The organism is Brevibacterium sp. Mu109 (assembly GCF_900169375.1).
Taxonomy (GTDB): Bacteria; Actinomycetota; Actinomycetes; order Actinomycetales; family Brevibacteriaceae; genus Brevibacterium; species Brevibacterium yomogidense_A.
This window is the reverse complement of the sequence record NZ_FXZF01000003.1, coordinates 1-115,343: the sequence shown is the minus strand read 5'-3', so window position 1 is coordinate 115,343 and position 115,343 is coordinate 1. Positions and strand designations below refer to the sequence as shown.

The 115,343-nt window shown below is 69.9% G+C and carries 93 protein-coding genes, 1 tRNA gene, 1 rRNA gene and 1 pseudogene (1 of these 96 running past the window's edge); 20 read left to right on the top strand and 76 right to left on the bottom strand.

Annotated features, from left to right (window positions below; genetic code table 11):
• The 3 genes in view from cydC to BSP109_RS02815 are tightly spaced (at most 30 nt apart) and all read right to left on the bottom strand, a layout consistent with a single transcriptional unit that may run on beyond the window.
• Positions 1-2,786, bottom strand: partial view of a thiol reductant ABC exporter subunit CydC gene (gene cydC / locus BSP109_RS02825; RefSeq protein WP_101599307.1) — the 5' portion only. 718 nt of this gene lie to the left of the window's left edge; 2,786 of the gene's 3,504 nt are visible here — the first part of the coding sequence; the start codon lies at positions 2,784-2,786; the stop codon falls past the left edge of the window.
• Between the two features lie 18 nt (positions 2,787-2,804).
• On the bottom strand, positions 2,805-3,860 hold the full coding sequence (gene cydB / locus BSP109_RS02820; protein WP_101599306.1) for a cytochrome d ubiquinol oxidase subunit II: 1,056 nt from the start codon (positions 3,858-3,860) through the stop codon (positions 2,805-2,807).
• A gap of 30 nt (positions 3,861-3,890) precedes the next feature.
• Positions 3,891-5,477, bottom strand: a complete 1,587-nt coding sequence (locus tag BSP109_RS02815) for a cytochrome ubiquinol oxidase subunit I (RefSeq protein ID WP_257944523.1) — start codon at positions 5,475-5,477, stop codon at positions 3,891-3,893.
• A 251-nt stretch (positions 5,478-5,728) separates the two neighbouring features.
• Here BSP109_RS02815 and BSP109_RS02810 point away from each other — a divergent pair, with 251 nt between their 5' ends.
• Both BSP109_RS02810 and BSP109_RS02805 read left to right on the top strand, forming a co-directional pair.
• The gene (locus tag BSP109_RS02810; protein ID WP_087006881.1) at positions 5,729-6,115 is read left to right on the top strand and encodes a BlaI/MecI/CopY family transcriptional regulator; all 387 of its coding nucleotides are present in this window, start codon (positions 5,729-5,731) and stop codon (positions 6,113-6,115) included.
• 77 nt (positions 6,116-6,192) lie between these two features.
• The gene (locus tag BSP109_RS02805; RefSeq protein ID WP_087006882.1) at positions 6,193-7,083 is read left to right on the top strand and encodes a M56 family metallopeptidase; all 891 of its coding nucleotides are present in this window, start codon (positions 6,193-6,195) and stop codon (positions 7,081-7,083) included.
• 7 nt (positions 7,084-7,090) lie between these two features.
• Here the strand turns inward: BSP109_RS02805 and BSP109_RS02800 are convergent, their stop codons facing one another.
• Entirely contained in the window at positions 7,091-9,223 is a 2,133-nt protein-coding gene (locus BSP109_RS02800; RefSeq protein WP_087006884.1) for a type IIA DNA topoisomerase subunit B, read from the bottom strand.
• A gap of 117 nt (positions 9,224-9,340) precedes the next feature.
• On the opposite strand from BSP109_RS02800, the gene BSP109_RS02795 reads away from it, so the two are divergent.
• Both BSP109_RS02795 and BSP109_RS02790 read left to right on the top strand, forming a co-directional pair.
• Positions 9,341-10,207, top strand: a complete 867-nt coding sequence (locus BSP109_RS02795) for an N-acetylmuramoyl-L-alanine amidase (RefSeq protein ID WP_101599304.1) — start codon at positions 9,341-9,343, stop codon at positions 10,205-10,207.
• 111 nt (positions 10,208-10,318) lie between these two features.
• Entirely contained in the window at positions 10,319-11,110 is a 792-nt protein-coding gene (locus BSP109_RS02790; RefSeq protein WP_087006887.1) for a VOC family protein, read from the top strand.
• Between the two features lie 281 nt (positions 11,111-11,391).
• On the opposite strand, the gene BSP109_RS02785 is transcribed toward BSP109_RS02790, so the two are convergent.
• Together BSP109_RS02785 and BSP109_RS02780 are read right to left on the bottom strand one after the other, a co-directional pair.
• A complete protein-coding gene (locus BSP109_RS02785; protein ID WP_101599303.1) occupies positions 11,392-12,939 on the bottom strand; it encodes an RNA polymerase sigma factor in 1,548 nt (515 codons plus the stop codon).
• Positions 12,940-13,165: 226 nt separating this feature from the next.
• Positions 13,166-14,326 carry a DUF4192 family protein gene (locus BSP109_RS02780; RefSeq protein WP_101599302.1) on the bottom strand — a complete coding sequence of 387 codons (1,161 nt, stop codon included), beginning with the start codon at positions 14,324-14,326 and terminating at the stop codon, positions 13,166-13,168.
• A gap of 214 nt (positions 14,327-14,540) precedes the next feature.
• Here BSP109_RS02780 and BSP109_RS02775 point away from each other — a divergent pair, with 214 nt between their 5' ends.
• Both BSP109_RS02775 and BSP109_RS02770 read left to right on the top strand, forming a co-directional pair.
• A complete protein-coding gene (locus BSP109_RS02775; protein WP_101599301.1) occupies positions 14,541-15,362 on the top strand; it encodes a spermidine synthase in 822 nt (273 codons plus the stop codon).
• Between the two features lie 149 nt (positions 15,363-15,511).
• Positions 15,512-17,821, top strand: a complete 2,310-nt coding sequence (locus tag BSP109_RS02770) for a DNA helicase (RefSeq protein WP_101599300.1) — start codon at positions 15,512-15,514, stop codon at positions 17,819-17,821.
• 203 nt (positions 17,822-18,024) lie between these two features.
• On the opposite strand, the gene nrdR is transcribed toward BSP109_RS02770, so the two are convergent.
• The 22 genes from nrdR to mraZ form a co-directional block, all read right to left on the bottom strand.
• Complete coding sequence (gene nrdR, locus BSP109_RS02765) at positions 18,025-18,498, bottom strand: transcriptional regulator NrdR (RefSeq protein WP_087006896.1); 474 nt, start codon at positions 18,496-18,498, stop codon at positions 18,025-18,027.
• Positions 18,499-18,501: 3 nt separating this feature from the next.
• Complete coding sequence (gene hisD, locus BSP109_RS02760) at positions 18,502-19,869, bottom strand: histidinol dehydrogenase (protein WP_101599299.1); 1,368 nt, start codon at positions 19,867-19,869, stop codon at positions 18,502-18,504.
• 42 nt (positions 19,870-19,911) lie between these two features.
• Positions 19,912-23,466 (bottom strand): DNA polymerase III subunit alpha, encoded by a 3,555-nt coding sequence (gene dnaE, locus BSP109_RS02755; RefSeq protein ID WP_087006900.1) that lies wholly within the window; start codon positions 23,464-23,466, stop codon positions 19,912-19,914.
• A 72-nt stretch (positions 23,467-23,538) separates the two neighbouring features.
• Positions 23,539-24,468, bottom strand: coding sequence for an RluA family pseudouridine synthase (locus BSP109_RS02750; protein WP_101599298.1), 930 nt, complete (start codon positions 24,466-24,468; stop codon positions 23,539-23,541).
• On the bottom strand, positions 24,465-25,103 hold the full coding sequence (locus BSP109_RS02745; protein WP_101599297.1) for a signal peptidase II: 639 nt from the start codon (positions 25,101-25,103) through the stop codon (positions 24,465-24,467). The genes BSP109_RS02750 and BSP109_RS02745 overlap by 4 nt, the downstream gene beginning before the upstream one ends.
• A 184-nt stretch (positions 25,104-25,287) precedes the next feature.
• Entirely contained in the window at positions 25,288-26,079 is a 792-nt protein-coding gene (locus BSP109_RS02740; RefSeq protein ID WP_101599296.1) for a DivIVA domain-containing protein, read from the bottom strand.
• A 134-nt stretch (positions 26,080-26,213) separates the two neighbouring features.
• Positions 26,214-26,546 (bottom strand): YggT family protein, encoded by a 333-nt coding sequence (locus tag BSP109_RS02735; protein ID WP_374700128.1) that lies wholly within the window; start codon positions 26,544-26,546, stop codon positions 26,214-26,216.
• 102 nt (positions 26,547-26,648) lie between these two features.
• Complete coding sequence (locus BSP109_RS02730; protein WP_087006911.1) at positions 26,649-27,170, bottom strand: cell division protein SepF; 522 nt, start codon at positions 27,168-27,170, stop codon at positions 26,649-26,651.
• 79 nt (positions 27,171-27,249) lie between these two features.
• On the bottom strand, positions 27,250-28,035 hold the full coding sequence (gene pgeF, locus BSP109_RS02725) for a peptidoglycan editing factor PgeF (RefSeq protein ID WP_257944521.1): 786 nt from the start codon (positions 28,033-28,035) through the stop codon (positions 27,250-27,252).
• Positions 28,036-28,052: 17 nt separating this feature from the next.
• Positions 28,053-29,237 carry a cell division protein FtsZ gene (ftsZ, locus tag BSP109_RS02720; protein WP_087006913.1) on the bottom strand — a complete coding sequence of 395 codons (1,185 nt, stop codon included), beginning with the start codon at positions 29,235-29,237 and terminating at the stop codon, positions 28,053-28,055.
• 115 nt (positions 29,238-29,352) lie between these two features.
• Positions 29,353-30,078, bottom strand: coding sequence for a cell division protein FtsQ/DivIB (locus tag BSP109_RS02715; protein ID WP_101599295.1), 726 nt, complete (start codon positions 30,076-30,078; stop codon positions 29,353-29,355).
• Complete coding sequence (murC, locus tag BSP109_RS02710) at positions 30,075-31,502, bottom strand: UDP-N-acetylmuramate--L-alanine ligase (RefSeq protein ID WP_101599294.1); 1,428 nt, start codon at positions 31,500-31,502, stop codon at positions 30,075-30,077. Before murC ends, BSP109_RS02715 begins: the two co-directional genes overlap by 4 nt.
• Positions 31,499-32,677 carry a glycosyltransferase gene (locus BSP109_RS02705; protein WP_101599293.1) on the bottom strand — a complete coding sequence of 393 codons (1,179 nt, stop codon included), beginning with the start codon at positions 32,675-32,677 and terminating at the stop codon, positions 31,499-31,501. Before BSP109_RS02705 ends, murC begins: the two co-directional genes overlap by 4 nt.
• The gene (locus BSP109_RS02700; RefSeq protein WP_257944520.1) at positions 32,674-33,954 is read right to left on the bottom strand and encodes a putative peptidoglycan glycosyltransferase FtsW; all 1,281 of its coding nucleotides are present in this window, start codon (positions 33,952-33,954) and stop codon (positions 32,674-32,676) included. The genes BSP109_RS02705 and BSP109_RS02700 overlap by 4 nt, the downstream gene beginning before the upstream one ends.
• Before the next feature lie 14 nt (positions 33,955-33,968).
• Positions 33,969-35,525: a UDP-N-acetylmuramoyl-L-alanine--D-glutamate ligase gene (gene murD / locus BSP109_RS02695; RefSeq protein WP_087007052.1), complete on the bottom strand. Its 1,557-nt coding sequence runs from the start codon at positions 35,523-35,525 to the stop codon at positions 33,969-33,971.
• A gap of 37 nt (positions 35,526-35,562) precedes the next feature.
• Complete coding sequence (gene mraY / locus BSP109_RS02690) at positions 35,563-36,651, bottom strand: phospho-N-acetylmuramoyl-pentapeptide-transferase (protein ID WP_101599291.1); 1,089 nt, start codon at positions 36,649-36,651, stop codon at positions 35,563-35,565.
• On the bottom strand, positions 36,648-38,111 hold the full coding sequence (gene murF, locus BSP109_RS02685; RefSeq protein WP_087006924.1) for a UDP-N-acetylmuramoyl-tripeptide--D-alanyl-D-alanine ligase: 1,464 nt from the start codon (positions 38,109-38,111) through the stop codon (positions 36,648-36,650). The genes mraY and murF overlap by 4 nt, the downstream gene beginning before the upstream one ends.
• Position 38,112: 1 nt before the next feature.
• Complete coding sequence (locus BSP109_RS02680) at positions 38,113-39,645, bottom strand: UDP-N-acetylmuramoyl-L-alanyl-D-glutamate--2,6-diaminopimelate ligase (protein ID WP_101599290.1); 1,533 nt, start codon at positions 39,643-39,645, stop codon at positions 38,113-38,115.
• Entirely contained in the window at positions 39,642-41,414 is a 1,773-nt protein-coding gene (locus BSP109_RS02675) for a penicillin-binding protein 2 (protein ID WP_101599289.1), read from the bottom strand. The genes BSP109_RS02680 and BSP109_RS02675 overlap by 4 nt, the downstream gene beginning before the upstream one ends.
• Positions 41,415-41,452: 38 nt before the next feature.
• On the bottom strand, positions 41,453-42,037 hold the full coding sequence (locus BSP109_RS02670; protein WP_101599288.1) for a hypothetical protein: 585 nt from the start codon (positions 42,035-42,037) through the stop codon (positions 41,453-41,455).
• The gene (rsmH, locus tag BSP109_RS02665) at positions 42,034-43,005 is read right to left on the bottom strand and encodes a 16S rRNA (cytosine(1402)-N(4))-methyltransferase RsmH (protein WP_101599287.1); all 972 of its coding nucleotides are present in this window, start codon (positions 43,003-43,005) and stop codon (positions 42,034-42,036) included. Before rsmH ends, BSP109_RS02670 begins: the two co-directional genes overlap by 4 nt.
• 206 nt (positions 43,006-43,211) lie before the next feature.
• Positions 43,212-43,643, bottom strand: coding sequence for a division/cell wall cluster transcriptional repressor MraZ (mraZ, locus tag BSP109_RS02660; RefSeq protein ID WP_087006934.1), 432 nt, complete (start codon positions 43,641-43,643; stop codon positions 43,212-43,214).
• Positions 43,644-44,103: 460 nt separating this feature from the next.
• On the opposite strand from mraZ, the gene BSP109_RS02655 reads away from it, so the two are divergent.
• The 3 genes from BSP109_RS02655 to BSP109_RS02645 are packed head-to-tail and all read left to right on the top strand — an operon-like array spanning position 44,104 to position 48,532.
• Positions 44,104-45,054, top strand: coding sequence for a MoxR family ATPase (locus BSP109_RS02655; protein ID WP_087006936.1), 951 nt, complete (start codon positions 44,104-44,106; stop codon positions 45,052-45,054).
• On the top strand, positions 45,054-46,199 hold the full coding sequence (locus tag BSP109_RS02650) for a DUF58 domain-containing protein (RefSeq protein ID WP_101599286.1): 1,146 nt from the start codon (positions 45,054-45,056) through the stop codon (positions 46,197-46,199). The genes BSP109_RS02655 and BSP109_RS02650 overlap by 1 nt, the downstream gene beginning before the upstream one ends.
• Complete coding sequence (locus BSP109_RS02645) at positions 46,196-48,532, top strand: DUF3488 and transglutaminase-like domain-containing protein (RefSeq protein WP_101599285.1); 2,337 nt, start codon at positions 46,196-46,198, stop codon at positions 48,530-48,532. Before BSP109_RS02650 ends, BSP109_RS02645 begins: the two co-directional genes overlap by 4 nt.
• A gap of 243 nt (positions 48,533-48,775) precedes the next feature.
• Here the strand turns inward: BSP109_RS02645 and BSP109_RS02640 are convergent, their stop codons facing one another.
• Together BSP109_RS02640 and dinB are read right to left on the bottom strand one after the other, a co-directional pair.
• Complete coding sequence (locus BSP109_RS02640) at positions 48,776-49,189, bottom strand: DUF3040 domain-containing protein (protein WP_101599284.1); 414 nt, start codon at positions 49,187-49,189, stop codon at positions 48,776-48,778.
• Between the two features lie 117 nt (positions 49,190-49,306).
• Positions 49,307-50,581, bottom strand: a complete 1,275-nt coding sequence (dinB, locus tag BSP109_RS02635; protein ID WP_179207117.1) for a DNA polymerase IV — start codon at positions 50,579-50,581, stop codon at positions 49,307-49,309.
• Positions 50,582-50,610: 29 nt separating this feature from the next.
• Between dinB and BSP109_RS02630 the strand changes: the two genes are divergently transcribed.
• Positions 50,611-51,150, top strand: coding sequence for a hypothetical protein (locus BSP109_RS02630; protein ID WP_101599283.1), 540 nt, complete (start codon positions 50,611-50,613; stop codon positions 51,148-51,150).
• A complete protein-coding gene (locus tag BSP109_RS02625; RefSeq protein WP_087006946.1) occupies positions 51,147-52,253 on the top strand; it encodes a polyprenyl synthetase family protein in 1,107 nt (368 codons plus the stop codon). The genes BSP109_RS02630 and BSP109_RS02625 overlap by 4 nt, the downstream gene beginning before the upstream one ends.
• A gap of 45 nt (positions 52,254-52,298) precedes the next feature.
• Here BSP109_RS02625 and BSP109_RS02620 read toward each other — a convergent pair whose 3' ends face one another.
• Entirely contained in the window at positions 52,299-52,655 is a 357-nt protein-coding gene (locus tag BSP109_RS02620) for an Rv2175c family DNA-binding protein (protein ID WP_101599282.1), read from the bottom strand.
• Positions 52,656-52,809: 154 nt separating this feature from the next.
• Between BSP109_RS02620 and BSP109_RS02615 the strand changes: the two genes are divergently transcribed.
• A complete protein-coding gene (locus BSP109_RS02615; RefSeq protein ID WP_179207118.1) occupies positions 52,810-53,883 on the top strand; it encodes a transglycosylase SLT domain-containing protein in 1,074 nt (357 codons plus the stop codon).
• A complete protein-coding gene (locus BSP109_RS02610; protein WP_087006952.1) occupies positions 53,880-55,901 on the top strand; it encodes a PASTA domain-containing protein in 2,022 nt (673 codons plus the stop codon). Before BSP109_RS02615 ends, BSP109_RS02610 begins: the two co-directional genes overlap by 4 nt.
• A 40-nt stretch (positions 55,902-55,941) precedes the next feature.
• Here BSP109_RS02610 and BSP109_RS02605 read toward each other — a convergent pair whose 3' ends face one another.
• The 5 genes and pseudogenes from BSP109_RS02605 to gcvH all read right to left on the bottom strand — a co-directional run bounded on the left by BSP109_RS02605 (position 55,942) and on the right by gcvH (position 60,453).
• Positions 55,942-57,009, bottom strand: coding sequence for a low specificity L-threonine aldolase (locus tag BSP109_RS02605; RefSeq protein ID WP_256970293.1), 1,068 nt, complete (start codon positions 57,007-57,009; stop codon positions 55,942-55,944).
• Positions 57,006-58,406 (bottom strand): class II 3-deoxy-7-phosphoheptulonate synthase, encoded by a 1,401-nt coding sequence (locus tag BSP109_RS02600; protein ID WP_087006953.1) that lies wholly within the window; start codon positions 58,404-58,406, stop codon positions 57,006-57,008. Before BSP109_RS02600 ends, BSP109_RS02605 begins: the two co-directional genes overlap by 4 nt.
• A 198-nt stretch (positions 58,407-58,604) precedes the next feature.
• Positions 58,605-59,066 (bottom strand): annotated as a pseudogene (locus BSP109_RS02595) (bifunctional nuclease family protein); the annotation flags it as partial.
• A gap of 11 nt (positions 59,067-59,077) precedes the next feature.
• Entirely contained in the window at positions 59,078-60,049 is a 972-nt protein-coding gene (locus BSP109_RS17940; protein ID WP_101599280.1) for an FHA domain-containing protein, read from the bottom strand.
• Positions 60,049-60,453 carry a glycine cleavage system protein GcvH gene (gene gcvH / locus BSP109_RS02585; RefSeq protein WP_087006959.1) on the bottom strand — a complete coding sequence of 135 codons (405 nt, stop codon included), beginning with the start codon at positions 60,451-60,453 and terminating at the stop codon, positions 60,049-60,051. Before gcvH ends, BSP109_RS17940 begins: the two co-directional genes overlap by 1 nt.
• A 184-nt stretch (positions 60,454-60,637) precedes the next feature.
• On the opposite strand from gcvH, the gene BSP109_RS02580 reads away from it, so the two are divergent.
• Positions 60,638-60,714, top strand: a tRNA-Pro gene (locus BSP109_RS02580).
• 89 nt (positions 60,715-60,803) lie between these two features.
• Here BSP109_RS02580 and BSP109_RS02575 read toward each other — a convergent pair.
• Genes BSP109_RS02575 through BSP109_RS02565 form a run of 3 tightly spaced genes read right to left on the bottom strand, consistent with a single transcriptional unit; the run spans position 60,804 to position 62,973 of the window.
• Positions 60,804-61,406, bottom strand: a complete 603-nt coding sequence (locus tag BSP109_RS02575; RefSeq protein WP_218777926.1) for a DNA-3-methyladenine glycosylase I — start codon at positions 61,404-61,406, stop codon at positions 60,804-60,806.
• A gap of 2 nt (positions 61,407-61,408) precedes the next feature.
• A complete protein-coding gene (locus tag BSP109_RS02570) occupies positions 61,409-62,134 on the bottom strand; it encodes an alpha-ketoglutarate-dependent dioxygenase AlkB (protein WP_101599279.1) in 726 nt (241 codons plus the stop codon).
• Between the two features lie 8 nt (positions 62,135-62,142).
• Positions 62,143-62,973: a thioesterase family protein gene (locus BSP109_RS02565; RefSeq protein WP_087006965.1), complete on the bottom strand. Its 831-nt coding sequence runs from the start codon at positions 62,971-62,973 to the stop codon at positions 62,143-62,145.
• A 149-nt stretch (positions 62,974-63,122) separates the two neighbouring features.
• On the opposite strand from BSP109_RS02565, the gene BSP109_RS02560 reads away from it, so the two are divergent.
• Complete coding sequence (locus BSP109_RS02560) at positions 63,123-67,022, top strand: Pls/PosA family non-ribosomal peptide synthetase (protein WP_101599363.1); 3,900 nt, start codon at positions 63,123-63,125, stop codon at positions 67,020-67,022.
• 5 nt (positions 67,023-67,027) lie between these two features.
• Positions 67,028-68,347, top strand: a complete 1,320-nt coding sequence (locus BSP109_RS02555) for a M1 family metallopeptidase (RefSeq protein WP_101599278.1) — start codon at positions 67,028-67,030, stop codon at positions 68,345-68,347.
• Between the two features lie 55 nt (positions 68,348-68,402).
• Here the strand turns inward: BSP109_RS02555 and BSP109_RS02550 are convergent, their stop codons facing one another.
• From BSP109_RS02550 to BSP109_RS02505, 10 genes are all read right to left on the bottom strand, one after another.
• A complete protein-coding gene (locus BSP109_RS02550; protein WP_143275847.1) occupies positions 68,403-68,891 on the bottom strand; it encodes a GNAT family N-acetyltransferase in 489 nt (162 codons plus the stop codon).
• A gap of 51 nt (positions 68,892-68,942) precedes the next feature.
• Positions 68,943-70,259, bottom strand: a complete 1,317-nt coding sequence (locus BSP109_RS02545) for an MATE family efflux transporter (RefSeq protein WP_101599277.1) — start codon at positions 70,257-70,259, stop codon at positions 68,943-68,945.
• 45 nt (positions 70,260-70,304) lie between these two features.
• A complete protein-coding gene (locus tag BSP109_RS02540) occupies positions 70,305-73,574 on the bottom strand; it encodes a carboxyl transferase domain-containing protein (protein WP_101599276.1) in 3,270 nt (1,089 codons plus the stop codon).
• 69 nt (positions 73,575-73,643) lie between these two features.
• The gene (locus tag BSP109_RS02535; protein WP_101599275.1) at positions 73,644-75,323 is read right to left on the bottom strand and encodes a class I adenylate-forming enzyme family protein; all 1,680 of its coding nucleotides are present in this window, start codon (positions 75,321-75,323) and stop codon (positions 73,644-73,646) included.
• A 174-nt stretch (positions 75,324-75,497) separates the two neighbouring features.
• Entirely contained in the window at positions 75,498-76,697 is a 1,200-nt protein-coding gene (locus BSP109_RS02530; protein ID WP_087006977.1) for an acetyl-CoA C-acyltransferase, read from the bottom strand.
• 70 nt (positions 76,698-76,767) lie between these two features.
• Entirely contained in the window at positions 76,768-77,958 is a 1,191-nt protein-coding gene (locus tag BSP109_RS02525; protein WP_087006979.1) for an acyl-CoA dehydrogenase family protein, read from the bottom strand.
• On the bottom strand, positions 77,955-79,166 hold the full coding sequence (locus BSP109_RS02520; RefSeq protein ID WP_101599274.1) for an acyl-CoA dehydrogenase family protein: 1,212 nt from the start codon (positions 79,164-79,166) through the stop codon (positions 77,955-77,957). Before BSP109_RS02520 ends, BSP109_RS02525 begins: the two co-directional genes overlap by 4 nt.
• 9 nt (positions 79,167-79,175) lie before the next feature.
• Positions 79,176-79,937: an SDR family oxidoreductase gene (locus BSP109_RS02515; protein ID WP_101599273.1), complete on the bottom strand. Its 762-nt coding sequence runs from the start codon at positions 79,935-79,937 to the stop codon at positions 79,176-79,178.
• Positions 79,937-81,151: an acyl-CoA dehydrogenase family protein gene (locus BSP109_RS02510; RefSeq protein WP_101599272.1), complete on the bottom strand. Its 1,215-nt coding sequence runs from the start codon at positions 81,149-81,151 to the stop codon at positions 79,937-79,939. The genes BSP109_RS02515 and BSP109_RS02510 overlap by 1 nt, the downstream gene beginning before the upstream one ends.
• Before the next feature lie 122 nt (positions 81,152-81,273).
• Positions 81,274-82,080, bottom strand: a complete 807-nt coding sequence (locus BSP109_RS02505) for an SDR family oxidoreductase (RefSeq protein WP_101599271.1) — start codon at positions 82,078-82,080, stop codon at positions 81,274-81,276.
• A gap of 176 nt (positions 82,081-82,256) precedes the next feature.
• On the opposite strand from BSP109_RS02505, the gene BSP109_RS02500 reads away from it, so the two are divergent.
• Both BSP109_RS02500 and BSP109_RS02495 read left to right on the top strand, forming a co-directional pair.
• Entirely contained in the window at positions 82,257-83,798 is a 1,542-nt protein-coding gene (locus BSP109_RS02500; protein ID WP_101599270.1) for an AMP-binding protein, read from the top strand.
• 56 nt (positions 83,799-83,854) lie between these two features.
• Positions 83,855-84,619 (top strand): TetR/AcrR family transcriptional regulator, encoded by a 765-nt coding sequence (locus tag BSP109_RS02495; protein WP_101599269.1) that lies wholly within the window; start codon positions 83,855-83,857, stop codon positions 84,617-84,619.
• A gap of 3 nt (positions 84,620-84,622) precedes the next feature.
• On the opposite strand, the gene BSP109_RS02490 is transcribed toward BSP109_RS02495, so the two are convergent.
• The 24 genes from BSP109_RS02490 to BSP109_RS02380 form a co-directional block, all read right to left on the bottom strand.
• On the bottom strand, positions 84,623-85,246 hold the full coding sequence (locus tag BSP109_RS02490; protein ID WP_087007060.1) for an L-threonylcarbamoyladenylate synthase: 624 nt from the start codon (positions 85,244-85,246) through the stop codon (positions 84,623-84,625).
• Positions 85,247-85,268: 22 nt separating this feature from the next.
• A complete protein-coding gene (locus BSP109_RS02485; protein ID WP_256970294.1) occupies positions 85,269-86,429 on the bottom strand; it encodes an AI-2E family transporter in 1,161 nt (386 codons plus the stop codon).
• Entirely contained in the window at positions 86,426-87,967 is a 1,542-nt protein-coding gene (gene der, locus BSP109_RS02480) for a ribosome biogenesis GTPase Der (RefSeq protein ID WP_087007001.1), read from the bottom strand. Before der ends, BSP109_RS02485 begins: the two co-directional genes overlap by 4 nt.
• Positions 87,964-88,626: a (d)CMP kinase gene (cmk, locus tag BSP109_RS02475; RefSeq protein ID WP_087007003.1), complete on the bottom strand. Its 663-nt coding sequence runs from the start codon at positions 88,624-88,626 to the stop codon at positions 87,964-87,966. The genes der and cmk overlap by 4 nt, the downstream gene beginning before the upstream one ends.
• 42 nt (positions 88,627-88,668) lie before the next feature.
• Complete coding sequence (locus tag BSP109_RS02470) at positions 88,669-89,814, bottom strand: prephenate dehydrogenase (RefSeq protein ID WP_101599268.1); 1,146 nt, start codon at positions 89,812-89,814, stop codon at positions 88,669-88,671.
• Positions 89,811-90,653 carry a pseudouridine synthase gene (locus BSP109_RS02465; RefSeq protein ID WP_087007006.1) on the bottom strand — a complete coding sequence of 281 codons (843 nt, stop codon included), beginning with the start codon at positions 90,651-90,653 and terminating at the stop codon, positions 89,811-89,813. The genes BSP109_RS02470 and BSP109_RS02465 overlap by 4 nt, the downstream gene beginning before the upstream one ends.
• A complete protein-coding gene (locus tag BSP109_RS02460) occupies positions 90,650-91,264 on the bottom strand; it encodes an SMC-Scp complex subunit ScpB (RefSeq protein WP_087007008.1) in 615 nt (204 codons plus the stop codon). The genes BSP109_RS02465 and BSP109_RS02460 overlap by 4 nt, the downstream gene beginning before the upstream one ends.
• Positions 91,257-92,117 carry a ScpA family protein gene (locus tag BSP109_RS02455; RefSeq protein WP_256970295.1) on the bottom strand — a complete coding sequence of 287 codons (861 nt, stop codon included), beginning with the start codon at positions 92,115-92,117 and terminating at the stop codon, positions 91,257-91,259. Before BSP109_RS02455 ends, BSP109_RS02460 begins: the two co-directional genes overlap by 8 nt.
• A gap of 2 nt (positions 92,118-92,119) precedes the next feature.
• Positions 92,120-93,013 carry a ParA family protein gene (locus tag BSP109_RS02450; protein ID WP_087007010.1) on the bottom strand — a complete coding sequence of 298 codons (894 nt, stop codon included), beginning with the start codon at positions 93,011-93,013 and terminating at the stop codon, positions 92,120-92,122.
• Positions 93,014-93,043: 30 nt separating this feature from the next.
• Positions 93,044-93,991, bottom strand: a complete 948-nt coding sequence (locus tag BSP109_RS02445; RefSeq protein WP_101599267.1) for a site-specific tyrosine recombinase XerD — start codon at positions 93,989-93,991, stop codon at positions 93,044-93,046.
• Between the two features lies 1 nt (position 93,992).
• Positions 93,993-94,643, bottom strand: a complete 651-nt coding sequence (locus BSP109_RS02440; RefSeq protein ID WP_087007014.1) for an NUDIX hydrolase — start codon at positions 94,641-94,643, stop codon at positions 93,993-93,995.
• A gap of 10 nt (positions 94,644-94,653) precedes the next feature.
• Entirely contained in the window at positions 94,654-96,321 is a 1,668-nt protein-coding gene (locus BSP109_RS02435) for a CTP synthase (protein WP_256970296.1), read from the bottom strand.
• 28 nt (positions 96,322-96,349) lie between these two features.
• On the bottom strand, positions 96,350-97,489 hold the full coding sequence (locus tag BSP109_RS02430; protein WP_101599266.1) for a glycosyltransferase: 1,140 nt from the start codon (positions 97,487-97,489) through the stop codon (positions 96,350-96,352).
• A 94-nt stretch (positions 97,490-97,583) separates the two neighbouring features.
• Positions 97,584-98,714 (bottom strand): glycosyltransferase family 4 protein, encoded by a 1,131-nt coding sequence (locus BSP109_RS02425; RefSeq protein WP_101599265.1) that lies wholly within the window; start codon positions 98,712-98,714, stop codon positions 97,584-97,586.
• Between the two features lie 118 nt (positions 98,715-98,832).
• Positions 98,833-100,467, bottom strand: coding sequence for a murein biosynthesis integral membrane protein MurJ (gene murJ / locus BSP109_RS02420; protein WP_101599264.1), 1,635 nt, complete (start codon positions 100,465-100,467; stop codon positions 98,833-98,835).
• On the bottom strand, positions 100,467-101,351 hold the full coding sequence (locus BSP109_RS02415; protein WP_087007021.1) for a hypothetical protein: 885 nt from the start codon (positions 101,349-101,351) through the stop codon (positions 100,467-100,469). Before BSP109_RS02415 ends, murJ begins: the two co-directional genes overlap by 1 nt.
• Positions 101,348-102,349: a copper transporter gene (locus BSP109_RS02410; protein ID WP_087007023.1), complete on the bottom strand. Its 1,002-nt coding sequence runs from the start codon at positions 102,347-102,349 to the stop codon at positions 101,348-101,350. The genes BSP109_RS02415 and BSP109_RS02410 overlap by 4 nt, the downstream gene beginning before the upstream one ends.
• Positions 102,346-103,620: a putative cytokinetic ring protein SteA gene (gene steA, locus BSP109_RS02405; protein ID WP_087007025.1), complete on the bottom strand. Its 1,275-nt coding sequence runs from the start codon at positions 103,618-103,620 to the stop codon at positions 102,346-102,348. The genes BSP109_RS02410 and steA overlap by 4 nt, the downstream gene beginning before the upstream one ends.
• A 10-nt stretch (positions 103,621-103,630) precedes the next feature.
• Positions 103,631-105,346, bottom strand: a complete 1,716-nt coding sequence (gene recN / locus BSP109_RS02400) for a DNA repair protein RecN (protein ID WP_087007027.1) — start codon at positions 105,344-105,346, stop codon at positions 103,631-103,633.
• On the bottom strand, positions 105,343-106,269 hold the full coding sequence (locus BSP109_RS02395; RefSeq protein WP_256970297.1) for an NAD kinase: 927 nt from the start codon (positions 106,267-106,269) through the stop codon (positions 105,343-105,345). Before BSP109_RS02395 ends, recN begins: the two co-directional genes overlap by 4 nt.
• Entirely contained in the window at positions 106,266-107,177 is a 912-nt protein-coding gene (locus BSP109_RS02390; RefSeq protein ID WP_087007031.1) for a TlyA family RNA methyltransferase, read from the bottom strand. Before BSP109_RS02390 ends, BSP109_RS02395 begins: the two co-directional genes overlap by 4 nt.
• 1 nt (position 107,178) lies before the next feature.
• On the bottom strand, positions 107,179-107,334 hold the full coding sequence (locus BSP109_RS17220) for a hypothetical protein (RefSeq protein WP_179207119.1): 156 nt from the start codon (positions 107,332-107,334) through the stop codon (positions 107,179-107,181).
• Positions 107,331-108,137: an HAD-IIA family hydrolase gene (locus BSP109_RS02385; RefSeq protein ID WP_087007033.1), complete on the bottom strand. Its 807-nt coding sequence runs from the start codon at positions 108,135-108,137 to the stop codon at positions 107,331-107,333. Before BSP109_RS02385 ends, BSP109_RS17220 begins: the two co-directional genes overlap by 4 nt.
• A 13-nt stretch (positions 108,138-108,150) precedes the next feature.
• Complete coding sequence (locus tag BSP109_RS02380; protein ID WP_101599263.1) at positions 108,151-109,989, bottom strand: hypothetical protein; 1,839 nt, start codon at positions 109,987-109,989, stop codon at positions 108,151-108,153.
• Between the two features lie 257 nt (positions 109,990-110,246).
• Here BSP109_RS02380 and BSP109_RS02375 point away from each other — a divergent pair, with 257 nt between their 5' ends.
• Together BSP109_RS02375 and BSP109_RS02370 are read left to right on the top strand one after the other, a co-directional pair.
• On the top strand, positions 110,247-112,316 hold the full coding sequence (locus tag BSP109_RS02375; protein ID WP_101599262.1) for a choice-of-anchor I family protein: 2,070 nt from the start codon (positions 110,247-110,249) through the stop codon (positions 112,314-112,316).
• Between the two features lie 84 nt (positions 112,317-112,400).
• Entirely contained in the window at positions 112,401-113,267 is an 867-nt protein-coding gene (locus tag BSP109_RS02370) for an aldo/keto reductase (protein ID WP_087007039.1), read from the top strand.
• Positions 113,268-113,273: 6 nt separating this feature from the next.
• Here BSP109_RS02370 and BSP109_RS02365 read toward each other — a convergent pair whose 3' ends face one another.
• The 3 genes from BSP109_RS02365 to rrf all read right to left on the bottom strand — a co-directional run.
• Positions 113,274-113,996 carry a Sir2 family NAD-dependent protein deacetylase gene (locus BSP109_RS02365; protein ID WP_101599261.1) on the bottom strand — a complete coding sequence of 241 codons (723 nt, stop codon included), beginning with the start codon at positions 113,994-113,996 and terminating at the stop codon, positions 113,274-113,276.
• Positions 113,993-115,105, bottom strand: a complete 1,113-nt coding sequence (locus tag BSP109_RS02360) for a nitronate monooxygenase family protein (RefSeq protein WP_101599260.1) — start codon at positions 115,103-115,105, stop codon at positions 113,993-113,995. The genes BSP109_RS02365 and BSP109_RS02360 overlap by 4 nt, the downstream gene beginning before the upstream one ends.
• A 136-nt stretch (positions 115,106-115,241) precedes the next feature.
• Positions 115,242-115,343 (bottom strand): 5S ribosomal RNA (rrf, locus tag BSP109_RS02355); the annotation flags it as partial.

The following is a 115,343-nucleotide window of genomic DNA, read 5'->3' as shown; positions in this document are numbered from 1 at the left end:
GGAGGGTCATCGAGGTCGTCGATCCCCGACAGCACGGTCCGCAGCGCGGGCCACTGCTGGATCGCTGCGAGCGAGTCGAGGAGAGCATCGGTGAGACCGAGAGGCAGCAGCACGGCCACCGCGAGCATCTCCGCGCTGAGTGCTCCGCCGGCCACCGCGGGACCCAGCAGCATGAGGATGGCCACGGCTGCGGATGTGCAGGCGGCGATGACGACCGCCTCACCCGCCCCTGTCGCACGCAGCGCCCGTTGCTCGCTCGCGGCCGCCCGCTCGTCCTGCTCCTCGAAGGCCGCGGTGGGAGCGCGCCACGCGCCGTCGGGAATGAGGTCGGCGCGCGCAGAGAGCAGCCCCACGACGCCGGACAGCACCGCTGCTCGAGCATCCACGCGCACCGCGCTGGCACGCCGATCGGCTGCGAGTGCGGCCCATGCGGCCGGGCCCAGGGCGATGCCCAGGCTGACCAGCCCGACAACTCCCGCCACGGAGTCGATGGCGAAGAGCACACAGGTCGCCGCAGCGCTGACCAGCACTGCGACGAGGGGCGGCAGCACGACGCGCGGGACCAGGTCGCGGATGTCATCGACGTCGGCGATGAGCGTGCGCAGCGCACCTCCCCCGCGCGCGATCCGCCGGTCCGCCGTGCCCCGGTGCGCGAAGCGGTCCCACAGTCGCACGCGCAGCCGCGTGAGCGAGTCGAGGACCGCGTCGTGGAGCCACAGCCTCTGCGCGTAGGCGAAGACCGCGCGGGACAGTCCGAAGAAGCGCACCCCCACGATCGCGACGAGCAGGTACATGATGGGCGGCTGCGCCGACGCACGCACGATGAGCCATGCGGACACACCGGTCAGCGCGGCACCCGCCGCGGTGGACAGGACACCGAAGAGGACGGCGAGCAGGAACTTGCCGCTGAACGGATTCACCGCACGCACCAGGCGGGTGAGCAGTCGACGCGTCGAGGGGCGCGGTACGGCGGCCGGTGCGGTGAGGGGCGCGTGCTCATGCGCCTGAGGACCGGCATCAGCGGGCTGGAGCGCGATGCGCTCGGCGGTACGGGGTGCGCTGGACTGCGCATCGGTCACATCGCTCTGGTCGAGGGTGACATCGCACTGGTCGAGGTCGATCCGTCCCGCCTCGACGCGCGCCCGACGATCAGCGAGACCGGCGAGAGCCTCGTCATGGGTGGCCGCGATGACCGGCACCGTGTCGGCGAGGTCCGCGATCTGTGCACGGATGCGCGCCGCGATCGCCTCGTCGAGGTGCGCTGTCGGCTCGTCGAGCACGACCAGACCCGCGCCTGCCATGACTGATGCCCGGGCACGGGCGAGCGACAGCCTCCGCTGCTGGCCGGGACTCAGCGCCTCGCACGGCATGTCCGGATCCACCGGCAGGCACGCGAACCGCAGGCATGCGGCCAGGGCCGCTCTGCGTGCCGCGGAGTCGGCCGCCGCTGTCCGCAGATCATCGGGGAGTCGCAGCGCGATCTCCTCCCCCACCGTCCGGGCGACGACGGTGGGACGCTGAGCCGCGTACGCCACGCGGTCGGGGACGCGGATCGTGCCGGAGACCTCCGCCCCAGCCTCATCGCGCAGCAGTCCTGCGAGGACCGACAGCATCGTCGACTTGCCCGCTCCCGAGGTCCCGGTGAGGACCGTGAGGCCCCGCGTTCCGAGGTCCGCACTCACCCGGTCGAGGACGGGGACCGCCTGCCCCTCGTACCGGACGGTGAGGTCGGTGACCGCGATCCTGTCCGATGCGGTCGTGAGAGAGGGAGCGACGGGCCGATCGATGATGTCCCGCATGCGGTCGTATGCCGCCAGGCCGTTCTCCGTCGAGTGGAAGGCGGCGCCCAGCCGGCGCAGCGGCAGATAGCATTCGGGCGCGAGGATCAGCGCGAGCAGCCCCTCCTCCAGCCCCATGTGTCCGTACACCAGCCGGATGCCCACGAACACCGCGACGACGGCGACGGACAGCGTCGCGATGAGCTCGAGCGCCAGCGCGGAGAGGAACGCCACACGCAGGGTCGTCATGGTCGTGTCGCGGTAGGAGGAGGACACATCCCGCAGTGCGGCGGTCTGGGCGGGCAGTCGCCCCAGCCCCACGAGGACGGGGACGCCGCGCGCCAGTTCCACGAGGTGTCCCGACAGCCGGTCGAGTGACCGGGTCGCCTCGTGGACGCGTTCCGCCGTGTACTGGCCGATGAGGATCATGAACAGCGGGACGAGCGGCAGGGTGAGGACCACGATGAGTGCGCTGACCCAGTCGGCCCACAGGATGCGCGCGCCCACGACCAGGGGCACGACCGCACTGGCGGTGAGCGCGGGCACGACCGCGGTGAAGTAGTCGTCGACCTCATCGAGCGACCGGGTCGCCAGCAGCGCGAGCGCCCCGTCCGTTCCCTGCACGTCGCGTCCAGTGCCGCGGAAGACCCGCGCGATGAACCTCCGGCGCAGGCCCGTCTTCGCCCCGGCCGAACTCATGCCTCCGACCGCCTTCCCCGCCCAGGCGGCGACCGCCTGGCACAGGATGCCCACGATGCCGATCACGAGAGGTTCCCTGAGTGCACCGCCCTCCATCGCGCGCACGATGCCCCGCGCGATCGCATCCGCGACGAGGACCAGTCCTGCCGCCTGGAGCGCCGCGACGGCACTCGAGGCCCACAGGCCGAACCGGCCCGACGGCGAGTCGAGCGCGAGCCGCAGCGGGGACCGGCGACCGGTGGGGGCCTCGGCAGCGGTGGCCGCAGTCGAGGCGTGTGCGGACTCCGGGGAGCGGACGGTGACTGTCATGGCGGCAGGGCTCCTCCGTCAGGGCGTCAGTGACGCGTGACCGCGGATCGCGACGGGCACGGTGTGAGCCGGTGGGATGTGATCGACCGTGAGGCGCTTCGCGAACACGGAGTAGCTCCAGGCCTGGTAGGCGAGCACGGCTGGGACGCCCACAGCCGCGACCGCGACCATGACCCCCAGGGTGTAGTCAGAGGACGAGGCGGTGTGGATCGTGAGGTCGAACGCGGGATCCAGCGTCGACGGCAGCACGACCGGGAACGCCGTGGTGAAGATCCCGCCGATGCTCGCAGCGAGGAATGCGGACTGCCCCAGGAAGGCCGACTTCTCCCCGCCCGCGCGCAGGCGCATCCACGCGTACGCCGCGGCGACGACGGCGAGGCCGGTGAGCGACCAGCCGATGACTCCCCCGTCGGACTGCACCTGCACGAGCACCGCCCAGCCCAACAGCGGCAGGACGAGGACGGGGGCCCAGCGGGTCGCGAGTGCGTGCGCACGCCGACGCACGGACCCGTCGGTCTTGAGTGTGAGGAAGAGGAGTCCGTGGAGCACGGAGAAGCACACGGTCCCGACGCCGCCGATCAGTGCCGGCGGCGTGAGCCATGCGAAGGCACCGCCGGTGTTGTCGCCGTTCGCGTCGAGCGGCAGTCCCGTCGTCGTGAGCGCGAGCATCGCCCCCACGCAGAACGCCGCGACGAGCGAGCCACCGGACAGGCACCATGTCCACCCGTCGACCCAGCGCTGCGAGTACCCGCGCTTGCCGCGGTACTCGATCGAGACGGCGCGGAGGATCAGCGCCAGGAGGGTGAACGTGAGCGGCAGGTAGAGAGCCGAGAACAGGCTCGCGTACCAGAGCGGGAACGCGGCGAACATCGCTCCGGCCGCCGTCACGAGCCAGACCTCGTTCCCGTCCCACACCGGACCGATGGTGTTGAGGAGCAGCCTCCGCTCCCTCTCGTCACGGGCGAAGGTCTTCATGAGGATGCCGATGCCCAGGTCGAACCCCTCGAGGAAGAGGAAGCCCAGCCACAGCACGGCGATGAGCACGAACCAGGTCACGGGCAGCAGGTCAGCCATGTCGTCTCCTTGGTCTCCGGATCCGGGGTCTCAGTATGCGAACGACAGGACATCGTCCTCGTCGCCGTCGACGCTCGCGCGGGTGGGCTTCGCCGGGTCGTCGGCCAGTTCGGGCATCGCGGAGACGACGCCTCCGCGGGCGTACTGCATGATGAGCTTCAGCTCCACGACCATGAGCACTCCGTAGACCAGGGTCAGGAGGATGACCGATGTGAGCAGCTCCGCCGCACTCACGGACGGAGAGACCGCCGCGGCCGTGTAGAGGAACACGCCGTCCATGCCGCTGGGATCGGGGTTGGGCGCCACGACGAAGGGCTGCCTGCCCATCTCCGTGAAGATCCAGCCGGCCGAGTTCGCGATGAAGGGTGCTGCGATCCCCCACAGCGCCAGTCGGGAGAGGAACTTCGACCGCGGAACCGTGCCCTTGCGGGTGACGAGGAGTGCGAAGGCCGCGGCCGCAGCCGCGAGCGCACCGAAGCCGATCATGAGTCGGAAGCCCCAGTAGGTGATGAACATCGAGGGCTGGTAGTCGATCTCCTCCCCGGAGTGCTCGCCGTACATCTCGCCCTCCGGCATGTGCGTGCCGTAGGCCTCCTCGTATTCGGGGATGAGGGTCTTCACCCCGGGCACATCCGTGTCGAAGTCGCCCTTCGCGAGGAACGACAGCACACCGGGGATCTCGATGATCGGCGTGACGTCCTCGCAGCTGTTCGACTCCAGGTCGCCGATCGTCAGCACTGAGAACGCGGTCCCGTCGTGGCACGCCGCTTCAGCGGAGGCCATCTTCATGGGCTGCTGCTCGTACATGAGCTTCGCCTGGATGTCTCCGGTGAGCGCGACTGCCGCGAAGGAGAACACCGCGACCCATCCGCCGATCCGCAGGGACCTCCACCACACGGCGTAGTCCTTCTCGTCCCGTCCGGGGACGTCCGGAGCGGAGCCGACCACCACCCGACCCGACTCGTCGACGGTGTCGATGCCGTCGACTCTGCGGCGCCACAGATGGTGCCAGGAGATGCCCAGCAGGAGCGCCGCGCCGACGGACAGCGCGCCCGCGAGCGCATGGCTCGTCGCGGCCAGTGCGGTGTTGTTGGTGAGCACTGCGACGACGTCGGTCATGACGGGGCGGCCGTCGATGAGCTCCACGCCGACCGGGTGCTGCATCCACGAGTTCGCCACGATGATGAAGTAGGCGGACAGCCACGATCCGATCACCGCGCACCAGAGGACCGTGAGGTGGGCGCGTCTGCTGATGCGCCCCCAGCCGAAGATCCAGACACCGATGAAGATCGATTCGAGGAAGAACGCGAGCAGCGCCTCCATCGCCAGCGGAGCACCGAACACGTCGCCCACGAAGCGGGAGTACTCGCTCCAGGCCATGCCGAACTGGAACTCCTGGACGAGGCCGGTGGCCACGCCCATGATGAAGTTGATGAGATAGAGCTTGCCCCAGAACTTCGTGGCCCGCAGCCACACGTCGTTCCCCGTGCGGTGCCACATCGTCTGCAGCACGGCGACCAGGACGCCCAGCCCCAGGGTGAGCGGGACCATCCAGAAGTGGTACACGGTCGTGATGCCGAACTGCCAGCGCGCGATGAGCACGGGATCGAGTTCCACGGAGCCTCCTGAGAGCGGCCGCGGCCCCGCTGACCGGACACCGCGTCTTCTACAGCTCGTAGAATACGGCCGCTCGCCCGCTGCGCACAAACCCATTCACCCCGCGCACAGATTCGTCTCACAGAACGGACGCTTCATGAGAACGTCTGTCAGGTATCCTCCAGGCTCCGCGTGGTAGATTCATGGCTACGCGTGCGCGCGCCCGGCGGGTGCACGATCAGCATCACAGTGCAGCAGCGAACGGAGAATCGGTGGAGAACCTCGGAGAACTCGAGCGCGGCGTGATGGACGCCCTGTGGTCACAGCGCGAAGGTCTCTCCGCCGCCGCACTGCGAGACGCCCTGGCGGATCGCGGTCTCGCACTCACGACGGTCCACACGGTCCTCACGCGACTCGAGAAGAAGGGGTACGTGGTCCGCGACCGCAGCACCCGCCCTCATCTCTACAGCGCCTCGTCGAGCCGGGAGGAGCACGTCTCCGACCTCCTCTCCGAAGTCCTCGACCAGGCGGGCGATCGCCGCGCGGTCCTCGCGCGCTTCCTCGGTACGGTGTCGCTGTCCGACTCCGCCTTCCTCCGCGGCATCCTGGACAGCCGCCTGCGCCACACGGACCCTCCGCGCCACTCCGAGGTCGGCTGACGGCCCGTGCGAATCGCCCCTCGGGCTGACGCACACACCTTCGACACGACCGGACCCGCTGCGGTCCGGCGCGATCCATGACCGCCATCGGCTTCGCACTCGTCATCCTGGCCGTCGTCCTCGCGTGGCCCATCCCGGAAGCGGTCGCCGCAGCGCAGAACCGCTCGCGGCGCACGGCGGACCCGGTCGCGGCGGTGATCATCTGGCAGGCGATCGGTGTGGCGGGCGGCTTCTCGCTGATCTCCGCGTGCATCGCCTTCGCCCTCGCACCCCTGGTCCACGTGCCCGGCGTGCGACTGGACGATGCACTCGATTGGTGGCGGTGGCCCCTGCTCATCGCAGGCGTCGGGCTGCTCGTGCTGCTCCTGGGCTCCCTCCTCTGGGAGGCCAGGTCCGCACGACTGCATCGCGCACGGCACCGCGAGGTCCTCTCCCTCGTCTCCGAACCGCGAGGAGGAGCGCCGGAGACGCGGGTGATCGACACGGATCATGCCCTCGCCTATTCGGTCGCGGGAGGTTCCGGGACCACAGTCGTGTCGACCGGACTGCTGGCGCTCCTCGACGACGATGAGCGGGACGCCGTGCTGGCGCATGAGCGCGAGCATCTGCGGCTCAGACACGACCTGCTGACGCTCGCATTCGCGTCCTGGCATCGGATGCTGCCGTTCCTGCCCGCGACGCGGACCGCGCTCCAGGCCGTGAGCGCGGCGATCGAGGTCATGGCTGACGACGCCGCGCGCCGTTCCGTGTCCGACAGTGCGTTCATCCGTGCGCTCACGAAGGTGTCCGCCAAGCAGGCCGACGGCTCGAAGGACTACGACCCGGACCTCACGGACGTGCGCATCGCCAGGCTGTCCGCCCCGGTCGTCGCCGACACGGTGAGGCCGAGGATCCGCGCGGTCATCTACGCCGTGTGCCTCGTGGCAGTGCCCCCGCTCATCCTCATCGGGACGATCGTGTACAGCTGAGCGGCCCTCACGCGTCGATGCGCTCCGCGTCGAGCGCCGCGGCGCCTGCGACGATGAACTCCTTGCGCGGCGCGACCTCGGAGCCCATGAGGAGTGCGAACGTGTGCTCCGCCGCCTCCGCGTCCGCCATCGTCACGCGCCTGAGGCTGCGCAGTGCCGGATCCATCGTGGTCTCCGCCAGCTGGTCCGCGTCCATCTCCCCCAGTCCCTTGTAGCGCTGGATCGGCTCCTTGTACGTCTTCTTCTGCTTCACGAGCTTCGCGAGCAGCGCGTTGAGCTCTGCCTCCGAGTACGTGTAGATGACCTCGTTCGGCTTCCCCCGTCCCGTCACCACTTCGACGCGGTGCAGCGGAGGGACAGCGGCGAAGACGCGCCCTGCTTCGACCAGCGGACGCATGTAGCGGAAGAAGAGTGTGAGCAGGAGCGTCCGGATGTGCGCACCGTCGACGTCCGCATCCGTCATGATGATGACCTTGCCGTAGCGGGCCTGGTCGACGGCGAAGCTGCGGCCCGCTCCGGCCCCCACCACCTGGATGAGCGCGGAGCACTCCGTGTTCGCGAGCATGTCCGCCACGGATGCCTTCTGCACGTTCAGGATCTTGCCGCGGATCGGGAAGAGCGCCTGGTGCTCGGAATCCCGGGCCGCCTTCGCCGTCCCCATCGCGGAATCGCCCTCGACGATGAACAGCTCCGTGTCCTCGTGGTCGCTCACGCGGCAGTCGTAGAGCTTGGCCGGCAGCGACGACGACTCCAGCGCCGTCTTCCGGCGCTGGTTCTCACGATGCGTCCGTGCGGAGATCCGCGCCTTCATCTCCGAGACGACCTTCTCCAGCAGACGGCCGGCCTGGGCCTTCGTCTGCCGGTGCGACGAATCGAGCTGCGCGGACAGCTGCTTCTCCACGGTCTGCGCCACGATCCGCTTGACGGCGGCGGTCCCGAGCACCTCCTTCGTCTGGCCCTCGAACTGCGGCTCGGCCAGACGGACCGTCACGACGGCGGTGAGGCCCGCGAGCACATCGTCCTTCTCCAGCTTGTCCTTGCCGACCTTGAGCTTCCGGGCGTTCGCGTCGACCGCCTTGCGCACCGTCTTGAGGAGGGACTGCTCGAAGCCGGCCACGTGGGTCCCGCCCTTGGGGGTCGCGATGATGTTGACGAAGCTCTTCAGCTTCGTCTCGAAGCCCGTGCCCCACCGCAGTGCGATGTCGACGGCCACGTCGCGCGTGACGTCCTGGGACACCATGCGGCCGTCCTCGCCGAGCACCGGGACCGTCTCCGTGAACGTCCCCTCCCCGTCGAGCCTCCAGACATCGGTGATGATCGGATCCGCCGCGAGGTGATCGACGAACTCGGAGATGCCGCCCTCGTAGCGGAACTCCTCTGTCCGGGTCTGCACGATCTCGCCGTTCTCATCGCGCACGACACCGCGCTCGTCCGTCACCCTGATGCCCAGACCGGGGATCAGGAACGCGGTCTGCCGAGCACGGTCCGCGAGTTCGCTGTACTGGAACTCCGCATCGGGCAGGAAGATCTGGGGATCGGCCCAGTAGCGCACCTTCGTGCCGGTGGCGCCGCGCTTCGCCTTCCCCACGACGTCGAGCGGTGTGGGCTCTGTGAAGGGCGTGAAGGGGTTGTCGGCCGACAGCTGTCCCGAGGAGTCGTCGAACCGTCCTGGCTCGCCGCGGCGGAACGACATCCGGTGCACCTTCGATCCGCGCGTGACCTCGACATCGAGGCGCGCGGAGAGAGCGTTGACGACGGAGGCGCCCACGCCGTGGAGGCCGCCGGCCGCCGCATAGGATCCGCCGCCGAACTTGCCGCCCGCATGCAGCTTTGTCATGACGACCTCGACGCCGCTGAGGCCGGTGCGCGGTTCGATGTCCACGGGGATCCCGCGCCCCTCGTCCGCGACGGTCACGGAGCCATCGGCGTAGAGCGTGATGTCGATCGTCGAGCCGTAGCCGCCCAGCGCCTCATCGACGGAGTTGTCGATGACCTCCCACAGGCAGTGCATGAGGCCGCGGGTATCGGTGGTGCCGATGTACATTCCGGGCCGCTTGCGGACCGCTTCGAGCCCGGACAGCACGGACAGGTGCCGAGCATCGTAGCTCTCGTCCTCATTCTTCTTCGCGCTGCGCGCCACCGAGGCTCCCTTCGCTTACGGATCCGACGCTCCATTCTAGAGCGCCGGGCGTCCGGATGACGGGAACGGGCCCCTCAGGCGCGCCGCCGTCGGCCCGTGTGCGACATACTCGATGGCATGTCCGACATCGCACACTTCACGTCTGCCGTGGGCGTCCTCGCCGTCGCCGCCGTGCTGTCCGGCTGCGGCGCGGACACCGGGTCCCCGTCGCATTCCGCCGCACCGCACACGGTGACCGCGGAGCCGGCGTCCGAATCCGCCCGGGCGACCGGACCAGCGCCGGCGCCCGGGGCCTCGGGCACGGAGGATGCCGCAGCCGAGGCCCCCGCGGCTCCGCTGTCCGGACTCACCATCGCGGTCGATCCCGGCCACAACGGCGGCAACGGTGCGAATCCGGGCACGATCGGCCAGAGCGTTCCGGACGGCCGGGGCGGGACCAAGGACTGCAACACCGTCGGCACGGAATCAGCAGACGGATACCCGGAGCACCGGTTCGCATGGGAGACGGCAGAGGCGCTGGAGGATGCTCTGACGGATGCCGGGGCTGACGTGGTCCTCAGCCGGACCGACGACGACGGGGTGGGGCCCTGCGTCGATGAGCGCGGGACGTTCGCCGACGATGCGGACGCCCTGGTGAGTCTGCATGCGAATGGCACGGAGGACGATTCCGCCAGCGGCTTCCACGTCATCGCCGCTCCCGCGGGAGGTCGTGCCGACGACGGGGTCGCAGACTCATCCGAGGTCCTCGGCACGGCCCTCGCATCCGAGCTGGAGGAGGCGGGGCTCAGCCGCAATCCCGCATACGACGAGCTGGTCGTGCGGGACGACCTCGCGACGCTCAACAATGCTGCGGTCCCGGCGGTCATGCTCGAGGCCGGCGAGATGCGCAATGCGGGCGACGCCCGGATGCTCGAGTCCGACGAGGGGCAGCAGCGGATCAGCCGGTCCATCGTCGATGCGCTCACCGTCGCGCTCGTGGACTGACCGCCCGTGCACCGCGCGCACCGGTCGGCAGGTATCGGTTCGGCACAGGACCTAGACTGTCGGGGCGCGGCCCGGAGCCGCGGCACATCTCCCCCGACGCCAGGAGCCGTGATGGCACCCCTTCCGTACGACCCGCCCTTCGGCGCACCCTGCTGGTTCGAGCTCAGCTCGCCGGACCCCGATGCCGCTGAGGGCTTCTACTCCGAGCTCCTCGGATGGCGGTTCGAGGGCGCAGGGCCCCTGGGACTCGGCAGCGCCGCGCACGCGGACGGCCGGCGCGTCGCCGGAGTGAGCGCGCAGCCGCCCGGCCAGCAGGGTCCTGCCTTCTGGTCGGTCTACTTCCGGGTCGAGGAGCTGTCCGCGTACCTCGCGCAGGTGGATGAGGCCGGCGGGCAGGCGCTCATGGCGATCCCGGACTTCGACGGCTCCGCTGGAGTCGCGCTGACGTCCGATCCCGCAGGGACGGCGTTCGGCGTGCTCGCCTACGACGACGACCGCGCGATGCAGTCCTTCGGCACGGCAGGGGCGGTCCACTGGACGGAGCTCTTCACGGCAGACCCGACGGTCCGTGACTTCTACGCATCGGCGTTCGGGTGGGGCTTCACCTCCCTCACGGGTGCGGACGTCGCATCGGGCGATCCGGACGCGGGCGCCGCTCAGCAGGGGTACTGGGCCATCGAGCAGGCGGGGAACAGGATCGGCGGAGTCTTCGACGCCTCGGCCGTGTCCATCCCCGCGCACTGGGAGGCGCACATCCACGTGCCGGACGTCGACGCACTGGAGGACCGCGTCCGCGAGCTGGGCGGGGATGTGCTCGCCGCCCCCCATGATTCGCACCACGGTCGGGTCGGGCGCTTCATCGATGCGCAGAACGCTGCCTTCACACTGGTGACCCCCGCCTGATCGGTCCTTCTAGGAGAGGGTGGCCACTCGTTCAGGAGGGACGGGCCACCTGGTTCAAGAGGGGCGGGCCACTCGTACAGGAGGGGCCGGCTGCTCCCCAGGATCGGCTGAGCACTCCGTGCGAAGGACCCTGTGCGAAGGACCCCGCGCACAGCTCAGCCCCGTCTGCGAGCAGACGGGGCTGAGCTGTCATCCGGACCTCTGTCGGTCCTCGTGCCGTGCCGGTGCTCGAACACATCCGGCTCGCGAGGAGCACGACCGGGGTCGGCAGGGCTCCGGAGTCAGTCGAGGTAGTCGCGCAGGACCTGGGAGCGCGAAGGATGACGCAGCTTCGCCATGGTCTTCGACTCGATCTGCCGGATCCGCTCACGGGTCACGCCGTAGACCTTGCCGATCTCATCGAGCGTCTTCGGCTGTCCGTCGTTGAGGCCGAAGCGCATGGACACGACTCCGGCTTCACGCTCGGAGAGCGTGTCGAGGACCGAGTGCAGCTGCTCCTGGAGGAGCGTGAAGCTCACCGAGTCCGCGGGGACGACAGCTTCGGAGTCCTCGATGAGGTCGCCGAACTCCGAGTCGCCGTCCTCACCCAGCGGGGTGTGCAGCGAGATCGGCTCCCGACCGTACTTCTGCACCTCGACGACGCGCTCCGGCGTCATGTCGAGTTCCTTCGCGAGCTCTTCCGGAGCGGGCTCGCGGCCCAGGTCCTGAAGCATCTGGCGCTGCACGCGGGCGAGCTTGTTGATCACCTCGACCATGTGCACGGGGATGCGGATGGTGCGGGCCTGGTCGGCCATCGCGCGGGTGATCGCCTGCCGGATCCACCACGTCGCGTAGGTCGAGAACTTGAAGCCCTTGGTGTAGTCGAACTTCTCCACCGCGCGGATGAGGCCCAGGTTCCCCTCCTGGATCAGATCCAGGAAGAGCATTCCCCGGCCGGTGTAGCGCTTCGCGAGCGACACCACGAGGCGGAGGTTGGCTTCGAGGAGGTGGTTCTTCGCGATCCGGCCGTCGTGGATGATCCACTGGTACTCGCGCACCACCTTGGGGTCGGTCACGTCGCCCTGCTTCACGAGGTGATCGGCATACATCCCCGCCTCGATGCGCTTCGCGAGGTCGACTTCCTCTGCGGCGTTGAGCAGCGCGACCTTGCCGATCTGCTTGAGGTAGTCCTTGACGGGGTCCGCAGTCGCACCGGCGGACACGACCTGCTGCGCCGGCTGATCTTCGTCGTCCGCGTCGGAGACGACGAAGCCGCCGGCCTCCTTGACCTCTTCGTCCTTCTCCTCCTCGACCGAGTTCTTGGTCTCCGTGGTCTCGTTCGGATCCGTGTCCTCGACGCCGGCCTCTTCGAGCGTCGTCGACTCTGCGTTCTCGATGCCCTCGTCGCCCTTGGCCGCGGTGGCCTTCTTCGCTGCGGGCTTCTTCGCCGCAGTGGTCTTCGCGGCAGCGGTCTTGGCCGCCGTCGTCTTGGCCGCCGTCGTCTTGGCTGCAGTGGTCTTCGCGGCGGTGGTCTTCGCGGCGGGAGCCTTGGCCGCTGTGGACTTGGTCGCCGTGGTCTTCGCTGCTGTCGTCTTCGCGGCGGTCGTCTTCGTCGTGGTGCTCTTCGTCGCCGTGGTCTTGGCCGCGGTGGTCTTCGTCGCTGTCGACTTCGCTGCCGTGGCCTTCGCTGACGCCGGCTTCTTGGCTGCGGTCGTCTTGGCTGCGGTCTTCGCCGTCGAGGACGTCGCCTTCTTCGCAGCAGTGGTCTTCGTCGGCGCTGCTGCGGTCGGCTTCTCAGCGCCTTCGCTGCTGGTCTGAGCGCTCGAGCTTCCCGTATCCTTCGTGGGCACGTGCGAACCTTTCGGCAGAGGGCGGAGGCCACCGGGCCCATCCGGGCACCAGTAAGACCCATGTCAAACTGCGCGGAGGCATGGACCTCCGGCATGGCGTTCGACCGGGTCAACACTCCATCATTGCACGGTATTCCCCCGACACCCAAACCGAGGGGCGTCTTCTCCCCCTCTCTCCCCTGCTCTCTCCCACTCTCTCCCACTCTTCCCCCGACGGGGCCGCCCCTCACCTCCGATGCAGCCACCGCGGTGGGATCCCGTTGTCGATCGCCCTCCGCAGCATGGAGGCGAGCCGGTGGTCCGGGTCGACGGAGAGCGCGCACTCGACGTAGTGGTGCGCGAACGACATGCGGCCCCGCGCCCATTCGAACCACGCGATGAGGGCCAGCACATCCGCACGCGCGCCATCGTCCACCAGCGGCAGGCAGCGGCGCAGCCATTCCACCGCTTCCGCGAGCGCGTCGTGCCGCGGCGGGTCGGGCGACAGTCCGACCATGTGCTCCGCCGCTCCTCCTCCGTCGACGCAGCGCCGCGCGTACGGGAGGAACGCTCCCGGCGCACATCCGCGCAGACGCTCGGGGAGGAAGTCGGGGTGGTCACCGGCGAGGAGCATCTGGATGATGTCCCGGTCCGCGACCGTGCGGCAGAGGAGCTCGAGAGCCAGAACCGCGCGCGGGTCGACCACCAGTGGCACATCGGGCACCTCCCCCGCCGCGCGAGCACGTGCCCGCGCATCCAGCAGCAGGGTCTCCGACACGAGCCCGTCGACGAGCTCCGCAGCCGCGAACCTCTCCCTGCGCAGCGCCGCGACCGCAGCCGCCGTCGCGGCGTCCGGCTCTGGGATCCGCACGGAGGCCGCGAAGCTCTCCGCCACCGGCGCGGTCGCCGATCCGCGGCTGGTCATCGATCCCGTCGGCCGCACCGAGTCGAGCGCGGACGACTCCGTCGCACCCACCTCCCCGCAGCCTCCCCTGCCGGACCACAGCGCGGGGAACACGGAGAATCCCATGTCGCGGAGCACGTCTGTCACGAGGTCGAGTCCGGTGAGGAGCACCGTCACTGCGGCGAGTTCGGCATCGGGCATCGGTTCGCGGTCGTCCCAGCCCATGTGGAAGTCCGCGAGGACATCGCTGTAGAGGACGGGGAAGATCGTGTCGGCGTCCGGCACCGCCAGCAGGGGTTCGGTGAAGCGGAGGACGTCCGGGACGTCCAGCACCGCCGCATCCTCGACTGCGAGGTTGACGCGCAGGCTGGGACCGATGTGTCCGATCTTCGGGCCTATCCTCGTCGCCGTCACGAGCACCAGGGAATCCTCCGGCGGATAGCCCAGCAGCTGCGGGACGATGCCGACGAGGTCAGGGCCATGGGTCACTCTCTGCGTATTCATAGCCGCAGTCCACGCTTCCGCCCTCGCCGACGACAGACCCCTGAGCCTCCTGTGGAGCGCACGTCCCCGATCCACCGGGCACTGTGCGCACGGACCGACCGCGGCGGCACTCGCCTGTGACGCACTGCCGGTGCCGGTCCCCGACCGCTGCGCCCGACGACCTCCAGACGGCCTCCAGACGGCCTCCAGGCGGCGCAGCGGATACGCTTGTCCGATGTCCGCTCGTCGCGCACGGTCCGGGTCCCGGACCTCGCCCTCCCCTCCGACGGGGCCGGTCCCCGCCGATACGGGAACCGCGTCCTTCGACGCCGTGCCAGGCGACCCGCACGCATACGTGCTCACGCTGAATGGCGTCCCCTCGTCTCCCTACCACGCGCACGACCCCGAGGTCCTGGGGTTCGAGTACCTGCGCTGGATCGCCCACCTCACCGCCGCCGCCCTGCCCGCGGGACGGTCCGTGCGCGCCGTCCACATCGGCGGAGCCGCATGCGCACTCCCCCGCCACCTCGACGCGATCAGGCCCGGGTCGCGCCAGACGGTGGTCGAGATCGATGCGGCCCTCGCGGACTGGGTGCGCACGCACCTCGATCTGCCGCGCTCTCCCGCACTCGCGATCCGCGCGGCCGACGGAGCGGTGGAGATCACGCGCTTCCGTCCCGACAGCATCGACCTCATCGTCCGTGACGCCTTCGCGGGAGACACGACCCCGGCGTCCCTGTCCTCACCCGCGTGGTTCGATGCGGTGCACGCGGCGCTCGGACCCCACGGGGTCTACATCGCGAACGTCGCGGACGCGGCGGATCGGTCGGCCCTCCGGTCCGAGGTCGATGCCCTGCGCACGCGCTTCTCCCACGTGCTCGCCGTCGCCGAACCCACCCAGTTCCGCAGGCGGCGACGGGGCAACGTCGTCGTCGCGGCGACCCACGACCCGATCGACGCCCACGCCGTCGAGGCTGCAGTCCGCGGAGACGGGGCCTCCGTCAGGTCCGGTGCCGGGCTGCTCTCCCACCTGGGGCCGGCGCACTCCCGTCGGTGACGCCGCACCGCGCATGCGGTGAGCCGGACCGTACGCGCACCCCACCGCGAGGTGACGACAGGGCGAACTCCTGACTGCTTCGGACTCCGCTGCACGCTTCGGTACCGCGGATGCGCCATAATGGATTGCCCACATCTCAGAAAGGCGACATGACCGAGCGAAGCGAAATCGCGCACGAGCAGGCGCAGATCGACACCCTGTACGCCCGCCTCGACGAACTGCGCGCGGAGACGCGCGCGTCCCTGTCATCGGTGCGCAGGTCGAAGGTGGGCGGCCACCACCAGAACCGTTCCGAGCGCGATGCCTTCGCGACGATGTACGAAGACGCCCTGATCCGCTATCAGTCGGCGGAGGACGGACTCTGCTTCGGACGCATCGATGCCTCCGATGGGGAGACGACCTACATCGGACGCATCGGCCTCTCCGCTCAGGACCGCACGCAGCTGCTCATGGATTGGCGTGCGCCCGCGTCCGAGCCCTTCTACCGCGCCACCGCCGCTGAGCCCAGCGGCCTGGTCCGACGGCGTCATATCGCCACGCGCGCACGGACCGTGACAGGTGTCGAGGACGACGTGCTCGACCTCGAGGGGCTCGATGAGGAGGAGCGGTCCCGACTGCAGGGCGAGGGCGCGCTCATGGCATCGCTCGACGCTCGTCGCACGGGCAGGATGGGCGACATCGTCGCCACGATCCAGTCGGAGCAGGATCGGATCATCCGCCGCGACCTGGCCGGCACCCTCGTCGTCCAGGGCGGTCCGGGCACGGGGAAGACGGCCGTCGCCCTCCACCGCGCGGCCTACCTCCTCTATCGGCACCGTCAGCGCATCGCGAAGTCGGGTGTGCTCCTCATCGGCCCGTCGCCGGTCTTCCTGCGGTACATCGAGCGGGTGCTGCCGTCGTTGGGCGAGACCGGAGCCGTGCTCCTCACCCCGGGCCAGCTGATGCCCGGCGTGGACACCTCCCGGCGCGATGCGGCCGACACCGCCGCCGTCAAGGGCGACCTCCGGATGGCCGACGTCGTGCGCAAGATGGTGCGCTCCTACCAGCGGGTCCCGACCGAGGAGCAGCGCCTGGGAGTCGGACCGTACGCGGTCACTCTGCGGCCATCGGACGTGCGGACGGCACGCGAGCGCGCACGACGGACCGATGACAGCCACAACGCCGCCCGCACCGTCTTCGTCCAGGTCCTGCTCCGATCACTCGCGGAGGAACTGGCCCGGGCCCAGGGCCTCGACAGCCCCGGAGAGCGCCTTCCCGAGCTCCTGGAGGACCTGCGCGCGTCACGTGATGTGCGGATCGCGGTCAACCTCTGCTGGCTTCCGCTCACCACCACGGGCGTCCTCGACGCGATGCTCTCGAAGCGCCACCGACTCACCGCCGCGTCCCGCGGCATCCTGTCCGCAGCGGAGGTCGACACCCTGCTCCGCCCCAAGGGCGCACCCCTCACCGTCGAGGACGTCCCGCTGCTCGACGAGATCGCCGAACGCATCGGCACGGACGGGACCCCGGCCGACCGGGGGCAGGACCCGGAGGTCGAGTACGCCGAGGCCGTCGTCGACATGACGGACACGGGCACCTGGGTCACTCCGCAGCAGCTCGCCCAGAGGTACAGGGAGACGGCCGCCGCGGGCGAGGTCTCGGACCGTGCGGCGAACGACCGGGAGTGGACCTTCGGCCACCTCGTGGCCGATGAGGCGCAGGAGCTCTCCCCCATGCAGCTCCGCCTCCTCTTCCGCCGTGTGCCCAGCAAGTCCGCGACCCTCGTCGGGGACCTCGCGCAGGCATCGGCGACGGATGCGAGCCGCACGTGGCACTCGGTCCTGAGCCCGCACGTCGGTGACCGGTTCGGGCTCGAGGAGCTCACGGTGTCCTATCGGACTCCGCGCTCGATCATGGGGCCGGCCAATGCACTCCTCGCCGCCCGATTCCCCGCCCTCACGCTGCCTGAAGCAGTGCGAGACGGCGACGAATCGCCCAGGCGGCGACGGTACGACTCCGTGCAGGCGCTCGTCGAAGAGCTGCCCGCGATCATCGGACGGGAAGCAGCGGCAGTGGACGGCGGCCGCGTCGCCGTCATCGTGCCCGAGGCGCTCATGGAGCTGGTCGAGCACGCGATCGCCGCGGAGTCGGCTGAGTCGGCAGAGCAGTCAGGATCGGGAGCGCTCCGATTCGAGGACGTCGGATTCGGACCCACTGCCATCGATCATCGGATCGCCGTGCTCACTCCGTACGACGCGAAGGGCCTCGAGTTCGACTCCGTCATCGTCGCGGAGCCGGCGCTCATCGCCCCGCTGCAGGCGGACCCGGAAGGCGATCGGTCGACCGACGCGGGGATCGGCGCACTGTACGTCGCACTCACGCGCTCGACGTCCCGCCTGGCGATCCTCGCCGCCAATCCGTCCATTCTCGACGAGCACTTCACGGAGACGGTGCCCGGTGCAGACGCACCGGGCGGATGAATGAAGACCGCCGGCGGCGTCGGCTTCCCCTCCGATGCCGCCGGCGGCGGGCGCACCGTCGGTGCGCAGTTGTCATCTTACACACATGGCACGCCCACCGCGCAATTCATTCGACCTCCGGCGCACCATGGTCTGCGCACCTCCGCGCGGCACCGCTGCGTGGACGCTGAACTGCAGGGACACCGCCGCCGGGGCAGCAGTCCTCAGGACGCGGGATCTGACCCGGCGGCCTCTGCATCGCGTCGCAGCGACGCGATCGCCGCTTCGAAGTCCTCCAGGGTGTCGAAGCCCTGGTAGACACTGGCGAACCGCAGGTAGGCGATCTGGTCGAGCTCACGCAGCGGCTCCAGAATAGCCAGACCGACCTCGTCCGCATCGATCTCTGCGACGCCCAGGCCGCGGATCTTCTCCTCCACCCGCTGCGCGAGCTTCGCCAGATCATCGTCATTCACGGGTCGTCCCTGACAGGCCTTGCGCACGCCGGTGACGATCTTCTGGCGTGAGAACTCCTCGGAGACGCCCGATCTCTTGATCACCGCGAGGCTGGTGGCCTCCATCGTCGTGAACCGACGGTTGCACTGGGGGCACTGGCGGCGGCGGCGGATCGAGGAGCCGTCCTCCGCGGTGCGGGAGTCCACGACGCGGGAATCCGGGTGGCGGCAGAAGGGACAGTGCACGGCTCAGCCCTCCTGTGACCGGTCGGCGAACCGCACGGAGACCGACTCGCCGTGGGCCGGGAGCCTCTCCGCCGTCGCGAGCGAGCTGATGTGATCGGCGACCTCTGCCAGGGCGTCCCTCGTGTACTCGACCACCTGACTCACGCGCAGGAAGGCATGCACGGAGAGGCAGTCGCCGAACGCCGCCGTGCCCATGGTCGGAAGCACGTGGTTCGACCCCGCGATGTAGTCGCCCAGGGCGACGGGCGTGTGCGGGCCGACGAACACCGCACCGCCGTTGACGATCCGTCCGGCGACATCCCGGGCATCCGCGACGTGGAGTTCGACGTGCTCCCCCGCATACGCGTTGACGACCGCGATCCCCGCGTCCACCGAGTCCACGAGGACGATCCCCGACTGGGGGCCGGCGAGGCTCGTCGCGATGCGCTCCGCGTGCTCGGCCGCAGCGCTCCGGGTCCCCAGGTGTGCGTCGACCGCGTGGGCAAGCGACGGCGAGTCCGTCACGAGCACCGCGGCGGCGAGGGGGTCGTGCTCCGCCTGGCTGATGAGGTCCGCAGCGACGTATTCGGGGTCCGCGGCAGAGTCTGCCAGGACGATGATCTCCGTCGGTCCGGCGACGGCGTCGATTCCGACGTGCTCGCGCACCAGGGCCTTGGCCGTCGCGACGTACGCGTTGCCCGGTCCGGTGATGATGTCGACCGGCTCCATCGACTCCGCAGTGCCGAGCTCGCCGTCCTCGTCTGAGAAGCCGAAGGCGAACGCACCGATCGCCTGCGCCCCGCCGATGGCCCAGACCTCTCCGACGCCCAGGAGGTGCGCCGCGGCGAGCACGGTGGGGTGCGGCAGTCCGGTGTCCCGCTGCGGAGGCGAGGAGATGGCGATCGAGCGGACGCCCGCCTCCTGCGCAGGGACCGCATTCATGACGACCGAGGACGGGTAGACCGCGAGCCCACCGGGGACGTAGAGGCCCACACGGTCAGCGGGCAGATGCCGGGTGGTGATCGACGCGCCGTCGGCGACGGTGGTCGTCCGCGGTGAGGGGACCTCGGCCGCGGACACCGTGCGCACGCGCCGGATGGCCTCCTCCAGCCCGGCACGCACGGCGGGATCGAGGTTCTCCACCGACTCCGCGAGTGCGGTGGCGGGGACGCGGAACGTCCCGGTCTTCACGCCGTCGAAGCGCGCGGTCGCATCCGCGACTGCGGCGCGCCCGCGATCGCGGATGTCGTCCAGCAGCGGTCGGACTGCTTCCAGCGGCGCGTTCTGCTCCGCTGACGCTCGCGGCAGACGGGACCGCAGCGTGCGGCGATCGAGCGCGGTTCCGCGCAGGTCGATGAGGGAGATGTTCTCGAGCGTGTCCACGACGTCCATCCTAGTAGTGCCCGGCGTGCGGCCTCTGCGTCCGCCGCAGCCTCAGCGCAGGCAGTTGGGTCCCAGCAGTGCTTTGAGATCGCCGAACAGGCTGGGGCCCAGGTTCACTCGATAGGTGCGGTCCAGCCGCAGGACGCAGCGCCGGCCGGACTGGACGAGGGTGAGGTGCACGTCCGTCGCTCCGCGGTGGGATTCGAGGACGGTGCCCAGCCTCTCCACCACGGGTGCGGTGCACCGCTCCCACGGCATCGTGATCGTAAGCGGACGGTCCGCCGGATCCGTCACGTCCGGGAGGGTCATCGACTGGGCCATCATGCTCGTCGGCCTGTCGTCGGATGTCCGCACGCGGCCCGTCACGGCGATGACGAGGTCCGTCGTGAGGATGCCGGCCACCGGTTCGTAGGAATCGCCGAAGAACATGACCTCCATCGACGCTTCCAGGTCCTCGACGGTCACGATGCCGTAGGGCCTGCCGCTGTTCTTCGACACCTTCCGCTGCACGCCGGTGATCATCCCGCAGATGGTCACCTGTGAGCCGTCGGACCGACCGCGCTCCGGGTCGATGAGCTCCGCGATGGAGAGCTCGGCCTCCGCGGCGAGGACGCCCTCGAGTCCGTTGAGCGGGTGATCCGAGACGTAGAGCCCGATCATCTCGCGCTCGAACGCGAGCTTCTCCTTCTTGTCCCACTCCGGCCGTTCCGGAACGGGCACGGTGAAGGCCGGCTCCGCGTCATCGTCGCCGCCCAGCCCCGCGAAGAGGTCGAACTGGCCGTGCGCCTCCTGGCGCTTCACACCGATGACCGCGTCCACCGCCTCTTCGTGGACCTCCACGAGTGCCCGCCTGGTGTCGCCCAGTGAGTCGAAGGCGCCGGACTTGATGAGCGATTCGATCGTGCGCTTGTTGCACACGTGCGCGGGGACCTTGTCGAGGAAGTCCCCGAACGTCGTGTAGTCGCCCTTCTCCTCACGGCCGGCCACGATGCCCTCCACCACGTTCTGCCCCACATTGCGCACTGCGCCCATGCCGAACCGGATGTCGTTCCCGACCGGTGTGAAGTTCGCGTGCGATCCGTTGACGTCCGGCGGCAGCACGGTGATCTGCAGCCGGCGGCACTCGTTCAGGTAGATCGCCAGCTTGTCCTTGTTGTCGCCCACGGAGGTCAGGAGCGCTGCCATGTACTCGGCCGGATAGTGGGCCTTGAGGTAGGCGGTCCAATAGGAGACGAGGCCGTAGGCCGCCGAGTGGGCCTTGTTGAAGGCGTAGTCGGAGAACGGGAGCAGGATGTCCCACAGCGCCTGCGCGGCCGCTTCGGAGAACCCGTTGGACTTCATCCCCTCGAAGAAGCCCACCTGCTGCTTGTCGAGCTCGGACTTCTTCTTCTTGCCCATCGCACGACGCAGGATGTCTGCCTGGCCCAGGCTGTAGCCCGCGACCTTCTGCGCGATCGCCATCACCTGCTCCTGGTAGATGATGAGGCCGTAGGTGGTGCTGAGGATCTCCGCGAGCGGTTCCTCGAGCTCCGCGTGGATCGGTGTGATGTCCTGGCGCCCGTTCTTGCGCAGCGCGTAGTTCGTGTGCGAGTCCGCACCCATCGGGCCCGGACGGTACAGCGCCAGGGTCGCGGAGATGTCCTCGAAGTTGTCGGGCTGCATGAGTCGCAGGAGTCCCTGCAGGCCGCCGCCGTCCAGCTGGAAGACGCCCAGCGTGTCGCCGCGCGACAGCAGCTTGTACGAATCGGGGTCGTCGAGGGTCAGCTGCTCGAGATCCAGGTCGATGTCCCGGTTGAGGCGGATGTTCTCGATCGCATCGGAGATGATCGTGAGGTTCCGCAGGCCCAGGAAGTCCATCTTGATGAGGCCCAGGCCCTCAGAGGTGGGGTAGTCGAACTGGGTGATGACCTGGCCGTCCTGGAAGCGGCGCATGATCGGGATGACGTCGATGATCGGCTCCGAGGACATGATGACCCCGGCTGCGTGGACACCCCACTGCCGCTTCAGCCCCTCGAGGCCCTTCGCGGTCTCGAACACCTCGCGGGCCTCCGGGTCCGTCTCGAGCAGGGACCGGAACTCACCCGCCTCGTTGTAGCGGGGGGCCTTCGTGTCCTCGATGTCCGCCAGGGGGATGTCCTTGGCCATCGCCGCCGGCGGCAGCGCCTTCGTGAGGTGCTCACCCATGCTGAACGGCTTGCCCAGCACTCGTGCGGAGTCCTTCAGGGCCTGCTTCGTCTTGATGGTGCCGTACGTGACGATCATCGACACGTACTCCGCTCCGTACTTCCTCGTCACGTATTCGATGACCTCGCCGCGGCGGCGATCATCGAAGTCGACGTCGAAGTCGGGCATGGAGACGCGCTCCGGGTTGAGGAAGCGCTCGAAGAACAGACCGTGCTGGAGCGGGTCCAGGTCCGTGATGCGCATCGCGTAGGCCACCATCGACCCAGCACCGGATCCGCGCCCGGGACCCACGCGGATCCCGTTGTCCTTCGACCAGTTGATGAAGTCCGCGACGACGAGGAAGTAGCCCGGGAACCCCATGCCGACGATGACGTCGATCTCGTAGTCCGCCTGCTTGCGGACATCATCGGGGATCCCCCCGGGGTACCGGTAGTGGAGTCCCTTCTCGACCTCCTTGATGAGCCACGACGTCTCGTCCTCGCCTTCCGGAGTGGGGAAGCGCGGCATGTAGTTCGCGCTCGTGTCGAACGACACCTCGCACATGTCGGCGATCCTCAGCGTGTTATCGCACGCTTCCGGGATCTCCCGGAAGAGGTGTCGCATCTCCGCAGCTGACTTGAGGTAGTAGCCGGTGCCGCCGAACGCGAAGCGGGACCCGCCCTGGTCATAGGTCGGCTCGATCAGCTTCGAACCCGACTGGATGGCGAGGAGCGCTTCGTGCGCCTTCGCATCCGACTCGTTCGTGTAGTGGAGGTCGTTGGTCGCCACCAGCGGGATGTCGAGCTCCTTCGACAGGCGCAGGAGGTCCTTCGAGACGCGCTTCTCGATGCTGAGGCCGTGGTCCATGACCTCGCAGAAGTAGTTCTCCGCGCCGAAGATCTCGCGGTACTCGCCCGCCGCCCGCTTCGCCTCCTCGTACTGCCCCAGTCGCAGTCGGACCTGGACCTCGCCGGACGGGCATCCGGTCGTCGCGATGATGCCCTCGGAGTAGGAGTTGAGGAGTTCGCGGTCGATGCGCGGCCATTTGCCGAACGCGGAGTCGAGTGACGCGATGGACGACGCCCGGAACAGGTTCTGCATGCCCGTGTTGTTCTTCGACAGCATCGTCATGTGCGTGTAGGCGCCGCCGCCGGAAAGATCGTCGCTCTTCTGCGATTCGTCCGTCCGCCACTTCACGCGGGTCTTGTCGTTCCGTGCGGTCCCCGGTGTCACGTAGGCCTCAACTCCGATGATCGGCTTGATCCCCGCATCGGTCGCCTGGCTCCAGAAGTCGAATGCTCCGAAGAGGTAGCCGTGGTCGGTGGTCGCAAGGGCCTTCTGGCCCTGCGCATTCACCGCGGACATGAGATCGCCCAGACGGGCCGCCCCGTCGAGCATCGAGTACTCGGTGTGGACGTGGAGGTGGACGAAGTCATCGGTCATCGCGTCGTGCTCTTCCTGTCTGTCGCTGTGCCATCATGCTGCGATGTCTCGTGCATCGCCGACGTGCGCACGTCATCCCTGAGCGGCCTCGAGCGTGTCGAGTGCCTCCCGGAGGTCCTGCGGGTACGGGCTCTCGAACTCCATCCATTCGCCCGTCTCCGGGTGTTCGATGCCCAGCCTCGTCGCGTGCAGCCACTGCCGGGTGAGCCCCAGCCGTTCCCCCAGCACCGGGTCTGCTCCGTACGGAAGATCGCCGCAGCAGGGGTGCTTGGTCGCGGACATGTGCACGCGGATCTGGTGCGTGCGCCCCGTCTCCAGATCGACCTCGACGAGGCTCGCGGAGCGGAACGCCTCGAGGACCTTGTAGTGGGTCACGGCATGCTTGCCGTCGCTGCGGACCGCGTAGAGGCCGTCGCGGCGCGGATTGCGGCCGATCGGTGCTTCGATGGTGCCGATGACCGGATCCGGCAGACCCTGGACGAGCGCGTGGTAGGTCTTCGACACCGTGCGCTCCTTGAAGGCCCGTTTGAGGACCGAGTACGCGCGCTCGCCCTTCGCGACGACCATCACGCCCGAGGTCCCCACGTCCAGACGCTGCACGATCCCCTGTCGTTCGGCCGCGCCCGAGGTCGCGATCCGGTGCCCCGCGGCGGCCAGCCCGCCGATGACGGTGGGACCGTGCCAGCCGGCGGCCGCATGGGCTGCCACTCCCACCGGCTTGTCGACCACGATCAGCGCATCGTCCTCGTGGATGATCGACATGCCGGGAACCGGCTCCGCCACGATTTCCAGGGGACGCTCCGGCTCCGGCAGAGTCACATCGAGCCGGGCGCCGGACAGTGCGCGGTCGGACTTCCCCACACGGACGCCGTCCTGCTCGACTCCCCCGTCCTGCGCGATCTGCGCCGCGGAGCTCCGCGACAGCCCGAGCGCGCGCGACAGCGCCGTGTCGATGCGTTCTCCGTCCAATCCCTCCGGTACGAACAGCGACCGTGTCGTCATCGTCTGCTCTCCTCCTCTTCCTCACCCGCGCCGACCTCGCCGGTCGCTTCGGGTCCTCGATCCGCACCGGCGGGGCCCGCCGACACCATGTCATCTGCGCCGTGCTCCGCTTCGCGCTCCGACTCCAGGCGTCCGTCCAGTCCGATCCCCCTGAACGAGGCGATGATGAGCAGGGCCGCCGCACCGGTGATCGCGATGTCCGCGACGTTGCAGACGAAGAAGTACAGGTCGATGAAGTCGACGACGGCACCGTGGAAGAACTCGGGGGGCCTGGCGAGTCGATCGATCAGATTGCCCGTCAGTCCGCCCAGCAGCAGTCCGAGTGCCCAGGCCCACGCCCGCGACCCCAGCCGCCGACCGGCCCACAGGATGGCGACGAAGACGACCAGCGCGATGATCGTGAACACCCAGGTGGCGTTCGATCCCATGCCGAAGGCCGCTCCGTCGTTGCGGTGGAAGAGGAACCCCGCCAGGTCGCCGAACACCGGTACCCGAGGCTCTCCCTCGAGCACTGCGACTGCGATCTGCTTCGTCACCTGGTCGACGACGACGACCGCCGCGGCCACCAGGTAGAGCACGGCGCGCAGTGCGCGTCCGCGAGCGGGCGCATTCGTCCGCGCGGGGCCAGGGATCATCGTGGTCCTCTCGTCTTTCGGTAGGGTCTCACCGCCGATCGGTGCTCCCACATCCTAGGCGGTCGCACACTCCGTGATGTTCAGGGAGCAGGCCGCGCAGGCCCGGTGAATGCGAAGGGGCCCCGGCCAGTTCGGCCGGGACCCCCACGTGTGGGTGCGGAGGGCGGTGTCGCCTCCGCTCGCGTCAGATGGAGCGGCGTGCTGCGCCGTCTCCGAGCGTCTCCGGAGCCAGCGAGCCGGAGTTCTCCAGGTCGCGGAGCTGATCCGTGAGGTAGCTCTTGAGACGAGTGCGGTACTGGCGCTCGAAGTTCTGCAGCGTGTCGATCTCCCGCTGCAGATCCGACTTCTGGGTCTCGAGGTTGGTGAGCGTGTCGTCGCGCTTCTTCTCCGCGTCGCCCACGATCGACGTCGCGCGAGTCTCTGCTTCCGCGATCAGCTCATCGCGCTTGCGCTCACCCTCGGACACGTGCTCGTCGTGGACTCGCTGAGCGAGTGCGATGAGGCCGTGCGAGTCCGCACCGGACGGCGCGGCGGCCAGCGCTGCGGAATCCGTCGACTGCGCGGAGGCGGTCGGTGCCTGGGCGGCGTCGGTCGGAGACTGGGCCGGGACCGCAGGCGCTTCCTCGACTGCCGGCTGGGGCTCCTGCGGAGCGACGACCGGTGCGACCGGCTCTGCCGGAGCCTCTCCCCACGCGGGAGCCTCTGCCGACTCTGCCGGAACCGCCGCGGGCATGGCCTGCGTCGCCTGCGGGTCCTCCGAGGCCTGCGGTGCTGCGGGAGCGCCCGAGGCGGCTTCGCCGACGCGGGACTCTGCCGCAGAGAGCTTCTGCTTCAGCTCGTCGTTCTCCTGGTAGAGACGGCGCAGCTCGACGACGACCTCGTCGAGGAAGTCGTCGACTTCGTCCTGGTCGTACCCATCGCGGAACTTGACATGCTGGAACCGCTTGTTCACTACGTCTTCTGGCGTAAGCGCCATGAGGCCAACCTCTTCTCGACAACAATGTGGCACTTCGACTGGTGACAGCCGAGCTGTTTGTCACGATACCGCATCGGTATGGCTGTGTCTTGCGCAGACGCGCCGAAGACCGCGGTCCATGACGACTGGTGTGCTCAGGCGACGACTGCGGCGAGGTAGTAGAACCAGCTCGCGATGAACTGCACACCGATGAACACGATGATGAAGCCCAGGTCCAGCGCCACGCCTCCCAAGCGCAGGGGCGGGATGAACCGGCGCACGAAGCGCACGGGCGGATCAGTCAGCGTATAGACGAACTCGCACAGGACGAGCAGGAAGCCCGATGGCCGCCAATCGCGCGCGAAGACCTGTATGAGGTCGATCACCACACGAGCCAGCAGCACGAATACGTAGAGGTTGAGCAGGGTACCTGCGAGGGTGAGGATGGTGCTGAGCACAGTGTCACTTTCAATCGTCGGCGAGGGCACCTCGTCCACCGCTGCACGTCCGAACGTGCACAGATGGCGGACTACCGACTGTAGTCCGCCATCCTGGGAATTCTTTCATCCGCGGTGCTCAGTACCGCTGGTTCAGCTCTGGTTGAAGAAGCTCGCCTGCTCGTCGGGGCGGTCTTCCGTCTCCGTCGTCACGGTGATGCGCTCCGGGCTGAGGAGGAAGACGCTGCCCGTCACCTTCTCGATGGAGCCGTGCAGGCCGAAGATCAGACCGGCGGAGAAGTCGACGAGCCTCTTGGAGTTCGCCTCGTCCATCGCGGAGAGGTCCATGATCACCGGCACGCCGTCACGGAAGGCCTGGCCGATGGCCTTCGCATCGTTGTAGCTGCGGGGGTGGATCGTGCGGATCGTGTGCAGCGACCCCGGGGCCGCGGACTCCACCGGTCGCACCGATGAGCGGATGGGCGACACCGTCGCTGCCGGCTCCTCGATGACGGGAGCCGCATCGTACTGATCGTGCGCGATCAGGTGAGCGCCCGAATCGCCCTCGTCGTGGAACTCCTCATACCTGTCTCGGTTCGCGCCCTCGGACAGGCGCGGGTCGTCCTCGTCCTCGACGAAGCCGAGGTAACTGGCGACCTTGCGCATTGCGGACATATCGTCTCCTTCGGCTGTGCTCGCGCGGAGCCTTGTGATCCCCTCCCATGAAACTACCGGAGCGTGAGACACCGACGGGTCAGGCGGAGGGGCGTGTCGCTCCATCGGCGGACGACATCCACACGACACCGGCGAATCGACCGGTCGTCCCGTCCCGCCGGTAGGAGAACAGGTCGTTCGACTCGAACGTGCAGTGCGGGGACCAGTCGCGGATCGACACGCCTTCCCGCACGAGCTGCTCGGCCACCCCTGCCGCCACATCCAGTGCCGGAGTGCCCTGGCGGGTGACTGACGCGGTCACCGGCTCTGCGGCGGACACGTCATCGCGCATGGTCGCCGGGACCTCGTAGCGGCGGGGACCGATCGACGGCCCGATCGCCGCGGAGATGGATTCCGCCCCTCGTGCGCGCATGCGCTTGAGGGTGGCCGCCACGACTCCATCGACCATTCCGCGACGGCCCGCGTGCACGGCGGCGATGACCCCGGCGTCCGGATCTGCGAGGAGCACCGGTGTGCAGTCCGCCACCAGGATCGCGAGCCCCACGTCGAAAGCGTCGGTCACCTGCGCGTCCGCCTCGACCGGCGCGGACGCCGCGGCGCCGACCGGTCCGAGCGAGGCGGCGGATTCCGCCGTCACGGCGTGCACCGCGGTGCCGTGCACCTGCTGCACGAACGAGATCCGGTCGATCCCCAGCGCCTGGCCGAGCAGGCTGCGGTTCGCCGTCACGATCGACGGGTCGTCGCCCACGTGCAGCGCGAGATTGAACGAACCGAACGCCCCGTGGCCGTAGCCGCCGTTGCGATCAGTGAATGCCATGCGGACGCGGCCGGCCGCGCCTGCCAGATCCACTCGGCTCAGCAGCACTGCGCCTCCCACTCATCTCACTTGAGGAAATCCGGGATGTCGAGGTCGGAATTGTCGAATCGCGTCGGAGCCTCGTCCGGCAGCGAACGGGGGAGATCCTGATTCCGCTCCTGTGCCGGGCGCTGCGCCTGGGGCGCCTCCTCGCGGATCGGCTGAGCAGCCTCCTCCGCTGCGATGGGCTCTTCGTATGCCGCCTCCGCGACTGCGGGTCGCTCGTCCGCACGCCCGAGCGACCGCACGTCCGCGGTCTCCGAGGCAGGAGTGTCGAAGCCGGCGGCGATGACCGTGATGCGGCACTCATCGCCGATGTTGTCGTCGATCACCGCACCGAAGATGATGTTCGCTTCGGGGTGCGCCGCCTCCTGCACGAGTCGTGCGGCTTCGTTGACCTCGAAGATCCCGAGGTCGGACCCGCCCTGCACGTAGAACAGCACGCCGTGCGCACCCTCGATGCTCGCCTCCAGCAGTGGTGAGGCGATCGCGGCCTCAGCGGCCTGGACGGATCGGTCCTCACCGGTGGCGGAGCCGATGCCCATGAGCGCGGTGCCGGCATTCTGCATGACGGACTTCACGTCCGCGAAGTCGAGGTTGATGATGCCCGGCACCGCGATGACGTCCGTGATGCCCTGCACGCCGGACCGCAGCACTTCGTCTGCGGAGTTGAAGGCCTCTAGCAGCGACACGTTGCGGTCGGAGATCGACAGCAGCCGGTCGTTCGGGATGACGATGAGGGTGTCGACCTCTTCGCGGAGGGTCCTGATCCCCGCTTCCGCCTGAGCGGAGCGACGCCGTCCCTCGAACGTGAAGGGGCGGGTGACGATGCCGATCGTCAGCGCGCCCAGCGACCGGGCGATCCGTGCGACGACGGGGGCTGCGCCGGTACCGGTGCCGCCGCCCTCCCCTGCGGTGACGAACACCATGTCCGCTCCGTCGAGTGCCTCACGGATCGCGTCCTCCGAGTCCTCGGCCGCCTTGCGGCCGACCTCCGGGTCCGCTCCCGCACCCAGTCCACGGGTCAGCTCGCGGCCGATCTCGAGCTTGAGATCGGCTTCGGACAGCAGCAGCGCCTGCGCGTCGGTGTTGATGGCGATGAATTCGACGCCGCGCAGACCCACGTCGATCATCCGCTGGACGGCATTGACACCGCCGCCGCCGCAGCCGGCGACCTTGATGTCTGCTCCTGCGCTCTGGAATTCAGCCACGTCGGTTTCCTCTTTCGACCCTGGGGAATGGGCGTAATGCAATCTGTGGTCGACGCTATTGCCCCCGTGCTCCGAGTGCAACGACGCCACGCGGAGTGTCGGCGGTGAGTTTGCCTCAGCCGACCTTCGGGACGTCCGGGACGGAGACGTCGATCGTGTCGTGCCCTTCGTCCAGCAGCACGGAGGCGACCTGCGCCTTCCGCTCAGCGTCCTCTGCCGTGCCGAAGACGACCTCCGCGTCGCCGTCCTCCGTGGCGAGCCGCAGAGTGAAGGTGCCGGTGGCGCCGACGGCGAGCGTCTTCGCCTCACCGGGGAGTCTACCTCCGATGTCCGTGAGCAGGCGCGCCCCGTCTCGCGCGGCCGCAGCGGCGTCCGCCTGCGACGCGACCGTGAGGGTCGGCACATCCGCGGCGTCGACGGGGACTGTGTCGATCGCCGCCCCGTCCGCGTCGTACCGGACGGCCTGGGCGCCGTCCGCCACTGCCACGACGGGCACCCGGTCGGTGACGACGATGTGCAGGCTGCGGGGGCCCGCATACGACACCTCGATGTCAGCGGCGGCCGTGTGCTCTGCCTCCAGCTGCTCCGCCAGGCCGCCCGTGCGGACCTGGGGCAGGGGCGTGCCGACCGTGCTCTCCTGGACGTCGGCGCGCACGGCCTCAGCGTCGACGATGCCCCCGCCCTCCGCAGTGACGGACTCGATCGCCAGCAGCGGGGAGAACCAGGCGACGGCCGCGATCCCCGCCAGCACGAGGACCGACGCGATCGCGATGGTCCACCGCAGCAGCACGGTGCGGCGACGTGCGGTGCGGATCGCACCGAGGTCGACAGCGGTGCTCATGCGCCTCCGAGCGCCTCGACGATCTCCGGACCCAGCACCGTGACGTCGCCGGCACCGACCGTCAGGACGATGTCCCCCGGTCGCACGCGCTCGAGCAGATGCGGGACGACCTGCGTGAACGCGGGGAGGAACACTGCGCCGCCGTGCGGCACCTCGTCGGCGACGATCGCACCCGTCACGCCCGGCACGGGATCCTCACGAGCAGGGAAGACGTCGAGGACGATCGCCTCGTCTGCGATGCCCAGCGCGATGCCGAACTCACGGCGGAAGTTCTGCGTGCGGGAGAAGAGGTGCGGCTGGAACACGACGTGGACCCGGCCCCCGGGGTCGACGACGTCCCTGGCCGCCGTGAGCAGCGCAGTGATTTCCGTCGGGTGGTGTGCGTAGTCATCGAAGACCCGGACTCCTGACCCCTGGCCCCGGTACTCGAACCGGCGACGGGTGCCGTGATAGCCGGCGAGGCCCTGCGCCGCCTCCTGCGGGGAGTACCCCAGCGCCAGTGCGGTGCACACCGCGGCCGTCGCGTTCAGCGCGTTGTACTCCCCCGGCTGATGGAGCTCCACGGGGATGGATCGCCCATCGATCGTGATCGTGAAGTCCTGATCCTGTCCCTGCGTGCTGCCCGGAATGATCGCTGCGACCCGCACTCCGACGGCCCTCAGGTCCTCGAACGGACCGCGCCCGTAGCCGATCACGTCACACCCCTGCGCGGCTGCGTAGGCCCCGATCCCAGCGGCGCCGGGGTCGTCGAGGCACGCCACCAGGGTGCCGCCGGTCTCAGCAGTGCGTCGGGCGAACGCGCGGAAGGCCTCCGTGACCGCGTCCGCAGTGCCGTAGTGGTCGAGGTGGTCGGCCTCGACGTTGGTGACGATGCCGACGGTCGGCTCATACAGCAGGAACGAGCCGTCCGATTCGTCCGCCTCCGCGACGAAGACGTCTCCGGTCCCCTCGTGCGCATTCGCCCCCGTCGCGGTGAGGACCCCGCCGATCACGAACGAGGGGTCCGCCGCGCAGGCCTGCAGCGCCACCGTCGTCATCGACGTGGTCGTCGTCTTGCCGTGCGTGCCCGCGACCGCGACGGTCCGCCTGTCGGTCATGAGGGAGCCCAGCGCCGCTGACCGGTGGATCACCCGCAGGCCCAGCCCGCGTGCGCGCACGAGCTCCGGGTTGTCGTCGCGGATGGCCGAGGAGACGACGACGGTGTCCACGTCATCGACTGTGTCTCCCGCGTGGCCGATCGTCACGACCGCACCCAGCGCGCGGAGCCCCGTGACCACGTCGGAATCGCGCGCGTCGCTGCCGGACACTGCGATGCCGCGGGCCAGCATGACCCGGGCGATGCCCGACATGCCCGCGCCGCCGATCCCGATGAAATGGACACGGCCCAGGTCGGCCGCGGGGACGATCCCCGTCGAAGTCGTCATGCGTTCTCCTCACCAGAGCGGTAGAACCGCTCGTGCTTCGTCCAGCGATCAGGACCGTACTCGCGCTCGGGATGATGCGCACCCGCCGCGTCGTGGATCATCTGCGTCATCGTCCTCGCCGCGGTGCCGGGGAATCCCTCACGCCGCGCAGCCTCCCGCATGGCCCCGAGCCGTTCGGCATCCGTCACCAGCGGCAGAACGGTCTCGACGACGTAGTCGGCGCTGAAGTCCGCGTTGTCGACCATGACCGCTGCGCCGGCACCCACGTGGGTCGCCGCATTGAGCTGCTGCTCGCCGTTGCCGACTGCCAGCGGGACGAACACGGCGGGCACCCACACGACGGAGACCTCCGCCACGGTCCCCGCACCGGCCCGACAGACGAGGAGATCGGCCGCGAGGTACGCGTTCTCCATCCCGTCGACGTAGTCGCGCACATGGTAGTGGGCCAGATCTGCGGTCGCCTCGCGCAGGGCCTCCCCCTTGCCGGCGCCGGTGATGTGCAGGACCTGCACGCCGGCCGATCCGATCGCGGTGAGCGAACCCGCCATCGCGTCATTGATGGCCTGCGCACCCAGCGACCCGCCGGTGACGACGAGCGTCGGCATCTCCTCGTCGAGACCCAGGGACCGCCGTGCGGATCGGCGCTGTGCCGGCTCGTCGTAATCGACCGCCTCGATCTGCGCGCGCATCGGCATGCCGACGTGACGCCCCTTCAGGGGAGTCCCCGGGAACGCGTACCCCACGAGGTCCGAGCGGGTGAGCCGGGCTCCGACCCTGTTGGCCATGCCCGGACGGGCGTTCGCCTCGTGGACCACGATCGGAGTCCCGGTCCGTCGTGCGGCGAGGTAGGCCGGGGTCGACACGTAGCCGCCGACGCCCAGCACCACGTCCACGTCGCGCTCCCGCAGCAGGTCGACGACGGACCTGACCGCTCCGCGGAACCGGCCGGGGAAGCGCAGTGCATCGGCGTTGGGACGACGCGGCATCGGCACCTTGGGGATGGTGACGAGCTCGTACCCGGCGTCCGGGACGAGGCGGGATTCCAGCCCCTCCTCGGTGCCCAGCACGATGATGGACGCGTCGGGGTCCTGGAACCTCAGGTCGTCCGCGATCGCGAGGAGTGGGGAGACATGGCCGGCGGTGCCACCGCCGGCCAGCAGGACGGACAGGCTCATGAGCGACCTCCGGATCGACGGGCGAGGATGGGCAGGGGGCGTCTGCGTCCGCGGCGCCACGCGAGAGCGTCCGCCGCGCCGGGCTCCTGACGGGCGAATGCGAGGATCAGCCCCGCAGCGATGAGATTCGCGACGAGGGCGGACCCGCCGTACGACACGTACGGCAGCGGCACACCGATCACGGGCAGCAGCTGGATGACGACGGAGATGTTCACCGCCGCCTGTCCGATGACCCACATGAACACGGCCATCGAGGTGATGCGCATGAGCGGGTCCTTAGCGCGCAGGCTCACTCGCAGGAGGCCCCAGCCGAGCATCACGAAGAGGCCCACCACGAGCAGGGTGCCGACGAGTCCGAGCTCCTCCCCGATGATCGCGAAGATGAAGTCGTTGTGCGCTTCCGGCAGCCACGACCACTTCTCGCGACTGGCGCCGAGCCCCACGCCGAAGACCCCGCCGGACGCGAGTGCGTACTCGCCGTGCGCGGACTGCCAGTGGGTCCCCAGCATGTCCGCCTCCGACGCATCCTCCCGGCCTCCCAGTGCCGCCGTGACGCGACGGAGTCGGTTGGGGCTGGAGAGGACGAAGACGGCGACGGCCCCCGCGCCGGCCGCCGCGGTGCCGAACGACGCGGCGATCGGGAGGTCGGAGACGAAGAGAGCGCCCATGAAGAGGAGGAAGACGATGATCGCAGTGCCCAGGTCCTGCCCGAGCATGATGAGGCCGCCGGCGGCGGCGAGACCGCCGACCGCGGTGCCCCACGTCCGCAGGACGTGCGTGCGGACGCCCTCATGGCCGAGCACGGCGCCAAGCCAGAGCGCGAAGGCGACCTTCACGAACTCGGCCGGTTGGAGACGCATGCCCCCGCCCACTCCGATCCAGCTGCGGGAGCCGTTCACCTCCACGCCCAGGGGCGTCAGCGTGGCCGCCTGGAGCAGCAGCGCGAGCGCGAAGGCGACCCATGCGAGCGGTCGCCACCACCGGGGGCCGAACCGCGAGAGGACCAGCATCATCACGAGGCCGACGACGGCGAACACGGCTTGGCGCGCGACGATGCCGAACGAGCTGCCCTCACCGCCGTCGTAGGCGGTGATCGACGACGCGGACAGGACCATGATGAGCCCGAAGCCGGTGAGTGCCACCACGCTGACCAGTACGAGCACGAAGCTCGTCGCCGGCAGCGACAGGGCATGCCGGAGCCCCGCGACGGGCCCGAGCCTCGCCGGCGGGTCAGCGGGGCCGGCCCCGGCCCCGTCGGCAGTCGTCCGCTCTCCCACGACCGCTCCCCGACTCATCCGTCGACCGGGGTCGGAGTTTCGTCGAGGCGCGCGCGAACCGCTGCGGAGAACGCCTCGCCCCGTGAGCGGTAGTCGCGGAACTGGTCCATGCTGGCCGCTGCGGGCGCGAGCAGGACCGCATCGCCCGCCCGGGCATGCTCGCCCGCGAGCTCGACGGCGCGCGCCGCGACGGCGGCTCCCCGCAGCGAGTCCGTGCGGTCGTCTGCGGAGTCGACCACCACCTCGGCGACGGGGACGTCCGGAGCGTGTGCCGCGAGTGCCTCGCGGAGTGATCCGCGGTCCTCACCGATGAGGACCGCTGCACGCAGACGGTGCGCTGCATCGGCCACCAGCTCGTCGACACTCGCTCCCTTGAGCAGACCCCCCGCGATCCACACGACCGAATCGCAGGCGGCCAGCGCCGCTGCCGCCGCGTGCGGGTTCGTGGCCTTCGAATCGTCGATCCACCGGACTCCGTCGGCCTCTCCCACGAGTCGGGACCGGTGGTCGCCCGGTGTGTGAGACCGCAGCCCGTCGCGCACGGCTCCGGTCGGGACGTCGACGGACCGGGCCAGTGCAGCCGCTGCGAGCGCATCGGCGATGTGGTGGGGGCCGGGCGCATCGGTGCCGACCGCCGCAGCGACGTCGGCGAGCGAACCGAGTTCGGCTGCCGACGACTGCCGCTGGGGGATGTACGCGCGATCCACGAGCACGTCCTCCACGAGTCCCAGCTCACCGGGCGCGGGCATGCCGAGCGTGAAGCCGATCGCACGCGCTCCCTCGACCACATCGGCCGATTCCACGAGCGAGCGGGTGACGGGATCGTCGACGTTGAAGACGCATGCGCGCACGACGTTCTCGTACGCCCGCCCCTTGTCCGCCCGATACGCGTCAGGACCGCCGTGCCAGTCGAGGTGGTCATCGGCGATGTTGAGGACCGCAGCGGCATGCGCGCCCATCGAGAACTGCCAGTGCAGTTGGAAGCTGGACAGCTCGATCGCGAGCACGTCGAGCTCCGGGTCCAGGACGGCCTCGAGCAGGGGGTCGCCGATATTGCCGCACGCGCGGGTGCGGAGCCCGGCGGCCTCGAGCATCGAGGCGAGCATCGTCGTCGTGGTCGTCTTGCCGTTCGTCCCCGTCACGACCAGCCAGGGGGCCGAGTTCGCACCGCGGACCCGCCAGGCGAGCTCCACCTCGCCGATCACGGGGATGCCGGCGGCCGTCGCCTCGCGCAGGACGGGGGAATCGGGACGCCAGCCGGGTGAGGTCACGACGAGGTCGAAGGCACCGCCGTCAGCGGGCTCCGGCAGCGATGCCACATGCTCGGGGCCACGGCGCACATCCGCGTCGAAGACCTCGAGGATGCGGATACGCTCCGACTCGTCACGAGCCGTGTCCCCGTCGATGACCGTGACGCGCGCGCCGCGCTCAGCCAGGTGGACTGCGATGGGGAAGCCGCTCACTCCCAGCCCGGTCACGAGCACGCGGAGGTCCGCGAGCGATGACGACGGGCCCTGCAGTGCGGTGGGGATCCTGTCCGCGTGGGGGTATGCGGGAACGTCCCCGCCCAGAGTAGGCGCGGGGGCCGCTTCGGAGGTGCCGGTGCGGTCACTCAAAGTGCGACAGCCATTCCGCGTAGAAGAGCGCGACGCCGCCGATCACGAACAGGATGGCGATGATCCAGAAGCGGACGACGATCGTGACCTCCGCCCAGCCCTTGAGCTCGAAGTGGTGCTGGAGCGGAGCCATGCGGAAGACGCGCTTGCCGGTGGTCTTGAAGGACGCGACCTGGATGATCACGGACAGCGTGATGAGGACGAACAGACCGCCCATCACGATGAGGAGGAGCTCCGTGCGCGACAGGATCGCGATGCCGGCGAGGGCGCCGCCGATCGCCAGCGAGCCGGTGTCGCCCATGAAGATCTTCGCCGGGGACGTGTTCCACCAGAGGAAGCCGAGGCACGCCGTGGTCATCGCAGCGCCCACCATCGCGAGATCCCGCGGGTCGCGGACCTCGTAGCAGCCGACGGCGGCCGTCGTCTGCAGCACGCAGTTCTGGGTGGACTGCCACAGGTTGATGAGGACGTACCCGGTGAACACCACGACTGCGGCGCCGGAGGCGAGGCCGTCCAGGCCGTCGGTGAGGTTCACGGCGTTCGACACAGCGGTGACGATCAGGTTCGCCCAGAGGATGAAGAGGATGAAGCCGACGGCGGCACCGGCGAACGCGAGGTCGATCGGCAGGTCCCGGACGAACGAGATCGCCGTGGATGCCGGTGTGATGCCGTGCTCGTTGGGGAAGAGCAGCGCCATGACGGCGAAGGAGACGCCGACGAAGCCCTGGCCGAGGATCTTCCCGAGGGGACGCAGACCCAGGCTGCGCTGCTTCGAGACCTTGATGTAGTCGTCGAGGAAGCCGACCGTGCCCATCCCCACCGCCAGCCAGAGGACGAGGAGGCCGGACACCGTGGGGAGCGAGCCCGTGAGCAGGTGGCCCAGGAAGTAGGCGAGCACCGCGGACCCGATGATGACGACGCCGCCCATGGTGGGCGTACCGCGCTTGGTCGCGTGCGACTTGGGCCCATCGTCGCGGATGAACTGGCCGTAGCCGCGCTTGACGAGCACGCCGATGAAGGCGGGCGTGCCGACGAGTGCCAGCACCAGCGCGAAGACCGCGGCGAGGATGACGGCGATCATGGTGTGACCGTCACCCCCGCGATCTCGTCACCGAGGAAGCGCAGTCCCGCGTCATTGGAGGATTTGAACAGGACGATGTCCCCCGACTGCAGTTCGGTGCGCAGCAGTTCGCGGGCGTCCGCAAGGGAGGGGACCCAGACCGCCTCGTTGCCCCACGAGCCTTCGAGCTCCGCCGCCTGGAACACGGGACGGGCCCCGTCCCCCACGGCGATCGTGCGATCGATGTTGAGTCGAACGACCAGTTCGCCGATGTCTGCGTGAGCCGCCCGGGACTCCTCGCCCAGTTCGAGCATCTCGCCGATCACCGCGACGGTGCGCCGTGCAGGATTGTCGCCGTCGCCCCGCCCCATGGCCGCGAGGGTCTTGAGCGCCGAGCGCATCGAGTCCGGATTCGCGTTGAACGCGTCGTTGAGGACGGTGATCCCCTGCGGCGAATCGATGAGCTCCATGCGCCAGCGGCTGGCGGCGCCGGACGTCCGCAGGGTGGTGACGATCGCGCGCTGCGAGAGTCCGCAGCTGTGCGCGACGGCCGCCGCAGCGAGCGCGTTGGAGACGTGGTGCTCACCGAGCAGGGCGAGCTCGACGGAGGTCGGCTCTCCGCCCGGGACGGTGAGGGTGAAGGTGGGACGCCCGGATGCGCCGGTCACCGTGTCGGACGCGGACACCACGGGGGCGTCGGACCCCTCCACGCTGTCCCGGCCGGACGCGGAGAACCAGATCACGTCGACGTCGTCCGCCAGGAGGTCGGCCATCGTCCTCACCCGCGGGTCATCCGCATTGAGCACTGCCGTCCCGCCGGCACGGAGGGATTCGACCAGTTCGGCCTTCGCCCGGGCAGTGTTCTCGATCGATCCGAAGACGCCGGAGTGCGCCGTGCCGACCATGAGCTCGACCGCGATGTCAGGAGTCACGATCGACGTGAGGTACGTGAGGTTCCCGATCGACCGCGCGCCCATCTCGAGCACGAGGAACCGTGTGGATTCGCCGGCCTGCAGAGCAGTGAGCGGAACACCCACCTCGTTGTTGAAGGACTTGGGCGGCCAGACGGTCTCCCCTGCCGCTGACAGGAGGTCCCCGACCAGGTCCTTGACCGTGGTCTTCCCCGCCGACCCGGTGATCGCGACGACGGTGAGGTCGCCGTCGGCGCGCAGCGTCTCGACGTTGTGCCGCGCGATGTGACCGAGCGCCTCCGTCGCATCCTGGACCAGGAGCGTGGGGAGGTGCTCGCCGTCGACTGACGGAACCGCCTCCGCCACGATGAGTGCGGCGCCGGCGTCTATCGCCGCGGGTGCGAAGTCGAGGCCGTCTGCGTGCTCACCGCGACGAGCGACGTAGACATCGCCGGCAGCGACATCGCGGGAGTCGGTCACGACTCCCGCTGAAAGCTGCGTATCCGGCGCGATGCCGTGGAGCTCTCCGCTCGTCGCATCGGCCAGATCCTGTGCTGAGAAAGGCTTCATATCAATCCTGAACTCTACCGGTTGCGGCACGGGCGGCCCGTGAGGCCACGGCTTCGCGTGTCCGCTCCCTATCGTCGAATGGGTGCACGTCGCCGGCGATCTCCTGGCCGGTCTCGTGCCCCTTGCCCGCGACGAGGAGCGCGCCCGCATCGCCTGCGTACTCCACGGCACGAGCGATCGCCTCCCCGCGCGGTGTCAGCTCGAGGAGCAGTTCGGGCCGCACCCGTGCGCTGCCGTCTGAGATCGCTGCGCGGGCACCGTCCAGCAGTGCCGCCCGGATGGCGGAGGGGTCCTCGGTCCTCGGGTTGTCGTCAGTGATGATCACCACATCCGCACGCCGCGCGGCGACCGCTCCCATCGCGGGCCGCTTCGTCGTGTCGCGGTCGCCCCCGGCGCCCACGACGACGACCAGCGGCGCTCCGGAATCGGAGAGCCCGCCGAGCACCTTGTCGAGGGCGTCCGGCGTGTGCGAGTAGTCGACGACGGCCAGCGGCGCGGCGTCGTGCACGCGCTCCATGCGCCCGGGGACCACGACCTCCAGACCGTGGGCCGCGGCCTCGAGCCGCTCCGCGGGCACGCCGTCCGCGTGGAGCATCGCGAGCGCCAGAGCCGTGTTGGTGCGGTTGAAGTCACCGGGGAGGGGCGAGGCCGCACGAATGCGGTCTCCGCCTGCCAGATGCAGCGTGAAGCGCTCCGGGTCGTCCTCCCGCACCAGCAGGTGATCGGGAGCGAGCCCGGGGTCGGAGGCGATCGTCGCCACCGGGATCGTGGCGGAGCGCGCCATGCGCGATCCCCACTCGTCCTCGACGACGATCACGCCGCGCCTGGAGTGCTCCGGGGTGAAGAGCGCGGCCTTCGCGGCGAAGTAGTCCTCCATCGTCGGGTGGAAGTCGAGGTGGTCCTGGCTGAGGTTCGTGAAGCCCGACACGGTGAACACCGCGCCGTCCGCACGATGCTGCGCGAGCGCGTGGGACGAGACCTCCATCGAGCAGACATCCACTCCGGCGTCGCGCATCCGGGCGAAGAGGCGGTGGAGATCCGGCGCCTCGGGCGTCGTGCGCACGCTCGACTCGACCCTGCCCGCGATCGTCGTCGCCACGGTGCCGATGAGGCCCGTCGTCAAGCCGAGCCGGGTGAGGAGGGCATCGAGGATGAAGGCGGTCGTGGTCTTCCCGTTCGTCCCGGTCAATCCGTACAGGGTCAGCGACGACGCGTCGGTGCCGAAGACCTGAGCGGAGATGCCGCCGAGCACGGCCCGCGGGGAGTCGACCACGACGACGGTGATCCCGTCGAGGTCGTCGAGCGAGCTGCGCAGCATCTCCAGGCCGGCCGCATCGGTGAGGACCGCGGTGATCCCACGGCCCAGGACCTCTGCGGCGAAGGAGGCTCCGTGCACGCGTGCACCCGGCAGCGCCGCCCACAGATCGCCCGGTGCCGCACTGCGGGAATCCTGCGAGACTCCGTCGACGACACGAGTCGCGTCACCCACGATGCGGGTGGTGAGCGGAAGGTGCAGATCGGAGAGTCGCATCATTTCCATTCCATCGGGGTGTCGGACGGCTCGCCAGTCGACAGGGGCACGCGGAGGTGCCTGAGGGCGAATCCGGTGACATCGGAGAACACGGGCGCTGCGGACTGCCCACCGTAGTATCCCTCGCGGGGCCGCTGCAGTGTGACGGAGACGGCGATGCGCGGGTTGTCGACGGGGGCGACGCCCACGAAGGAAGCAGTGTACCCGTCGTACCCGCCGCCCTCTGCCGCCGGCGCCTGCGCCGTGCCGGTCTTGCCGCCCACCCGGTAGCCGGGCACGTCCGCGTTCCCAGCCGTGCCGCTGACGACGACGTGCTCGAGCATGTCCAGGACCTGAGCGGATGTGTCCTCGGACACGACTCGTGTCCCCTTCCCGACCTCGGCGGGGGTGAAGCGTCCCGAGGGGTCGACCGTCCCGTCGACGAGCTGGGAGTCCGGCAGCACTCCCCCGTTCGCGATCGCGGCGAACGCGGCCGTCGTCTGCACGGCGTTCGCAGTCATGCCCTGGCCGAACATGACGGTGTACTTCGTGCGTCCGTCCCATTCGTCCGCGGGGTGGAGGACACCGCCCGTCTCCCCGGGAAACCCGATGTCGGAGGTCTCGCCGAACCCGAACCGGGACAGGTAGTCGTAGCGCTGGTCGGTGGAGAGCTCGTTGCCCGCGAGGATCGTGCCGGTGTTCGACGACTGCGCGAGGATGCCTGCGAGCGTGAGCTTCTGGTCCGGGTGCGACGACGAGTCGCGGAACTCCTCGTCGTTCGGTGCGGTCCACTCGTCGGGGACGACGAACTCGTCGGTCGGGGTGAGGAGGCCCTCCTCGAGCAGCCCCGCGACCGTGATCATCTTCGCGGTCGATCCGGGCTCGAACCCGGCTGTGAAGATGCGCGAGCCGCGATCCTCTGCGTCGACGGAGCCGGGGGCGTTCGGGTCGACGCTGGGCGCCTCCGACGCGGCCAGGATCTTGCCCGTCTGCACGTCCATCATGACGACCGAGGCCCATTCCGCCTCGTGCTCCTCTGCCGCCTGCGCCGCGGCCTCCTGTGCGTAGTGCTGGATCGTCGGGTCGATCGTCAGCCGGATGCCGGTGCCGTCGACGGCGGGCGTATGACTCGTATCCCCCAGGGGGATGCGCTCGCCGAGCAGTCCGCGCTCGTACTGCTGCTTCCCGTCCTCACCCGCGAGGATGTCGTCGTAGCTGTACTCGAGGCCGGCCAGGGGCTGCCCGTCGGATCCGACGAAGCCCACGAGGTTGCCCCCGACGGCGCCGGACGGGTACGAGCGGATCGCGTACTCCTCGAACGTCAGCCCGGGGATCTCGAGCTCCTTGATCTCATCGCGGACTTCGCTCGTGAGACCTGTGGCGACGACGTTCCAGCGCCGGTCCCCGTCGAGCTTGGGGTGCAGCAGGCCGGGTTCCGTGTCGAGGACTCCCGCGAGTTCCTGGGATGCGCCCCACGCGCCCAGCAGCTCCCCCTCGTCGTCCGAGTACTCGGCGACGTTCTGCTGGTCGACGACCAGCCGGAATCGTGCCGCGTTGTCGGCGAGCAGAGTGCCGTCGGCGGCCTGGATGGCGCCACGGTGCGCCGGCAGGGTCACTTCGACGAGGCGCCCCTCGAGGGCCTTGGCAGCGGCCTGCTGCTGATCGACCCCCTGGATGGCGACGAGGTTCCACAGCACGATTCCGAGGATCGCGAGGAATGAGACGCCGACGAGGCGGATCCTCCCGGTGGGGGCGATCCGCCAGCGCTTCCTGCGCCCGGGCGCGTGGGCCATCGCGTCTCATCCCCTTCTGTTCGTGCGTCAGTCTCCGGTCATCCCTGCGGCGGCTCCTGTGCGGGCGCGTTGAACTCGCTGCCGTCACCGCCCACCACGGGCAGCCGCTCATCGGATCGTAGGTTGGGGCGGAAGTCATTCCGCGCATCGGCACGCGGACCCGGGATCCTCTCAGGGGATTCCACGGCGGGGTCCGCACCTCCGATCTCTTCGGGAGTGAGGACCTTCCCCGTCGACAGATCGATGTAGGCCGGGTCGATGTCGCGCTTCATGCCCTGCTCCTCCGCGTGCGCGGCGATGTTCTGCGGGCTCTCGCGGTAGGAGATGTCCTCGACGAGGCGGTCGCGGTCGTCGTGCAGCGCCGACTGCTCCTCCGTGAGCGACTGCACGCGGAACGTGGTGTGCGAGACGGCGATGTTCGCCAGCAGGATCGCGATCACGCCCACGAGGATGATGAGGACCACCCGGACTGCGGTCGGGAACGACGGGCGCGCGGGCTCCGGGAGGACGAGCCGCAGCCGCCGCACCGTGCGCTGCGGCAGGGTCGCGGGCGCGGGACGTCGCGTGCGCGCCGGTGGTGCGACGGCAGGGCGCGCGTGGGTCGTGCGCAGTGGAACGCTCATCGTGCCTCTCCGATCTTCTGTACTGCACGCAGCCGCACGCTCGCCGACCGCGGATTGCTCTCGATCTCCTCCGATGTCGCGGTCTCCGCTCCGCGGGTGAGGGGGGTCAGCCATGCCTTGAGGTAGTCGGGGACGACCGGCAGGTCGGGAGGTGCCTGATCGCGGGTGCCGTTCGTGAAGATGCGCTTCACGATCACGTCCTCGAGCGACTGGTAGGACTCGATGACCGCCGTCCCGCCGATGTGGAGCCGCCCCAGTGCCGCGGGAAGCGCGCTCGACAGCGAATCGAGCTCGCGGTTGACCTCGATCCGCAGCGCCTGGAACGTTCGCTTCGCGGGATGGGACCGCTTCCGCTTGGCCGGACCGTCGCCCACGACGCGCTCGAGGAGGCCGGCGAGCTGGTCGGAGGTCTCCCAGGGCCGCTTCTCGCGGTCCGCCACGACGGCGCGCGCGACGCGTCGCGCCTGCCGCTCCTCGCCGTACTCGCGGATGATGCGCGCGAGGTCGGCCTCGGAGTAGGTGTTGAGGACGTCGGCAGCCGTCAGTCCCCTGCTCTGGTCCATCCGCATGTCCAGCGGAGCGGGCCGCGAGTAGGAGAACCCGCGCTCGTCCTCGTCCAGCTGCAGGGAGGAGACGCCCAGGTCGAGCAGGAGAGAGCTGATCCGGTCGATGCCGAGGTCGTCGAGGACCTCCTCGAGCTCGTCGTCGACCGCGTGGACCGGAGTGAGGCGGTCGCCGAACGCGGACAGGCGGGTTCGCGCCCGGTCGAGCGCGTCGGTGTCCCGGTCCAGGCCGATGACGCGGACATCCGGGAAGGCCTCGAGGATCCCTGCGGCGTGACCGCCCATGCCGAGCGTGCCGTCCACGACCACGGGGGCGATGCCGGCTTCGCGCGCAGCGGCGACTCCGACCCCGACCAGCTCGACGCAGCGCTCCAGCAGCACCGGGGTGTGGGCGAATCGCTCCATGTCACGCGCTCCTGCCTGCGGGTCCGTCGGTCTGCCTGATCGTCGTGGGAGGTTCCTGTGCCGCCTCCCACCGGGTGCGCTGGGTCCAGAACCCCGACCGCCCGCGCCCTGCCGCCGGGGAAGTGCGTCAGGACCTGTGGGCTTCGGAACCGGGGAAGTGCCCCGAAACCACAGGCGGGCGAGGATCTCGATCCAGCGCGTATTCGTCAGATGACCCCGGGGATCACCTCGTCCGAGCGATCCGCGAAGCCCTGCTCCGTCTCCGCCAGGTACTGCTCCCAGGTGGGGGCGTCCCAGATCTCAGCACGGTTCCCCATGCCGATGACGGCCACATCGCGGTCCAGCCCCGCGTACTGCCGCAGGGCCTGCGGAACGGTGACCCGGCTCTGCTTGTCGGGCTGCTCCGCAGACGCCCCTGAGAGGAACACGCGCAGGTAGTCCCTTGCGCTCTTGCTCGTCATGGGCGCCGCTCGCATCTGCTCGTGGACGCTCTCGAACTCCCTGGTGGAGAAGACCGTCAGGCAGCGCTCCTGCCCACGGGTCAGCACCAGGCCGTTCGCCAGCTCCTCACGGAACTTCGCGGGAAGGATGAGGCGGCCCTTGTCATCAAGACGCTGCGCATGCGTACCGAGGAACACGGTGCCTCACCCCCTTCGGATCCCCTGGGGGCTCCGATGGCTCCCACTGTACTCCACTTGCCTCCACAGTTTGCCGCATTCAACCCTGTTTTGCCTAGAGGGACGATGTTTGCCCAGGTCAACCGGGTGGAGGGAAGTGGGACGAACCGAGCGGAGCCGCATTTCCAGGCGTGTCGCGGGACGCGGAGCAGCCCCACATCGGCCACCCGGCCACCCACCCCGCACACCGCACCTCTCCGGCATCCACGCAGGTGAGAGGGGTATAGCGCTTGTCGCTCCGCGTGCCTACCGCGCGCCTCACAGCACGGTGGAGGCGAGTGGAGGGCGCGAGTGGAGGTGAGTGGGGAGAGCCGGGGAGGGCGGTGGGGAGCACTGGCCGGAGGCGCTCAGCGGAGGCGAGTGGGGTGACCCCGCACACGCGAAGTGGAGCAGTGCTGGCCTGTAGGGGAGAATGGGCGCCATGACCGCGCTCGGGAACGACCACATCACGCACATCCAATCCGTCGCACAGAAGTCGCGTGCGGCGATGAACAGCGTGCTGGACGGCAAGGATCACGCTGTCCGCACTGCGCTCATCACCCTGTTCTCCGGAGGACATCTCCTCCTCGAGGACGTTCCGGGCGTGGGCAAGACGCTCCTGGCCAAGGCGCTCGGGCGAGTCGTCGGCGGAAGCGTCCGCCGCGTCCAGTTCACCCCGGACCTCCTGCCGTCCGACGTCGTCGGTGTGAGCATCTTCAACCAGGAGACACGTGCGTTCGAGTTCCGCGCGGGCCCGGTGTTCGCGAATGTGGTGATCGCGGACGAGATCAACCGCGCGTCCCCCAAGACGCAGTCCGCGATGCTCGAGTGCATGGCGGAGAACCAGGCGAGCGTCGACGGCACGACGTACCGCATGCCGCAGCCCTTCATGGTCGTCGCGACCCAGAACCCCGTGGACATGGAGGGCACGTACTCCCTCCCGGAAGCGCAGCGCGACCGCTTCACCGCGCGCATCTCGATCGGCTACCCGTCTTCAGCCGCAGAGTCGGACATGCTCGACCACCACGTCGAGTACGACCCCCTGGCGCAGACCTCTGCTGTGACGACCCTCGACGAGGTGACGCAGGCGCGGGACCTCATCCGCCACGTGCAGGCGACCCCGGAGCTGCGTGCGTACATCGTGTCCCTGCTGGACGCGACGCGGAACGACCCCGCCATCGCGCTCGGATCGTCACCCCGCGCCGGCGTGCAGCTGCTGCGGACGGCCAAGGTCCTCGCCGTGCTCGGCGGACGCGGCTATGTCACTCCCGACGACGTCCAGAGCCTGGCCGTCGACGTCCTCTCCCACCGCATCGTCCCGCGCGAGGGCGACGACCCCCAGCTCGCGGCGTCCATCGTGGGGGACATCCTCCGCCGGGTGCCGGTGCGCTGATGCGTCCCACCGCCTCCGGGCTCATCTTCCTGCTCCTCGGGGCGGCGCTGGGGATCGCGGCCTACCGCTTCTCTCTCCCAGGCATGCTCCCCGCGGGCCTCCTCCTCGTCGCGCTCGTCATCCTGTCCGGGCTCGTCGTCGCCGTCGCGTCGGGGCGCCTCGCCGTGGCCCTCTCGTCACGGACCCGCCATGTGGACGGCAGCCCGCTGACCACGGTCGGCAAGGAGGCGCAGATCGACCTGAGCGTCCAGAACAGGACCCCGCTCCCCGTCGGGTCGTTCACACTGGATCTGCGCATGGAGGACGGCTTCGGCCCGGACCGGACGCTGAAGCTCCCGGGCCTCTCCGCGCGCGGAGAGGACGGAGCCTCGGTCACCGTCATCCCCACCCGTCGCGGCATCAGCGGAGTCGCGGACGTCGGCCTGCGCATCGACGGGCCCTTCGGCCTCGTCACCCGCCGTCGGCGGACCGGCACCCGCCTCACGGTCGCGGTCGCAGTGCCGGACCAGCGGCTCCCGGTGCACGCCGCACCGCGGACCAGCCTCGACCAGTCGGATTCCGACCGCCTGCTGCGCGGCACGTCGACGCTCGACTTCCACACGCGCGAATACGTCCCCGGTGACGACATGAGGCACGTCCACTGGTCGTCGACGGCGCGCCTGGGCGAGCTCATGGTCCGCGAGCGCGCCCATGAGGAGACGCCCACCGCCGTCATCCTGCTCGACACTCTCGGCGCAGACCCCGAAGGGCACGGCGCGGACATCGCGGTGACGGCCGCAGCAGCCGCTGCGCTCCACCACCTCGACAGGGACTCGGAGGTGATCTTCTGGTCGGGCCCGACCCGGCTGCTCCTGGCCAGCGGACGAGGACGCGACGCGGTCCGACTCGAATCCGCTCGTCACCCCGCCGGTGCCCAGGTCCCCGACGACACGAACGTTCCGAAGTCCGCATGGCACGTGTCCATCTGCGCCCTGTCGACCGCACGCGCCGATGCCCTCAGCTCGAAGCTGCCACGCGGGCAGGCACGCTCCCGGTTCGTCGTCGAAGAGCTCGACGACGATGGGGTGAGCCTCGACACCACACTGTTCGGCGGTGCCCTCAACGTGCCCCACCAGTGGCGCCGGGACGCGGGAGCAGTGCGATGAGCGCCGGCCCCACGACGGCTCCCGCGCCCCCGTCTCCCACGGCCGACGGGTCTCCCCAGAGCGGCGTCGGAGCACGTCACGACACCGCCCCCTGGCTCCCCGCGGTCTGCACAGCGCTCGCGATGATGCTCGCCGCCTACAGCGTGAGCGCGATCTTCGCCGACTGGGCATGGCTCCCGCCGACGCTCGTCATGATCGCGCTCGTCGTGGTCAGCGGCGCGCTGCTCCGCGCGATCCCCGCGATCCGCGCCACCGGATCCGCGGTCCTCGGCCAGTGCATCCTGGCCGTCATCGCGGCCCTCTACCTCTGCGTCCCGTCCGCCATGCCGTTCGGCGTGCCGAGCCCGGGCGCATTCGCCGAACTCTTCTCAGTCCTCGGCTCCGGCATCGACGACATCTATGCGACCACTGCCCCGGCGCCGTCGACCCCGGGCTTCACCGCGATCCTGGTCGTGGGCATCGGCCTCATCACGATCCTCATCGACGGTCTCGTCGCCGATCTGCGCGCGCCGAAGATCGGCGGCATCCTCCTGCTGCTCATCTGGATCATCCCGGTGTTCCTGGCCGGCCCCCAGCTGGCGTGGCATCACTTCGCGGCGATCGGCGGCGCCTTCGTCGTGCTCATGCTGTCGCGCTACCTCGCGGTGCGCGTGCGGAGAGCCGCAGCCTTCTCCATCGTGGCCGGTGCTGTTGCGCTGGTGCTGGGCGTGGGGCTGCCGATGCTGCTCCCGCCCGTCGCCCAGCGTCCGCAGCAGCCGCTCGGGCAGCCCGAGGACATCACGGTCATCAACCCGTTCCTCGACCTCCACGCCGACCTCGATCAGTCGAACGACCAGGTGGTGTTCACCTACTCCACCGATGATCCGCTGGCACCTCCGATCCGACTCACGAGCGTGAGCGCGTTCGACGGCACGACGTGGATGCCGGAGCCCTTCGACATCGATCCGTTCGCCGTCGCCGCGGACGGACTCCCCCGGCCCGCGGGCGTCGCCGCCGACACTCCGGTCGTCGAGCGGTCCGCGCAGATCTCGATCACGGACCTCGATGAGCAGCACCTGCCGGCGCCCTACGCGCCGTCCTCCGTGGACGGAGTGGAGCGGCGGTGGATCTACGATCCGTCCACACTCACGATCGTCGGCAACGGAGTGCTGTCCACCGACGCCGAGTACACGGTCGACTATCGGTCGGTCGAGCCCACCGTCGACCAGCTCGTGGAGGCGGAGCCCGTCGACGAGGACGAGTTCGAGTCCGCACTCGAGCTTCCGGACGACGTCCCGGACGTCATCGGCACGACTGCGCAGGACGTCACGGAGGGGTCCGAGAACCAATGGGAGTCCGCCGTGGCGCTGCAGGACTGGCTCCGCAGCGATGAGTTCGAGTACTCCCTCGACGCGCCGGCCGACGCATCGGGGTCCGCACTCGAGGACTTCCTGCGCGATCGTCGTGGATACTGCGTGCAGTTCTCCGGAGCGATGACCGCGATGGCGAGGTCGCTCGGCATCCCCGCCCGGATCGGCGTCGGCTTCACAGCGGGAACGCCCACGGACGACGGTGAGTTCGAAGTCCGCCTCAACCAGGCCCACGCCTGGCCGGAGCTCTACTTCGAGGGGGCCGGCTGGGTGCGGTTCGAACCCACCCCCGGCGGCCCTGCCGGTGACCCCCCGCCGTGGGCGGACGCCAGCGGCGGAGGCGAGGGCTCCGACGACGAGAGCGCATCCCCGACCGAGGAGACGGCCGAGGAGACGGAGACCGCTCAGGAGACGCCTCCGGCCGAGGAGGAGGAGACCGAGGCCGCCGACGACGCGGACCCGCTGTCCGGCTCCGTGCCGACATGGCTCGTCCTCACCGTCGGAGCCGTGCTGCTCGCACTGCTCGTCGTCGTTCCCGCAGTCATTCGGATCCTCATGCGCCGATCCCGCCTGTCGGGTGGAGCGACCGCCCGTGCGGAGGGCGTGTGGGAGGAGATCGCTGCGACGGCGATCGACGACGGCCGCGGGTGGGACCGCAGTCGGACGCTGCGCGATCACGAGCAGCGCCTGGCGACGGGGCTCGAGCCCGACGACGCGCAGACGCTCGCACGCGCGGCGGACGCTGCCGAAGCACTGCGGTACGGAGGCGGCGCGGACGAACGCGCTGTGCCCTCCACCGACGAGTCCGCACGACTCATCGCCGCACTGCGCAGCGCACGTGCTGGAGACATGGGCGTATGGAGCCGCATCCGTGCGACGATCCTGCCGCGCAGCCTGTTCCAGCGGGTGCCGCGGGGGCGTGAGGTCTCGCGGAAGCAGGCGCCGGAGGCCGCGGCCCCGCAGACCGGTGCGGGAGACAGCTGAGGCACGGGCCGCTCCCCCGTGGTCCGGCGGGCACACCGGTCGGATCACGGGGAGGCAGGGCTCATGAGGAGGCAGGGCTCATGAGAAGGCGGCCCCTCGGAGGGGCGGCTTCACGGGTGCGACGGGTCCGACGCGACGTGCGCGTGAAATCTGAAGACGACTGAACCCCGGCACTCACGATCAGCTGATCGTGAGTGCCGGGGTTCGAATGACGTCAGAGCCGGCGCTCAGGCGTGAGGAATATCACTGCCCGCCGCGGCGCTTGTCCCAGCGATCCTCCATCCGGTCCATGAACCCGGAGGACTTCCGGCCGTTCTGGCCGGTCTGGCCAGTCGACGGGCCGGGCCCGCCTGCCGGGCGCGACGGCGGCGCTTCAGCGATGGGCGTCTTGCCCGACGACAGCGCCCAGAAGCCGCCGCCCACCATGACGGCGAAGCCGAGCACACCGAGCGGCCAGATGCCCGACCAGATCGCACCGAGCACGATGGCCAGTCCGATGACGACGCCCACGACACCGATGACGACGCGAGTGGCGGACAATCCGGCCCCCGGACCGACCGGCTGATCCTCGGAGATGCTGCGGGTGAAACTGGGGTCTTCCCTCAGCTGCTGTTCGAGCTGGTCCAGCAGCTGCTGCTCGTGGTCTGAGAGAGCCATCCCGATCTCCTCGATTCGTGATCTGCGCGGTGTCCGCTGACGCGGAGCGGAATGATTCCGCGAGGCGCCGCGATACTCCTCCCATGATAGTCGCCAACCTGGGAAATAGCCCAGCCGTCATCCTCGGCGCAGCAGTGAGGCGGCCGTGATCGAGTCTCCGCCGAATCGGCGCCTCACCTCGTCGAGGGCGCGCTGGGCGTCGCTCGCCCCCTCCGCGGAGTCACCTGTCGACCCGTCGCCGGTGGTCGACTCCCCCGATTCGTCGACCTCGAACAGGGATCCTTGCCGCCCTGAGGATGCGAGGTCGGCGAGTCCGTGCGCGCGGACTCCCAGCAGTCTCACACCTGCACGATGCTCGGCCCGCAGCCTGCGCAGCGGGCCGAGCAGTGCAGTGCGCAGGTCGTGCGGGAGGTCGCTGGGCACGGGCAGCGTCACCGAACGGCTGAAGGTGGTGAAGTCCGCCAACCGGTACTTCAGCCCCACCCCGCGTGCCGTGGCGCCCTCCTTCCGCAGGCGACCGGCCACGTCGTCGCAGAGGCGGAGCAGCTCGATCTCCAGGATCTCGGGATCCCACACGTCCTCGGCGAACGTATGCTCGGCGCTCACGGAGTGGTCCTTCGGCTCACTGCGGAGCGGACGATCGTCGATGCCGTGGGCGAAGTCCCGCAGCGTTCTGCCGTGCGCGCCGAATGTCCGCGCCACCCACGCCTCGTCGGCATCGGCCAGATCCGCGATCGTGCGGAGACCGTACCGGGCGAAGGCGTTCTGCGTGCTCTGCCCCACGCCCGGCAGCGCCTCGACGGGCATCGGGCGGAGGAACGCCGCCACCTCGTCGACGGGCACGACCAGCAGCCCATCGGGCTTCGCCCGGGTGGAGGCCAGCTTCGCCACGACCTTCGTCGACGCCGCCCCGATGGACGCCACGAGTCCGGTCTCTCTCCGGATCACCGCGCGGAGGTCCTGGGCGATGCGACCCGGCGAACCCAGCCTCCGCACCGCCGAGGTCACGTCGACGTAGCCCTCATCGATGCTCACCCGGACGTAGTCGTCGGTCACCCGGGCCACGATGTCGAAGACCTGCTGCGAGTACGCGCTGTAGAGGCCCCTGGACGGAGGGATGAGGATCGCCTGCGGGCACAGCGTCATCGCTCTGCCCACCGGCATGGCCGCGTGCACTCCGTATGCGCGGGCCTCGTAGCTCGCGGACACGACCACGCCCCGGCCTCCGCTGCCGCCCACGACCACCGGTCGACCCACCAGGTCAGGACGGCTGAGAAGCTCGACGCCCACGAAGAAGGCGTCCATGTCGATGTGGAGGATCACACATCCGGCGTCGTCGGTGCCCAGTCGGTCGAGGTCGCCCCCGCCCCGGGCAAGCTGCTTTCGACTCACATCCACCCCCGCGCGGTACTCTGGTCTGCATGGTACTCCGCTCTCCCTGGACCGTGCTCGCCTGCACGGCCGCCGCACTCGCGCTCGCCGGCTGCTCCGCTCCGGAAACGGACGGCGACAGCGCTCCCCCGACAGAGTCCGCTCCCTCCGCTGAGGAGTCCGCCACCGGTGCGGGCACGGATGCTCCGGAAGAGGCCGAGACGCCCTCGGGCCCTGAGGTGCAGGCCACCAGCGGAGCGGTCGTCGACGGCTTCCCGTCTGCGATCCCGCCGCTTCCAGATTCCGAGGTGGTCCTCTCGTCCGTCCAACCGGCCGCCGACGGGCAGCCCGTCGTCGCGAACCTCACGATGCGCACCACCTCATCGGAAGAGGACGTGCTCGAGTTCTACAGCGACCACTTCGAGGACGCCGATTTCGAACCCGTGGGCGATCCCTCGTCCGACGCAGACGTCACCTCGCAGTCGTATCACTCCGATGAAGCGGGTCAGACCCTCGCCGTGAGCATCGCACCGGATCCGGACGGCGGAGACGGCCTGCTCGTATCGGTCGGCGGCAAGGTCCTTCCGTGACCGCGAGCCACGCGGACGGGCCGCGCAGCGGCAGACTGACCCCCGACACCGAGGTCCGGGCCCGTGTCGATGCGACCCTCGAGACGTTCCTCACCAGCACGGCGACGACCCTGCGGGAGATCTCCCCCGTCGCAGACAGGCTCATGGATCCGCTGCGGACGTTCACCTCCGGCGGAAAGCGCGTCCGCGCAGTCCTCACGTGGTGGGGATACGAACTGGCCGGCGGCGCTGATGCCGGAGCGATCGCGGCGGCCGCCGGATCGGTCGAGCTCCTCCACGCCGCGGCGCTGGTCCACGACGACATCATCGACGATTCGGAGACACGTCGCGGAAGACCGGCGATGCACGCCAGCTTCCGCGATGCCCACGCGCGCTTGAGCATGAGCGGCGATCCGGTCCTGTACGGAACGGGAGCGGGCATCATCGGCGGCGATCTCTGCCTCGCACTCAGCGAGGAGCTGTTCGACTCCGCCGGCTTCGCCAACGCACCGGCGGCGCGAGACGCGCACGCCGCTCTGCGCCGGGACGTCATGCTGGGCCAGTTCCTCGACATCGAGCTCCAGGCGGTGAACGCACCGCGTGCGGAGCTGCGCGAGCGCGCGGACGAAGTCCTCACGCACAAGACCGCGAAGTACACGGTCGTCCAGCCGCTGGTGCTCGGAGCAGCGCTCGCGGACGCCGACGACGCCCTGCGGGCGGCTCTCGCAGCGTTCGGGCTGCCCCTGGGCCGTGCGTTCCAGATGCGCGACGACGTGCTGGGCGTCTACGGCGATCCGCAGGTCACGGGGAAGCCCGCCGGCGACGACCTCGTCCAGGGAAAGCGGACGATCCTGGTCGCAGAGGTTCTCGACCGCGCCGCGGAGGCCGATGCACGCTGGTTCGAGGCGAGGCTGGGGGCTGAGGACATCTCCGGGGATGACGTCACCCGGATGACGGCGATCATGACCGACTGCGGGGCGCTGAGCGCATTCGAGCGCCTCATCGAGACGGAGACGGCGCGGGCGCTCACCGCGCTGGATGAGCTGGTGCGCTTGGGCGTCGCGCGCGACGATGCGGCGGTCCTGGAGGGATTCGCCGATGCGCTGACGCAGCGGCACCGGTGATCGGGCGCGCGGACACGCCGCGCACCGGCCCGCCCGATAGGCAGGTCAGAGTGCCAGTGCCTGCGCGCGCCTGCGGACCTCGCCCTTGTTCCCCGCCTGCAGCAGGTCGATGGGCCGACCGGGGAGCGTCTCGTCGGGCGTGAAGAGCCACACGATCGCCGCCTCCTCATCGAAGCCCGCATCCATCAGGGTCGTGAGCGTGCCGCGCAGGTGCGTGAGCGGCAGCGAGTCAGCGTCCAGGAAGAGCTCCGGAACCTGGAACACATCGCGGTCGCCCCGCCTCACTCCGATCAGCGCCCGGTCCTCGATGTGCCTGCGCACCTTCGAGATCCCCAGCCCGGACCGCTCAGCGATGTCGGGGAGCGGCAACCATGCGTCTACGAGTTCTTCTGATCCATTCACCCTCCCAGCCTAACGACTCGCGGCGGTCTTCCGCCTCCCCCATCGCGACACGCCTGTCAGGTGCCGCCGGTTCACTGCCCGGCCTGGATACGCTGTTCCCGTCTGCGTGATGCCGACTTCCCCCACGAGCACCGGACCACCTGCAGGACGGATGATGACATTGTCGACGGAGCACCCAGCGCCCACCGCGCGCCGCCGGGACCGAGCACGGACCTCCACCGCGCCGGATCCCTTCATGGTCTCCGCGCTGCTGTCATCGCCGGCGGACGCGCCGCAGACCCAGGAGTCGGACCACGCGCCCGCGCTCCCCCTCGACGTCGCCACAGCACCGGGCTTCACCTCCGGCACCGCGTCGGAATCCGTCCCGGCCACCCACGGCGGCCGCACGTACCGAGTCCGCAAGGGCGATGACCTGGTGAACGTCGCGGCGCGGTTCGGAGTATCGGTCCCCGCGCTCGTCGACCTCAACGGCCTGGCACGACGCCCCCAGCTGCGTCCCGGTCAGATCCTCTCGCTTCCGGAGCGTCAGGTGACCGACGGTCCCGCCACCCACCGTGCACGGCCCGGCGAAACCCTCCAGTCGATCGCTGCGCGGCACCGTCGCAGTCCAGCGGACCTGCAGCGGGCCAACGCCATGGGCACGTCGCAGCTCATCGTCGAGGGAGAGTTGCTCAGCCTGTCCGGCACGGGCGCCATGAGTGCGCGGCCGCGGACGGACGCACTGGATCTTCCGTCGCTGTCGGCCCCGACCGAGGGGTATCCGGACGACACCGCTAAGGCTGCGCGCATCAATCGACGCAGCCTGCTCGCGCGTCCGGTTCCGTCCCGCCGCGCAGCACGTGCTCTCGTCGAGCGCGTCTCCCGTGAGCTGGGCTTCGAACCGCACCTCGCACTCGCCGTCGCGCAGACGGAGAGCGGATTCAACCACGCCGTCGTGAGCCCCGGGAACGCCATCGGGATCATGCAGACGACACCGCACGCCGCGCACTGCGCGGCCCACACGATCGGACGCGCGCTCGACGTGCTCGATCCCGCCGACAACGTGACGGCCGGCGTCACGATCCTCGCGTCACTCCTCGAGCGCGCGCAGACGCAGACAGAAGCACTCCACGGCTACTACCAGGGGCTCGCCTCCGTCCGGCTGCACGGACCGTACCGCGACGCACAGCGGTTCGCGGCGAATGTGCAGATCCTGACCGACAGGGCACGAGCGGAGGGAGGACGATGACCACGCTCACCGATCCGCTGATCGGTCAGGTGCTCGACGACAGGTACCGGATCGACGACGCCGTGGCGCGCGGCGGCATGGCGATGGTCTACAAGGGCACCGACCTGCGCCTGGACCGCGTCATCGCACTCAAGATCATGCACCGCCATCTGCTCGATGACGAGGGCTTCGTCGAGCGCTTCCAGCGAGAGGCACGATCCGCGGCGACCCTCATCCACCCCAACCTCGTCGCGGTGCATGACACCGGCCGCGACGGCGACTCCGTGTACCTGGTCATGGAGTACCTCCCCAACGTCACGCTGCGCAAGGAGCTCCGCCACAGGGGGACGCTGACTCCGCGACAGGCCGTCATCGTGCTCGATGCGATCCTCGCGGGACTCGAGGCGGTCCACTCCGCAGAGATGATCCACCGCGATCTCAAGCCCGACAACGTGCTGCTCGGCGCGGACGGTCAGATCAAGCTCGCGGACTTCGGCCTCGCCCGTGCCGTGAGCGCGGCCACCACCACGAAGACGCTCATGGGCACCGTGGGCTACGTCGCACCGGAGCTGGTCACCCGCACCGGCGCAGACGGACGCACCGATCTCTACACGGTCGGCATCATGCTCTACGAGATGCTCACCGGCTTCCAGCCGTACACCGACGACGTCGCCATCCAGGTCGCGTACCGCCACGTCCACGAGGATGTGCCGCCGCCCTCGGATGAGCGGCCCGGGCTCAGCCCGCGCTTCGACGCCCTGGTGCTGTGGGCGACGTCCCGCAACCCGGATGACCGTCCCCAGACCGCGACGGCGCTGCGCGAAGCGGTCGCAGAGGCACGATCCACTCTCACGGACGAGGAACTGGACCTCGGCCACGAGAAGGCGCTGGACGACCCCGCCTTCGCCACTCGCCCGATCCTGGTGCCGACCGCGACGATCTTCGAACCCAGCGCCGATTCCGCCCCTGTCCGCACAGGCGCCGGCACCGACGAGATCCCCTACCTCCACGACGACGAGTCCTCATCCGACGAGTCCACATCTGACGAGCCCTCATCCGACGACCCGGCGATCGTCAAGACAGGCGCCGCCGCGGCGGCGGGGTCCACGACTGATGCCGAGGCGCCGGAGACCGACCCCGCGCAGGACGGTGAGGGAGCATCCGGTGCGACGGCGGCGACCGCCGCCGGGACCTCGGCGGCGGGCTCGTCCACGACCGACGGCCGGAAGCGCAGGCGACGGCGCGGAGTGCTGGTCGCACTGATCGCGGTGCTCGTCGCCGCGGTCCTCACGGTCGGTGCCGCCGTCGCACTCACCGACCGCACCGCAGTGGTCCCGGATGTCACCGCGGGGCAGGACCCGGAGGAGTACATCAGTCTCGTCGAGGACGCCGGCCTCCGCGCTGAGACGTCCGAGGGCTACAGCGAGTCGATCCCGGAGGGACGGATCCTCGACGTGGACCCGGGAGCGGGCACCGAGCTCGACAGCGGATCCGTCGTCACGGTTACCGTGTCCCAGGGCGAAGAGCTCTTCACCGTCCCTGACGTCACCGGCTCCGCGGAGGCGGACGCACGCACGACGCTCGAATCCGCCGGCATGGTGCTCGGCAAGATCACACGCGAGTTCTCCGACGATGTGCCGGAGGGCGACGTGGTGAGCCAGGGCGAACCGGGCGGCGAGCCGGCGGAGAAGGCCACACCGGTCGACCTCGTCATCTCGAAGGGGGTCGAGCCCGTGTCTGTCCCCATCGTGACCGGACTCGACTACGACACGGCGTTCGGGAACCTCGCCCGCGAGGGATTCCGGATCTCCCGCGACGATGAGTACTCCGATGAGGTCGCGAAGGGCAAGGTCATCTCGCAGACACCCCGCGGCGGCGAGGATTCGGACGAGGGCGCGCTCGTCATGCTCACAGTGTCGAAGGGCGAAGAACCGGCGGATGAGCCGTCGGAGGACGCATCAGCCGATGAGGATGAGGAATCCGGCGACTCGGACTCGTCGGATTCCGGGTCGAGCGATTCCGGGTCGGCAGACGACTGATCGTCCGCGAGGATGACGGCGGTGTGAGGTCGAGCGACGATCAGGCCGCGTTCGCGGACTCCTCAGCGAGCTCCGCCAGGATGCGCGCGGTGTCGCGTGCGTCCTGCTCGGAGACATCCAGGTGCGTGACGAGACGGCATTCGTCCGCGTTCATCGCGATGAGGCGGACTCCCCTGTCAGCGGCCGCGCGTGCGAAGTCATCGGCGCTGACGCCTGCTCCACCGGTGCGCAGCAGGACGATGTTCGTCTCGACGGTGCTGGGGTCCACGAATGCGGGGACCGCAGCGGCAACCTCCTGAGCGATGAGCGCGGCATGCGCGTGGTCATCGGCGAGGCGGTCCAGATGGTGGTCGAGGGCGTACATGCCCGCAGCCGCGAGGATCCCCGCCTGGCGCATTCCTCCCCCATAGCGCTTGCGGAGGTAGCGCGCCTCGTCGATGAGGGCGACAGAACCGGTCAGCACGCTGCCCACCGGGGCGCCGAGGCCCTTCGACAGGCAGACGCTCATCGTGTCCACCACCGCACCCTGATCTGCGAATGAGGTTCCTGACGCGACGATGGCGTTGGCCACGCGGGCCCCATCCATGTGCATGCGGATGCCGCGGGCATCGGTGAGTCCGCGGAGCCGGCGCAGCTCGTCGATGTCCGCGATGCGCCCTCCGGAGAAGTTGTGCGTGTTCTCCACTGCGATGAGCGCGGTCCCGACCTGGTTGTACCCGCGAGCGTCCGCGGCCAGGGCGATCGCGTCATCGGCACTCAGCGTACCGTCGGGAGAGATCCACGTGCGGCTCGTGACGCCGGCGATCGCGCCGTGGCCCCCCACCTCGGAGCGCAGCACGTGTGCACGCGACTCCGCGAGGAGCTCCTGTCCCCGGCCCACGGACACGGCGACCCCCAGCATGTTCGTGAGGGAGCCCGACGCGCAGAACAGACCCGCCTCGTGGCCGAACATCTCCGCGAGACGCTCTTCGAGCGCGTTGATCGTCGGGTCCTCGGCATAGACGTCGTCGCCGACCTCCGCCTCCGCCATCGCCGTCCGCATCGCGGGGGTGGGGCGCGTGAGCGTGTCGGACCGCAGGTCGATCGTGGGCCGGGGCCGATGAGTCACGCGCGCGTGGCCTTCGTGAGCAGCTCCGCCACCTGGAACGCCATCTCGAGTGACTGATCGTGGTTGAGGCGAGGGTCGACCAGGGTCTCGTAGCGACGACGCAGGCCCTCCTCGTCGATCTCCGCTCCGCCGCCCAGGACCTCCGTGACGTCGTCGCCCGTGAGCTCCACGTGCAGTCCGCCGGGGATCGTGCCCGCTTCGGCATGCGCGTCGAAGAAGCCGGAGACCTCTTCGACCACGTCTTCGAAGCGCCGGGTCTTGAAGCCGTTGCCCGACGTGATCGTGTTGCCGTGCATCGGGTCGCACACCCACGCGACCTGCGGCAGCTCCGCCCCGACCTCGGCCAGCAGGGTGGGCAGCTTCTCGCGGATCTGGCCGGCGCCCATGCGGGTGATGAAGCTCAGGCGGCCGGGAGTGCGCTCCGGGTCGAGCTTGTCGACCAGACGCATGACGTCGTCCTTCGTCGTCGTGGGTCCGAGCTTCACACCGATCGGGTTGTGGACGCGGGACAGGAAGTCGACGTGCGCGCCGTCGACGTCACGGGTCCGCTCACCGATCCAGAGGAAGTGGCCGGACACCGCGTACGGATTGCCCGTCCGCGAATCGATCCGGGTCAGGGCGCTCTCGTATTCGAGCAGCAGCGCTTCGTGAGCGGCGAAGAACTCGACCGAGTTGATCGCATCGAAGTCCGCACCGCAGGCCGCCATGAACTTCAGCGCACGATCGATCTCGCGCGCGATCTGCTCGTAGCGGTGGTAGTTCGGGTTCGAACCGAGGAAGCCCTGGTTCCACTCGTGGACGCGCCGCAGATCGGCGAAGCCGCCCTGCGTGAATGCGCGGATGAGGTTCAGCGTCGACGCGGAGACGTGGTACGCCTGCAGCAGGCGGTTCGGATCGTGACGACGGCCTTCCGGTGTGAAGGCATGGTCGTTGACGATGTCGCCGCGGTACGACGGAAGCGTGGTCCCCTCACGGGTCTCCGAATCCGATGACCGCGGCTTGGCGAACTGACCGGCCATGCGGCCCATCTTCACGACCGGGACGGACCCGCCGTAGGTGAGGACCGCCGCCATCTGGAGGACGGTCTGGATGCGGCGCCGGATCTTGTCCGCCTCAGCATCCGCGAACGTCTCTGCGCAGTCGCCGCCGGTGAGGATGAAGGCTCTACCTGCCGCGGCGTCCGCGATGCGGCTGCGCAGCAGATCCGCTTCGCCGGCGAAGATGAGCGGGGGAACAGCACGCAGTTCCGCCATCGCCTTCTCGAGCTCCGCCGCATCCTGATAGGTGGGCTGCTGCTGCGGATCGAGACCGCGCCATTCCTCGAGACCTGCGAGGGTCTCCGGGGTCGCGCGGACGGATCCCACTGCATCGAAGCGCGGGTCAGCGTGCAAGCTCATATCGAGCCTTTCTCTGGTCGTTCGTGCCGAGCGCGAGGCGCGTCAGCGGCCGTCCGCGTCCTCCGCGGACGGATCGTCATCGGGATCATCGGCCTGGTCGGACGCATCCGCCCGCCCGGGCTCTCCAGCCTGGTCGGGCTCTGCGTCGTCGGAATCCGACGCGCCGTCCGGTCCGTCCTCTGCTTCCGCGTCCGGGCTGAAGTCCTCAGCGGACACGTGATCGAGGAACTCCCGGAACTGCGCCACGGCGTCCTCATCAGGTTCAGGCGCGTCGATGCCGTCCTCATCCAGGACGGTCTCCGCCACGTAGACGGGCGCATCCGCGGTGAGGGCCAGGAGCACCGCATCCGACGGACGAGCGGAGATCTGCTTCCCATCGCTCGTGTCGATGCGCGCGTAGAACGTGTGCTCCTCGCGTCCTGTGACGGTCACCCGCTCAATGCTCGCACCGTAGTGGTCGAGGACGTCGAGCAGCAGCTGATGCGTCAGCGGACGAGCGGAGACCAGCCCCTTCTGCGTCATCTGGATGAGCGTCGATTCGGACGACCCGATCCAGATGGGCAGATATCGGGGCCGCTCGACCGCTTTGAGGACGAGGATCGGCTGATTCGCGGGGAGCTCGATCCTGACTCCGACGACTTCTACTTCGAGATCCGCCATCTGTTCCGCGCTCAGTTGGTCCGCGGACGCTGCTGGAAGATCATGCGGAACTTCCCGATCTGCACGTCCGCACCGTTCTGGAGCTCGATCGAATCGATGAGCTGACGACCCACGTAGGTGCCGTTGAGCGATCCGGTGTCCCGCAGGGTGAAGCCCGACGGCGTCCTCACGAACTCCGCGTGCTTGCGCGAGACCGTCACATCGTCCAGGAAGATGTCCGCATTGGGGCTGCGTCCCACCGTGACGACGTCCGTGTCGAGCAGGATCTGTGCCCCGGCATCCGGACCGGACACGACGACCAGGAGAGCGTCCGTCTCATCGAGGTTCTGCAGATCGGGAACGGGGTGGATCTCACCCGTGTGCGGGTCGAGGATGCCGGAGAACTGCTGGTTCCCCGGGCTGCCCTGCTCCTGTCCTGCTGCCATCTGCGAACCGGCCTGCGGGTCGTTCCACTGCTGCGGAGGACCGCTCTGCGTGTGGCCCTGTGAGCCGAAGGCTTGGCCGGACTGCCCGTCGGGGCTCTGGTGCTGGGGCCCGGAGCCGAACTGCCCGGACTGCGGCTGGGCCCACTGATCGCCCTGTCCCGCATAGTCCTGCGGTTCGGGCTGCGCCTGCTGGCCGTACTGCTGCGGGGGAACCTGGCCCTGCTGCTGCGCCCACTGCTGGTCGACCTGCGCCTGGCCCCATGCCTGAGGCTGCGAGCCCTGCTGGGGCTGGCTGTGCACTCCCTGGTCGTACTGCCCCTGGTCGTACTGCTGCGGGCTGTACTGCTGAGGTGCCGGCTGCTGGGACCAGTCCTGCTGGGGAACGGGCTGCGAGCTCTGGGGCTGTGAACCCTGCTGAGCGTCGTACTGCGGTTCCTGCGGAGCAGCCTCCGGCTCACCCTGCTGCCCGAACGGGAAGACATGTGGTGTCGCGGACGTCGACTCCTGGCCCTGCCACGGCTGCTGGCCGTCGGGGAACCCGCCGTTCTGCTGAGACATCAGGCTCCTTCGCTTTCGACCGCCGCACGGTATGCGGCGCTGTCCATCAGTGCGTCGACCTCTGCCGGGTCGGACAGTCGGACGTCATAGATCCACCCGCCCGAATACGGGTCGGAGTTGATCGTCTCCGGTGCGTCCTCGAGCGCTTCGTTCACCGTGATGACTTCACCGGAGACCGGGGCGACGAGGTCGGACACGCTCTTCGTGCTCTCCACCTCACCACTCGACTCACCAGCGGTGACGGTGTCCCCGACCTCAGGCATGTCGACGAAGACGACGTCACCGAGTGAGTCCTGTGCGAAGTCCGTGATGCCTACCCGGACGACCGAATCGTCGTCGGTTCGGTCGACCCACTCGTGCTCTGCGGAATAGTGCAGGCCTTCGGGAAAGGTGAGATCAGCCATGTCAACTCCTCCTCGTCAGGTCAATCCACCCCAGCATAGCCGCATCGGTGGCGCAGATCGCATTCCGGTGCCGCGGACTGCGCGACTTCCCAGCACACCCCGCGCCGCGCGGGGCGCTGTCAGCAGAATTTGCCCTCCCACTCAGCATTCGGATAAGGTCATCCTCGGTTCACAGCGAAATCGACGGGCTATGGCGCAGCTTGGTAGCGCGCTTGACTGGGGGTCAAGAGGTCGTGGGTTCGAATCCCGCTAGCCCGACCATCTGAGGAATGCCGGGACATCGTGCAGACGATGTCCCGGCATTCCTCATTCACACTCATCACTCGAGCTGACCGAGTGCACCGAAGCTCTCATGCGTCCCACACCCCGGATGTCCCCCTCCTGTGGGATCCCACGAGATGCGTGTCGACGATGCCCAGCGCCTCCATGAGGGCGAACATCGTCGTGGGTCCCACGAACCGGAAACCCTCGCGCCGCAGGGCGCGGGCGAGCGCACGCGACTCGTCCGACTGCGTGGGGACCTCCGCGAGAGTCTGCGGTCGGGGCGTCTCCTGCGGCTGGAAGGACCAGATCAGCTCTGCGAGTCCTCCCCGCTCCCGCAGGGAGACCGTCGCCCGTGCATTGCCGACGGTCGCGAGGATCTTCGCGCGGTTGCGGACGATGCGGGCATCGGCGAGCAGGCGTGCGATGTCCGCATCGTCGAACCCGGCGACCGCGTCGGGATCGAAGCCCGCGAAGGCCTCACGGAACGCGGGGCGCTTCCTGAGGATCGTCGCCCAGGACAGTCCGGATTGGAACGCCTCGAGGCTGAGGCGCTCGAAGAGCCCCCGCTCGTCACGGACCGGCATCCCCCATTCCGTGTCGTAGTACGTGCGCAGGAGCGGATCGTGCGCTGCCCACGGCGGTCGTGCGAGGCCGTCGTCCCCCACGACCGTGCCCTGTGTCTCCGCCATCGTCATCCTTCCAGGCCCGTCTCCCGCAGTGTGATGTTGAGGCGGCCCGATTCCAGTCCGACGCCCGCCGGAGCTGTGCCGGGGTGGACCGCGGGCACAGCGTGGAAGGCCATCCGTGAGGGGCCGCCGAAGACGAACAGGTCGCCGGATTCCAGGACGATGTCCTCGTACGGCTTCGTGCGCGTCTGCGTGTTGCCGAACCGGAAGGTGCACGAATCCCCGATCGACAGGGACACGACCGGTGCGCGGGACCTCTCGTCCCGGTCCTGGTGCATCCCCATCCGCGCAGCGTCATCGTAGAAGTTCACGAGCGCGGTGTCCGGTGTGTAGTCCCCCTCGAGATGGGGGGTCTCCTCCGACGTGCTCGCCTGCTCTCCATACGCCGCCTCGATCGCGCTGCGCCCCAGGCGGATCATCCAGTCGGGCATGTCGAGGACCGCGTTCCCATTCACGTCCACGGCATCCCGCGAGTACGCGTAGGGGCGCCAGTGCCATCCCAGGCACACGGTCTCCACGCTCATCTCGTGGCCGCGGATCTTCGCCGACCGCGGCGGGACCGGCCCCGCCGCCCACTCGTGGAAGCGGTCGACCAGCCAGGCCTGCTGCGTCGGGGTGAGGAATCCTGGGACCCAGACGGCACCCGGAGCCAGCTCCCGGCGGGGCCGCGGAAGCAGGTCCTCGCCGAACAGTGCGTCGTCGAACCGGGCACCTTCGCCACTGCCACCCATCCGCCGACTCACACGCCCTTGAAGTACACGAGCTGGGTCGTCGTCGCGAGCAGCTCCCCGTCCTCGCCCCACACGTGACCGATCTGGTCGAAGTGGCCCTCATGGAAGCGCGAGGCCGCCGCCCGGCACAGGAGGTGCTCGCCCTGGGCTGCCAGGGCCTCCGGTGCGGTGTGGAAGTACACGGTGTAGCTGACTGTCCCCGCCGGCGACGGTGTGCCCGTCCGGGCGAAGATCCGCGGGAAGAACACGTCGCAGGCTGCCGCGAGGGACACGTGGTCCCACGGCCGCGGCTGCGTCTGCGACACCCACATGAGGGTCTCCGACGATTCGGAGGCCGCAGTCGGAACCCCGGACACGATGCGGAAGACGTAGTTCTCCATCCACGGCAGTGCCATCTGGTACGGGGTGATGTCGACGTCCGCGGGCGCGGGGACCTGCGGGACGGACAGCTCTGTGTCGGTGAACGTCTCGCGCCCCCGGGCTAGCAGCGCGGTGCCTGTGAGCACCGTGCCCGACTCCTGATCGATGCGCACGGTCCAGTGCTGGTTCGAGCGATTCGTCCGCACGGGGTCGACGACGATGTCCATCGTCCCCTCCTCGACCGGCGCCGCGAAGTTGAGGGTGAGCGCGGCAGGGCGCCCCTGCGCCCGCGGATCCGCTGTGATGCCGGCGAGCGCCTGCGCCGCGGTCGCACCGCCGTAGGGGCCCACCATGTTCGCCCACGCGGGATGGGTCCTCGCGGTGACCGTCCGGGGGCCCTCAGGCCCTGCATCGGGCGTGGACTGCGCCCCGTCGGTCGGAACTTCCAAGGCGATGAGTGCATCGAACGTGTGAGTCATGAGCCGATCGTATCCGGGCTCACACCGGGCAGCACTCCGTCCTGCCCGACACCCTCCGTTCACCTGCTGCGGATATCATCGATCCGTCCATCTCGCAGAGCAGGAGACACCGACACGTGACCCACGTCCCCCACGAGTCTCCGACGGAGATGCACTCGCCGCAGTTCCCCGCCGGCGATCGGGCGCCTTCTGCCCGCACACTCATCGATCTGATCATGGAGACCGCTGCCGCGCACCCGGACTCGCCCGCCATCGACGACGGGACGACGGTGCTGCGGTACCGGGAGCTGCTCGAGACGATGCGGGACCGCGCACTCGCCCTGGCAGATGCCGGGGTGGGGCCGGGCGACACAGTGGGCGTGCGCGTCACGTCCGGGACGACGGACCTCTACACGGCCATCCTCGGCATCCTCATGGTCGGCGGCGCCTATGTCCCCGTCGACGTGGACGATCCGGATGAGAGAGCGCGCACCGTCTTCTCCGAGGCGGAGTGCGCCGCTGTGGTCACCGACGGGTTCACGATCGACGTCCGGCACCGCCGCACTCCGGACCAGGTCCCCCCGCTCAGAGAACCGGAGCCGTCCGATGACTGCTGGGTGATCTTCACCTCGGGCTCCACCGGCACTCCGAAGGGCGTCGCAGTCTCGCATCGCTCCGCAGCGGCCTTCGTCGACGCCGAGGCGAGGATCTTCTGCAGCGCGGAGCCGCTGCGGCCCGGCGACCGCGTGCTCGCCGGCCTGTCCGTGGCGTTCGACGCGAGCTGTGAGGAGATGTGGCTCGCGTGGAGATCCGGTGCCTGCCTGGTGCCCGCACCCCGGTCACTCGTGAAATCGGGCATGGATCTGGGCCCGTGGCTCGCGAACCGCGGCATCACGGTCGTGTCCACCGTGCCGACCCTCGCATCGCTGTGGCCCGCGGAGACCCTCGCGAACGTCCGACTGCTGATCTTCGGCGGGGAAGCGTGCCCTCCTGAACTGGCTGCCCGGCTCTCCGACGAGGATCGCGAGGTCTGGAACACCTACGGCCCGACCGAGGCCACGGTCGTCACCTGCGCGGCTCCACTCGATGGATCGGACCCCGTGCGCATCGGACTGCCGCTGGACGGATGGGACATGGCGATCGTCGACCCGGCGACCGGCGTCCCGGTCGCCGACGGGGCCACCGGCGAGCTGATCATCGGCGGCGTCGGCCTGGCCCGCTACCTCGACCCCGCCAAGGACGCGGAGAAGTACGCGTCCATGCCCACTCTCGGGTGGGAGCGCGCATACCGCTCCGGGGACCTCGTCGTCATGGACCCGGAGGGCCTCATCTTCGTGGGCCGCGCAGACGAGCAGGTGAAGCTGGGCGGCCGCCGCATCGAACTGGGAGAGATCGACGCCTCACTCCAAGCGCTGCCCGGAGCGGCCGGCGGCGCCGCCGCTGTGAAGGACACGCCCGCCGGCATGCAGCTGCTCATCGGGTACCTCGCCCCGGAGATACCCGGCGACGATCGGCGGGAGGACTGGACCGCACTGCTGCGGCAGGAGCTGCCCCCGGCACTGGTGCCCCGGCTGGTCCTCGTCGACGACCTGCCCACGAAGACCTCCGGCAAGGTCGACCGCAATGCACTGCCGTGGCCCCTGCCCGGTGAAGAGCCCGCAGACGGCGACCGCGACGAACTGCCCGAGTCCACGCGCTGGTTCGCGGACCAGTGGGAGGCGGTGCTGGGCACCGTGCCCACCCTCGACTCCGACTTCTTCGACTCCGGCGGCGGGTCACTCGCAGCCGCCCAGCTGGTCTCCCGCCTGCGCACGCGCCACGCCGGTGTGACGGTCGGCGACGTGTACTCCGTGCCCCGCTTCGGTGCGCTCGTCGACGTCGCCTCAGAGACCGACGATGCGGCGCCCGCGCGCGCTCGCCGGACGATCACGCGCACGCGGTACTCGATGCAGGCGCTCCAGACCCTGCTCGGCATCCCCGTCCACGTGCTCGCCGCGATGAAGTGGGCTGTGCTCGCGCTGGTCATCGTGAATCTCGCGGGTCTGGCGGGGATGGAGGTCCCGACGGTGAGCTGGTGGCTCATCGTTGCGCTCTTCGGCGTGTTCGTCACCCCGTGGGGCCGCATGCTCATCTCCGCGGGGGCAGCACGAGCGCTGCTGCGCGGAGTCTCACCTGGCACGTACCCGCGCTCCGGCTCCGTGCACCTGCGCCTGTGGCTCGCGGAGCACGTGGCGGACCTCGCCTCAGCCGTCTCCGTCGCCTCGGCGCCGTGGGTCACCTGGTACGGCCGGCTGCTCGGAAATCGGATCGGCCCGAACGTCGACCTGCACTCGATCCCGCCCGTCACCGGGATGCTCACACTCGCCGAGGGCGCCTCCATCGAGCCGGAGGTCGACTTCAAGGGCTGGTGGGTCGACGGCGACGTCGTCCACATCGGCCCGATCCGAGTGGGCGAGTACGCGGTCGTCGGCGCCCGTTCGACGCTGCTGCCCGGCTCGCGGGTGGGAGCAGGAGCCGTCGTCGAGCCCGGATCCGCTGTGAACGGGAAGCTGCGCCGGGGGCAGGTGTACTCCGGTTCGCCTGCCATGCGGGTCCGCAAGGCTCAGATCGACTTCCCCGAGCCACCTCCCCACCGCCGCCGCACCCCCTTCCTGCTCTATGCGATCGGATCCGTCCTCCACGCGGCGATCCCCGTGCTCGCCACCGTCCCCGGTCTGGCTCTCATGTTCGCCGTGTCCGGTCCCGAGGCCGCGGTCACGCCCCTCGTCCTCCTCGCCTGGTCCCCCGTGCTCGGCCTCACCTGGTTCGCCACCACGGCGCTGCTGATCGTGCTGGCGGTGCGCGCACTGGCGATCGGGATGAAGGAGGACGTCGTCCCGGTGAGGTCCTTCGCGGGCTACCGCGTGTGGGCGACGGAGCGGATCATGGACATGGCTCGCGACCTCCTCTTCCCCCTCTACGCAGGGCTCCTCACCCCGGTGTGGCTGCGGCTGCTGGGCGCGAAGGTGGGACGAGACGTCGAGGTGTCGACCGTGCTCCTGGTGCCGTCGATGACCACGATCGCGGACGGCGCGTTCCTCGCGGACGACACGATGGTCGCGAGCTACGAGCTGGGCAACGGCTGGATGAGGGTCGGACGGGCGAAGGTGGGCAAGCGCGCCTTCCTCGGCAATTCCGGTATGGCTGCGGCCGGTCGACGTGTTCCGAAGAACGCACTCGTCGCCGTGCTGTCCGCTGCACCCACCAAGGCCAAGAAGGGCTCGAGCTGGATCGGCTCCCCACCCGTCGAGCTCCGTCGCTCGGAGGTCGCGGCCGACTCCGCGCTCACGTACAAGCCGTCGGCCCGCCTGCGTCGCCTCCGGGGGATGTGGGAGACGCTGCGCCTGCTGTCGGTCATCGCCGGGGCGCTCGTCGTCACGGGCGTCATCGGCGCTCTCATCGGACTCCACTCGGCACTCGCGCAGACCCTCTCGAACACCGCCGCCGCGGTCGTCATGCTCCTCCTGTCCGGTGTCGTCATGATGCTCGCCGGGGCGGTCGCCGCGGGCATCGCAGTCGCTGCGAAGTGGATCTGCGTGGGACGCATCCGCCGATCAGAGCATCCCCTCTGGTCATCGTTCATCTGGCGCAGCGAGCTCGCGGACACGTTCGTCGAGCTCGTCGCCGCACCCTGGTTCGCGCGCACGGCGGTCGGCACACCCGCGCTCGTCTGGTACCTGCGCGCGCTGGGCGCGAGGATCGGGCACGGCGTGTGGTGCGAGACGTACTGGCTGCCGGAGGCCGATCTCGTCTCCCTGGGAGACAACTCCACCGTCAACCGGGGCTGCGTCGTCCAGACCCACCTCTTCCACGACCGCGTCATGAGCCTCGACACCGTCACGCTCGACCCGGGCGCCACGCTCGGCCCGAACAGCGTCATCCTGCCGGCCGCAACCATCGGAGACACGGCCACCGTCGGACCCGCGAGCCTCGTGATGCGCGGTGAGTTCGTCCCGGCGAATGCGTACTTCATGGGCAATCCGGTCGTACCCTGGATCGATGCGCCCACCATCCCCTCCGAGGAGGACTGACGTCCGTGCTTGATGACTACACCCCCGATTCGGGACATGAGGACTACACCGTCGAGCACTACGACCTCGACCTCGATTACCGACTGGGCCCCAATCGCCTCGATGGGACGGCCCGCCTGAGCGTCCGCGTACTCGCCGACGCCGCGTCGCTGAGGGTCGACCTCGTGGGACTCGGGGTCGACCGCGTCCGCGTCGACGGGCAGCGGGCGCGCTTCCGGCAGCGTCAGCGCCACGTCGACGTCACCCTGCCCGCGAAGAGGGGACCCGGCGACGAGCTCGTCCTGGAGATCCGCTATTCCGGCACTCCGGAGCCCGTGATGGGGACGTGGGGAGACGTCGGCTGGGAGGAGCTGGAGGACGGCTCGCTGGTCGCGGGCCAGCCCAACGGCTCGGCCACCTGGTACCCGGTCAACGACCACCCGGCCCACAAGGCGACGTACCGCATCAGCGTCCTCACCGACGCGGACTACTCCGTCATCGCCAACGGGCGGCTGACGGGGAAGAGCAGAGCCTCCCGCGGCACCCGCTGGGAGTGGACCTCGGACACGCCGCTGGCCCCCTACCTCGCGAGCGTCCAGATCGGCCGCTACCGCATCGACGACCTGCCCGGTGACGAGGGTGACGGGACAGTTCCGCAGTGGCTGGCCGCCCCCCGCCTCACCTGGCATGCAGCGGCCCTCGTCCTGAAGAAGCAGCGGCGGATGCTCGACGTCTTCGAGGACTGGTTCGGGCCCTACCCGTTCGACTCCTACGGCGTCGTCGTCACGCACGAGGCTCTCGAGATCCCCCTCGAGTCCCAGCCGTTCTCCATCCTGGGCGCCAACCACCTGCTGCCCACCTGGGAGGCGGAGAGGCTGGTCGCCCACGAGCTGTCGCACCAGTGGTTCGGCAATTCCGTGTCGATCCGCCGCTGGCGCGACCTCTGGCTGAATGAGGGGTTCGCCTGCTACGCGGAGTGGATCTGGTCGGACGCCAAGGACAGGCGATCGATCGCAGACTGCGCGGACGAGGTCCACGCGGAGCACCTCGACCTTCCGCAGGACATCCGCGTGGGCGATCCGGGCGGACCGGACATGTTCGACGATCGCGTGTACAAGCGCGGTGCGCTCACGCTCGAGGCTCTGCGGCGCACGGTCGGGGACGCGGACTTCCGGCGGATCGTCCAGGAGTGGTGCGCCCGGAACCGGCACGGCCACGGGGACGCGGAGACCTTCTTCGCTCTCGTCGCAGAGATCGCGGACATCGATGCGCACTCCCTGCTCGATCCGTGGCTCACGCAGGAGCGGCTCCCGGACCTGCCGGCGCGCGCAGGGCTGAACGCATGAGCGGACTCGTCCGGTTCGCGTGAGACGACCCGGGCGCGCCGCCTGAGCAGACCCCTCAGATGCTGCGCAGCAGGATGTCCGCACCGCCTTCGCGCCCGGCGATGACGAAGCCGTTCTCCGCGAAGAACTCCCCCGCCGTATTCAGCTCATGCACGGCGAGGCTCACGGATCCGCGCCCGGACAGGCGCAGCAGGTCCAGGACGGCGCGTACGAGGTGCGTGCCGTAGCCGTGGCCCTGCGCTGCCGGGTCGACCGCGATGCGGAGTTCGGGGATCTGGTCCCCGGCCCACCCCAGGCCGCGCCAGCCGTCGTGCGGCAGTCGGACCCACGCGGCGCCCACCGCCTGCTCGTCGTCGTCGAGGATGACGACGCCGGTGTCCCCCGGTCGCCCCCAGCCGTCCAGGTATCCGGCCAGCACGTCGTCCGCGGCGATCTGCGCATCGGACAGCGGAGGGGAATCGATCGACCAGTTGACGGTCTGCGCGAGGAAGGGGCGGAGCATGCCCTCCGCGCTCGCATCATCGGGAACGGGTACTAGCTTCATGACGACATTCTGTCCGATCACCGGCCGCAGTGCGAACCTCCGCGCGGATGCTCAGCGGATGCCGCGGGCAAGTGCCCGGTCGATCCATGCGCGTCCGCGGGCGCGGATGCCCAGCGTGACTCCGCGAGCGCCCAGGAACCCGAGGACGAAAGCGGCCCAGGCCGTGAGCGCGTGCGGCCAGAGTGCCATGGCGCCGTAGAGGATCACGGCGAACACCGCCAGGGACACGACCTGCGCGAGCGCGAGGTAGCGCGCGTCCTCTGCGCCCAGCAGCACGCCGTCCAGCACGAACACGACTCCGGCCAGGGGGAGGCTCACGGCGAACACGAGCAGCAGCGCGGTGATGAGCGACCGCACTGCCGGGTCTCCCGTGAACGCGGCGGGGATCCACGCGGCACCGGCAGCGATGAGGATCGCGCAGACGATGCCGAATCCCACGCCCCAGCGGACCAGTCGCGCTGTGATCCTCTGCACTCCGGGCACGTCCTGCGCGCCCAGCCGCAGAGCGATGAGAGCCTGGCCCGCGATCGCCAGCGCGTCGAGCGCGAGCGCCATCGCGAAGAACAGGGTCTGGACGACCTGGACAGCCGCCAGCTGCTGGGTGCCCAGCGCAGTGGCCTCGAAGACGAGGAGGATGAGTGCTGCGCGCAGGGCCGCACTCCGGACCACCAGCCACCCGGAGGTCCTGGCCGACGACCACACGCCCGTCCACTGGGGCAGCAGACTGGCCCCGTGCCGGGCGGCCGCGCGGAAGGCGATGACGAGGATGACGGCCGCCATGCCCGCCTGGGCGATGACGCTGCCGATCGCGGACCCCGCGATCCCGAGGTCCAGCCCGTAGATGAGGATCGCGTTGAGGACGATGTTCGCTCCGAATCCGCCGCCGGCGACCCAGAGCGGAGTCGTCGTGTCCTGCAGTCCGCGCAGCAGGCCGGTGCCCGCGATGACGAGCAGCATGAACGGCAGGCCCCACCACGAGATCGTCAGGTACGTGAGGGCGGCGGCCGCGACCTCGGGCCCGGGGCCGAATGCTCCGACGACAGGACCCAGCAGCGGCAGCCCGACCAGCAGCAGGAGACCGGAGATCACGACCGACAGCCACATCCCGTCGAACCCCGCGCTCACCGCCCCGCGGATGTCGCCCGTGCCCATGCGCTTCGCCACGCGGGGCGTGGTGGCATAGGCGAGGAAGATCATGAGGCCGAGCACCGTCTGCAGCACCGTCGATGCGATCGCGAGCCCGCCCAGGGCCGGGGCTCCCAGATGGCCGACCATCGCGGTGTCCGCCAGGAGGAAGAGGGGTTCGGCGATGAGGGCGCCCAGCGCGGGCACTGCCAGGCGGAGGATCTCGCGATCGACGGGTTTCATCAGGGATGATTCTAGAGCGTGGTGCGTCCCGGTCGGCGCGCGGTGTCAGGCGATCGTGCTCGCCCAGGCGCGGGTGTCGGCCGGATCGATGACGTCGTCGACGTCGAAGACCATCGCCGCGCTGAGCGCCCGACCCTGTGCGTACATCTCCTCGACGAGCTCCGCCTCGCGCGCGGCCCGGTCCCGCGCGTCGTCGATCGCGGCGAGCTCCTTCGCGTAGCCCAGGCGGACCGCTCCCTCCAGGCCCATCGGCCCGATCTCACCACTGGGCCACGCGACGGTGAAGTGCGGTACCGCGAACCCGCCGCCCACCATCGCCATGGCGCCCAGACCGTAGCCCTTGCGGATCACGAACGCGCCCAGCGGCGTCCGCAGGCGCGCGCCCGCGACGAAGAGATCGCCGAACGCCCGCACCCCCGGCTCGTGCTCGGCGTCGGGACCCACCATGAAGCCCGGGGTGTCGACGAACGACAGGACGGGCAGCCCGTGATCGTCCGCCAGCCGCAGGTGCTGCGTGAAGGAGCGGGCCGCATCGACGTCGATCGCGCCGCCCAGGTGGGAGTTGTCGTTGGCCAGGAACGCGAACGGCGCACCCGCGATGCGAAGGAAGCCGGTGATCGCACCGGGAGCGAAGCGGGGGCGCACCTCGACGAGGGAGTCCGCGTCCGCGACCGATTCGAGCACCGCCCGCATCGAGAAGGCGCGCAGCCGGTCCGCGGGGACAGCGCTGCGCGAGGAGTCGGCGGGCGGGGCGACGGTCTTCGCAGCGGGTGCCCTCCGCACGGACAGGTAGCCCAGCAGACAGCGCGCGGTCGCGACCGCGTCCGCCTCGTCACGGGCGACGAGGTCGAGCACTCCGGTCGACTCGTGGACCTCGACGGGTCCGATGTCGTCGGGCCGGTGGCGGCCCAGTCCGCCGCCCTCGATCATCGCGGGTCCGCCCATGCCGATGTTCGCCTCCGGAGTCGCGATGATGAGGTCGCAGACACCGGCCAGCGCCGCATTGCCGGCGAAGCTCCGGCCGGAGACGACCGCCACGAGCGGTACCCGGCCCCGCAGCGCGGCCAGGGACCCGAAGGTGGGCACGCTCAGCCCCGCGGTGGGCGCGCGGTCCGTGTCGCCGGGACGTCCGCCTCCGCCCTCCGCGAAGAGGACGACCGGAGCGGACCTCCGCGCGGCGAGCTCCAGGAGCCGGTCCGTCTTCGCGTGGTTGCGCGTGCCCTGCGTGCCGGCGAGCACGGAGTAGTCGTAGCTCATGACGACGACCTCGTGGCCGTCGATCGTCGCGACTCCGCCGATCAGGCCGTCACCGGAGGTGCGGGCGATGAGGTCCTCGACGCTGCGCCTGCGCGTCTGGGCGGCGATGACGAGGGGACCGTACTCGACGAAGCTGCCGGGATCGACGAGGTCGGCGATGTTCTCCCGCGCCGTCCGCCTCCCGCGGGCCCGGATCCCCGCGAGCGCGTCCTCACGCTCCTCGTCGGCGACCGCTGCGTGCCGTTCCCGGACCTCGGCCACGCCGGGATGGGGTGCGGCCTCCTCCGCGGCGTCTGCCCCCGCGGCTGCGGCGCCCGTGACGACTGCGACCGGTGCCCCCTCGGCCACGTAGTCGCCCACCTCGACCAGGTGGCGCACGTGCGCCGACGGCGGGCCCGCGATCGGGTGGTGCATCTTCATCGCCTCGAGGAGTGCGTACTCCCCCGGCACGTCGCCGATCGCCACGACGGTGCCGGACACCGTCGCGCGAACCAGCGTCTGGTCGGGTCCCAGCTCGTGCTCCGCGAGGACCGCCGCCGAGGTCGTTCCCACCCCGCCGTCGCCGCCGGCGCGCGCGGACGGCGGGCTCGTGGTCGCGTCGCGTGCGCGGGCCTCGTCGTCGAGCTCCCGGGCGCGTTCCGCCAGGCGAGGGGCTGAGGTGTCGAACGACGTCGTCGTCTCGTGTCCCGGCTCCAGCTGCTCGCCGATAGCCCGCAGCAGACCCGCGTTCGTGTCGAGGCCCTCGATCCGCGTCTCCGCGAGCGCGCGGTCCGCTCCCCGGAGTGCGGTCTCAAGGCTGTCGCCGTGCACGATGATCTTCCCCAGAAGCGAATCGAACGCGCCCGTCACGGTGCTGCCCGCTTCGATCCACGTATCGACGCGCACGCCGGGACCAGTGGGCCAGGTGACCGCGGTCGTTCGCCCCACGCTGGGCACCGGGTCCCCGGCCGGAGACACCGTCTCCGCTGCGACGCGCAGCTGGACGGCGGTGCCGCGCGGGACCGGATCGCGGGGATGGGCAGGTTCTCTGCATGCGGCCACTGCGAGCTGGCAGGCGACGAGGTCGATCCCCGTGACTGCCTCCGTCACGGTGTGCTCCACCTGGATCCGCGGGTTCACCTCGAGGAGGACATGGGAGTCTCCCGTCACGAGGAACTCGACGGTCGCCAGCGACTGATAGGACAGGGGCTCCACGAGCCGGAGCGCGTCCGCGTGGATGCGCGCGCGCAGGTCCTCGCCGAGTCCGGGCGCGGGTGCGATCTCCACGAGCTTCTGCGCCCGGCGCTGGATCGAGCAGTCGCGGTCGCCCAGCACGTGCACGCCCTCCGGTGTGCCGAGCACCTGCACCTCGATGTGCCGAGCGTCGACCACCAGGGCCTCTGCGAAGACGCGGCCGTCCCCGAAGCCGGCCCGGGCCTCGGCGGCGCATGCTGTCAGGGCCTCCGGCAGCGCGCCCGCCTCGTGCACGATGCGGATGCCGCGGCCACCGCCCCCGGCGACGGCCTTGATCGCCACGCCCGCGGGGTGAGCGGCGAGGAGGGCGCGGACCTCCACGACGGAGGGGTCGTCACCGGCGGCGCAGTCGCCGCCTGCCCCGGCCGGTGGGGGCGTTCCGGGAGCCGTGGGCTCCAGCAGTCCCGTCGCCGCGGGCACGGGGACGCCCACCGCGAGAGCGTGCGCGCGAGTGGCCGTCTTGTCCCCGAACAGCTCGAGCGCGTGCGGGTCCGGCCCCACCCAGGTGAGGCCGGCCTCCGCACAGCGCCGCGCGAGGTCAGCGGATTCGGCGAGGAAGCCGTAGCCCGGGTGGACGAGCGAGGCACCGGCCCCGCGCGCAGCGGCGACGATCGCGGAGGCGTCGAGGTAGGCCGCTGCGCCGCGCCCGGGCAGGGTCACGACCTCATCGGCGAGCCGCAGGTGCAGGCCCCCGCCCGTGCCGAGCACCTCCTCGTCGCTCGCACGCACCGCGACGGTCCGCAGACCGGCGGCGCGTGCGGCGCGGATGAGGCGGACTGCGATCTCGCCGCGGTTCGCGATCAGGATGCTGGTCTCCGCGCTCATCGTGCGCCTCCTCGTCGTATGCGGCTCAATGCGCCTCCGGTCTGTGCGCCTCCGTCAGTGCGCGTCGGGTCAGTGCGCGTCCGGCTGCGCCTGCCGGGCTTGGGTCGCCTCGTCGCGGACCGTCCGGCGGAGGATCTTGCCCGAGCTCGTCTTCGGCAGCTCGTCGACGATGGTCACCTCGACCGGCGCCTTGTAGCTCGCGAGGTGCTCCTTGCAATGGGCGATGATGTCCTCCGCGGTCGCCTGCGAGTCCGGCTGCAGGCTCACGAATGCGACGACCGTCTCACCGCGGTACTCGTCCGGCACACCCACGACCGCGCCCTCGCGGACCGCCGGGTGCATGTACAGGATGTCTTCGACCTCGCGGGGCCACACCTTGAAGCCGGACGCGTTGATCATGTCCTTCTTGCGATCGACGATGAACACCCACCCGTCCGGGTCCATGAAGCCCACATCACCCGTGCGCAGCTCACCGCCGGGAAGCGAGTCCGCGGTGGCCTGGGGGTTGCCGAGGTACTCGGTGGCGACCATGGGACCGCTGATCGCGACTTCGCCGACCTCCCGCGGGCCGACGGGATTCCCGTCGTCGTCGAGGATGCGGACCATCGCATCAGCCTGCGGCAGACCGGTCGACAGGTTGCCGGACTCGGGGTCGACCGGTGCACGCAGGGAGTGCGGCACGGTGACGGCCTGGGCCGCGGTCTCCGTGAGCCCGTAGCCCTGCCCGATGTAGTGGCCCGTCTTCTCCTCGAACCGCTTGACGAGGCCCTCCGGCAGCGGCGCACCGCCGGACATGATCGAGTGGAAGGAGTCGAAGGCGTCCGCCCCGAAGGACGGGCTCGCCATCATCGCGGTGTAGACGGTGGCGGGGCCCGCCATGAACGCGGGCTTCTCCTGCCGCAGCAGGTCGAGGAACGACGCCGGGTCGAACCGGTGGTTGAGGACCAGGGTGCTGCCGTTGGCCGTGCTCGCGATCATCTGGCAGATGAACCCCGTGATGTGGAACAGCGGTGCCAGGGACACGACGCCCGCACCCTGCGGAAGGCCGGCGTTCCGCGCCGCCATCCGGGAATTGGACGAGATGCTCGAGTGGGGGTGCAGCGCGCCCTTGGCCTTCCCGGACGTGCCGGACGTGTAGCCGATGAGTGCGGGATCCTCCGGCCTGACCGTCAGCGGCTCGAAGTCCGTGTCGAGGCGTTCGTCGACGACGGTCCTGAGGTCTGGGAGCGGCACGTCCGGGAGGTCCGCGTAGGCGCCGAACACCGCATCCGGGCCGTCCTGGGCCCAGTCGAGGTCCCCCGCCAGGACGACGAGGGGCAGATCCGCGGCGTACTCCTTGACGCGCATCAGGTAGAGGGCCTTCTGGACGACGATCGCCTTGACGTCCGCGTCCGCGAACGCGTGCGTGAGCTCATCGCGGTACATCGGATTGAGCGGGACGACGACGGCTCCGGCCTTCCAGATCCCGTACGTGGCGATCGGGAAGTGCGGCGAGTTCTGCGCGTACACGGCGACGGCGTCACCCGGACGGATCCCCGATTCCGCGAGGTAGGCCGCGAAGGCGGTGGTCTGGCGGTCGAACTCCGCATATGTCGCCGACTGTCCGTAATGCGTCCACGCGGCCGTCGTGGGGTGGGCGGCGACGGTCTCCGCCAGATCCCGCAGCGGGGTGGACGGCTCCAGGGGCACGGCCTCCGTCTCCGTGAGTCCGAGGGTGCGCAGCCAGGGACGTTCGTCGAACCAGCTCATGGGCTTCTCCGTTCTCCGGCATCGGCACTGATACCGGTCGCGTGGTCGACGGGCTTCATCGCGCCGTCGTTGCCCGGGCCCGCCAGCGGGGCCCGGAACCCCGTCCGCATCGAGCGGACGGGGTGGAGCGCCGTGCCGGGAGATGAGTCCCGGCACGGCGCAGGGGGGCGTGTGTCAGACGACCTCGAAGAGGCCGGCGGCGCCCATGCCGCCGCCCACGCACATCGTCACCACGACGTGCTTGGCACCGCGGCGCTTGCCCTCGATGAGGGCGTGGCCGACGAGGCGTGCGCCCGTCATGCCGTAGGGGTGGCCCACGGAGATCCCGCCGCCGTTGACGTTGTAGACCTCCGGGTCGATGCCCAGCTGGTCACGGCAGTACAGGGCCTGGACCGCGAAGGCCTCGTTGAGCTCCCACAGGCCGATGTCGTCGACCGTGAGGCCGTGGCGCTCCAGCAGGCGCGGGACGGCGTAGATCGGGCCGATCCCCATCTCCTCCGGGGCGTTGCCCGCAACGGCGATGCCCTTGTAGATGCCCAGCGGCTGCAGACCGCGCTTCTCCGCCTCCTCCGCGCTCATGAGCACGGATGCCGAGGCCGCGTCGGACAGCTGCGAGGCGTTGCCCGCCGTGACGGTCGGGACCTTCGATGCGACGCCCGGCTCCAGCACCGGGTTGAGGCCCTGGAGGCTCTCCAGCGTCGTCGAGGGGCGGTTGCCCTCGTCCTTCTCGAGGGTCACCTCGACCTCGCTGGTCTCCCCCGTCTCCTTGTCGACGACGATCTTCGTCGATGTGAGCGGGACGATCTCCGCGTCGAAGCGACCGGCTTCCTGCGCGGCCGCGGTGCGCTGCTGCGAGGACAGCGAGTACTCGTCCTGCGCCTCACGGGACACGCCGTAGCGCTCGGAGACGACCTCCGCGGTGTGGAGCATCGGCATGTAGATCTCCGGGAGGTTCTCCACCAGCCACGGATCCTTGGCGCGGAAGGTGTTCGCCTTGTCATTCTGCACGAGCGAGATCGACTCGACGCCGCCGCCCACCGCGACCTTCATGCCGTCGTGGACGATCTGCTTGGCGGCCGTCGCGATCGCCATGAGTCCGGACGCGCACTGACGGTCCAGGGACATGCCTGCCACGGACGTGGGTAGGCCCGCGCGCATGGCGGCCTGACGCGCGACGTTGCCGCCCTGGGCGCCCTGCTGGACGGCGGCGCCGAGGATGACGTCCTCGATCTCCGCCGGATCCACGCCGGAGCGCTCGACGGCGTGGCGGATCGCGTGGCCCGCCAGCTCCTGGGACTGGGTGTTGTTGAAAGCACCGCGGTACGCCTTGCCGATCGGCGTGCGTGCGGTGGAAACGATGACTGCCTGGGTCATGGTGCTCCTTCAGAGGTGGAGTGGTGCCTGAGTGATGGGTGAGTGCGGACGAGCAGGTGCGTCCGGGCGATCAGAGGTCGACGAGGCGGCCCAGCGCGTCGCGCTGCGCCTCAGCACCGCCGAGCATGACCTCATCGAGCTTCGCCCGCTTGAGCAGCAGGTGGACGGGGAACTCCCACGTCATCCCGTTGCCGCCGTGGAACTGGAGGATCTCTTCGACGATCCGGGATGTCTGCGCCTTCGCGTACGCACTGGCGGTGCGCACTGCGATCGCGGCGTCGGAACGGCTGACCGTGCCGGCGTCCGACGCGTCGACGGTCCGCACCGCGGCGACGGCGGCGGCGCGCAGCTGGTTCGCTGCGATCCACGCGTCCGCGAACCGGTGCTTGATCGCCTGATAGGAGCCGATCGTGCGTCCGAACTGACGGCGCTCCTTCACGTACTGAAGCCCGATGTCGAGTGCGGAGTCCACGATTCCCGACTGCTCGCACGCGAGCACTGCGAGAGTGTCGATCAGGGCGCGTTCGAGTGCGCGCTGCGCACCGTCGCCCACGGCGATGACCCGCCCGCGGATGCCCGCGAACTTCACCTCGGACAGACGGCGCGTCTCGTCCAGCGACGGGAAGACGGCGACCTGGGCGTCCGCGGCCTCCGCGACCGCGATCACCAGGGCTCCGCCCACTGTGCGAGCGGGGACGACCAGCAGACCCGCGCGGTGCGCGTCCGCGACCCCGTGGACGATGCCGATGAGTTCGACCGTGGCTCCGGGCTCCAGCGGATCGTCGGCGGCCGACGGCCCGGCCGTGTTCGCGGTCACATGGAGCGAACCGGTCCACTTCCGTGCGGTTACGTCGATCGCCAGGGCCGCGGTGGTGCCGTCCGTGGCGAGGCGACGCAGCAGCTTGTGCGCCGGACCGTCCGCTCCGGTGCGCCGCTCCGCCGCCGCGGCGCGGAACACCACGCGGGAGGCGACGACCGCCGAACTGAGGAACAGCGAGGGAGCGGCTGTGCGCCCGATCTCCGAGGCGACGGTCCCGGCTGCCGACAGTCCTGCACCGTCACCGCCGTCCGCCTCGGGGATCACGAGTCCGGCGAGCTCGAGCTCGTCGAAGAGTCCCGCGTCGACGGCCGGCACGTCGAAGCCCGGATCGTCGTAGACGCGCGAGACGTCGGAGGCGGAGGCGCGAGCGGCGAGCAGAGCGCGCACGTTGGTGCGCAGGTCCTCGTCGATGTCTGTGGGGAGAAGATCGATATCGTTCATCGTGGCATGTCCTTGAACGGAACGTCCTTGTCAGTGCGGTGCTCGCCGGGCAGGCCGAGCACCTTCTCGGCGATGATGTTGAGGATGATCTCCGTCGTCCCGCCCTCGATCGAGTTGCCCTTCGCCCGCAGGTATCGGTACACGGGGTTCCGGCCCGTCATCGAGTAGTCGGTGGGGCGGCGGTCCTCCCAGCTGTCGTAGCGCAGACCGTCGACTCCCCGCATGCGGAGGTCGAGGTCGGACAGAGCCTGGGCGGTCCGGGAGAAGGACACCTTGGCGCCCGAGCCCTCCGGCCCGGGTCGTCCGGCGGCGAGCTTCTGATTCAGCAGCACGCCGGAGGTCCGCTGGACCTCCGCATCGACCCAGTGGCCGAGCAGCTCGTCGCGCAGCACCGGGCTGCGGTACTTCGTCGAGGACCTCCAGGCGGAGGCCACGACGCCGATCATGCCGCCCTCGCGGGGAGCACCCGAACCGATCGACACGCGCTCGCTGTTGAGCGTCGTGTTGGCGACGCGCCAGCCTTCGCCCACCTCGCCCAGACGACGGGAATCGGGAACGACCGCATCATCGAGGAACACCTCGTTGAACTCGGACTCCCCCGTGATCTGGCGCAGGCCGCGAGTCTCGATCCCCGGCTGCTTCATGTCGATGAGGAAGTAGGTGAGCCCCTTGTGCTTGGGCACGTCCGGATCCGTGCGCGTGACGAGGATCGCGATGTCCGCGTTCTGCGCCCCGGATGTCCAGACCTTCTGACCGGTCACGCGCCAGTCGTCCCCGTCCCGCACGGCTCGCGTCGCGACCGCGGCGAGGTCAGAGCCCGCGCCGGGCTCGGAGAACAGCTGGCAGAAGATCCGGTCGAGCGTAAAGATGTCTCGCAGGAGCTTCCGCTGGTCGTCCGTGCCGTGGACCACGATCGTCGGTGCGGCCATGCCGAACCCGATCGTGTTGCGGCCCGGATCAGGCTGGGAGAGTCCGGCGCCCTCGATCGCCGCGCGGGCGTACCCGCGCAGGCTTCCCGAGACGCCCAGGCCCCCGCTGCCGCGCGGGAAGTCGACCCATGCGAGCCCGTGATCGTAGAGGACGCCCCAGACGGCGGCGTCGTCGGTGAGGTCCCGTGCAGCGGCCGCCGCCGCGGACACGGCGGCGTCGATCGCCTCCGTGTCCGCGGTGGTGTCACCGCTGGGGACCGCTGTGTCGCTGCTGCTCATGTCTCTCCCTCAGGCCTTCGGTCCGCCGGCGACGTAGATGACCTGACCGGACACGAAGCCCGCTCCCTCGCTCGCCAGGAACGACGCCGTGTTCGCGATGTCCTCCGGCTTGCCGGAGCGCGCGACAGGGATCTGCGCGATCGCGCCCTTGACGAAGTCCTCGAAGTCCACGCCGACCCGTTCGGCGGTCGACTTCGTCATATCGGTCTCGATGAAGCCCGGTGCGATCGCGTTCGCTGTCACGCCGAACTTCCCGAGCTCGATCGCGTAGGTCTTCGTCATCCCCTGGATCCCGGCCTTGGCCGCCGAGTAGTTCGTCTGCCCGCGATTGCCCAGTGCCGACGTCGACGACAGGGAGATGATGCGGCCGAACTTCTGCTCGACCATGTGCCCCTGCACCGCACGAGTCATCAGGAAGTTGCCCGTCAGGTGGACGCCCAGGACGGATTCGAAGTCGTCGCGCGTCATCTTGAAGAGCATGTTGTCCCGGATGATGCCCGCGTTGTTGACGAGCACGGTGGGTGCGCCCAGCTCGCTCGCCACGCGTTCGACCGCGGCAGCCGCCTGCTCCTCGTCCGCGATGTTCGCGCCGATGCCGAGTGCCTCACCGCCGGCCGCGCGGATGCGGCCCACGACGTCCGCGGTGTCCTCTTCGCGGAGGTCGATCACCGCGACCTTCATCCCGTCGGCCGCGAGGCGCTCCGAGATCGCGGCACCGATCCCCCGCGCACCTCCGGTGACGATCGCCGTGCGTGTACTGGTCTGATCCATCAGGCCGTGTCCTTCCTGTACTTCTTGATCTCGTTGCGGGCGATCGAGCGCTTGTGGACCTCGTCCGGACCATCGGCCAGACGCAGCGTACGCAGCCCTGCCCACCAGCCGGCCAGCGGGAAGTCCTGCGTGACGCCGCCGCCGCCGTGGACCTGGATCGCCCGATCAAGCACCTTGAGCGCCATATTAGGCGCAGTGACCTTGATCTGGGCGATCTCGTTCTTCGCGACCTTGTTCCCGTGCTTGTCCATCATGTCTGCGGCGTGCAGGGTCGACAGGCGCGCCTGGTCGATCTCGATGCGCGATTCTGCGATCCACTCCTGGATGTTCGCACGCTCGGAGAGCTTCTGCCCCCAGGTGATGCGGGACTCCGCGCGCTTCACCATGAACTCGAGAGCGCGCTCCGCCATGCCGATCGAGCGCATGCAGTGGTGGATGCGTCCCGGTCCCAGGCGGGCCTGTGCGATCGCGAAGCCCTCTCCCTCGCCCTTGAGGACGTCCTTCGAGGGGACGCGCACCTGGTCGAAGGTGATGTCCGCGTGACCCTCGCGGTCGTTGTAGCCGAAGACGGTGAGGTTGCGGTTGATCGTGACGCCGGGTGCATCGATCGGGACGACCATCATCGACTGCTGGCGGTGCGGCGCCTCGTTCGGGTCCGTCTTGCCCATCACGATGAGCACCTTGCAGTTGGGGTGCAGCGCGTTGGAGGTGAACCACTTGCGTCCGTCGAGGATGTACTCGTCGCCGTCCTTCTTCATGAGCATCTCGATGTTCGTCGCGTCCGAGGACGCGACGGCGGGCTCCGTCATCGCGAAGCCCGAGCGGATCTCGCCGTCGAGCAGCGGCTGCAGCCACTTCTCCTTGTGCTCGTCCGACCCGAAGACCGTGAAGACCTCCATGTTGCCGGTGTCCGGCGCGTTGCAGTTCATCGATTCCGGCGCGAGGTCGGGAGAGCGTCCCATGATCTCCGCCAGGGGCGCGTACTCGAAGTTCGTGAGCCCCGGGCCCCACTCCTTGTGCGGCTGGAAGAGGTTCCAGAGGCCGCGGGCCTTCGCCTCCGCCTTGAGGTCCTCGAGGATCTGCGGATGGAAGTGCGGCGTGTCCGCGGCGGCCATCTGCTCCTCATACACGGCTTCCGCCGGGTAGATCTTCTCGTCCATGAAGGCGAGCAGCTTCTCCCGGTACTCCCGTCCGCGTTCGGTGGTCTCCAGCATGTGGTCCTCCTCGTCGATGCGACGTCTTCGTCTGACTTCTGCCTGTGTCTGCTGCGGTGTCTTCGTCTGCGTCTGGAACTGCTCTGCGTCTGGAACTGCTGCGCGTCTGGATCTGCTGTGCGTCAGCCGCCCTGTGCGATCGCGCGCAGCTTCGCCTGGTAGCGGCGCATGCCGGTCAGCCACCGGTCGTAGTCGGAGCCCTTCATGCGGTACATGTCGAGGACCTCCGGGTGCGGCAGGATGAGGAACTCCTCCTTCTCGACCGCTGCGAGCACCGTGCCGGCGACATCGGCGGGATCGAGCACGCTGCCCGCTTCGGACACGGCCTTCTGCGCGGCGAGCGCATCTCCCGTCTTCGGGTTGTCCGCGTCGCCCCAGAGGATCTTCGTGTTGACGCCCATGGGGGCGAGGACGGACACGCGGACCCCTTCGTCTCCGTAGGTGACGGACAGCCATTCCGCGAACGCCAGTGCCGCGTGCTTCGTGACCGAGTACCCGGCGGAGCCGATCTGGGTCAGCAGACCCGCGGCCGAGGCCGTCGCGACGAAGTAGCCCTCCCCCCGCGCGGTCCACTCCGGGATGAGCCGCTGTGCGGCCCGGATGTGCGCGCGCAGGTTCACGTCGAGGACGGTGTCCCAGTCCTCGTCATCGCCGAGGCCGGAAGCGCCGCCGATGCCGGCGTTCGCGAAGTAGAGGTCCACCTCACCCAGCTGCGCTCGGGCCGCCTCGAGGAGTCCGGTGACCCCGTCGGCTGAGGCGACGTCACCTGTCCAGTGCGCCTGGCCCAGGCCCTCCGCGGTCTGCTCGACCGCGGGATCGATATCGGCGAGGAGCACGCGTGCACCCCGCGAGGTGAGTTCTGAGGCCAGCGCGGCACCGATGCCGCCCGCTGCTCCGGTCACGACCGCATTCCGTCCTGCGACGTCCATCTGGGCTCCTTCCCTGCCGCACACATCCTTGCGAGCTGGCTTACCTCTATCTATAGTTGAGGATGACCTCGATTTCAAGTGTTGCCAATCGTTCGTTCAGTGCTGAACACCGGACCCGGCGACGCAGCGCAGCACCCCGCGGGCTTGGCCCCGGGACCGTGATCCGAAGGAGCATCATGGCCGTAGACCTCAACGCACCCACCTCCCACCTCCCGGACATCCTGCTGCCCTGGGTGTCCGCACGGCCCGACGCGCACGCGCTGCTCACCCCTCCGGGTGACGGCCGCACCGTCCTCACGTGGGCGCGGCTGCTGGGAGAGGCCGCTGCGGCTCGGGACCGATTCACCGGCGCCGGCCTGCAGCCCGGCGATCGAGTCATCCTCATCGCGCCCAGCTGCCCGGAGTTCGTCGCGGAGTTCTTCGGCGCCCAGGCCGCCGGACTCGTGGTCGTCGCGGTCAATCCGCTCTCGACCACACGGGAGATCGATTACCTGCTGGAGGATTCGGGCGCTCGTCTCATCGTCGCCCATCCGTCCCGGTCCGAGGCCGGCCGCGCCTCCGCAGAGGCAGTGGGGGTCGCGTTCCGCCTCATCGATCCCGTGCGGTCCGACGGTCCGGAGATCCGCCCGGACGCTCACGGAGACATCGACTTCGCGGTGGCCGGACGATCCCGCGACGATCTCGCGGCACTCCTCTACACCTCCGGCACCACGGGTCGGCCCAAGGGTGCGATGCTCACCGTCGGGAACCTGCTGTCGACCGTCGACATCGTCGGCGAGATCATCGAGGTCGGACCCGACGACCACTGGGCGACGGGACTGCCGCTCTTCCACGTGTTCGGCCTCGTCACCGTGACACTGTCCTCGCTCCGGGCGGGGGTCCCGGTCACGCTGTTCCCCCGCTGGGATCCACGGGCGTTCGTGGACGCGCTCACCACGGATCACGTCACGGTCGTCTCCGGTGTGCCCACGATGTGGATGTCGGTGCTCGCAGAGGCCGCTGACAGCGGGGCCCCGACGCTGCGAGCGGTGAGCTCCGGCGGCGCAGCGATCTCCGCAGACGTCCTGAGGCGCTTCGAGGAGCGCTACCAGGCTCCCGTCGTCGAGGGCTACGGGCTCACGGAGACCAGCGCCGTGGGCACGTTCAACCCGCTGCACGGAGTCCGGAAGGTGGGCAGCGTGGGCCATGCGGTGCCTCGGATGGAGGTCAAGGTGGTCGACCTCGACGGGAACCCGGCCGCTCCCGACGAACCCGGCGAGGTGTGCCTGCGGGGTCCGGCGATCATGCGCGGATACTGGAACAGGCCCGAGGCGACGGCGGAGGTCCTCGGTGAGGACGGCTGGTTCCGCACGGGCGACATCGGAAGGCTCGACGAGGACGGCTATCTGTTCATCGTCGACCGCATGAAGGACCTCATCATCCACGGCGGGTACAACGTGTACCCGCGCGAGGTGGAGGAGGTGCTGTACGAGATCCCAGGCGTGCGCGAAGCCGCGGTGGTCGGCACACCCGACGAACGGTACGGACAGCAGGTCACCGCCGTCATCGCACGCAGCGCGGGCTCGCAGCTGGACGCCGCGGAGGTCGAGCGCGTGACCCGGGAGAAGCTCGCGGCGTACAAGATCCCGCGGATCATCGAGTTCATCGACGAGCTGCCGAAGGGACCGTCGGGCAAGATCCTCAAGCGGGCGCTGGTCGGCACCCCGGATGGAGCGTGAACCGTGGTCGGATCCATTGAGCCGCCCGCGCCGGCCTCTGCACACGAGGAGTGACGATGAGCACCATCTCCAGCCCCGGCGGGCAGGCGGCCGGCCGGAGGCGCGATCCGCAGGATCTCACGCGCAAGGGGCAGCGCACGCGCAAATCGCTCGTCGATGCCGCACGCGCGGTGTTCTACGAGCAGGGGTACATCGATGCCCGCCTGTCCGAGGTGACCGAGCGCGCCGGTGTGTCGACGGGGACCCTCTACACGTACTTCGACGATCGCGAGCAGCTGCTCGCGGCGATCATCGACGACGCGTATGCGCGATCCGTGCGACCCGCGGGTTCACGGCCGGCGGATGTGGGCGATCCGTTCCGCCGGATCTTCAACGGCAACCGCCGATACGTCGAGGCATACCGCCAGAGCTCCGACCTCATGGCGATCTTCGATCAGGCCGAATACCTCGATGAAGCGCTCAAGGCCCGACGGATGGCTCGCGCATCCGACTTCGCACAGCGCAATGCGCAGACCATCCGCAGACTGCAGGACGAAGGCACTGTCGACCGCGGGGTCGAGCCGCTCATCGCCGCGCAGGCCCTGTCCTTCATGGTGTCGACCCAGTGCCGCTACGTCTACGTCCACGCACCGGACCCCAGCTGCGCGGACGCCGCGGGAGCGCAGGCGCTCGCCGATCACCTGACCCGGCTGTGGTTCTCAGCGCTGGGCGTCGACCCGGACCCTCTCCTGGAGACGTTCATCGCCGAGGCGGAGCAGGCGGGAGCAGACGCCGACGACGCCGAAGCCCCCGGGGACGAGCAGGTGCAGGCCGCAGACTGATCGTCACACGAAGCGGGAGACGTCGCCCGCCCCCTCACGCCGCACGATCGGTGCGCCCTCCGTGTAGTCGATGACGCTCGTGGGGGTGGTGCCGGGCACGCCGGATTCGATGACGAGGTCGACGTCACGGCCGATCGCATCCGCGACGTCCTGAGGCTCCGTGAGCGGGTCCTCGTGGCCGGGCAGCAGGAGCGTCGAGGACAGGATGGGCTCCCCGACCTCCCGCACCAGCGCCAGAGCGGTCGCGTTCTCCGGGATGCGCGCGCCCACAGAGTTCTTCTTGGGGTGCAGCATCTTCTTCGGCACCTCCTTCGTCGCCTTCATGATGAAGGTGTAGGGGCCCGGGATGAGCGACTTGATCGTCCGGAACGCCGAATTGTCGAGGATGACGAACTGGCCCAGCTGCGAGAACTCATGGCACATGAGCGTGTAGTGGTGCTTGGAGTCGAGGCTGCGGATCCGCGCGATGCGCTCGATGCCCTCCTTGTTCCCCAGGGAGCAGCCCAGCGCGTAGCAGGAGTCCGTCGGGTACGCGATGAGCCCACCGTTCCTGATGACCTCCGCAGCCTGCCGGATCAGGCGCGGCTGCGGGTCGACCGGGTGGATGGCGACTGTTTTCGCATTCATGACCACATCGTACTGGCTCCGCTCAACCGGACAGGGGGACGATCACCTCGCGTGAGCTCCGACCGGCGACGCGCCGCCTGCCGATCGGCAGGCCCGAACCGGTGCGGAGGTCCGAGGCGATGAGATTGTTGACCCAGCGGGCCCGGGGGTCCGCATCGACGAGCAGGGCCTTCAGCAGCAGCGTCGCGGGGAGCGCGAGCAGCGCACCCAGCGCGCCGAGCACCCAGTACCAGAAGAGCAGCGACAGGAAGCTCACGAAGGGCGTGACCCCCACCGATTCCCCGGTGAACTTCGGCTGGATGATCGACTGGATGACGAAGTTCAGGACGCTGAACGCGATGACGACCCACAGAGCTGCGACCCAGCCCTGGTCCACCAGCGCGAGCAGGGCCGGCGGCACGAGCCCGATCACGAAGCCGACGTTCGGGATGTAGTTCGTGAGGAACGCGAGCACGCCCCAGACCAGCGCCAGCGGCACCCCGATGATCTCCAGGGCGATGACGTCCAGGACCGCGACGATGAGACCGAAGATCGTCGCGACGATCCAGTACCTGCGCACACCCTCTGCGAACGAGGTCATGGCCGTCGCGATCCGCGGACGCACCGCTGCCGTCGTCCGGATCCTCTGGCCGAAGGACATCGAGTCCATGGCGACGAAGAACACCGCCATCACGGCCGTCGTCAGGAGACCGACCACGAGGGAGATGTTGTTGAAGACGGCACCCGCCGCACCGGCGATCGAATTCGCATCGATCGCGGCGAACTGCTCTTCGATGAAGGCCGGCGTCAGCCCCACCGTCGCGAGCCACTCCGCCGCGTCCTGCACGATGCCGAGCATCTTCTCCGTGTAGCTCGGCAGCACGAGCACCAGCTGGGCGACGGCCCACCCGGTCAGCGCGAAGAATGCGGCGAGCAGCGCCAGGACGACGACGACCGTCACCATCGCCGCCGCGAAGCGCGGCATCCGCAGGCGCACGAGGCGGGCCTGCAGCGGATGCACGATGAGGACGAGGTTGAGCGCGAGGAACACGGGCGCGATGATGCTCTGGAGCTCTCGGACCACCATGATCGTCACCGCGAGGGCGGCGAGGCCCACGGTCACCAGGACGTAGCGGGGCAGCGGGCTGCGGTCCGACGGCGACTCCGCGGGCACTGCTGCGCCGTCATGGTCCGCGGTCGTCACCGCCGCTTCCTCTTCTCCCGGATCCGCATGCCCAACTGGATGGGCGTGCCGGTGAAGTCGAACGTCTCCCTCAGCCGGCGGAGGATGAACCGCCGGTATCCGGGATCGAGGAACCCGGTCGTGAAGACGACGATGTGCGGCGGCCGACTGGAGACCTGCGTGCCGAAGAGGATCCGCGGCTGCTTGCCGCCGCGCACGGGGTGCGGGTTCGCCGCGACGAGCTCCCCCAGGAAGGCGTTGAGCCGGCTGGTCGGGATGCGCATGTCCCAGCTCTTCAGCGCGTGCTCCATCGCGGGCACCAGCTTGTCCGCGTGCCGACCGGTCTTCGCGGAGATGTTCACCCGCGGCGCCCACTCGACGTGCGCCAGGTCCTTCTCGATCTCACGGCCCAGCCAGTGCCGACGCTCCTCATCGACGAGGTCCCACTTGTTGAACGCGAGGACGAGCGCTCGCCCGGCCTCCGTCGCGCTGCGGACGATCCGGATGTCCTGCTCGCTGAGCGGTTCGTTCGCCTCTAAGAGGACCAGCGCGAGCTCGGCGCGCTCCAGCGCCGTCTGCGTCCGCAGAGACGCGTAGTAGTCGGCACCGCTCGCCTGTCGCGCGCGCTTCTTGATGCCGGCGGTGTCGACGAACTTCCACGGCTTGCCGCCCAGCTCGACGACCTGGTCGACAGGATCGCGCGTGGTGCCCGCGACGTTGTCGACGATGACCCGCTCCTCCTTCGCCAGATGGTTGAGCAGTGACGACTTCCCGACGTTGGGACGGCCGACCAGCGCGATCCGGCGCGGTCCGCCCGGCTCCTCCGCGTCGTCGACCTCGGAGAACTCCGGCAGCGTCTCCATGATGACGTCGAGCAGGTCCGCGACGCCGCGGCCGTGCATCGCGGAGACCGTGCGGGGCTCTCCCAGCCCCAGCGCCCACAGCTCCGCCGCCTGGATCTCACCGCGCTCGTCGTCGACCTTGTTCGCCGTGAGGATGACGGGCTTGCCCGCACGGCGCAGCATGCGCACGACGTGCTCGTCGGTCGATGTCACGCCCGTGGTCACATCGACGACGAGCAGGACCGCGTCGGACTGGGAGACTGCGATCTCCGCCTGCCCCGCGATCCGCGAGGACATGCCGCGGACGTCGATGTCCCAGCCCCCGGTGTCGACGAGGGTGAGCGGCCGGCCGCCCCACTCCGCGCCGTACCGGACGCGGTCGCGGGTGACGCCGGGGACGTCCTCGACCACGGCCTCGCGCCGGCCCAGGATGCGATTGACGAGCGTCGACTTGCCCACGTTGGGCCGGCCGACGATCGCGAGCACGGGAGCGGGGCGCACCAGCGCGGTCGCCTGTGCATCGGATTCATAGGCGTCGAGCAGCTCGAGGTCGTCCTCCTCGAGATCGTAGGCCTCCAGTCCGCTGCGCAGCGACGCTGCGCGCTGCGCCGCCTCCTCCTCATCGATGCCGGCGACGCGATCGGCGAAGTCCTCGTCGGGAGTGGGGGTGAAATCGTCCTGGTCGTCACGCATGTCGTCACTCATGTCGTCGCTCATGTCGTCGTATCCTCCACGAGCCCCAGCACGGCCGCGACAGCCTGCTCGAAGCCCACATCCGTCGTGTCGAGTGTGTGCACGCCGTCTGCCGCGGACAGGAAGCTCGTCGTCGTCGAATCCTTCGCGTCCCGGTCGACGACCAGCTTCCGCGTCGCCTCGACCGCTGCGGCGTCCGCGGTCCCGTGCAGCTCTGCGGAGCGGCGTGCGATCCGCACGGACTCATCGGCCGTCATGAGGATCCGCACGGGCGCATCCGGCGCGACGACGGTCGTGATGTCCCGCCCCTCGACGACGATGCCGGGGGTCGTCTCGCCGATGATCTCGCGCTGTCGCTCGATGAGCTCGTCACGCGCGTCCTGGACCGCGGAGACCGTCTGGACGTTCTCCGACACCTGCGCCTCGCGGATGTCGTCCGTGACGTCCATCCCGTCGACCTCGACCCGGAAGTCGTCCGGATCGGTGGTGATCTCGAGGTCCGCGCCGCGGATCAGTTCGACGACGTCGCCCGGGTCGGACACCCCGCGGTTGAGGCACAGCCAGGCCATGGCCCGATACATGGCTCCCGTATCGAGGTAGCCGTACCCCAGCCGGCGCGCCACCTCTTTGGAGGTGCTGGATTTGCCGACGCCGCTGGGTCCGTCGATCGCGATGACGCTCATGTCGATGTGTGCCTCTCTCAATGCTGCTGTGCTCGGTCCACCCTATCCGGCGGAGCCGTCCTCCACCGTCGTGCTGGTGGCCTGGGCTTCGTCGGGCTCCGAATGCTCCGGCAGGCGCCAGCCGCGCTGCTGCAGACCGACCACCAGGTCCTGCTCGCGGTCGGGCAGCACCATGATGTCGAGGCTGCCCAGACGGTGGCCGGTCGCGTGGTCGATCCGGACGTCCTCGACGTTCACCCCGAGTGCGTGGACATCCGTGAAGAGCCGTGCGAGTCCGCCCGGCTCGTCCCCCACGACGACGGTGACGATCGCATAGACCATCGGCGCCTGTCCGTGCTTGCCGGGGATGCGGCGGTGCCCCTCGTTGCCCGCGGCGATCGCGGAGGCGAGCACGGCGTAGCTTCCGGTCTCCAGCGCCAGGGCGTCCACGACCCGGTCGAGGTCATCGCGCAGTGCCGTGAGCACCGCGCGGACCTCTGCGGCGTTGCCCGCGAGGATCTGCGTCCACAGCCCCGGGTCCGATGCCGCGATCCGGATGACGTCCCGCAGCCCCTGTCCGGCCAACGCGATGCCCTCGACCGGCATGTCGGTGAGCTGCGCCGCCATGAGCGACGAGACGACCTGGGGCACATGGGAGACCCGGGCGACCGAGGAGTCGTGGAATTCGGGCTCGAGGTGGAGCACCGAGGCGCCCACGGCCTCGGCGACGGCCACCACCTGGTCGAGCCTGCCGGCGGGCGTCGCCTCATCCGAGCAGACGACCCACGGGCGGGCTTCGAAGAGGTCGACCCGGGCGGACACCGCACCGGACCGCTCGCGCCCGGCCATGGGGTGGGATCCGATGTAGCGGTCGAGCTCCGTCCCGACCGTCAGCGCGCGCACGCGGTCGAGCACGACGCCCTTCACGCTCGCCACATCCGTGACCGTCGCGTCGGGCAGGGCCCGCAGCTGCGCGACGATGACGTCCGCGGCGACGTCCGGGGGCGCTGCGACGACGACGAGCCCCGTGTCCGGGTGCGGATCCGCGGCGGTCCCGGCGCCCATGTCCGCTGCGAGGCGGACCGCAGTGGGCGAGGTGTCCTCGAGCGTGACGACGCAGCCGGCACGGGTGAGCGCCAGTCCCAGGGAGGTTCCGAGGAGCCCCGTCCCGACGATGTGCACGTGGTCCGGGACGTCCCCCCGACTCACAGCTTGACGGCCTTCATGAGCTCGCCGACCTCATGCGGTCGCAGGGTCCGCAGCTTCCCGGGGCGCTGCTCTGCGAGCGCGATGGGGCCGAAGTGCGTGCGGACGAGCCGCTCGACAGGAGTGCCGACGGCCTCGAGCATCCGCCGCACGATCCGGTTGCGGCCGGAGTGCAGCACCAGTTCGACGAGCGCGTGGCCCGGGGTCGAGTCGATGAGGCGGAACGAGTCCGCATGCGCGATGCCGTCCTCCAGCTCGATCCCGTCGCGCAGCCGTGCGCCGGCGTCCTTGGGGACGGGCCCCCGCACCTGTGCCAGGTAGGTCTTGGGGACCTCGTACGACGGATGCGTGAGCCGGTTGGAGAGGTCGCCGTCGTTCGTCAGGAGGAGCAGGCCCTCCGTGTCGTAGTCGAGCCGGCCCACGTAGAAGAGCCGCTCCGGGCGATCGCGCAGGTAGTCCGCGATCGTCTTCCGGCCCTCCGGGTCGCTCATCGAGGTGACGACCTTCGCCGGCTTGTTCAGCGCGAGGTAGACGCGGTCCGCCTGCGTCGTGATCCGCATCGTGTCGACGTGGACGGCCTGGGTCTCCGGATCGACGCGCGTGCCGAGTTCGCGGACGACGACGCCGTCCACCTCCACCCGGCCCTCCGCGATGAGGGATTCGCACGCGCGCCGCGATCCCAGGCCCGCATCGGCGAGGACCTTCTGCAGGCGCACTCCGTCCTCGCGATGGACGTCCGACACCTCGCCGGCACCGGTGGGCGACTTCTGGCTGGCGGCGCGTTCACGACGCGAGGGTCGGCGGGAACGATGTCCGGGGGAACGGGGATCAGATGAGCTCATTCCCCCATTATCCCGAATTCTGCGACGTCTGCCGCACCTGCCTCGCCCGTGCGGTTCGCCTCGTCGCCCTCCGGGAGGAACGGGGCGATGTCCGGAAGGTCCTCGATCCGCTCCAGACCGGCTGCTTCGAGGAAGGCCGGCGTGGTGACGAAGCGCACGGCCCCGGTCGTGGGATCAGTGCCGGATTCGACGAGCAGACCGCGCAGCAGCAGAGTCCGCACGACCCCGTCGACGTTGACCCCCCGGATCGCGGAGATCCTCGCGCGGGTCACCGGCTGCCGGTAGGCGACGACGGCCAGGGTCTCCAGCGCAGCCTGGGACAGCCTCGAGGAGTGCCCCGCGGTGAGGAACGCCGACACGATGTCGTGGTGCTCCGGTCGCGAATAGATCCTCCACCCGCCCGCGGCCCGGGCGAGTCGGAACCCGCGCGTGCGCGCTCCCCGCTCCCCGTCGTAGTCCGCGGCGAGCTCCTCGAGGGCCGCGGACACCTCCTGCGGCTCGACGCCCAGTCCGTCGCTCAGGTGCTCGACCGTCACCGGCTGATCGGCCACCATGAGGACGGCTTCGAGCCCGGCCAGCAGTTCGTCCGTCACCGGAGCCTCCTCACTCATCCCCGTACTCCTCATAGTCCGGGCCCCCGCCGCCGAGGTCCCGGTCGCCTTCCGCTCCGTGGTCGCCTTCTGCGTCCGCGTCGCGAGTGTCGGTCGCCGTGAGCGCGATCGTCAGCGGTCCGAGCGCCTCCGGCTGGTCGAAGTCGCACAGCCCCGCCTTGAACAATTCGAGGACCGCGAGGAACCGGGCGACGACGACCATCCGGGTCTCCGCGTCCTCGATGAGCGCGGCGAAGTCGATCCGTGCCTCATCGCGCAGACGCGACAGCAGCAGCGCGCGCTGCTCCGGCACGGACACGTGGGCGTCGTGCAGGTGGTCGAGCGCCACGGCGGGCGGGGTGCGGTCGCGGGACAGGACCGCGCTGAACACCGCGGCCAGCACCGGGCCGGACGTGCTGAAGTCCAGGGGCGGGAGGATGTCCGTGAACTCCTGCTCGAGGGGGACGGCGCGCGGAACGGCGCGGCCTGCCTCCCCCATCCTCTTCTCCAGCACGCGGGACACCTCCTTGTACGCCCGGTACTGCAGGAGCCGCGCGAAGAGCAGGTCGCGGGCCTCGAGCAGCTCGAGGTCGAGCTCGTCCTCGACATCGGCTCCCGGCAGCAGCCGGGCGAGCTTGAGGTCCAGCAGCGTCGAGGCGACGAGCAGGAAGTGGCTCAGCTCGTCGAGGCTCTTCGCACCCCGCAGTGTGGCGACGTACGCGAGGAAGTCGTCCGTGACCTCGGCGAGCGCGATATCGGTGATCTCCAGCGAGCGGCGGGCGATGAGATCGAGCAGCACGTCGAACGGTCCGGAGAAGTTCTCGAGGTCGACGGTGAAGCCGGCGGCCTCCGCCTCAGCGGTCGCCGACTGCACCGTCAGGGCGAGCCGCCGCGCGCGATCAGCTCCCGCGCTAGCCGCCGGTACGCGTCCGCGCCCTTGTGGTTCGGCGCGAAGCTGGTGATCGGCTCCGCCGCCACGGTCGCGTCGGGGAACTTCACGGTCCGGCTGATGACGGTGTCGAAGACCGTGTCCCCGAACGCATCGACGACGCTCGCGATGACTTCGCGTGAGTGGAGCGTCCTGCCGTCGAACATCGTGGCAAGGATCCCGTCGATCGCGAGTGACGGGTTCAGGCGATCCTGCACCTTCTCGATCGTCTCCACGAGCAGCGCGACGCCGCGCAGCGCGAAGAACTCCGTCTCCAGCGGGATGATGACGCCGTGCGCGGCCGTCAGCGCATTGACGGTCAGCAGGCCGAGCGACGGCTGGCAGTCGACCAGGATCACGTCGTACTCGTCGGCGACCTTCGCCAGCGCCCGCGAGAGCACCTGCTCGCGCGCGACCTCGCCCACGAGCTGGATCTCCGCTGCGGACAGGTCGATGTTCGCGGGCATCACGTCGATGTTGTCCACGGAGGTCGTGTGGATGACCTCGTGGGGATCCAGCCGTGCGCTCATGAGGACGTTGTAGACCGACTTCTCGAGCGCGTTCGGATTGATGCCCAGACCCACGGAGAGGGCACCCTGCGGATCGAAGTCGACGAGCAGGACCCGTCGGCCGTAGTCGGCCAGTGCGGCGCCCAGATTGATCGACGACGTCGTCTTCCCGACCCCGCCCTTCTGGTTGACCATTGCGATGGTCCGTGCGGGCCCGTGACCGTCGAGCGGCGCGGGTTCCGGGTACTCCCGGGCGGGGCGCCCGGTGGGGCCCAGCGGTGCGTCGGCCGCGATTTCGAGCCGCTGCTGCGAGTCTGCCACGTGCTTCCTCATCTCCTTGCTGCTGCTGCGGTGGATGTCAGCCTATCGCGCGCGGGGGTGCGACGACGCGTACACCTCGCGGAGCGTCTGCGCTGTCACCCTCGTGTAGATCTGCGTCGTCACGACGGAGGCGTGTCCCAGCAGCTCCTGGACGACTCGGATGTCCGCCCCGCCCTCCAGCAGATGCGTCGCGAAGGAATGGCGCAGCGTGTGCGGGGTGACGTCGTCGACGCCCGCGAGTCCCGCGGCGCGCCGGACCAGGGTCCAGGCCGACTGGCGGCTCAGCCTGCCGCCTCGCTGGTTGAGGAAGACCGCGCCCGCGCGGTCCGCGGCCTGCGCGCGACCGGCGGCGAAGCGGGGACGATCCCGCACGATCCACGCGTCGAGGGCCGCGCGGGCATGCGAACCGACCGGCACCAGCCGTTCCCTGGAGCCCTTGCCGTAGAGGCGGACGGTGCCGCGCACCAGGTCCAGGTCGTCGAGGTCGACTCCGACCGCCTCACTGATGCGGGCCCCTGTGCCGTAGAGAAGCTCGAGCAGTGCCGCGGATCTCCGCTGGACCGGCTCGTCCCCGTCCGTCGTGGCGAGCAGCGCCTCGACCTGCTCCACCGTGAGGGCGGAGGGGAGGCTGTCGGCCTGGCGCGGGGGCGGCAGGGCCGCGGCGGGGTCGCCGTCGACCTGCCCCTCCCCCAGCAGATGGTCGTGCAGCCTGCGCACGGCCACGCCGATCCGAGCCTGCGACGACGCCGCGAGCTGCGCCGATGAGAGATCGCCGCGGAACGCGAGGAGGTCCTCCTCCGTCACCTCGCCGAATCCGCCCACGCCGCGCCCGGCGAGCCACAGGACGTACCGGGACAGATCGCGCGCATAGGCGTCGACCGTGTTCCGGGACAGGCCGCGCTCGAGTTCGATGTGGGCGAGGTAGTCCGCGACCGGTCCGCGCAGGGGTGCTGCGACCTCGGGGAGGAGCTCCGCGCCGTGGCGTGCCACGTCAGTCCCGGCTGCCCGGCCACAGCGCGTCGACCGGTCGCAGGTCCGTCCAGCCGCGTGCGCGCGCCCTGTCCGCGTGGAGGATCGCCAGGCACGCGGTCGCGTTGCCGATGCGACCGGCGAGCACCGCGTCGACTGCCTCCGCGAGCGGCGTCCAGCGGACGACGATGCCGCGCTCCTCCCCCTCCCGCTCGATGCGCTGCGCGTGCGGCAGGGCGTCGATCCCGCGTGCGAGGTAGATGCGGATGATCTCCGTCGACCCGCCCGGCGTGGTGTACATGTCTGCGAGCGTGTGCCAGTCCGCTGCGCGGACATCGGCCTCCTCACCCAGTTCCCGCGCGGCGGCCGTCGCAGGATCCTCCCCGTCGATGTCGCGGAGTCCCGCCGGGATCTCCCAGTCCCGCATGCGGATGGGATGCCGGTACTGGCGGATGAGGAGTATGCGGTCCTCGTCGTCGATCGCGGCGACGGCCACTGCACCGGTGTGTGCGAGGACATCACGGGTCAGCCGCCCTCCGGCCTCCGGCAGGTGGAACGACTCGCGCACCACGTCCCAGACCGCTCCCCGGTACACCGTCTCGCGCTCGTGCACCTCGACGTCGACCCGCTCGTCCGACAGTGGGGCGTCCGTCCCGCTCATCATGTCCTCCATGGGATCCTCCTCACGCATGTGCCCGGTCCAGCGCGGCCCGCACGAGGCCGGCGAAGAGCGGGTGGGGTCGGGTGGGCCTGCTCTTCAGCTCCGGATGCGCCTGCGTCGCGACGTAGAACGGGTGGACGTCCTCCGGCAGTTCCACGAACTCGACGAGGGACCCGTCCGGCGAGGTGCCGGCGACGCGCAGACCCGCGTCCTCGAGCCGTGCCCGGTAGTCGCCATTCACCTCGTAGCGGTGCCGATGGCGCTCGGTCACGTCCGTCGTGCCGTAGGCGGCAGCGGTGAGTGTGCCCTCCGCGAGCACGGCGGGGAAGCGTCCCAGGCGCATCGTGCCGCCCAGGTCCGCGTCCCCGTCGACGATCGCGCGCTGCTCTGCGAGGGTCGCGATGACGGGTTCCCGCGTGTCCGGGTCGAATTCGGTCGACGAGGCGTCGGCCAGTCCCAGGACGGACCTCGCGTACTCGATCACCATGCACTGCATCCCGAGGCACAGTCCCAGTGCCGGCAGTCCTGTGGTCCGGGCATGGGTGAGGGCTCCGAGCTTCCCCTCGATGCCCCGGATGCCGAATCCGCCGGGCACGCAGATCGCGTCGACGTCCGCCAGCCGGGCCGCGGCGCCCTCCGGCGTCTCGCAGGAATCGGAGGGGATCCAGCGGATCTCGACCCGCGCATCGTGTGCGAAGCCGCCGTGCCGCAGCGCCTCCGTGACGGAGAGGTAGGCGTCCGGCAGGTCGACGTACTTGCCGACCAGCCCCACGGTGACCCGTTCGGAGGGGTGGTGGACGCGCTCGAGCAGCGCGTCCCAGTCGCGCCAGTCGACGTCCCGGAACGGCAGGTCGAGGCGGCGCACCGCGTAGACGTCGAGTCCCCCGTCGTGGAGCACGCGCGGGATGTCGTAGATGCTCGCGGCGTCGACGCACGGCACCACGGCCTCGAGGTCGACGTCGCAGGACGCGGAGATCTTCTGCCGGATCGATTCCGGCAGGTCCCTGTCGGCGCGGAGCACGATCGCGTCCGGGGTGATCCCGATGGACCGCAGCTGTGCGACGGAGTGCTGGGTGGGCTTCGTCTTCAGCTCGCCGCTGGGAGCGAGGTAGGGCACGAGCGACACGTGGATGAAGAGTGCGTTCTCCCGGCCGATGTCGTGACGGACCTGCCGGGCGGCCTCGAGGAAGGGAAGCGATTCGATGTCGCCGACGGTGCCGCCGATCTCCGTGATGATGACGTCCGGCGCCCCGTCGTCGGTGCGCTGCGCCTGCGCCCGCATCCGCTCCTTGATCTCATCCGTGATGTGCGGGATCACCTGGACCGTATCGCCCAGATAGGCGCCGCGCCGCTCCTTCGCGATGACGGACGAGTAGACCTGGCCCGTCGTGATGTTCGCCGTCGCGTCCAGTGAGACGTCGAGGAACCGCTCGTAGTGACCGATGTCGAGGTCGGTCTCCGCACCGTCGTCGGTGATGAAGACCTCTCCGTGCTGGAACGGGTTCATCGTCCCCGGGTCCACGTTGAGATAGGGATCGAGCTTCTGCATCGCGACCCGCAGCCCGCGCCTGCTGAGGAGATGGCCGAGGCTGGAAGCCGTGAGCCCCTTCCCCAGCGAGGAGGCCACGCCACCGGTCACGAAGATCTGTCGAGTCTGCTGGATGCCGTCGGTACTCAGTCGTCTCACCACGGACCTCCACCCTACCAGAGCGGCCTGGTCACCGGCGGTGGACGAGCGCCTCCGCGTACACGTCGAGGAGGTCGTCCGCGATGAGCGCGGCGGGGTCGACGTCGTCGACGCGCCGCCTCGCGGCGAAGGCGGCCGACGTCCGGACCTCCGGGGAATCCACGAGCGCCGTGATCGCCGCCAGCAGCCCGGGTGTGTCATCCGCGTCGACGCGCGCGGCCGAATCGCCCCACGGACGGGCGGTGCGCGCGTCCCCCAGGATCACCGTCGCCCGTCCCAGCTGCATGAGGCCCTCGACGTCGACACCGGTCATGCTCTTCGAGCCCACGACCACGTCCGCGGCCGCCAGCACGTCCGCGACCGACCCCTCGTCGGCCAGCACGATCGGGTGCGTGCGGGTGAAGGCGTTCTCGATCGTGCTGCGTTCGCGGCCCGCTCCGGTCAGTGCGAAGACCACGCGCCGATCCGGCCGGTGGTCGAACATCGTGACGGCGGCCTCGAGGTAGGTCGTGAGGTCGTCGCCGTCGACAAGCCGCATAGGCGTGGCGACGAGGAAGGAGCCCGGCTGCAGCCCGAGGTTCTCGCGCACCTGCGCACGACCGACGGTGGGCGCCAGCCGCTGGACGACGTCGGGACGACGCAGCTGCGCGCGCTCCGTGACCGGGACCCCGTCGGTGAAGTGCGAGACGGTCGGTGCGGTCGTGCCCAGGACGACGGCTGCGGTCCGCTCCACGATCTTCGCGGAGGCCGCGTCGACGACGTTCGAGGAGTGGAAGCGGCCGACGGTCGCGACGAGGGCGGGGCGCATGCGTGCGGGCAGCCCTGTCTGAGCAGCCCCGGCGAGTGCTGCGGCGTGCAGACCATGTGCGTGGACCACGTCGACGTGGCGGTAGTGCTGGTGGAGGGTGAGGCTGCTGCCGGGATCGGCGCTCGTCACGCGGTCGCGAGCGTCGATCGGGATGATCACGAGCGCCGGGGACTCCGGGAGGTCCAGACGGCTGATCACGGATGCGCGTGCGGCGATTGCCACCTGTCTCCCTGCTGCGAGGTGGCCGCGGATCGCGTCCACGGCGACTTCGCCGATCACGCCGCGCGTCGTCGTGACGACGTGGAGTATGCGGGCGTCAGGGTCCAGCCCCGTCGACTCGAGCTGTCCGTGATCCTCGAACATGTGCGTATCCTTCCGATCCTGCGACAGTGCGCGGACCGTCCGAGGACGGTTTGGGCACCGTCCCGGGTCGCACGCGACTTCAGCGCTCCACAGCCTACCGGCTGACCTCCGTGTACGCCGCCCGGACCGTCTGCGCGGCGTCCTCCTCGTTCGGCAGTTCGAGCGCGCGCAGCGCCGCCTTCCGGCCCAGGTCCGCGCGGAGCTGCGGGTCCTCGAGCAGCCGTCGCAGCCCTGCGGCGAAGGCCTGCGCGTCGCCCTGCGGCACGAGGATGCCCGCGTCCCCCACGAGCTCCGGGGTCCCGCCGGTCGCCGTCGCGAGGATCGCTCTGCCTGCGAGCATCGCCTCCTGCAGCACGAGTGCGCGGGCCTCCCACCGGCTGGAGAGGAGGAAGACGTCGCTCACCTGGTTGAGTGCGGCGACATCGCTCCGCTGGCCCAGGAAGTGCACGGCGGGCCTGCGCCCCGCCTGCGTGTGCTCCTCGATCCGACGGGTGAGGCGTGCCTGCTCGTGCTCGTCCGCCGATCCGGCGATGAGGCACTGCGCTTCGGGGTGGTCGTGCGCGATGTCCGCGAGCGCGTCGATGAGGACGTCGTAGTCCTTCTGCGGCGCGATCCGCCCGACGGCCAGGAGCAGGGTGTCGGTGCGGGGGATCCCCAGCTCCTGCGTCAGCGAGCTGCGCAGCAGGGAGGTGTTCACGTCCTCGGCCGGACCCTGGGGCGGTGAGGCCGCCGCGGCGAAGCGTGCGCTACCCGCCCCCAGATCCTTCGCGAGGTCGACCAGGTCCTCGCTCGCGCCGAGAACCAGGTCGGCGCCCCGCGCGATCGCGGTCGCGACCGTCTTCTCGATACGACCGCGCACTCCCTGGCCCATGAGTGTGTTGTGCCAGCTCGACACGAAGCCCGGACGCTTCCGCATGAGAGACAGCGCTGCCAGGGTGACGAGCGAGGCGCGGAAGCCGTGCGCGTGGACGACGTCGGCCCGGAACGTCGTCACGAGGCGCCGGAGCCGGGCGACGACCGCAGCATCGCCGGGACCCACCGATGTGCTGATGCCGAGGGGGGCGAAGCGGACGTGCGGCCGGTCGTCGAAGCCGAACTGCTCCTGGGTCTGCGCGGGGCCGATCACGCCGACGGTGTCACCCGCCTGCGCGAGGCTGCGGGCGAGTGCGGCGACGTGTGTGCCGACTCCGCCCGTCGACGTGCCCAGCACGATGAGGACCCGCATGCGTCGATTCCCTTCACGTCGCCGGACGGTGCATGGTCCCGCAGCTGCGGGACCAGGGCCCCAGGCTATCGCCCTCCGGACGGTCGGAGCGGCACCGCCACGGGAGATCGGAGTGATGTCAGCGCAGCGCGCGCACGTGGGTGATAGTCCCCCGGTCCGCGAGTGCCACGAGTGCGAGGACGATCACGAGCGCCACCGCACCGCCGGCTGCGCCTGCGGCGACCGATCCGACGGGAGACGTGCCGACGACGGCGCCGAGGCCCGACGCCGTCAGGGATCCGGCCACGGCTCCCAGCACGGCGCCGACGGCCGCGATGACGATGGTGCGCGGGACCCCTGCGGCCGAGGCACGGCCGCGCACGCGGAGGATCCCCCCGATCAGTCCGACCGCCGCAGCGGTCATGCCGATGACGTGCGCCGCGCCCAGGAGGACGAGCGTGCGCGGAACGGGGTCCCCCGCGACGAGGGGGATGCCCGCCACGACGCTCAGGGCGACGCCCCCCCAGCCCACCGCTGTCGCGATCGCGGCGGCCCGCGACTGCTCCAGTGCGTAGAACACCCGCGTGCCCCATGCGACGAAGCACCAGCCCGGCACCGCCCACGCGATGACGCGGACGGTGTCTCCGAGCGCTGCGAAGAGCTCAGGAGAGTCCCCGCTCGCCGCGTCGCGGGTCGAGAAGAAGATCTCCAGCGGGGTCGCCGCCGCGGTCAGCAGGGCGGCTCCGGCGAAGCCGAGGGCGAGGACGAGGCGCGAGGTCCTCGCGATCGCCGCGTCGACGTCCCCGGGTCCCCGGTCCGCGGACTCGTGCGGTTCTGCGCTGGGCGTGCGCGCGGCGGCCGCCAGCTCTGACAGGCGCGGGAACGCGACGGTGGCGACGGGGACGGCGAGCACGGCATAGGGAAGCAGGTAGACGGCCTGGATGTAGCTGAAGACGACGAACACGCCGGTGCCGCCGACGTTGTTGGACACGACCATGATCATCAGCGTCGCCGCCTGCTGTGCGAGGAGGACCGTCATGCCTGCGGCCGCGAGCCGGACCGCGCGGGCCCCGACGCCGTCGGGGAACCGCCACGTCAGTCGGATGCGCAGTCCGGTGCGCAGGGTCGGAAGCGCCAGCGGCAGGGCGAGGGCGACCACGCCCGCCGTCGTCCCCCAGCCCAGCAGTGCCAGCGCCGCCGGGTCCTCGGTCGCGACCTCGGGCCCGCGCAGACGAGCGTAGCCCACGTAGACGCCGATGACGATCAGACTGGAGACCAGCGGCATGAACGCCGGCCACAGGAACCTCCGGTGCGCCTGGAGGACTCCGGTCAGCACTCCGCCGATCGCGTAGAGCACCAGCTGGGGCGCGAACATGAGGAGGAACCCCGCCCCGTAGGCGACTTCCGTCTCATGGTCCAGCACGATTCCGGCGATCTGCTCCCGGAAGACCACGATGAGGACGGCGAGCGGCAGCGTGAGGGACACGGACCACGTGAGGAGTGCGGACGCGATGCGGGACGCGGTCCCCTTGTCAGCGCGCGACAGCGGGCCTGCCAGCAGCGGCACGACGGCACCCGCGAGCGCTCCTCCCGCGACCACCTCGTAGAGGATGTTCGGCACCTGGTTGGCCGACTGGTAGGCGGTGCCGATCGCACCTGCGCCCACGGACGGGGAGAAGACGAGCAGCCGCCCGAAGCCCACCAGTCGGGACAGGAGCGTCGCGACGGAGACGAGGAGTGCGGCCGACGCGACGAAGCGCAGCAGCCGCGGCATCAGCGGCCCAGCGCGTCGAGGTGGCGCAGTCCCGGCGTCGACTCGATCACCCGGGTGAACGAGACGCGCTCGCTCGCCAGCGTCAGTGCCGCGAGGACCGCGAGCTCGCAGACCAGCCGGGGGCGGGACGCGGTGAGCGCACTGCGCAGGCCGATCGCGGCGCCCAGGGCGTTGGCACCGGCGTCTCCGAGCATGGTCGAGCCCGCGAAGTCGTCGCGCAGCAGCGCCGCGGTGGTGCCGAGCACGCCGCTCGCGAGGACCCGCGAGCCCGCGTCCCGCTCGGTCCGCAGCGCAGTGCTCGTGCACTGCTCACGTGCCCCGGGGAGCAGGTCGATGAGCGCGTGGCCCGTGACCATGACGAGCCCGGCCTTGAACGCGCGCCCGGGACGCAGGTCGAGCAGGTTGAGCAGGTTCGCGGTGCCTGCGACGACGCCGCCGGCGAGCACTGCGTCGGCCAGCCGGCCGACGGGGGTCCGCGCGTTGGTGCGCAGCAGCGCGCTCGCGACGACGGCTGCGACGGGGATGCCGATGACCTTCAGCGCGCCGGTCGTGACCTCTCCGCGCGCCAGCGCGCCGAGGTGTCCGCGCAGCCCCTTCGAGGCACCGGACTCCGCGAAGTCGTCGACGGCTCCCAGCACCCCTGCGGTTCCCACTGCGGTCAGTGCGGCGGTCCTCCCCGCGGCTCCGGGGACGCACGCCGCCGCCGCGAGCAGTCCCGCACTCGCCGCCGGACCCTCGAGCAGAGACACGGGACGGCCCGCATGGTTCTCGCGCACGAGGAGCGGCCAGCGCGCGTCTGCGCGCCCGCGGGCCCGCATCACGCCGACGGAGACCGCCGCAGCGAGACCCGCGGCCAGCACCGCCCGTGGGACCCGGCTGCTCACTGGCCCTCCGGCAGGACCGCCGTCGCACCCTGCCCGGTGCCATAGTCCCCGAACGAACCGTCGATCGCGGCTTCGACGACCAGTGGGACCAGGACGGTGCCGGTCGACAGATCCGTGCCGTCGACGGTCGACAGGTCGACCCGGTCGGACCGCAGCGTCGCGAGCAGTCCTCCCGTCGCGGACGCGGAGGGTCCCGCGACCACGACGACGGTCTCGCCCGCGAGCGCGGAGGCGAAATCGGCGTGGATCGCCACGGAGTCGGCGGGTGCCGCGGCCTCGGCGGTGGGAGTCGGCGTGGCGGAGGGCGATGCCTCTGCCGAGGCATCCTGCTGCACGGACGGGGCGATCACGACGGCGGCGTCGGCCTCAGCCCACTGCCCGCCCGCGATCCGGTCGGCATCGGACAGGATCCCGAAGAGGTCCTGCGACGCGGACTGCCGGGAGTCGGCGGATTCCTCCGCGTCCTCCGGCGCGTCCGTGGGCTGCGCCGACGCGTCCTCCTCCACGGCCTGGGCCTGGGCGCCGAGTGCCTTCGCGAGCGCCGCGCCCACGACCGCGGAGTCGTCGTCCGGCAGCGAGCCGTCCGCGTCGCGCAGCGCAGTGAGGAGCTCCGCATCGGGAGCCGCGAACGCGTCCTCGCCCAGGCTCACGTCGGAGGCGATGCTGCCGCCGGCCTCCTCCGCGCGCGCACTCGCCGCGTCCGCCGCGTCGTTGTCCGCACCGGCCAGGCGGATGACCGTCACCGACCGGTCCGTCAGGGAGTCGGCGATGAGGTCTGACGCGGTCGCGTCCACGAATGCCGCCGTCTGCTCCGTGTGCGTGCGCGCCTCGTCGAGCTCTGTGCGCAGCGTGTCGCGGTCTGTGCGCAGGGCATCGACCTGTGACTGGAGGGAGCTGCCGATCGGGCCCTGCAGCGGTCCGGCGCCCAGCACGATCCCGACGGCGAGCGCCAGGAAGACCGAGATGAGCGAGACGAGGTGGTAGCGGAAGTCGATCACTGTGAGCTCAGTCCTCCGAGGTCAGGGTCGTCGAGGGGGCCGAGCGCCTCGGGTGCGGGGAATGCGGGCAGGGCTACTGCGGTCGGGTCGCCGAACAGCGATCCCAGCCACTGGAAGAAGCCGTCGAACTGGGCGGCGATGAGCCCGAACGCGGTCTGGCCCGCGGCCGTCGCGGACATCGCCGCGACGAGCGCGACGACACCGGCGAGTGCGAGGAGCATGAGCTGCCCCGTGCCGATCCGCTGCCGGTACAGCAGGGACACGCCCTTCGCGTCGAGCAGCTTGCTGCCCACGCGCAGGCGGGTGAGGAACGTCGAGGCCATGCCCTTGCGGCCCTTGTCGAGGAACTCGATGAGGGTGTCGTGCGTGCCGACGGCGACGATGAGCTGTGCGCCCTTGTCGTCGGCCAGCAGCATGGCGATGTCCTCGCTGGTCCCCGACGCCGCGAACTTCACGGAGTCCATGCCCAGGTCGCTGACGCGCTCGACGCCCGGGGCGTTCCCGTCGCGGTAGGCGTGGACGACGAGCTCGGCACCGCTGGTGAGCGCCGCGTCGGACACGGAGTCCATGTCGCCGACGATCATGTCCGGCCGGTGACCGGCCTCCATGATCGCGTCCGCGCCTCCGTCGACCCCGATGAGGACGGGACGCTGCTCGCGGATGTAGGGGCGCAGAGCGGCGAGGTCCTCCTTGTAGTGGTATCCGCGCACGACGATGAGCGCGTGGCGGCCCTCGAACGACGTGCGCACCTGCGGGACCTCGAGGCTGTCGTCCAGGAGGTCGGAGTCCTTCTGGATGTACTCCACCGTGTTCGCGACGAAGTCCGCGAGCACGGTGTTCATCCCGGACTCCGCATCCTGCATCGCCTTCTCGATGGAGGATGTGGTCTGCACAGTGCCCGAGGCGATGACGGTCTCCCCGCGCACCAGGTCACCTCCGTGGAGCGAGAGCTCCTCGCCCTCCTCGACGAGGTCCTCGAAGAGCTCCTCCCCCACGTCGTCGACGAGCGGGATGCCTGCGGCGATGATGATGCCGGGGCCCAGGTTCGGGTAGGCGCCGGACACCGATCGGTGTGCGTTGACGACCGCTGCGGGGCGGCAGTCGACGAGGGCTTCCGCGGACACCCGGTCGATGTCCGAGTGGCGGATCACGGCGATGTCGCCGGGCTGAAGCCGCTTCGTGAGGTCTTTCGTGCGTCTGTCGATCCGGGTCGCGGTCGGTCCGACCGGTGCATCCGTCTCCACGCGCTCGCGGGTCTTGCGCTGAATCATGATGAGGACATCATCCCATCAGCTCCGCGCGGAAGCGTGCCTTCTCCGACTCCGCATCGCTGAGCAGCTCCTCCGCGTGGGCGCGAGCGGAGGCGGAGCCGGACACACCCGCGAGCATCCGTGCGAGCTCCTCGGTGCGGTCCTCCCCGCCCAGCTCCCGCACGCCCGACACCGCTCCGGTCCCCTCGTCGGTCTTGCGGACGACGAGGTGGTGGTCGGCCCACGCCGCGACCTGCGGCAGATGTGTGACGACAATGACTTGTGAGCCCGATGCCAGTCGGGCGAGTCGTCGGCCGATCTCGACGGCCGCCGCTCCGCCTACCCCCGCGTCGACCTCGTCGAAGACGAAGGTGGGGAACCGCTCCGTCCGCGCGCGCACGACCTCGATCGCGAGCATGACGCGGGACAGTTCGCCGCCGGATGCGGTCTTCCCGATGTCCGCCGGCGCTGCGGCGGCATGCGAGCTGAAGAGCAGGCGCACGTCGTCCGCGCCGTGCGCGGCGGGGGTCGTCTCCGTGACCGCGAAGCTCAGGGACGCGTGGGGCATCGCCAGCGCCGCGAGCTCTCCTCCGACGGAGGTGGAGAACTCTTCGGCCGCACGGATGCGGACAGCGCGCAGTGCGACGGCGGCCTCGTCGAGCCGCGCCTGCGCCGCTGCCACGGTCGCGTCCATGTCGCCCAGGCTCGCCTCCGAGTTCTCGAGGTCGAGCAGCTCACCGCCGGCCTGCTCCTCGAATGCCAGGACCGCTGCGAGGTCCTCGCCGTACGCGTTCAGCGACGAGATCTCTGCGCGCCGCGCCTCGGCGTCCTCGAGCGACATCGCCTCGTCGTCGCCGAATCCTGCGAGGTACGACGAGAGGTCTGCTCCAGCATCCGCCATGCGGACCGACACGTCCTCGAGCGATCGGGCCGCGTCCGTCAGCGAGCCGTCCACGGCCGCTGCGCGTGCCAGGGACTCCGAGGCCTGCGCGACGAGCGCAGTCGCGCTCTCCGCGTCGTCCCAATCACTGCCCATGATGAGATCGTGGGCGCGACCGGCAGCCTGCTGCAGCTCCTCGGCAGCACCCAGCCGTGCCGCGAGTGCCGCGAGCTCCTCGTCCTCGCCCTCGGTGGGACGGACCCCGTCGATCGTCTCGAGCGCATTCCGCAGGAAGTCCATCCGCGCCGCGCGCTCGGATCGGGTGCTCTCGAGTCTGCGCTGCTCGTCGGAGAGTCGTCGGTGCTCGGCGAATGCCTCCGCGTACTCGGCGCGGGCAGCGGCTCCGTCCTCGCCGGTCAGCGCGTCGAGCAGCTCCCGCTGCTGGGCCTGTGCCCGGAGGGTGAGCTGCTCCGACTGCCCGTGCATGCTCACCAGCTCCTGCCCCACGTCGCGGAGCACGCCGGCGGGCACCGTCCGACCACCGGCGGTGGCGCGGGCACGGCCCTCGCGCGGCAGGATCCTCGTGAGGACGGCCTCGTCATCGGCGTCTCCGCCGGCCTCGACGATCCGTTCGGCAGCGGTGCCGCCGTCCTGCGGCAGGGCGAAGACTCCCTCGACGACCGCACGATCCGCATCACGGCGCACGGTCGACGCGTCCGCACGGGCTCCGGTGAGCAGATCCAGAGCGGTGACGAACATGGTCTTCCCGGCGCCGGTCTCACCCGTCACCGCTGTGAGTCCGGCACCCAGGTCGATGTGGGCGGAGGTGATGACTCCCAGGTTCTCGATGCCGATCGACGAGATCATGTCGTCTCCCCTGCCGGGCCCCTCCAGCCGTCCACGGGGAGCTGGAACTTCCGCACGAGGCGGTCGGAGAAGGGTCCTCGCTGCATGCGCGCGAGCGTGAGCGGCTGTGCGGAGCGGCAGGCCTCGATGTGTGCGCCGCTGGGCAGGTCGAGCTCGACCCGACCGTCGCACCAGAGCACGGCCGTGTCACCGGGGTGGCGCGCCACGTGCTCGACGGCGATGACGGACGACGGTCCGGTCACGAGCGGCTTCGCGAAGAGCGCGTGCGCACTGATCGGAACCATCAGGAGCGCTTCGACGTCCGGCCAGACGATCGGACCGCCCGCGGAGAACGCATACGCGGTCGAGCCGGTCGGGGTGGCGAGGATCGCCCCGTCGCACCCGAACGTGGAGACGGGACGGTCGTCGATGCCGATGCTGAGCTCGATCATCTGCGTGCCCGGCCCCTTCTCCACCGTCGCCTCGTTGAGCGCCCAGGCGCGATGCACGATCTCGCCGTCCACGCGGACGGTGATGTCGAGGCTCATGCGCTGCTCGATGTCGTAGTCGCGGGCGACGGCGCGCCGGACCGTCTCCTCCATGTCCGCGGATTCGCTCTCCGCGAGGAATCCCACGTGACCCAGGTTGATCCCCATGACGGGCACGTCGAACGAGTGGAAGCGCTCAGCCGCGCGCAGGATCGTCCCGTCGCCGCCCAGCACCATGACGAGTTCGCAGTCGGCCGCTGCGTCCGACAGCGCGGAGTCCTCGACGATGTCGGTCCCGTTCGGGTGGGCGTCGCCGTACGAGGACAGCGCGTCGTGTGCGGACCGCGACATCACGGGGACGATGCCGTTCTCCACGAGAGCGGCGCACACCAGTTCAGCGGCTTTGCGGGCGTTCTCACGACGGGGGTGGAGGTCGATCATCATCCGTCTTGTCACGGGGCCTCCTCCGGCGCGGTTGCAGGGTCGTGGTCAGCACGTCCGCTGGGGTCTGTGCCGCGTTCCACGGTAGCCGATGCTACAGCGCAGACGCCCGCGGCCGACGAGGCGGGGCCGGTGGGGACGTGTGCTCGGGCGAGCACGAAGTGCTCCACATTGCCGGCGGGACCCGGCAGTCGGGACTGCGCGGTCCCGCAGATCCTCACTCCCGCCGCCGTGAGCGCGGTGCTGACCCTCTCGAGCGCGCGCACCCGGTCCTCGGCTTCTGTCACGACACCGTGCTTGTCGAGGGCAGACCGGTCCAGTTCGAACTGGGGCTTCACCATGAGCAGGAGCAGCGCTCCGTCGCGGGCGACGGACAGCAGCGCATCGATCACGAGCGTCAGGGAGATGAATGAGAGGTCGGCGACGACGAGGTCCACTGTCCCGTCCGCGTGGAACGGAGGCGACGGCGCGGCGGTGAGATCCGTCCGGTCGAGCGTCCGGACGTTGGTCCCGGGCAGATCGTGCACGCGGTCGTCGCCCGCGATCCGCGCGACGAGCTGTCCGTGGCCCACATCGACCGCGTGGACGGCCACTGCGCCGTGCTCCAGCAGCACTTGGGTGAAGCCTCCCGTGGAGGCTCCCGCGTCGAGGCACACCGCTCCGCGCACCGCGGGGGCGGCGCCCATGTCCTCCAGTGCTCCCAGGAGCTTGTGCGCGCTGCGCGCCACCCAGTGCTCCGGCGAGTCGACCGTGATGTGGGAGTCCACCGCGATGGAGGCGGACGGCCGCGTGACGACTCCGCCATCGACCGTCACCCGCCCTGCGCGGATCTCCCGAGCCGCGCGGTTCCGGGAGTCGACGAGCCCGAGGCCCACGAGCACGGTGTCGAGTCTGCCGGCGGTGTGCGCACGCGCTGACGGCACGTCAGAGCGCCTCGAGTGCGTCTTCGAGGCGGGACAGGAGTGCGTGGGCCCTATCGCTCCGCTCCTCCGGCGCGCACTCGTCGAGGTCGGTGAGCGCGTCCTCCCACTGGCGGACCGGCACTCCGCCGCCCGGTGTGGGCATCGGATCACCGCTCATGGCAGTCGCCGCGGTGAACCGCCCGGCAGCAGTGCGGTGAGGTCGTCGAGGAGGTAGTCCGGCCGGTGCTCGAGCGGCGCGGCCAGCGCGTCGGCCTCGCGGTGGACCCCTGTGAGGACGAGGCCAGAGGGAAAGCCGGCGGCGCGCGCGCCTGCGATGTCCGTCTCCAGCCGGTCGCCCACCATGAGGGGGCGGTCGGCGCCCAGGGCGCGCACTCCCGCGTCCATCATCGTCTGCGACGGCTTGCCCGTCACGATGGGAGTGGCCCCGGTCGTATCGGCGATGACCCTGACGAACGCGCCGTTCCCCGGAAGCTCGCCGTGCTCGGTGGGGAAGGTGCGGTCCAGATTGGTCGCCCACCACCGGGCTCCGGATCGGACAGCGCGACATGCGTCCGCGATCTGCAGCCACCCGAGGTCCGGGGAGAATCCCTGGACGACCGCTGCGGGGTCGTCGCTCGCCGTGTCCACGACGCGCATCCCCTCCGCCTCCACCTGATCGGCGAGTGCGTCGGACCCGACGACCAGGACGGGAGACCCGGCGGACAGCGTCAGTGCCAGCTCACGCGCCGCGACGATCGCGGAGGTGAGGACCTGGTCGGGCCTCGCGTCCACGCCGAACGAGCTGATGTGCTCCGCCACCTCATCCGCTGATCGCGACGCGTTGTTGGTGAGGAACACCACCGGGATCCCCGCTTCTGCGAGTCCGGTGAGCGCCTCCGCCGCGCCCGGCACGGCCGTACGGCCCGTGTAGACGCATCCGTCCAGATCGAGGAGCAGTCCGTCGAAGTCGATCGATTCCATCAGTGCTCCGGTCTCAGAGGTCGAAGAGGGGCTCGGTGAGCTCCTCGTAGTCATCCGGTGCAGACTCCTGCACCGGCTCCTTCTTCGGCGGCTCCTCCTTCTGCTTCGGCTCCGCGTCGGCCAGGATCTCGTCGAGCTCGTCGACCGTCTCCGCGGGGAACTCTGCGTCGACGGTGCTCATCGACGCGTCACGATCACCCTCGCCAACCGGTTCGGCGGGCCGGTCCGCGACGGCATGCTCGTCAGCGGTGGTGTCGACCTCGACCTCGGCTTCAGCTTCGGCTTCGGCGGCCGGCTCGACTGCGGATGCGCCCGGCGCCTCGGCTGTGGGCTCGGTGGTCGGCTCGCTTGTGGGCTCGGCTGTCGGCTCGGCTGAGGCCGATCCGTCTTCCTGCTCAGACTCTTCATCCGGATCTTCATCCGGCAGTTCGAGCTCCTCGAGCGTGACGATCTCCACGTTCGCGTTCGGGTCGGGATCCTCGTCGCCGAACAGTGTGCCCGTCGCCTTGGCCGTGCGCCGTGCGAGCTCTTCGTAGCGACCGGCGAGGTCCGCGTCACCCTGCAGTCGGATGACATCGGAGTACACCGACAGGAGCCGCACGAGCGTTCCGTTCGCGTTGCCCGCGAAGTTCCTGGTCTCGAGGAGCGCCCGAGCCTCGGCCACCTCGCCGCGATCCATGTGCGCACCCGCCGCGACCATGAGCAGCTCGGTGTACAGGTCATGGCCGAGTGCCTCCTCCGAGGCCTCGGAGAAGATCTCCAGCGCCTTCTGCGGACGACCGCGACCGCGCTCGGCATCCGCGATGAGCGGCAGGTTGTCGTCTGATCCGGAGATCCTCCGATGGGTCCGCAGCTCACGCAGCGCCTCTTCGAAGCGGTCCGTGTGATAGGCCACGATCCCCGCGGCCTCCCGGACTCCTGCCACACGGCTGCCGCGGACGGCGGCCGTCTGCGCGTGGGCGAATGCCGCCTCCGGATCGGTGCCGATCAGCTCGCTCGCGGCGACGAGGTGCTGTGCGACGAGCTCCGCGTTGTCCTTCGAGAGCGGACGCAGCTGGGAGCGGATCTCCTTCGGCAGCTCACTGCCGGTGATCCCTTCGGGGATGGGCGGGCCCTGTGGGAACTTGGGACGGTCGTCCCCGCGGTCTGCAGGGCGTCCACGATCTGCAGGGCGTCCGCGACCTCTGGGATCCTCGCGCCGACGGTCACCGCGACCGTCCTGTCGGCGGTCGTCGAAGCGTCGACGCTCTCCCCGCTCGTCGCGACGGGGTCCTCGGTCATCGCGACGACCGTCGAAGCGGGAACCGCCCCGCTCATCACGGCGGTCGCCCCCGGGACGACCGTCACGACGTGGTCGTCCGTCGTCTCGGCGGGGACCGCGGTTCTCCCACGGGCGGCCGTCACGACGGTCGCCGCGGGCGCCGTCCTCACGGCGGCGGGCACCGCCGTCCCCTGAGGTCCGGTCGGGTCGCGAGGTCCGGTCAGTGCGACGATCGTCGTCACGGCGGCGGTCACCCGTGCTGCGGCCACGGCCGGAGTCATCGCTGCGGCGATCGCCACCGGGACGGCCGCTGCCGTTCGAACGGCCGCGATCGTCGCGGTCGTTCCACCGGCTGCGTCCGGGACGGTCGTCACGGCGGCCCTGCCCGCGATCGTCGCGGCGATCACCACGGCTGTCGTCGCGGCCACGGTCGCTGCGCGGACGGTCGTGACGCGGACGGTCGTCGCGGGAGCGATCGCCTCGTGCGGTGCCCTCGCGTCCCTGAGCGCCTCGCCCGCGTCCCGCTCCGCGCGGTCCTCCGCGTCGGTCGTCGCGGCGCGCGCCGTCGTTCGTGTCGTCTGCCTCAGCCATCGCCATCCTCGGTCGTCACTATTCAGTTCCGCGCCGCGGTGCAGCGCCCTGGCTCCGTCTGACCGGGCCGAACATCGTCACTCATTCTACCGTGGCCGGCCACGGCGCGAGGGAAGCCGGAGTTCATCTTCCTCACATCTGGTGCTCATCTGTCCTCAGCCTTCTGCTCGCCGCCAGTCCATACCGTCGTCGCGGTCGTGCCTGCGCTTTCATCCGCCCGCAGGCTCAATACCCACAGAAGTATCCGGAAGGACACCATGCATCGCATGCTCGCAGCGGCCTCGGCCGGGTCGCTCCTCGCGCTCGCCGTCGTCGCCCCCGCATCCGCCACCGTCGTCGTCGACGAACCCATCGTGCATTCCGCGGCCGACCCGTCGCTCGCGATCGCTCCGATCGGGACCCATGCGACGGGGACGTTCGACGAATCCGCCGCGGAGATCGTCGCCCACTACGCCGCCGCAGACCGCACACTCGTCGTCAACGCGCAGCAGGGCGTCATCGATGTGATCGACGCGTCGGACCCTGCGAACCCCGAACGCGAGACGCAGATCGAAGCTGCGGGGACCCCCGTCGCCGATGGGGCGGCGATACCGTCCGGCTCCGTGGCCAACTCGGTCGCCGTCCGCACCGACGGTCTCGCCGTCGTCGCTGTCGAAGCGCCGGAGAAGACCGATCCGGGCTGGCTGATGTTCGTGGATGTGACGGGCGATGAGCCCGTCTCCCTCGGCGCGATCACGGTCGGCGCGCTGCCCGATTCGGTCGTCCTCTCCCCCGACGGCCACCACGCGGTCGTGGCGAATGAGGGTGAGCCCGCGGAGGACTACTCCGTGGATCCGGAGGGGTCCGTCGGCGTCGTCGCTCTGCCCGACTCTGTGGCTGCGGCGACCCAGGCCGACTACCGCACTGCCGATTTCCACGCGTTCGAAGGCGGCGCGGTGTCTGAGGAGGTCCGCATCTACGGCGGCCGCGAGGACGCGGGCACCGGCACTCCGGAGCGTCCCGTGTCGGAGAACCTCGAGCCCGAGTACAGCGCGGTGATCGGCGGGCGTGCCTATACGACCCTCCAGGAGAACAACGCCGTGGCGATCACTGATCTTGCGACCGCCACCGTCGAGGACATCGTGCCGCTCGAGACGACCGACCTGCGGGATGTCGCCTTCGACGTCTCCGATCGCGATGATGCGATCGATCCGGCGAACTGGCCGGTCACGGCGTTCCGCGCACCTGACACCATCAAGGCCGTCGAGATCGCCGGCGAACCGCACCTCGTGACGGCGAACGAGGGCGACCTGCGTGATTGGGACGCCTTCAGCGAGGAGTCGCGGGTCAAGGACTTCGGCAGCGACGGAGTGCCCCCACTGTGCGACACGGTCGCGTCGGACACGGGGATGACCCTCGAGGAGCTCACCGCCGATGAGAACCTGGGTCGGCTCACGGCCACCACGGCAGATGGTCTGTCCGACGAGGAGGACTGCTACGACGAGATCCATGTGAGCGGATCCCGTTCGTTCTCGGTGCTCGACGCCGACGGAGCGGAGGTGTTCGATTCGGGTTCACTGTTCGAGGAGATCACGGCAGAGGCGCATCCGGACTTCTTCAACTCGAACCATTCCGAGACGAACTTCGATGGGCGCTCCGACGACAAGGGCCCGGAACCGGAGGCCATCGAGGTCGGCGCAGTCGGCGACCGGGCCTACGCGTTCGTGGGCTTCGAGCGGGTGAGCGGGTTCGCCGCGGTCGACATCAGCGACCCGCACTCGCCCGACTTCGTGACGTACGTCAACAATCGCGACTTCTCCGTCTCTGGCGAGGACGAGCCTGAGCGCTTCGAGGAGGCCGGAGACCTGGGTCCTGAGTCGATCGAGTTCGTGCCCGGTGCCGATGCGCCGGCAGCTGCGGCCGGGTCGGGCACCGATGCGATGCTGATCGTCGGCAACGAGGTGTCGGGGACGACGACCTACTACACGGTCGAGGACCTGCTCGCTGACGGCCCCACAGAGGAGCCGTCGGGCGAACCGACTGATCAGCCCACGGACCAGCCGACTGCTGAGCCGACGGAGCAGCCGTCGGGCGAACCGTCAGAGCAGCCGTCCGAGCAGCCGTCGGGCGAACCGTCAGAGCAGCCATCGGACGAGCCGTCCACAGACCCGACCGACGCGCCTGATGAGGGCGAGGACGGCGAGGACGATCAGCGCGACGAGGCGCGTGACGACGACGAGGGCAGCCTGCCTCGCACCGGCGCGTCCGTCGCAGCCGCGCTGGGCGCGGCGGCACTGCTCGTCGGGATCGGCATCGCTGCGACAGTCATGGCACGTCGCCGCAGCTGAGACGCGTGTCAGAGGGGGAGGCTGCACTGCGGTCTCCCCCTCCGGTACGTTGGACGCACTGCGTCTGATGACCGCTGACGCGGGATGCAGACGTACATCACTCACGCGGAAGGGCACTGCACGTTGACTCTCACAGCTCACACCGGACTCACCCTGCCGGCGATCGGACTGGGCACGTACGGCCTCCGCGGATTCGCCGGTTCGGACGCCGTCCGGACTGCGATGGAGACCGGCTATCGCCTCGTGGATTCCGCCTTCAACTACGAGAACGAGGCCGCGATCGCCGTCGGCTGCCGCGCGTCGTCCGTCGACCGCTCCGAGGTCCTGTTCACCACGAAGCTGGCCGGTCGGCACCATGCGTATGACAAGGCCACGACTGCGGTGGAGGAATCAGTCCTCCGCAGCGGGCTGGGACATCTCGACCTCGTCCTCATCCATTGGCCCAACCCGTCGCAGGGCCTCTTCGTCGAGGCCTGGAAGGCACTCATCGACGCGAGGGAGCGCGGACTCATCCGCCACATCGGCGTGTCGAACTTCCTCCCCGAGCACTTGGAGACGCTCGAGGAGGAGACCGGCGTCCGGCCGGAGGTCAACCAGATCGAGCTCCACCCGTACTTCGCGCAGGAGGATGCGCTCGCATTCCACACGGAGAAGGGCATCATCACGCAGGCGTGGAGCCCGATCGGCAGGGCGGGCAGCCTCCTGGACGAAGCGCCGATCGTCGACACCGCGGCGGCCCACGGCATCACGCCGACGCAGGCGGTGCTGGCCTGGCACGTGCGGCGCGGAGCCCTGCCCCTGCCGAAGTCCGCGGACGCGAAGCGACAGGCGGAGAACCTCGCCGCGGCCGAGGTCGTCCTCACGGATGACGAGGTCGCCGCCATCTCCTCGCTGTCGCGGATCGATGGACGCCGCAGGAACCAGGATCCCGCAGTCTACGAGGAGTTCTGACCACGATCAGGACGAGCGGGCCAGACTGTCCAGGAGGACTGGCAGGGACTCCTGCAAGTCGCCCCCGATGACCTCGTCTGCCATCTCGTCGAACGGGGTGGACTCCGCATTGACGATGATGGTGCGCGCACCGTGGCGTGCAGCCAGCGGGAACAGGCCCGCGACCGGATAGACGCCCAGCCCGGTGCCGACGGCGACCATGACGTCGCAGCTCGATGCCGCAGCGTGCGCAGCATCGATCACAGTGGAATCGAGCGCTTCCTCGAAGAGAATCGTCGTCGCACGGATGATCCCTCCGCACGCCGGGCAGCGCGGGTCCTGCTCCCCTGCGTGGACACGTGCCACCGCCTCTCCCATGGGGCCTGTCGCGGCACAGTCCTCGCAGCGCCACGACCGCGCGCTGCCGTGGACCTCCAGCACACGCGCGGAGTCCGACCCCGCCGCCTGATGGAGGCCGTCCACGTTCTGCGTGATGACCGCGCCGACGTCGTTGTGCGCGGCGAAGTCCGCGATGGCATGGTGAGCCGGTGTGGGGTCCTTCTCCCACACCGCTGCTTCTGCGCGCATCAGCCACGCTTTGCGCCGCACGTTCTCGTCGCGCAGGTACCACGACAGCGTCGACGTGAGCTCCGCTTCGGGATCACTGGTCCACACCCCCTCAGGACCGCGGAAGTCCGGGATCCCGGCGGCAGTGCTGATGCCTGCACCGGTCAGGAAGACGACGCTCACGGCGTGGGCTCCTCACGCTGAGCACCGATGTGCGACCGTGCCTGGGGTGCGCCGCCCTCTGGACGGTGGAGCTCCGCGAAACGCTCCACGAGCGACGCAGCGGGTTCCGCCCTGCTGCCGGCGACCCCGGTGCCGGACCAGAGGTTCAGCAGCTCCGGATCATCGGTCTGCGCAGCTGCGGCGCGGATGCCTGCGGTGAGAAAGTGGACCTGTGGGTACCCGACCACCGCCATATCGTCCATCGCGTGAGTGAACCGATTCACCAGCGCCCGAGCGGGCCGTCCGGTGAACGCGCGGGTCACGATGGTCTCCGATGAGCGCTTCCCGGCAGCAGCGTCGAGCAGAGCCTGCCGATGGGTGGGCTTCGTCCCCGCTTCGTCTGTCGTCAGGAACAGAGTGCCGACCTGCACCGCAGCAGCACCGGCGTTAAGGAGCTGCTGAGCAGTCTGTGGCCCGTCGATCCCACCTGCGCCGATGAGCGGAAGGGAGGTGGCATCTGACAGACCTCCCAGGAGGCTTGAGGCTGAGACGGATTCGGGGTCCGCCGACTGGTCGAACTGGCCGCGATGGCCGCCGGCACCGATCCCTTGGGCGATGAGGATGCCCGCACCATTCGCGTGAGCCTCCCTGCCTTCTCGCACCGTCGTGACCGTCGCGCCGACGAGGACGCCCACTTCGTGGAGTCGCTCGATCGTGAGGACGTCCGGGAGGCCGAAGGTGAAGGTGACGACATCGGGTCGGTGATCCATGACGACCGCCAGCTTCTCCCGGTACATGTCGTCCCCGCTGTCAGAAACCGGCGGGACCTCACCGCGGATGTCCTCGTCGAGCGTCCACGACCGAAGGCCCGTCCGATACGCCTCCACGTCCGCTGGAGAGGGAGTCTGGGCTTCAGGGACGAAGATGTTCACCAACAGAGGTCCGGACGACAGCGCCCGGAACTCCTCGATGTCGCGCGAAAGCGCTTCCGCAGAGAGATATCCCGCTGCCAGGGATCCAAGGCCACCGGCATCGGAGACTGCAGCCGCCAACGCTGGAGTGGACGGGCCGCCTGCCATCGGAGCCTGGACCAACGGCACTGACAGGGATTCCACGGAGAACGTACTCATATCCCCATCGTACTGAACCAGCCGGCATAGCCTGGGCGCAGCACCTGCCAGCGGATACACCCTTGTGAATGGGTTGAGGGCCTGAAGGTGAGCAACGCTCAAACCCTCAGGCCCTCAACCAACCAAACAAAGAATATTGCGGCAGTGACTTACTCTCCCACACCCTATCGAGTGCAGTACCATCAGCGCTGGCAGGCTTAGCTTCCGGGTTCGGAATGGGACCGGGCGTTTCCCTACC

Bases quoted from the DNA above. Each gene is read 5' to 3' on its own strand.
- BSP109_RS02380 (WP_101599263.1), bottom strand. From the start codon at position 109,989: ATGGCTGAGGCAGACGACACGAACGACGGCGCGCGCCGCGACGACCGA.
- BSP109_RS02450 (WP_087007010.1), bottom strand. From the start codon at position 93,013: ATGAGGAAGCACGTGGCAGACTCGCAGCAGCGGCTCGAAATCGCGGCC.
- BSP109_RS02740 (WP_101599296.1), bottom strand. From the start codon at position 26,079: ATGGCGCTTACGCCAGAAGACGTAGTGAACAAGCGGTTCCAGCATGTC.
- BSP109_RS02565 (WP_087006965.1), bottom strand. From the start codon at position 62,973: ATGACTCACACGTTCGATGCACTCATCGCCTTGGAAGTTCCGACCGAC.
- BSP109_RS17220 (WP_179207119.1), bottom strand. From the start codon at position 107,334: ATGAGCGGTGATCCGATGCCCACACCGGGCGGCGGAGTGCCGGTCCGC.
- BSP109_RS02610 (WP_087006952.1), top strand. From the start codon at position 53,880: ATGACCACGCTCACCGATCCGCTGATCGGTCAGGTGCTCGACGACAGG.
- BSP109_RS02545 (WP_101599277.1), bottom strand. From the start codon at position 70,259: ATGAAACCCGTCGATCGCGAGATCCTCCGCCTGGCAGTGCCCGCGCTG.
- BSP109_RS02795 (WP_101599304.1), top strand. From the start codon at position 9,341: ATGTCCGACATCGCACACTTCACGTCTGCCGTGGGCGTCCTCGCCGTC.
- BSP109_RS02750 (WP_101599298.1), bottom strand. From the start codon at position 24,468: ATGACGACACGGTCGCTGTTCGTACCGGAGGGATTGGACGGAGAACGC.
- BSP109_RS02510 (WP_101599272.1), bottom strand. From the start codon at position 81,151: ATGCTGGAGACCACCGAACGCGGACGGGAGTACCGGGAGAAGCTGCTC.
- rsmH (WP_101599287.1), bottom strand. From the start codon at position 43,005: ATGGAGCGATTCGCCCACACCCCGGTGCTGCTGGAGCGCTGCGTCGAG.
- BSP109_RS17940 (WP_101599280.1), bottom strand. From the start codon at position 60,049: ATGTCTCAGCAGAACGGCGGGTTCCCCGACGGCCAGCAGCCGTGGCAG.
- steA (WP_087007025.1), bottom strand. From the start codon at position 103,620: ATGATTCAGCGCAAGACCCGCGAGCGCGTGGAGACGGATGCACCGGTC.
- BSP109_RS02530 (WP_087006977.1), bottom strand. From the start codon at position 76,697: ATGACCCAGGCAGTCATCGTTTCCACCGCACGCACGCCGATCGGCAAG.
- hisD (WP_101599299.1), bottom strand. From the start codon at position 19,869: ATGGACGTCGTGGACACGCTCGAGAACATCTCCCTCATCGACCTGCGC.
- BSP109_RS02550 (WP_143275847.1), bottom strand. From the start codon at position 68,891: ATGAAGCTAGTACCCGTTCCCGATGATGCGAGCGCGGAGGGCATGCTC.
- BSP109_RS02705 (WP_101599293.1), bottom strand. From the start codon at position 32,677: ATGAGCCTGTCCGTCCTGCTGGCCGGCGGTGGCACCGCCGGCCATGTC.
- BSP109_RS02490 (WP_087007060.1), bottom strand. From the start codon at position 85,246: ATGAATGCGAAAACAGTCGCCATCCACCCGGTCGACCCGCAGCCGCGC.
- BSP109_RS02425 (WP_101599265.1), bottom strand. From the start codon at position 98,714: ATGCGGGTCCTCATCGTGCTGGGCACGTCGACGGGCGGAGTCGGCACA.
- BSP109_RS02460 (WP_087007008.1), bottom strand. From the start codon at position 91,264: ATGAGTGAGGAGGCTCCGGTGACGGACGAACTGCTGGCCGGGCTCGAA.
- BSP109_RS02655 (WP_087006936.1), top strand. From the start codon at position 44,104: ATGACCGCGCTCGGGAACGACCACATCACGCACATCCAATCCGTCGCA.
- dnaE (WP_087006900.1), bottom strand. From the start codon at position 23,466: ATGACCGATGACTTCGTCCACCTCCACGTCCACACCGAGTACTCGATG.
- BSP109_RS02370 (WP_087007039.1), top strand. From the start codon at position 112,401: ATGCAGACGTACATCACTCACGCGGAAGGGCACTGCACGTTGACTCTC.
- BSP109_RS02770 (WP_101599300.1), top strand. From the start codon at position 15,512: ATGACCGAGCGAAGCGAAATCGCGCACGAGCAGGCGCAGATCGACACC.
- BSP109_RS02615 (WP_179207118.1), top strand. From the start codon at position 52,810: ATGACATTGTCGACGGAGCACCCAGCGCCCACCGCGCGCCGCCGGGAC.
- BSP109_RS02535 (WP_101599275.1), bottom strand. From the start codon at position 75,323: ATGAGCTGGTTCGACGAACGTCCCTGGCTGCGCACCCTCGGACTCACG.
- BSP109_RS02715 (WP_101599295.1), bottom strand. From the start codon at position 30,078: ATGAGCACCGCTGTCGACCTCGGTGCGATCCGCACCGCACGTCGCCGC.
- BSP109_RS02805 (WP_087006882.1), top strand. From the start codon at position 6,193: ATGACCGCCATCGGCTTCGCACTCGTCATCCTGGCCGTCGTCCTCGCG.
- murJ (WP_101599264.1), bottom strand. From the start codon at position 100,467: ATGCCGCGGCTGCTGCGCTTCGTCGCGTCGGCCGCACTCCTCGTCTCC.
- BSP109_RS02525 (WP_087006979.1), bottom strand. From the start codon at position 77,958: ATGAACGATATCGATCTTCTCCCCACAGACATCGACGAGGACCTGCGC.
- BSP109_RS02730 (WP_087006911.1), bottom strand. From the start codon at position 27,170: ATGTCCGCAATGCGCAAGGTCGCCAGTTACCTCGGCTTCGTCGAGGAC.
- BSP109_RS02675 (WP_101599289.1), bottom strand. From the start codon at position 41,414: ATGGCCCACGCGCCCGGGCGCAGGAAGCGCTGGCGGATCGCCCCCACC.
- murC (WP_101599294.1), bottom strand. From the start codon at position 31,502: ATGACGACTTCGACGGGGATCGTCCCCGCGGCCGACCTGGGCCGTGTC.
- BSP109_RS02385 (WP_087007033.1), bottom strand. From the start codon at position 108,137: ATGGAATCGATCGACTTCGACGGACTGCTCCTCGATCTGGACGGATGC.
- BSP109_RS02520 (WP_101599274.1), bottom strand. From the start codon at position 79,166: ATGAGCAGCAGCGACACAGCGGTCCCCAGCGGTGACACCACCGCGGAC.
- BSP109_RS02775 (WP_101599301.1), top strand. From the start codon at position 14,541: ATGTCCGCTCGTCGCGCACGGTCCGGGTCCCGGACCTCGCCCTCCCCT.
- BSP109_RS02515 (WP_101599273.1), bottom strand. From the start codon at position 79,937: ATGGATCAGACCAGTACACGCACGGCGATCGTCACCGGAGGTGCGCGG.
- BSP109_RS02645 (WP_101599285.1), top strand. From the start codon at position 46,196: ATGAGCGCCGGCCCCACGACGGCTCCCGCGCCCCCGTCTCCCACGGCC.
- BSP109_RS02440 (WP_087007014.1), bottom strand. From the start codon at position 94,643: ATGGAGGACATGATGAGCGGGACGGACGCCCCACTGTCGGACGAGCGG.
- cydB (WP_101599306.1), bottom strand. From the start codon at position 3,860: ATGGCTGACCTGCTGCCCGTGACCTGGTTCGTGCTCATCGCCGTGCTG.
- BSP109_RS02650 (WP_101599286.1), top strand. From the start codon at position 45,054: ATGCGTCCCACCGCCTCCGGGCTCATCTTCCTGCTCCTCGGGGCGGCG.
- cmk (WP_087007003.1), bottom strand. From the start codon at position 88,626: ATGAGCGTCATCGCGATCGACGGACCCAGCGGCGTCGGCAAATCCAGC.
- BSP109_RS02600 (WP_087006953.1), bottom strand. From the start codon at position 58,406: ATGAGCTTGCACGCTGACCCGCGCTTCGATGCAGTGGGATCCGTCCGC.
- BSP109_RS02560 (WP_101599363.1), top strand. From the start codon at position 63,123: ATGCACTCGCCGCAGTTCCCCGCCGGCGATCGGGCGCCTTCTGCCCGC.
- mraY (WP_101599291.1), bottom strand. From the start codon at position 36,651: ATGATCGCCGTCATCCTCGCCGCGGTCTTCGCGCTGGTGCTGGCACTC.
- BSP109_RS02575 (WP_218777926.1), bottom strand. From the start codon at position 61,406: ATGGCGGAGACACAGGGCACGGTCGTGGGGGACGACGGCCTCGCACGA.
- der (WP_087007001.1), bottom strand. From the start codon at position 87,967: ATGAGCGACGACATGAGTGACGACATGCGTGACGACCAGGACGATTTC.
- BSP109_RS02570 (WP_101599279.1), bottom strand. From the start codon at position 62,134: ATGGGTGGCAGTGGCGAAGGTGCCCGGTTCGACGACGCACTGTTCGGC.
- BSP109_RS02790 (WP_087006887.1), top strand. From the start codon at position 10,319: ATGGCACCCCTTCCGTACGACCCGCCCTTCGGCGCACCCTGCTGGTTC.
- recN (WP_087007027.1), bottom strand. From the start codon at position 105,346: ATGATCTCGTCGATCGGCATCGAGAACCTGGGAGTCATCACCTCCGCC.
- BSP109_RS02360 (WP_101599260.1), bottom strand. From the start codon at position 115,105: ATGAGTACGTTCTCCGTGGAATCCCTGTCAGTGCCGTTGGTCCAGGCT.
- BSP109_RS02640 (WP_101599284.1), bottom strand. From the start codon at position 49,189: ATGGCTCTCTCAGACCACGAGCAGCAGCTGCTGGACCAGCTCGAACAG.
- BSP109_RS02540 (WP_101599276.1), bottom strand. From the start codon at position 73,574: ATGAGCGCGGAGACCAGCATCCTGATCGCGAACCGCGGCGAGATCGCA.
- BSP109_RS02505 (WP_101599271.1), bottom strand. From the start codon at position 82,080: ATGGACGTCGCAGGACGGAATGCGGTCGTGACCGGAGCAGCGGGCGGC.
- BSP109_RS02465 (WP_087007006.1), bottom strand. From the start codon at position 90,653: ATGAGCTCATCTGATCCCCGTTCCCCCGGACATCGTTCCCGCCGACCC.
- BSP109_RS02680 (WP_101599290.1), bottom strand. From the start codon at position 39,645: ATGATGCGACTCTCCGATCTGCACCTTCCGCTCACCACCCGCATCGTG.
- BSP109_RS02430 (WP_101599266.1), bottom strand. From the start codon at position 97,489: ATGTTCGAGGATCACGGACAGCTCGAGTCGACGGGGCTGGACCCTGAC.
- BSP109_RS02630 (WP_101599283.1), top strand. From the start codon at position 50,611: ATGGTACTCCGCTCTCCCTGGACCGTGCTCGCCTGCACGGCCGCCGCA.
- BSP109_RS02670 (WP_101599288.1), bottom strand. From the start codon at position 42,037: ATGAGCGTTCCACTGCGCACGACCCACGCGCGCCCTGCCGTCGCACCA.
- BSP109_RS02495 (WP_101599269.1), top strand. From the start codon at position 83,855: ATGAGCACCATCTCCAGCCCCGGCGGGCAGGCGGCCGGCCGGAGGCGC.
- BSP109_RS02780 (WP_101599302.1), bottom strand. From the start codon at position 14,326: ATGAATACGCAGAGAGTGACCCATGGCCCTGACCTCGTCGGCATCGTC.
- BSP109_RS02745 (WP_101599297.1), bottom strand. From the start codon at position 25,103: ATGATCCCTGGCCCCGCGCGGACGAATGCGCCCGCTCGCGGACGCGCA.
- gcvH (WP_087006959.1), bottom strand. From the start codon at position 60,453: ATGGCTGATCTCACCTTTCCCGAAGGCCTGCACTATTCCGCAGAGCAC.
- BSP109_RS02375 (WP_101599262.1), top strand. From the start codon at position 110,247: ATGCATCGCATGCTCGCAGCGGCCTCGGCCGGGTCGCTCCTCGCGCTC.
- murF (WP_087006924.1), bottom strand. From the start codon at position 38,111: ATGAAGCCTTTCTCAGCACAGGATCTGGCCGATGCGACGAGCGGAGAG.
- BSP109_RS02500 (WP_101599270.1), top strand. From the start codon at position 82,257: ATGGCCGTAGACCTCAACGCACCCACCTCCCACCTCCCGGACATCCTG.